This window comes from Undibacterium sp. GrIS 1.2 (assembly GCF_040544435.1).
Taxonomy (GTDB): Bacteria; Pseudomonadota; Gammaproteobacteria; order Burkholderiales; family Burkholderiaceae_D; genus Undibacterium.
The window spans coordinates 1-115,343 of the sequence record NZ_JBEONP010000003.1; the positions used below are offsets into that span (position 1 = coordinate 1).

The window sequence follows — 115,343 nt, forward strand, 5'->3', positions numbered from 1 at the left end:
ATTGGGTCGTGGCTCATGCCTTCTCCTTAACTTTGAAACGAAGGAGTGTGGCGCGTTCATTTCATCATTGCTAGATGGTTGCGTCGGACGCTTACCAATGATCGACCAGACAATCAACGCTCCATGCGTAAAATCACACAATCTGGTTTTATGCGGTCGAAAAAATCGCTGACAACGATCGGCTACTCCAATAAATGGAAATATACGCCTTTGCCATATGAAACGCGCACTAGTCCAAGCGAACACTAGCCTACACATCACATTAGAGTTTCAACGTGAGCGACTGTTTGATGGCGTTTTGATCGAGGAGACAATTGCGCGAAAAGCCCAACGACATCTACTTGCCGTGCCACCAAAAGTAGTGATATCGCAACGAGCGATGCTTCAACCGCTTAGCCCAAGGCTCAAGTACAGAGACGCCTTCGTCACGCCGCGCTATAGACATGTTTTGCGCCAGCAGACGCAGATAGCCCACCGCGGTAAGTGCAGCACTCCCAGCGTGCACCCGCAGCTATCCACTTATAAATCTAATTATGGCTACGCAATGGAAACTCGGAATCTAGACAACAAACCTTCTCTTTTTTATGCCTAGAAACATACCATCGTCCCAACCATTTTCTTAAACTATTACGATTTATCGGTAACCCTTGTCCATCAAGATACCGCACCACGGCCTCAATTTCCTGTTTATTCGGCTTATACCAAGTTCTTTTTAAATCCCACTCAATTGGCATTGCAAGCCAATATGGGACAGGGTCTTGGTAAATCTGAAAGTAAGAACTGGATAGACGTGCTTTCTTTGCAGAATCTATAAGGTGAACGGGCCAATCGCTTAGCAGCCAACCCATGATTCCAATCAATAAAAACCGCTCTGTTAAAGCGAGCCGCTCAAAGAAGATGCCGTTTACATAGTTTAAAGGTGCGCTCGGCAAATTGAAATTTTCTAAAACGGTACTTCTCAATTTACTGGCATAAGAATTTGAACCAAGCGTTCGGATAAGATGCCTAACACCTTCAAAAAACATCACAGAGGGAACTTCAATCCTTTTACTTAGGGCAACCCAACGATCAAACATAACCATTTCCGCGGTCTTCTGGAAGTACTCAACCCAAGGACCTAAAATGTGGCTCACAACAATTTGACCTTCTATGTCTCGGTAGTCTCGCCCGCATTTTTTGCAAAAAGTCATTCTCAGGTCATCTGGCAATTCAAACGATCCAAAATCTGATTGGTGAAATGTAATTGAAGATCCGCATTGATCACAGCGGTCAATTAATAAAGTTCTATGTTTTGAGCAAATCGTAACGAACGCCAAACGCCAGTTGCGCCGGTAGTATGGTTCGATATCTTCTTTCAAACAGTGCGGACAACATTGGAGTCCAAACAGTGATCTCTTTCTACTTTTGCTACCAATAGGCATAATCCACCGGGCAGCGCCTCTATTGCCATGTGTTTCGTACAAAATACCCTCATAAGTACGCAAGGACGTTTGATTTGCTCTGGCGATAGAAACACCACATTTTTCAGCAACCAAATCAATAACGGATCGACCGGCAAAGCGATCTACATCTTTGCTCCAAACCTGGCTATGAGTACCCCATAATTTTGAGCTCATTGATTCAAGCTTTTCCACGTTCTCCCACGCAATCCGTACTATCCAAGAAGACAAAAGTTCATCTTCTAAGGGCTTAGGTCGCATCAGCCAGCATTCGACTGACATGACGTTTATTCCGCTTTCTTTCGATCGGCTGGATTACGCCACTTAGCCAATCTTAATGTAGATGTAACAAACATTTTTTCGCTTATTTTTTCCTCCCCTGAGAGAATTGCATACTTCGCAAGCGCTTTTAGCAATGCATGTATTTCTCCGATCGTCCCCTGAGACTCGGCCAATATCAATGACGCCAGTCTTTCGTCTGATAATCCAGACTCTTCTTTTAACCCTAACTTAGGTTCCATTGTCTTCAGTAATCGAAGCAGATCATCGTTCAATATCCATTTGGGTAAAAACATGGTGTTAAAGCGATTTGCAATCTGTACGTCTGCTTGCAACGCATTTAAGGTTTCCAGAGTCCCGCTTGCGACGATCGTGATTTGTGTTTCTGAACCAAGATACTTCAGAGCATTAAGAAATTTTCGCTGGCGGCTCGTAGATCCCGCTAAGCAATGCTGAAATTCATCCAAAATGAGCTGTCTTGTTTCCAGTCGATCAAATAATTTTTTTAGCCTACTTATTTTAGATGTCACGGGCTCTCTAGGGGATTCATTGGCAAAAAGTCTCTCTAAAATCACATCATAGAATCGGTTCTCGTCTGGCTCAGGTGGCATTTGTACTTTGACGATTGGCAGAATTGTTTTTCTGTTGATTGGATCGATTGGTACAGCATGCTTTTTATAAAAATTATTTAATAGCATCGTTTTGCCGTTATTTGTTTCTCCAATGACAGCCATATTCGGCATCCTATGCATTTTAGGATGTTGCAGCAATGCCTCTAACTCATTTCGAATCTCGGCGGCTTTCGGATATCCTATCCAAAAAAGATTCTCGAGTGCTTTAATTCGATCTGCATTGCTTATCTCGTCAACAGTCATGTTTATCCTAAATATCCTCAACTTCGTCAAATGGAGTTATTATTTTCGAGAGAGAAAGCGTTGAGAAATCAGCTTCATTCTTTTCAGCTGCTCCAGAATTAGACATAGGTGTAGGGTGTGTCACAATGGTGTGTTGGCGCTCGTTGGCTAGACGAGCACTTTTTTCTCGCTTTGTTAGCTTCACTGCATTACTTGCGATACTTTGCATTTCTTTGTATGCATTGAAAATTTCAGTTTCATCGACGTCCTCCTTACCTAGGTCAGCTAAGTATTTATTGATGGCTCTTAGCTCCCATAAGCTGATTGAAGGGAATGACGTATTCTTATACGGGACTCTGAAATATCGACATAAGTCGGGATCATAAAATAGGATGTAACTGATATCCCGAGGATCTCTACGGATAAGAAATTCTCGCTTCTCTCTTCTCGACTTTGGATCGATAGCACCGATCCATCGGTGTAATACATCAGAGAAGTAATATATTTTATCGACTAAAATTCCATATGGTTGAACACTGCGTCGTTCAAGCGGAAGAAAATCGATTCGTAGCTTTTCATCATCCTGAACTGTAGGTAGCATTCCTATACCAGGTTGGTCATCGTTACCCTCTAGGCTCTGCAGATATTTTTGAATTGGTGGCATGCCCAGTTCGCTATGGGGGCGATGATGATATGCTCGAATCAAATTAAGAAGCCATTTTTCAAAATCCTCCAAAGTCATGGCAGCTTCTTTTTCAGAGTTATATTCGCCACGATCTTGTACATTAGAAAAAGTTGTTCCAGGTAGCGCGTGTACCTCCGACATGAAAGTACCCATTAGCCTCTCAATATGAGCGCCGTACTCTGGCTTCTTAATTTTTCTAAATTTCAGCTCGATTCCGTATTCATTACAAGACATCTTCAGTACATTTCCTCTGAACTCTCTCGCATTATCTAAATGAATAATTCCTGGAATACCTTGGCAGGGCCAATAGGTGTCAATGCCAAACCTCGCTAAAATAGCGTCTTTAGGTAGAATCAAGTTAGATATGCAAATGCCTGTTCCTAACACTCCGGGAGGATCGAAGGCAATATAGTAGCCAGCGACCATCCTAGTATTGACGTCAATTGAAAGCGTAAGCCATGGCCGCTTCAGTGGAACACGGTGAACACGATCAACCAGAATGAGATCAACTACGGTGTGGTCAATTTGAATCAGGCTATAAGGTGTATCTGCCCAAGGTATAGATCCGCGAATAGGGCTTAAGGCAAGGGCAGCATTTCTGCCTCGTCTTTTTGTAGCGAGCGTAAGCGGTGCGATACGCCTGACCCTATTTAAAAAAGTATTTGGGTGAGGAATCGGATACCCCAAATCGCGGCAGAGTATCGTTAATGATCTAAATACTTTCGAGATCTTTAATTTTTGATTAGTCAGTACTTGCTCATTCACCAATTGGGCAATCAATACTTCTACTTCACGGGTCAGTCTTACAGAGCCGTGATCGCTCCGCTTCGACCGAAGAAAGGCGGATACTCTCGCTGTTTTGGAAAATTTATCCATCCACCGATAAATCGTTGAAACACTAACTTGTGCCTCATTTGCAACTTTCATTACATCTTGTTTTGTTCTTGAGCCAACAGCGAATAACGGCCTTGTTAAGCGGAAATGTTCTAACGCTTGCTCCCAATCCTCCGGATTAATTTCATCTAAGTCGAATTCTGGATTCGAGCTTTTTGCAATCCGTGAGTTACCAAATTGTTCAAGGGTAAAATTGAATTCATCTGTTAAATCACCATCAATGTTTACTGCTGTTATAGTTTTTTTTCGCGCACTAATCCTTCTTATACAGTAGGTAACACCGTCTTTTTCAACAACACTACCTGGGTATAGCTCTGGAGAAGGCATATTCATTAGCGTACCTGCTTTTTTAGCCAAATGGCAGTATTCATATTCAGTGGTTTAGTTAAATCTGCAGCAATGACCCCTGAGTGCATCAATTGCCAAATCATCGGAATAAGTTCCAACCTGAATTGACGCGACTCGGTAAGGAAGGATAATAATGATTGAGGAGTTGCCAGCTCTAATTTGCGAAGTGCCTCACGCAAAGCAATGTGTCTGCTCCGATCAAACACTTCGTTTTTAGTCGAACTATTCTCTCTATATCGAGTGAGGAAACGTACGTTCTCGAGATACGGTGTCCATATTTGCTCGTCTGTAATCAATTTAAATCGAAAACCATTTTCTCGCGCCCACGCCATTGCTGCTTTAAATTTTGGTTTAAAGACTTCCCAGTCGCGTTTCAATATTTTTCTCGGCTTGACCTCAAATATTGTTGGTGGAAAAATCGGAAGAGAATCCACCATTTTCGTATGATAAAGAACCAAAATATCTGGCGTATATTTTCTTAATTGACCTTCCTTGGTTTCCCATTGAATGGTGATTGGTTGCACAGCGTAACGAGCTACTTGGTTATCAAACTCAAGTAATACTAAGAAATCCTGTTCCAATCCCGATTCTGCGTCTCGACTTAAACCATTTTTATGTGACGATACTCGCCCAGTAGCGCTGTAATGGCTAGGGCCAATTATTCGTTTTGGCATGAATAACCCCTCAATTCCATCTGAGGATTGCCACTGCTTGGACAGGTTTTGGTTCACAATTTCTGATGCTTGGTTGAACGCTCTTTACAAATAATATGGTATTTTTCATATTGTATATTTTCATTGGGCATTTAAATAGGTTTGAATTTCAAAGGAGCTTTTGTATGACAAAAGCTGTTGGGTATTGTGTAGAGCTTGAACGAAATATCACTCTTGAAGAGGCTCATATAGAGTTTTTCAAACAGCCAGAGGGTAAAAGGAAGCGGTTCACCTTTTGGTGCGGTGACCCAAAATGTCGCAATGAAAAAATTACTTTGGTCGTCGCTGCGTTGTATGACCGAGTCGATGCTTTTGGAGAGAAGTTTAAGTCCCCGTATTTCCGCGGACACGCTGCATATCCTCATATCGCCACCTGTACTTGGATAACGAGACCGGACGTTAAGACATCGAACTCCAAAATCAAAAAAAATATCCCGGCAAGTAAAGCGAGTTCCGTTGTGGCCAGTTCGGGTTTTGTCTTTGATCCAAGAGGGAAAAAAAGTAGCAGCTCGAAACCAAAAACCACTGAGAACGAGGAAACGCTTGAACCGAAAGAGCGAAATGGGAGTGGATCGGGGTCGGCGAAAGGAGGAGACGCTTCGGACACGCAACGCCCAACGACTTCTAAATTCATGTTGCAAGTGGCAGTGACCTATTTGTCGCTTACTGAACATGCTCGCAAGGATATTCCGCTTGAAATAAAAAATATTGCTGGGGGAAATTTTTATAGTATTTGCATACCAGTCCTTGGTTTCCATCCCAGTTTGCAACGACAAAGAATTTACCGGGGGAAGGTTTCTATAGTTGAGCTTGACTACGTATACCTGTTGAAATTTCACTCCAAAATACGCCTGGATGGTAAGAAAACTAGCAAAACTACTTCGGCTGAAATTAAACTCACCAAAAAATGGTTGAATGAAAATGACAGAGCATTGATGGGGACGCTGAACGATGTTGTCGAGGCAAATGCTATTGCTTGGTGTTTTTTCTACACAACGCATCCAATACAAGTGACAAAGACCGTCGCTCGATTTGAAATTGATGATCCCAATTTGATCGCTGTTGTTCCTGAATGGGATATTCCAGAAAAACCAGAAACCCTTGGCGATTAAAATAACTGTCTTCATCACTTAGCCTTTAATAGCCAAATTTGGGAAGTAAGTTCCAAAGCAGTTCTTTTTGCTTGCAAAGATTTTTCCATGCAAGACTGTCACTATCTGGATGGGCAAGTTTAAATATCTCAATTGCTGTGCACAACTCGTTGCTTGCGTCTGCCAAATTGAGAACATCTTGCTTTGTAGTTATATCTTTGTTCATATAGATTCCTTAATAAAAAAGTAAAACAAGTCTGAAATTCAACGCTAATTGCAATGCATTCGCAAATAGCGTTGTGTCGTTCTCATTTAGTAATATTTTTCACATAAAGAATCTGGTCGGTTTGATTTGCCGATTGCTCTAGGCATTTTGGCTGCGTCTGGTCAAATCCCGGGTGATGCTTTAGATCAGTATGAATTTGCAGGGGAATTATCGTTGTCTGGAGAGTTGCGCCCTATCCGTGGTGCGCTAGCGATGACATTTGCGATTTGTAAAAATACCCAAAATCCACGTGCTTTTATTTTGCCTCGCGCTAACGCGGATGAGGCCGCACTGGTCAAAGACGCCACCATTTATCCTGCGGATTCGCTATTACAGGTGTGCGCCCACTTCGCCGGATTTGACGCAGCGGCAAAGCTCAAGCCGCATCAGGTGACTACGGTCACGCAACGTCAGCCTTATCCCGACTTTATGGAAGTGAAAGGGCAACTGCAAGCCAAGCGCGCTTTAGAAGTTGCCGCAGCAGGCATGCATAGTGTCTTGATGGTGGGTCCGCCAGGTACTGGAAAATCCATGTTGGCAGCGCGTTTCCCCGGAATTTTGCCGAGCATGACCGACCAGGAAGCATTGGAATCTGCCGCGGTGCAATCCTTGACAAGCGGCTTCTCGGTCTCTAAATGGAAGAATCGCCCTTTTAGGTCGCCGCATCACACAGCATCTGGGGTTGCATTAGTTGGCGGAGGTGGCGTCCCGCGCCCCGGAGAAATCTCGCTCGCTCATCGCGGTGTTTTATTTTTAGACGAGCTGCCTGAGTTTGACCGTCGTGTTTTAGAGGTCTTGCGTGAGCCGCTGGAGTCTGGTCATATCACGATTTCACGCGCGGCGCGACAAGCGGATTTTCCGGCTAAGTTCCAACTCATCGCTGCGATGAATCCCTGCCCATGCGGATACTTTGGACATGCCAATGGCAAATGCCGCTGCACACCGGACAATATCGCTCGTTATCAGGACAAAATTTCTGGTCCTTTATTGGATCGTATCGATATGCAAATCCAGGTCGGTGCATTGCCTCATCAGGATTTATTGAAACAAGCGGATGGCGAAACGACTGCCGCAATTCATGCGCGGGTTGAGGCGGCTTTTGAGCGGCAAATTGTGCGCCAAGGCAAAACCAACAACCATTTATCGACGACAGAGATTGATCAGTATTGTCAGCCCGACCAAGCTGCCGAACAACTGTTGCGAAATGCCATGATCAAACTTAACTGGTCAGCGCGTGCCTACCATCGGGTGCTAAAAGTAGCGCGTACGATTGCCGATCTTGCCAACGTCGCGCAAATAGGTCAGCCACATGTTGCTGAGGCGATCCAGTATCGCAGGGCTTTAAAAGAGCGCTGAAGATCGCTGAAGAACGTTGGGGGCGAATTAAGAACTGGCTGGAAACAGTGAATTCAGGCTTGTCCCTTGAAATGCGCCCCTTCGCAGCAAGATAAGTCTCATCGTATGCACCGCATTTACTCTATTACCCTGCGCACACCTCTCCAAGGAGCAATTCATGTCCCCCAGCGAAATTCAATTATTGCAAACTTTTTTAACGCAACTGGTGCAAACCCAGGCCTTGAATAAGGATCAGCAGGCACAAAGCATGATTGCCGATGCCACTGCACGCCAGCCGGATGCGGCTTATTTGTTGGTGCAGCGCAGTTTGTTGCTGGAACAAGCGGTGACCAACGCGCAAAGCCAGATCGCGCAGTTACAAGCGGAAAACGCGGAACTCAAAGCCACGCGTGGCAATACTGCCGGTGGATTTTTGCAAGCCACCAATACGGCCTGGGGCAATAGCGTCAGTAGTCCCCCAATAAACTCACCGACCAGCTCGCCGTCAGCAACTACCTCCATCAATGGGACCAGCGGAACAAACGGAACGCCGCTGGCAAACCCGACCGCGCCAGCTCTGGCACCCGCATTTGCGAATCCGATGGCATCTGCGCCAAGTTCAGGCTTCTTCGGCGGCAATGCCGGCAATATGCTGGGTACCGTTGCGGCAACTGCTGCTGGTGTTGCAGCAGGCGCGTTTTTGTTTCAGGGAATAGAGAATTTAGTTGGCAACCATCACGGAATGAATGCAGGAACGAACCGAGAAACCAACCCGGCAGCCAGCCTCAGTAATGCTGACAGCGGATTAATCCCGAATTCCTTTAGTGAAGATAAAACTGCTGCCGATAACAGCAATAGCAGCAACCATGACAGCAACAGTTTGGCCGATGCCAGCGGAATTGACGATATCAGCAGCATGGACGACAACGCTGGTGCTGATATCTTGGATGATATTTAAGCTGGAGCGCTTAATCAGGTCTCGGATAAACCTCGCGGGAAAGCATTTTCCCGTTTTGATCCAGCTTAATTAATACCATCTCACCGGCGGCGGTATCTACCCCAGAATACGCCGAGATATTGACTTGATGCGTGACCAGAATCAACGCTTTTGAGCCTTTGGTTTTGATCGCGCTTTGAATAAACGTCGGTAAATCACTGGGCGCTAAGGCCGCACTATTCTTCTCTTCAAAAGTCGATGCCAGCGCGTTTTCTGGTGTGACTGGTCCAAAACCCAATAGACGCGCCGTATCGTTTGTCCGGCACCAAGGACTCGCATACACCGCCGCAGTTTGTATGCCCTGCTGTTTTAACCACTGACCAATTCTTTTTGCCTGGGTGATACCTTCATCGCTGAGGTTTCTTTGCGTCTTACAATCGCCCAGCTTGAAATTGGCAGGATCACCGACGCCGGGCGCTCTGGTATGACGCATCATTAATAAATAGTCGGGGCTAGCTAACTTAGTTGCTAACTTAGCTGCAAGCTTTTGAGTTGGCTGCGGAGCTGGCTCATTGGTTTGGCAACAGGCATTACCTGCGAAAAAGAGTGTCAAAATTAGGAGTAATCGCTTCCTCGGTGGTTCTCTAATAATCTGGTTTTGAATCAAAATCTGTCAATAAATCTCTATATCAAAAAATATACTCCCTATAGGTATATTTATACTATCCATATAAAGTCTGGACAATAAGCCAATTTTACAAAAAAATAAGGGGAGTATATTCATCTGCTCTGTTTTTACCCAATTATGGAATCGCCAGCAAAGTCGCCTGCAACAAGCCTGCCGCCGGACCTTTGTTGGCCCAGGTCTGGCTTAAATCGACATCGCCGTTGGTGCTGATCATGATCAGGTAAGCTTCGTTTTTGATGTCTATCAAATTGAGTGTGCGGATGCCACCTATCCAGCCTTGGCGCTCGACGATCATGCTGGCGGGTTTATCCGCCTTGGCAGAAAATGGATAAGACCAGACGCCCAAAGCGCCGCCAACGGCATTCGGTTTCACCATCTCAGCCCGGCTGGCTGGGGAGAATAACCTACCCCGGCTAAAGGCCTGATCAAAAGCCAATAAATCCCGCAACGTCCCAAAAGTCGCGCCTGCGGCACCGTAGCTGGCAAAGTTGATGGGGATTTCTGGATTGCCGCTGACGATGCCATGCACATGGCTTAGATCGTCGTAATTTGGCGGACTGTACATACCGGAATGGGTCATTTTGGCGGGATTGAATATCTTTTGCTGCAATAACTTTTGATATTTGATGCCAGTGACTTTTTCTAGCAGTGCACCTAAGACGATAAAATCGCAATTATTGTAATCAAATGCTTCGCCCGGCGCGCGCTGCAAAGGCGCGGCGCAGACCGTCGTAGCGCTCAGTTGCATGTCACCGGATGCTGGCGTACGGGCAAAATAAAACTGCGGTAACTTATCTGGATTAGGCAAGCCAGACATGTGCAACATAAACTGCCGGAGGGTGATTGCCCGCGCTGCCTCGTTGGGGAAATCCGGCCAGAATTTGCCGAGCGGCATATCCAACGCCAGCTTACCGGCATCCACCTGCTGCATCACCATGACCGAGGTGAATAGCTTGGTAATCGAGGCATATCGAAACACGCTATCTTTACTCAAGGCAGGCTGCCCGGTTTGCGGCTCGCCGACGACTTTCTCTAACAAGACCTGATCGCCGTGCGCAGCTAATACCAAGCCCTTAAATCCGTCGGCCTCTAATTTGCTGACTGCGGCCTCAAGCCCGGGATTTAGGGCTGGATCAGATGCGGTATTGGGCGCTGCCAAAGATAAAGGAGAGACCGACGACAAAGATAATAAAGCGCTAACGCATATGCTTGTGACTAAAAAAAGCTTTTTTCGGGACTTCATCAGACCTGACATGGCGACTCCAGACAAGATTAAAAGATCAACTGGCGGCTGCTATGTTACGTCATCAGGACTTACGCAAACCGCCCTAGCCTAGCCACAACCGAGCCACAACTGAACCACAACTGAGTTACAGCCGAGTTGCAGCCGAGTTACAGCCTGTTACTAAATTTGCAGATTCAGCGAGAAAACCATGATAACTTTTTTCCTTGTGCTGCGTTGTAACTAGACGGCAAAGTCGCTTTCTATACCAGACGCAAATACTGCAAAGCGGGCGGGTAGCAAGTTCACATCAGTTTAATTTCATCTGATTATCGATTTACGAAGGTCGATCATGACAACAAATTCTCTCACTCTGGCGCGCTACGGGATCAAGCTCGCTAACATCACCAACATCGCCGGCTTAGGCTCACTATTATTACTGGCAAGCTGCGCGAATACGCCGCAAAACCAAACCACTCAAGTTAATAACGCCCCCGTAAGTCATGTGCTGGAAGCGGCACACGTAGATCCAGACAAACTACTCAACCGCATTACCTGGGGCGCCAATGCCTCCTCCTCACAAGAATTGCGCGCGGCGGGCATGGATCGTTACCTTGACCAGCAATTGCGTGGCCGTGTTGCCATCTTGCCGCCAGCAATACAGGCACAAATTGATAGTATGACGATTACCCAGCGGCCTTTTGACCAGTTAATGCAAGATCTGGAAACCCGTCGTATCACCGCAGAAAAACAAAAGGGTATTGACGACACGCTAGGCAAAGATTACCAACAAGAATTATCCCGTCTGGCGAAAGAGGCCGCAACCAGATCGCTATTGCGCGCAGTGTATTCACAAAACCAATTGCAAGAACAGATGAGCTGGTTTTGGATGAATCATTTTAATATTCATAACGGCAAAGCCAACGAACGCGCCTTGTTGGGCGACTTTGAAGAGCGTGCGATTCGGCCCAATGCTTTGGGCAATTTCCATGATTTATTACGCGCCACGGTATTGCATCCGGCGATGTTGCGTTATCTAGATAATGATCAAAATGCGGTCAATCGTATCAACGAAAACTACGCCAGAGAGTTGATGGAGCTGCACACCATGGGTGTCGGCAGCGGCTACTCCCAAGGCGATGTGCAAGAACTTGCGCGAGTGCTTACTGGATTTGGGGTCAACCAAAATCCGGACACACCGAAGATGAAGGCTGAATTGCAACGACTGTATGTACGCAATGGCATTTTTGAATTTAACCCACAGCGCCACGATTTTGGCGATAAAAAAATACTTAACAAAGTCGTGCATGGTCGCGGCTTACCAGAGTTGGATGAAGTCATCACCTTGCTCAGTCGCCAGCCTGCAACGGCGCAATTTATCAGCCGCAAACTTGCGATTTATTTTGTCTCGGATACACCGTCCGATGCTCTGGTATCCAAAATGGCGCAACGGTTTTTACAAACTGATGGCAATATTCCAGCAGTCTTGCGCAGTATGTTTGAGTCGCCAGAATTTATCGCCTCGCTGGGGAATAAGTTTAAAGACCCTATGCATTATGTCGTCTCTTCAATACGCCTGGCTTACGACGGCAATCCCATCATGAACACTGGCCCGATGCTGAATTGGCTCAATATGCTGGGGCAGCAGACTAATGGTCGGCAAACCCCCGATGGCTATTCCATGCAAGAAAGCGCTTGGGCCAGCCCGGGGCAAATGACCATGCGTTTTGATGTCGCAAAATCGCTGGCAAACAACAATCCTGGCTTATTCAAAATAGATAATCAAGCGGCACCGCCGCGCCCGCCGCAACCTGCATTAGTTAACTCACCTTATGTCAAAAATTGGGCGAATAGCTTCAGCGTGGGAACGCAACAAGCATTGATGCAAGCCAATTCGCCACAAGAATGGAACGCGTTTTTTCTGGCATCTCCAGAGATGATGCGTCGGTGATTTGCTACACGGTTTCACTACACGATTGACAAAAAATTTGTCGGGTGCGCAGTCCAAATAACGTAGCCGACCGATATCAGCACACCAGTACAAAGGAATTATCATGAACCGTCGTGATCTACTCAAAGCATTTGCCGCACTGTCTGCCACCAGTATCAGTAGCAGCCTGTTTGCCGCACCAGCCACCCAAAACCGCTTACTCATTGTATTTTTGCGTGGAGGTTACGATGCCAGTAACTTATTGATCCCGACATCGAGTAATTTTTATTACGAAGCGCGTCCCAATATCGCCATCGCCCGTCCGATGAGTGGAAGCAGTTCAGGAAATACTACGGGCATCAGTACAGAACTCAATGCAGCATTGGAACTGAATGCGGACTGGGGCTTGCACCCGGCTTTGCGCGACAGCATTTATCCTTTATATCAAAAAGGAGAAGCCGCCTTTATCCCATTTGCGGGTACGGATGATCTCTCGCGCAGCCATTTTGAAACTCAGGACAGCATAGAACTGGGGCAGCCTTTGGTTGGTACACGTAATTTTCATTCGGGTTTTTTAAACCGTCTGGCAGATGTGTTGAATGGTGCGCCAGCAATGTCATTCACCGATCAATTACCGATCGTTATGCAAGGCAAGGCGCGTATTGCCAACACGTCGCTAAGGTCGCCCGGCAAGTCGAATGTGGATAATCGCCAGAGTAAAATCATTACGCAAATGTATAGCCAGACCGGTCTGGCGCAGCAAGTCACCGAAGGCTTTGCGGTGCGCGAAGAAGTCTCGCGCGAGATGCAAGAAGAGATGAATTCAGCTAACCGCAATGCAATCTCGACCAAGGGCTTTGAACTGGAAGCAAGACGCATCGCCAAAATGATGCGAGAAAAATATGCTCTCGGCTTTGTCGATGTCGGTGGTTGGGATACCCACGTCAATCAAGGCGGTGCCAGCGGCACATTAGCCAGCAAGTTTGATGAGCTGGGGCGCGGACTGGTCGCGTATCAGCAAGAAATGGGCGACGCTTGGCGCAATACGACGGTGGTGGTGCTAAGTGAATTTGGTCGTACTTTCCGCGAAAACGGCAAGCGCGGCACCGATCATGGCCATGGCAGTGTGTACTGGGTATTGGGCGGTGGCATCAAAGGCGGCCAGGTCGCCGGTGAGCAAATTCAGCTGGAACAACCCAAATTATTCCAAAACCGCGATTACCCCGTATTGAATGAATATCGTGCCGTCTTAGGCGGATTATTCGCAGGTATTTACGGCTTGAATGCCAGCCAGTTGGATCATGTATTTGCCGGCGTCAAAGCACGTAATATCGGCTTAGTCTGATGCTGGATCGGCAGTTGGTGGTGAGTTTGACGAAGGTGACATGGGCGATGGCAAAGCCAAGGACGAGATCGGTAATTCAATATAAAAACATGTCCCCGCTTCTGCGTGCTGGCCTTCATATCCGATCTCGCCATGCATTTGATGCATGATCGCCTGGGTGATCGCCAGACCCAGTCCCGTGCCACCTTTGGCACGGGTATCAGAAGAATCTGCCTGCGAGAATTTTTGAAAAATCCGCTCGCGGAAATCTTCAGGAATACCGCTACCCTGATCGATCACTTCTACCCGCACTTTATTCACCGCAGATAACTTCACCAGGAGTTTTACATCCGCGCCCTTGGGTGAATATTTACAGGCGTTTGACAATAGATTAGCCATCACTTGCTGAAACCGTCCCTCGTCTACATTGACCGATACCGCTGGAATCTCTTCGCTCAGCGCAATCCGCACGCCCAAGTTTTGAGCAAATGCCTGGTTGGTTTGTACCGCGCTGGTTAATAAGTCACGTAATGGCAAAGTCTGGAAAGAAAAATCCATTTTGCCCGCTTCGATTTTTTGGCTATCTAATAAATCATTAATTAAGCGCGTCAGGCTTTCACTATTTTTATGTGCAATCGTAATTAGCATCTGCGCTTTTTCTGGAATGGCACCAACCACGCCGCCTAGCAGCAAACTTAACGAGCCGCGTATCGAGGTTAGCGGTGTGCGCAACTCATGGCTGACGGTAGAGATAAATTCACTCTTCATCTTCTCCATCTTGCGTCGCTCGCTGATGTCACGCACGATGACGATCAGTTTGCGATGTCCCGATAGCTGATACTCACTGATTGATAATTCCGCCGGAAATAAGCTGCCATCTTTACGCATGCGCTCGGCCTCCAGATAAATCATCCCTGAACTCACAAACTCGGGATAACTCATCGCCAGCGCCATCAAATCCTTACTATCAGGCGGCGCAAAAAACTCTCCGTGCTTGCCAACGACATCTTCAGGATCATACCCATACATCGCTAAAGCAGCTGGATTGGAGGTTTCAATATTACCGTTCTCATCGACCATGATGATGCCATCGGCTGCGTTTTGAAATACCGCCAGAAAGCGGTCAGACGACTCTTTTAACTCCCTTTTTTGCTGCGTCAGATCTTGTAATAAAGTCGCTTGATTACGGTTGATCACTTCGGCCTGACGCTTTAATTCTTTGGTAATTTCTAAATCAATTTCGCGCCGTTTTAACAAACTAAGCAATAAAGTAAACGCCATGATGACCGCGATCACACCGCCCAAAGCTACGGTAACAATCACGCCGCTGGTGCGGCGCCAGTCTGTGAGATAAAGCTCTTCCTCAATCGAAAAATTAATGATCAAAGGATATTTATCCAGTGTCTGGATCGCCGCCATACGCATCAGAGGCTTTCCACCGTCTGCCATTCGTTCAGTATTGGTAATGATCACACCGGATTTCTTTTTTTGATCATGTACTAACTGGTAGGTGCTACCCGTCAGGCTGCGCTTACCCATCAGATCATCACGCTCTGGCCAACGTGTCAGAAAGGTAAAATCATCGCGGAACAAAGTCACCGCGGCACGGCCACCGATACTAATTTTTTCGTAAAAACTGGAATAAAAGGAGGGCGACACACCAATAGCAGCGATACCAATAAACTCGCCATCGCTGCCCGTTAAGCGACGACTGATAAAAAATGTCCATTGACCAGTGGCTTTATTGCGTGTGGAGGTACTGACGTACTCTTTAAGACTAGCGTCATTTTTTTGTGCGACAAAATAATCGCGATCGGCACCGTTGATTGTAACGGAGGGGAAACTACGTGAATTGGCAATCAAATTACCATCAGCATCAAGTATAAAAATCACATCGATCTGCGGCGACAACTTCTTTTTTTCAGCCAATACTTGATGAAACTCCAGTGTGTTGACATGGGTATTTAAATACTCAGAATCGATAGTCCAGCGGTCCTGTATCCGCTCAACCACATTATCTAAAGCGAGGTAGGCAGTGCCCATTTGCTGGGCCGTATTTTCGGCCAGCATCAGGCTGAATGCCTCGGTCTGCTTTTGCCATTTCTCAACCTCTTGACCGCGCAATACCCAGATGGAGGCAACGGCAGAAACGATAATCGTCAGCACCAGAAAAATGCCAAGTGCGGCAGCCAAACGACTGGTCTGTTTTCCGTTACTTTTCATTCGAATGGTTTTATCCTGGCAGCACAAAAATTTATCATCGACTTTCGCTATCGTACACCGACTCATGCGGATTCAGATTGGATAGTCAGCATGAATAGTAAAAACAGTGGATGAACCGATAATAATGAGTATCAACGGACTGTCGCCGGCACATCAACTGCACATCAAGCACCCGTCACTTATCGGTATCAAGCGAGCGCTCATTTTTTAGAAGGGTTAGAAACAGGCAGTACTTCCACAAAATCCTAATAGGTAGAAATGATACGTTTTTACCATCTAAGCATCATGAATAATCACAAATAATCACAAATAATCACAAGTGATTGTCGCAGCCAGATTTATGTGCCATTGTTGCACTGAGGGCAAGAGTTAAAATCACAGATCCATCCACATGGGGCTTGCGCAACATCACAAAAACAATGTTGCCCAAATCCTGACAATTACAAGGAGCGTGTTCAATGAAAAAACTTATCTTAGCAAGCAGCCTGACGTTGGTTTCTGCCTCTGGCATGGCAGCCATCACACCTTGTGCAGAAATCAAAGAAAAGATTGAAGCAAAGCTGGAGGGGAAAGGGGTTAAAAACTATAGGCTGCAAGTAGTCAGTGCAGATACAGAAACCAAAAACCGAGTGGTCGCAAGCTGTGACGGTGGACGTAAAAAAATCATTTACCAAAAATCTCACAAAGCTGACGTCATGGAATAGCGTCTCAGGTAAGCCGGTTTGCAAAACAAACTTTGTAGGACTTACGCAATTGGGACGGTTTTGCGTAAGTCCTGACTTCTACACCGACAAATCGGGCTGCCAGATATCTACGCTAGTTCAGCTCAATTAGCTGCGCTTGCCACGGAAAATCGCCAAGCCTTTGGCAGCCTGGGCTTGCACGGCATTTTTCACCAGCGGCGTCCAGCCCAGTAACCAGCCTTTCAAACCCAAAGCCTGGCGCGACCATTTCCATAAATCAAACTGATCTGTGTGCTGTACGATTTTGCCATCGCGGAGAGCAAAGCTGGCATGAATATCATTGATCACTGTGTTACCAGTTTGCGAGAACGTGTAAGTTGCCACCCAATGCGCCTGCCCGCGCTGATCGTCGGCTGAGATACCGTCAAACACGACAGAAAAATTCTGCGCTTTGCTAGTTAGCATGCGCCACATATCCGCCGCCTCTGCACCCTGCAAAGAAGGGAAAACCGGATCAGAAAAAATCACGTCAGCGGCATAGCAAGCCGCCATCGCTTCGGCATCCAGACGCTGGAAGGCGGTATAAAACTGGGTGATTAATTGGGCATTCGGATGCATGGGATTTCCTTTTAGCGGATCAGGGCACGGCTGGTTTGACTACATCCTTGGTCATGATTCATGGGGTGAATTTTATATACTCCCCCTTTATTTTACAGAAATCGCCTTACTGACCAATGATTATATGGACACCTTAAAATACTGTATAGGAGTATCTATTTTACGTAGATAAATATTTTGATGCATCGCCAGCAATCATGCCGTGTCGGCAAATCAGGTTTATTCCACCGACCACCACTTAATGCTTGGCGGATTTGCCTTTGGCACTAGCACTTTCGCTAGCACTGTCCGATGCCGATGCGCTGGCGGAAGGTGCGCTGGCCGAGGCACTTGCACCCGCTTCCATCTTGGCATGCGCCTCTGCGTCTACCTTCTCTGGCTTGACGGTGTCAATTTTATTTTCGCGCATGTAGTCACTCATCTCTTTCCAACCGGCATACACAGCAGACCTGGACGCCTCGGGATTAAGCACATAACAATCTTCCAGCGCACGGCCAGAATGACGACATGCGCCGCCAGTGGCACGGCCATCGGCCTCTTTGGCGGCGGCCTCTTTAGCGGGATCAGGTAGCCCAAGGCGATCGCAACCCGCCAGCAAAGTCAAAGCGCAAACGCCGAGGCAAAGAGAGGAACGAAGTGACATCGCAGCACCGATCAGATATGGGGATAGCTGCATGGTAACAAATCCTGCCAAGCATTTCATCTTATCTTGGCGGATTTGTTTGCTTGCGCCAGAAACCATACATCAAGAGCGTGGGATTGGCTTAAGGTATTTGGTTTCACTGGGTATTTAATCGGCACAACCAAGTACAGCTCACGTTCATGAGGGTTTCATGAGATGTAGAACAAGCATCCTGTCCTTATTCTGTCGGGTATCATTACAAAATAAAAATTAAGTCACGTTATCCCTCATGACCCACACGCCTGCGCACATCGAAAGTTGGATTGAAAACTTGCTTGAAGAAGCGAGTAGTGACCTCGTCTTTCTTTGGAATATTCAGAATGGTAGCTTTGGAGGTTTGCGAGTAGCGCCTGATAAGAAAACATTGGAAAAAGTGATAGAAGGTTTAGTGAAAGGCGGTTGTCTCATCGGATTTGGTGATCCAAGTTTTTCGACTTGGAGCGTTCCTCTTGAGATTCAAGTCCCACGCGAACTACTTCCGGTAGCTATCATCCAATTCTGGGAAGCGAATCCGAAAGAAAATGAGTTCATAACATTCGCCCGGCGCGACACTATCAGAGCCGATCTTGACCGCATAAAAGGTAGTCGATAGGACCGACCGTGATGCGGTTCAGTATTTTAAATTTCGTACGCGGTCATCCACTCACCCATGCGTTATACAGCGTGAACCTTGCACGGAGTCAGTATGAACATATGGAGCACAACCCTTCCGACCATACTGGCGAAACTCCACGAGTTGGCGTTCGACTATAACGATGGCGAAGGAATAGACTTTGAGCCCTATCAATCGTTCTTATCTTCTGAGGAGACCTTGAATTGGTTCAAAACATGGACTGGTAATTCAACGGTCGATGGATCTCAGTTTCGCGTATTTGGACAAGACGGAACCGGCGGCTACGTGGCACTGTGGTTCACACTTTCAGAAACGGTACTCGAAGAACAACCCGTAGTTTTCCTTGGGTCCGAGGGAGACCGAGGTATTGTCGCTACAAACCTAGACGAGTACCTGTGGCTTCTAGCGGACGGTATTGGACCCCTTGAAGCTATTGCATATCCAGAGCTAGATCCTAAGCCCAATCCTCAATTCACTGAATTTGCGCGCATGAATTCAAAAGTCGCCGCAATGAAGGCGCAGGCTGTCCTTGCGCGAGCGAACGCCGCATACCCGTCATTCTCGCAATACATCGACAGCCTATGTGGCTAGCGCTCTCACGTAATGAGTTGCTAACCATTCAATCAAGACGCCGCAATAAAGCACACCTCTCATGTTAAACGTTAGACCCCCTTTGAAGCGTCTCGCCCGCTTGGCTATCTTGTACGTTGTCATTAGTTTGATCTCGGTACCCGCCCACATCGTTCTGTCGTTCCCTCACTATCCGACTTCATTTATCGGTTGGCTGGCTTTTGTTGCATTGCCGATCCCCCTCGCCATAGCAGTCGAGTGGCTATTGCGATACCGCCCCATGAAGTTGATCGATCCAATCGATGCGTGGGCCAGTCGCGTTGAACGGTCTCCCTACAGATTAGCCATTATTGTCGGTGTCCTCGCTATGGGCTGCGCACTCGGGCTCGCCGCAGCGTGGCTTTTTTCCTGAGCCTTATCATGGCTATATCGTTATAGTGCATAGGAGCTTAAGCCCATGCCCCCCCGCTTGGCTCGGTAAAAGCGAGCTTCCTATTTTTATTCGGTCGATTATCATTGCAACATGAAAATTAAAACACGTTAGACCAGAGGATAATCATTTTGACCAACACATGGATACAACACCCCGTTCATCTACTCGGTGAAAAGGTGGAGCTTTGCCCTCTTGAAGCAGATCAACTTGACGAACTTTTTAAAGTTGCCTGCAACCCGGAAATTTGGAAGCAAACGTCGGTTGATTACTCGAATCCAGAGATTTTTTATCCGAACTTCAACGCAGCATTAAGTGATCGTAACGCTGGCAAAGCATATCCATTTTTGATTGTTGATTTGATTGATTCGCGAATCATCGGGACGACGAGGCTCCTAGAAATCCACTCGCTGGATAAAAAACTAGAGGTCGGCATCACTTGGATTGATACCGCATATTGGGGAACAGGCGTTAACTTGGAGTGCAAGTTTCTATTGCTTCAGTATTGTTTTGAGCATCTTTTGGCGAATCGCGTCCAGTTCAGGGCAAAGGCTGATAACACCAGATCGCGCAAAGCTCTGGAAAAAATCGGCGCCATTTTCGAAGGTATTCAAAGGAAGGACAAAATTGAGCCCAATGGCAAGCCAAGAAATACTGCTTTCTACAGCATCACGAATGACGAGTGGCTAGAGGTTAAATCGTCTCTAACCGATAAAATTCAAGCAAGGTATGCGTTGGCTTAACCCATGGTTTAACCGCATTTGCTCCAGCATGGCAGCGCATGAAATTGATAGTAGTTATTGCTAGCTTTCTATTCTCTGGATTCGCCGCCATAGTCTACGTTAGCGATCTCAGCTTTAATTTTTCGTCCTCGGCAAAGATAGATACTCTAAGTGAGTATCTATCTTATGTCCATATATTGATTGGACAATGTGGCATTTATCGAAAAAATAATGGGGAGTATATGTACTTTTACTTAATATCGATCAATGTAGACAGTCTAAAAATTAGATTCTTTTCCTCAACAAACTAGTTCGGGTAGTTACAGCCGTCCCCGCTACATCTGCTGAAAAAGGTGCGCATGGTTGCGGCTGACTTCTAGTTTTTCTGGATGATTTTTTAGTTGGATTAATTGCCGTCCGCGGAAATCGCGCGTCACTTCGGTAATCGCATCGACCCGTACTAAGGTCGAGCGGTGGATGCGCCAGAACTCATCCGGGTCAAGTTCATCCTCCAGCTCTTTGAGGGTTTTTCGGATCAACACTTCGGTGGTTTCTGTTTGTACCCGCGTATATTTTTCGTCGGACTGAAAAAACAAAATCTCCCGAGTGCTGATCATACGCAGACTGCTGCCGACGCTAGCTTGTATCCAGCGCAGATAGTCGCGCTTGGCTTGCTTTTGCTGCGCAAGCTGGCTCAGCAAATCCATGATCTGCTGGTTTTGTTCCAGATTCTTTGTTGGGTTTTGCGGCGCTTGTGATGGTGTGGCTTGTGCGGCCAAGGCCAAGCGCTTTTGTAATCGTTCGCACGTTGCGCGCAATCGGTCTGCATCGACTGGCTTGAGTAAATAATCCAAAGCGCCTTGTTCAAACGCCTGCACCGCATATTCATCGTAGGCCGTGACGAATACGATATGCGATTGCCCTACCAGTTCACGTGCGGCCTCAATCCCGCTTTGTCCCGGCATGCGGATGTCGAGAAAAATAATGTCCGGACGATGTAAATTCGCCAGCTCGACCGCCGCCATGCCGTTGCCTGCCTCGGCGATGATCTGCAACTCTGGCCAGACTTCGCGCAATCTGGCGCGTAACTGATCGCGCATCGGAGGTTCGTCATCCACGATGAGCGCGGTGAGAGGTGTCAGAGGGGGCGAAGATGTCGAGATTGGATTCGTCATTTTTTGATTCACAAAAATTCTGTCAAAATTTACTCTACAAATTTAAGATTTTGCACTTGTTGATTCGATAGGACTTAAGCACGTCCGGAATACGGTATGCGAATACTCACAATCGCTCCACCGGTAATCGGTGCCTCAATCATCAGCTGCGCATCTTGTCCATAAAGAATTTTTAGCCGCTCGCGGATATTACTTAAACCTATGCCATCATCGGCGTGGACGTTAAAGCCAATGCCACTATCTCTGACATTGACTTGCAAATAGTTGCCTGCGGCAGCGGCGCTGACATGAATTATGCCGCCTTCGGTCTTCGGTTCCAGACCATGTTTGATCGCATTTTCAACCAGGGTTTGTAACATCATCGACGGGAAAGCAGCGTCTGCCAAGTGCACAGGAACATCGAAATTGACTTGTAAACGTTCACGCATCCTGGCTTGCATAATATTGAGGTAAGCCCGCGACAGCGCGACCTGCTGCCCTAATCTGCCACCGCCCTGCTCACGCATTTGCGGTAAAGCCGAGCGTAGATATTGAATCAGATGGGCGTGGATTTGTGCAGCCTGTAGCGGATCGGTTTCTATCAGCTGACCAATCAAGGCTAAGGTATTAAACAAAAAATGCGGCTCAATCTGTGCCTGCAAGGTTGCCATCTGCGCTTCCATCAAACGCCGCTCCAAGGCTTCGACATTGGCCTTGGTAGTGGCATCGGCCGCTTTTAAATCAGCCTGACGCTTGCCACCTGCCAGCACTTTGATAGCGACCGAGCTGATGGCAAAAAACGCGCCTAATTCAGGTGTCCGCAATATCGGGCCGACGACCATCATCACCGCAAAGCAGACAATGGCCAGATTCTGCCAGGACACCACCGCCAGCCAATCAAAAAACCGCCACCACAATACGGTTGTGGTTTCAACGATGTCTAAAACGATCGTCAAAATGCGATTATTTCCATTGGATTTCATTGTCCACCGCCACTCTGATCGCCCTGATCAGGATGACTCCCCGCTACTGAACGGGAATGCTCAAGACGTGTGGCGCGTTGACGACTTTTTCTGGTGGCTAAGACACTCACCAAAATTAAGAGCTTAATCATCAAAAAGCTAAGAAATAACACCAGAGCCAAAGGCAAAATGGTCAGCACGATGGCTAATGCAATCGACAAGGTGAGCAATTGCGGCGCAGGCAAGCGGCGCAGCCAGCGCAGACCGGTGCGGGCAAGATCGATGACAGTCGTCCACAATTCGCTCAATAAAGCGGTAACAGCGTCGAATGTGCTTTCTGGTTTTTGTGTTTGCGAGTTTGTTTGTTGTGTTTGCTCTTGCATGATCATGCTCCATTGGTTGTTAGAAGTTCCCAAGGCATTGCTGCCGATATGCACACTATATTGAGGACCAGCCACCGTCACCAGCACGATACGACCGATTGCTGACTTAAGGGTTTTATTGGTCGATGTGCCGGATAAACGGTAGTCAGGCAAAAACCCAATGCTATCTGTACAAGGACTTCGGCTTTATTTCTGGCTAAATAGCTAATTGGCGCTTGTAACATACAATAGAAGAACTTCTATAAGAAAAACATTATCTTAGCTGCGTCCGGTTTAACCAAATCATTTGAACTGCCCTTAATTTGAACTTCCCTTATTAACTGATTGTACAAATGCCTTTATTTTTATCCTCAAAAATGCCACGTCGTTACCCTCACCTGATCGCACTTGCTTGTGCATTTTTATTGTGTGCTTGCTCACCTAAATTCGATTGGCGTGAGGTTCGTGGCAGCGATGTACCTTACACAGTTTTAATGCCCGCCAAGCCAGCCAGTTTTTCACGCGATATGCAGTTGGAGGGTACGCAGTTTAAAATGGAAATGACAGGCGCAGACGTAGACGGCGTGAGCTTTGCCATCGGTACCGCTAAAATTGAGGATGCGAGCAAAATTGCTATGGTATTGGCAGCCATGAAAAATGGCATGATCAATAATATCCACGGTACCATCGTGAGCGAAAAACCAGGCAAACTTGAGCATTCAGTTGATGTTGAGGCGCACGGCAATTTGCAAAATGGTCAACCAGTACTATTGGTAGCGCGGTTTATCACACGTGGGCCTTGGGTTTATCAGGCGGTGATTATGGGGCGAGAAAAAGCCGTCACCCCTGATGTGATTGATACTTTTATGACCTCATTTAAAATTAATTAAGTCATTGATTAAGTAAGTAATCGGACTTACGCAAAACCATTATCTTTTTATCTTTGAGACTCACACTGTATGAAATTACCAGAACTTGATACCGCAACAGTCGACCGCGTCATACAAATGGCGTGGGAAGATAGGACGCCGTTTGAGGCAATCCAAGTACAATTCGGGCTGGACGAGAAAAACGTAATCGCTGTCATGCGTAAATATATGAAGCGATCCAGTTTTGAGATGTGGCGCAAACGGGTCACGGGGCGCAGTACCAAGCACCTAGCCTTGCGCGATCCTGAAGTGACGCGCTTCCGTTCAGAAGATCAGCGTACCCGTTGATGTGACTTAGGTAAGCTGAATGGGTTAAGAATTGCCGAGGCTAATTTTTAGGCATATCATTAATCCGAAGCTTAACTGAACTATTCATCAACCAGCGCCAATGAAGAAAACTGTTATAGCAAGGCTGCGATAGCGGTTTTGTGCAAGCCCTGCAAGACTCCACCAAATTCAATCAAAAATAGCATCAGCTCATATTTATCAATAGGGAAAATTCATGTTAATCACGTTCAAATCGAAAGCCGCTACCGAAGTCACCATGTACAAAGAACATGCGCGTCGGATATTGGACATGCTGAATAAAAATGTCGATCAAGGCATTATCACTGCAGCAGAAACTGAACATGCGATCCAGGTCATCGAGGCTGCGGTTGCTGACAGCAAAGCACATAGTGTGTCGGAAGAATTGCAACGCGATATTGACGCGCACCACCACGACGATCAGCATGATAACGAGCATGAAAAAACAGAGACCGTCAGCTTCTCCAGCCGCGCATATCCTTTGCTTGAAATGCTGCATGCAGCGCATAAAATGCAAAGAGAAGTAATGTGGGGCGTTTAGTTTAGTCCCGCGCCGGAGGCAGCGATGACATCGCATATTGATAAAACGCTAGAGTTTAGCTTGTCCGCCAGTGACGGTACGTCGCTCTTTGTGCGTGACTGGCCATTGTCTCTGACGGATGACAAAAAACCGGTGCACGATGGCATTGTGATCATGCATGGTCTGGGCGAGCATTGTGGTCGCTATGCACATGTGGCGCGGTTTTTTAACGCATTGGGATTTGCGGTACGTACTTATGATCATCGTGGCCATGGTGCATCTGGTGGTGCGCGTGGCGATAGTTCTGACGAAGAATCTTTGCTGCGTGATGCCAGACTGGTGATTAATGATTTCAGTAAACATCTGACTGCGCCGCCGCTATTGTTAGGGCACAGCATGGGCGGCTTGTTTGCAGCGCGTTTTGCGACTGCCGGTTTGGCGCCTATCCGTGGATTGATTTTGTCTTCCCCGGCGTTGGCATTACCGATGTCTGGCATGCAGCTAGCCTTACTCAAAGTTGCCAGTGTCTTGTTCCCTGGTCTTGGTGTTTCTAATGGTTTAAAAACAAAGTATTTGTCGCATGATGCCGAGGTAATTCAGGCCTACATCAACGATACTCAGGTGCACTCCAAAATCAGCGCCCGCTTATTAAATAGTATGCTGGCCTCGATGGAATACGCCCATGATCACGCGCCACAACTTAAAATCCCCGTGCTAATGATCGTGGCAGGCGATGATCATCTGGTTGACCCCGAGGGCAGCCAACGCTTTTTTGCCCGTTTACCGGAAGAAACTGCGCAAGCGCATTTTTACGACGGCTTTTATCACGAAATTTTTAACGAGCTGGAAGCCACCCGTGTCTTTGACGATGTGCGGACATGGCTGGTGCAGCGACATTTCATCGCAGCCTAACAACAGCTTAGTCACAAAACATAAATACTCCCATCAGGTATATATTAGTTGTCCATATAAAACCTGCCTGATACGTCATTTTTTAGATAAAAATGGGGGAGTATATTAAAACCTGGGATATTTGATATTGGCTGATATCGAATTATTAGTTATTCTCACGATCTTCTCCTTGCCTTTGTAATTCTCAGTGGCGAACGGTTTTACCTCAAAAGCTGGCTGACCGGAACGCGTTTTTAGCGAATACGCTGGCGCGGCTGTTACACTGGCAGCCAAAATTGTCTAAACGAATGCACATATGCTACAACCGCCAAGAAAAACCTTAAAGATCACTAAAACTGCCGCATCAGGCGCTGTCCAAAAGGACAATAAGACCAATAAATCAGGCAGGCCAGCGACCTCTAAGCCATATGCAAAGTCCGGCCAACCGGCACGGTCGGCACCATTAGCACCAGCGCCAAAATCCTCCCCGTCATCTAATGGCATTACAGACCAGCGTCGGCCCGGCAAACCGACGGCAACTGATGCAGCAGCGGCCAGACCTGTAGTGCCAGCCTCATTAAGCCCGTCAAGCTCATCAAACGCCCCTAGCGCGCAGCCAAACGCTTATGTACACGACACATCGGGCATCGAGTATCTGGATATCAAAGCAGATTCGCTCGCATTTAGTCTGGTGGGGGCGGCGCAAGCAGTAGCCTATGTATTAGACGGCGTGGCATTGCCACAAGCCTTGGCTAAAGTGTTTACACAAAGCAAGGCAACGCCGCAAATTAAAGGGGCGATTCAAGACATTTCTTATCGCACCATGCGTCAGGTTGGCCGGGTTGATGCCTTACTCACCTTGATGACGACCAAAGCACCGGAACCAGCTTTGTTATACGGATTGCTGTGTTGTGCGTTGACCTTGCTGGTCAAAAATGAGGCGGAAGAAGATCAGGAACTGCCGTACGAAGCCTTTGTGGTGGTCGACCAAGCAGTCAATGCGGCGGCATCCAGTTCACACATGGCGCATGCCAAAAACATGGTCAACGCGATTTTGCGGCGTTTTCTGCGTGAGCAAGACAGTTTGCTGGCTACCGTGATCAAACAACCAGCGGCGCTGTGGAATTACCCGCAATGGTGGATTGATCAATGCAAGGCGGCTTACCCTGATCAATGGCAAGCAATTTTGCGCACAGGCAATCAACATCCGCCGATGACGCTGCGGGTGAATCGTCGTCAGATCACGACTGAGGCGTATCTACAAACGCTGGCAAGCGAACACATAGAGGCAATCCAAATCGGACCGTATGCAGTGCGCCTGACAAAACCGGTGCCGGTGGCACAAATCCCTGGTTTTGAGCAAGGCTGGGTTTCAGTACAAGATGCAGGCGCACAATTAGCAGCAAGTTTGCTGGATGTACAAGACGGTATGCGAGTGCTAGATGCCTGCGCTGCTCCCGGCGGCAAGTCTTGCCATATTCTGGAAACAGCCAATGTCGATTTATTAGCCTTGGATGCAGACCCGCAACGCTTGGGGCGGATTGACGAAAATCTGGCGCGCTTGCAATTGTCAGCAGAGGTGAAAGAAGGCGATGCCAGCCGCTCTGGCTGGTGGGATAAACAAGGGTTTGACCGGATTTTGGCAGATATTCCTTGCACCGCATCCGGCGTGGTGCGCCGTCATCCGGATATCCGCTGGTTAAGGCGCAAGGTGGATGCAGTACAGTTATCGACCTTATCCGCCCGGATTTTAGACAATCTATGGCGCATGCTGAAACCAGAGGGCAAATTACTGTTGGTCACTTGTTCTATTTGGCCAATGGAGTCTGAATTGCAGGCAGCGGCTTTTGCAAAACGTCATAACGCAATCCGTCTGGATGCACCTGGTCAACTTTTGCCGACCGCCATTGTGGCTGATCGGATAACTGAGCAGACAACGGAACAGACCGCCGAGCAAGCAACAGAATCAGACACAACGTCGGCTGAGAACAACGATCATGACGGTTTGTTCTACGCTTTGTTTCAAAAACCCGCCGCTTAGCACTTATTGCTAAAACTTAATAAAATTCAGAGCGACTTTCAAGCTATGATGCGAAAAACCGCACTCATACTTATCAGACAATCATGACCCTTGTTTCGCCTCATCATAATTTTATGATCAGACGCTCTATTCATTTACTAAACGGCCTGTTGGCCGGATGGTTCAACTTGCTGTTGATGCTGGCATTTGCCTGCGTTACTGCCTTAGCTGCACCAGCGGCCTTGGCCGCCGATGTTGAGGTGACCCTGGCAAAACTGGAAACCACCGAAGAAGGTTACCGGATTGCTACCGGTTTTGCTTTTGAGTTAAGTCACGGGCTGGAAGATGCGATCACCCGCGGCATACCGATGGTATTTACGACCGAGGTTGAGCTAAGCCGACCGCGTTGGTACTGGTTTGACGAAAAAACCATACGCTCGTCGCAGACCGTCCGCATCGCCTACAACATTTTGACGCTCAAATATACTGCGACGATCAACAATGGCGTACAGCAAACATTTGACAGCCTTAGCGAAGCAATGGCCGTGGTACTTCGCCCCAGGCGCTGGATCGTTGTAGAGCATGGCATTCTGACGAATGGCGCAGTGTACAACGTAGCAGTTCGTTTAAAACTTGATCTAAGCCAGCTACCGAAACCGTTTTTGATCAGCGCTTTAAATAATAGCGACTGGCGGCTTGCCTCGGACTGGAAACAGTTCACCTTCAAGGCGGAAGAGAAGTGACACGTTTTCTCCGGTATGCCCTGATTATTGGCGGTGCTCTGATGAGCATCTTGCTATTCTTTTTAACCACTGCATCCGAAAATTCTGCCAATTTTGAGCATTATTACGGCTGGTTGCTGGGGGCGAATGCAGTCATTGCTTTTGCGCTGTCGGTGTTAGTCATCACTCTTCTGTGGCGCCTGTTGCGCCGCTATCGGTCTAAGGAGTTTGGCTCTCGCCTGATGACGCGTCTGGTCATGTTATTTGCGTTAGTAGGGATTTTGCCGGGCGCGGTGATTTACGTCGTATCAGTGCAATTCGTAACCCGCTCTATCGAATCCTGGTTTGATGTCAAAGTCGAAGCAGCGATTGAATCGGGCTTAAATCTGGGACGCAGTGCGCTCGAGTTCTCATTAGCCGATCTGGAATCCAAAGCACAAAATATGTCCGGCCGCTTATCAGAACCATCTGAAATGAGTTTGTCTATCCGGTTGGGACGCTTACGAGAACAGCTCGATGTGCAAGACGCCACTCTCGTTAATAGCAAAGGACGCGTTATTGCCACCGCCTCCGCTAATATGGGGCGACTGGTGCCAGATTTGCCTACCCCGGCGATGATACGGCAGGCGCGGGTATCGCATGCTTATGCCGCGACTGAGGGCAATTCTGAACCGGTCTCGTTTATTGACAATAGTGCCGCTAATGCCGGCGCCAGCCGCCCCGTTCTGCCAGCGGAGCCACGCGATCTGTTACGTTCGCGCGTCGTGATTGCCCTGCACTCCGCCACTGGCACCAACACAAGTGGTTTGTCTTTGCAAAATGAAGCAATTTATTTGCAATTAATCCATCCCGTACCTACCACGCTCGCCACGCATGCAGAAGCACTGCGCAATGCGTCGGCAGAATATCAAGTCCGCTCTTTAGGACGCGGCAGCTTGAAAACCATGTATATCTTTACCCTCACGCTGACGTTATTGCTGGCAATTTTTGCCGCAGTCACCAGCGCTTTTCTGATCTCCGGCGAGCTGGCGCGCCCTCTTCTTTTATTAGCCGAAGGTACCAAAGCGGTAGCAGAAGGTAATCTCTCACCACGGCCGATCATCACAACATCAGATGAACTCGGTAGTCTGACGCAATCGTTTAACACGATGACCCGGCAGTTATTTGATGCGCGTGCCGCAGTGGAGAAAAACCGTAGCGAGTTAGAAAACGCCAAAGCCTATTTAGAATCCGTATTGGCTAACATGTCCGCCGGTGTAATGGTGCTTGATCAGCATGCCAATTTAGTCACCTGTAACGAATCAGTAGAGCGGATTTTGCAACGCAGTTTAGAGCATGACATCGGCAAGCCAATCAGCGAGATCGAAGGCATGAGCGGCTTCGCCGTGGCAGTCGATAAAGCATTCTCTGAGCAGCATGCACAATCCGCCGCCGGTGGCGAGGATGAGAACGCACAGCATTGGCAGCAGCAAATCGAAATTCCACGACTACAAACCAACAGAACTGAAAGCACAGCGCCTAATAATACCGAAGAACAAGGCATTACCTTATTGGCACGCGGCTCACATTTGCCGGTCTCTTCGGGTAACGGTTATGTGGTGGTATTTGATGACATCAGCAATATTATCTCGGCACAGCGCTCAATCGCCTGGGGCGAAGTGGCGCGAAGACTAGCGCATGAGATCAAAAACCCGCTGACACCGATCCAGTTATCGGCCGAACGTTTGCAGATGAAGCTGCAAGACAAGCTGAGCGAAGCTGATGTTGCTATTCTTAAGAAAAGCACAACCACGATTGTCAATCAGGTAACCTCGATGAAGCGCATGGTGGATGATTTCCGCGATTACGCAAAAACACCGCCCGCCGTGCTGACACCGTTAAATCTGGCAGCCTTAATTGATGAAGTACTGCATTTGTATATGGCTGGCGATGGGCGGGATGCGATCAAACTCAAGTTGGCCAGCAATCTTCCCTCAGTCATGGGTGACGCTACCCAGCTGCGCCAGGTAATCCATAATCTTTTACAAAACGCGCAAGATGCGGTTGCTGACAACGCCAAACCAGGCGCGATCCCGCAAATTGATGTGGTCGCGGAGCTAGTTCGTTATACCAGCGCCGACAAGGCAGAACGCGCTGCGGTGCGGCTGTCTATCATCGATAACGGCCCCGGTTTTTCTAGTAAAATTTTAGCGCGCGCCTTTGAGCCATATGCCACTTCCAAACCACGCGGCACCGGTTTAGGCCTGGCGATGGTGAAAAAAATTATTGATGAACATGGCGGTAGAATTGATATTCAAAATCGTAGCGATACAAACGGTGCAAAAATATCGATTTTGCTGTTAAAGTTAGCACCGGATTCAAATGTCGTTTAATTTGATTTCCACTATTGCTATGTGCGATGGAACCCACCAGAGGAACACTGCATGGTAATGGACCAGAATTTAATAGGGTAATTTATGGCAAACATATTGGTCGTCGATGACGAAATGGGCATCCGGGAACTACTCTCGGAGATTTTAGGCGACGAGGGACACGTCGTTCAACTGGCAGAAAATGCCCAGCAAGCGCGCGAAGCAAGAGCGGCATCCCGCCCTGACTTGGTGTTGCTGGATATCTGGATGCCAGATACCGATGGCGTCACACTCCTCAAAGAATGGCAACGCGACGGTATGTTGACGATGCCCGTCATCATGATGTCTGGTCACGCCACCATCGACACTGCGGTCGAGGCCACCCGGATTGGCGCGCTGAACTTTTTAGAAAAGCCCATCGCCCTGCAAAAGCTGCTGAAAGCAGTTCAGCAAGGTCTGACGCGCACGCCAGAAGTAGCCCGTCCTGCCGCACCCGCTTTACGTGTAATAACTGGCGACTCTCTTGGCAACAGTGGTAATAGCAATAGCTTGAGTAACTCCAATAGCCTGACATCCAGTAGCTTCGCCTCCAGCGCCAGCAATTTTGATCAGCGCAATTTTACGACGGCGCAAAGTCCTCTACCGGCGGTGAATAATCAGTTTGCCAATCTGTCCTTCGATTTGCCACTGAGAGAAGCACGCGATGCTTTTGAGCGTATTTATTTTGAATACCATCTCAACCGCGAAGGCGGCAGCATGACCCGCGTAGCAGAAAAAACGGGTTTAGAACGCACGCATCTGTATCGTAAATTAAAGCAACTTGGAGTGGAGTCAGTTAAATACGCCAAACGCGGCGAATAAAACTGCATGCAAGAATCTAACTTGCGTACGTTGCCCACATGTCCTACATCAGTCACGCTGGTCAGCGGCGGCAGTTATCAGCAAAGAGAGTCTGCGATTGCTGCCGCTGTAAAAAAGATGCAAGTCCTTGCCGGTATCCATAGCGCAAATTCTGTCGCCGTCATACTGGAAGGCTTGCCTAGCGGTGAACTGGCACTCCAAGTCATCAACGATAGATTGTCTGATCCGGCAACAGCACCGCAGACAAAGCTCAAACCCACACTACAAATACAACGCATCGCACCCGGCTGTATGTGTTGCATAGGCAACCTCGCCATGCGCGTTACACTCAATCGCCTGTTACGACAAAAACCCAATTATCTGTTTCTGGCACTAGGCAATCCAGAGCATTTAACACAACTGCGTGACTTTTTATCACAAGCGCCGTATGTGGACTTGCTGAGATTCGATGCAGATATTATTTTAAGCTCTGGCTGGTAAATTAAACCCAGATTTTCCATTGGAACAGCGACAAGTGTGCCTTTGGCGGACTGACTGGCTAGACGCGACGACGACGCAAGCTGCATCTTGCCAGGAGGAGCAACAACGCCAGGCAGTTCGCCAAAGGTGCAATTGTCGCTGTAGCGATCCCACTCGAATCGCGGTCGTGCTATCCCGCTTAACACCGCATGCCCTCTGCGTTTTTTGCGAAGTAGTAGCGGTCTAATGGAAAATCTGGGTTAAAGCTCGTAAAATCATATACTCCCCACCATTTTTACAAAAATAGCCGTATTGTCCAATCATTACATGGACAATAAAATATACTCCTGCAGATATAAATAAAATCATTTAATTGAGTCGGTCTCAATCATTCAATATTGAGCTATTTTCTTTAGCAAAGAATCCACCTAAGTCCGAAAAAGCTAAAGCTCTGCGTTGCCCGGCCGTAACACTAATAAGACAAAGATACAAAATATTCCAGCAAAATACAAAGTCAAAGGTAATATGAGGTGGCAAGCTAAAGAAGGCAGTTGTAGTGGGGAGGCTTGAAATCTGCGCAGATCAGCACCATGTCCTTAGTAACAGAAATTGAAACCACCAACGATTTCCGACCAGAAAGGATGCAAAATGAATCTCATCTACAACAGCGAGCAATACAGCGTCTTTGAATACGGCGCCGACACCGACCATGAAGCTTTACGCTTTGGCGGTTATGAAATTACCGATAAATCGGTGCGTCGCGAATGGTTTATCGGCGGCCCGCTAGCTGCCAACTTCCGCAAAGATGTCCACGAATTAATTGCCAGCGAACCTAGCATCGAAGATATCGATGATTTTCTGGGTCAGTTCGATTCTTACATGAAGCAATCGGTACAACTGCACTAAGCACGCACTGTGCATATCAGTAAGTCAACTGTCGTAAAAGATAGCGATCTATTCAAATCACACAAGCTCTACATGACCCTGAGCACGCTCTGCGCTCAGGGTTATTCAATCATCTACCAGTGATGGCTCGCATACACTTAGCTGTATGCAACGAGATAGTAGAAATGCTATTGTCAAACTTCATGCATTAATGCCCTCACCCAGCGCGACTAAACCCGACTAAACGCTACTAAGCCTCACTAAACGCCTCTATCATGTCCTCGTCCATTTCCCCGCTCGATTGGCTCAGTGGCTTGCAAAGTCTCAGTAGCACGTCGTCAGATCAGCGTCATGCGGTATTAGTTACCATCACCGCGGCACTTGGCTCTACGCCGCGTGGCACAGGCACCCGTATGCTGGTCACACCCGCGACGCAATACGGCACGATAGGTGGCGGGCATCTGGAATGGAAAGCGCTGGCAATGGCGCGTTTGTGGCTATCTGAAACCCTATTTAAAACAAGCTCACCACGTACTGAAAAACTGGCACTTGGCCCTAGTCTGGGGCAATGTTGCGGTGGCGCTGTGCAGATTCAGTTTGACCGCCTGGATCAATGGAGCGATGCAGAATTTACGACGCAGCTCAGTCATTTTCAGCAACAGCGACCGGTGTTACCGCAACTGATTTTATTTGGTGCTGGTCATGTCGGTGCCGCCTTAGTGCAGGTTTTGTCGCAAATTCCTTGCCGGATTCTCTGGGTAGACGAACGCGATCATTTGTTCCCGGCACAATTACCTGCTAACGTACAAACCGAAGCTACCGACACACCGGAAGCCGTCATCGCTCATGCTGAAACCAGCACTTATTTTTTAGTCATGACGCATCATCACGGCTTAGATTTACGCTTGAGCGAACAAATTTTAAAGCGGGGCGACGCAGCGTGGTTTGGACTGATAGGCTCGCAGACCAAACGCGCCAGTTTTGAGCATCGCTTAAAAGAACGTGGCATTCCCGTCCTAGCATTACAAAGCATGATTTGCCCTATCGGCTTGCCAGGTATCCCAGGCAAAGAACCAGGCGTGATTGCGGTTGCAGTTGCCGCACAATTATTGCAGTTATGGTCAACCACCCCTGCACTGCCAGCGAACCCGGTACTGTCTATCAATGCAGCTACAAACTCAGTTATAAACTCAGTTATAAACGCAGTTGCAAACTCAGTTACAAACATACCGACTAATCCATCTTCTATTTTGAGTACAGCAACGCTATGAGTAATCACTTACACGACTTTATTTGTGGTCTGCCGAAAGCCGAACTCCATTTGCATATTGAAGGCTCGCTTGAGCCAGAATTGATGTTCGCACTGGCGCAACGCAATGCGGTCAAACTGCCATACGCATCTGTAGAAGATATCCGTGCTGCATACAACTTTAGTGACCTGCAATCGTTTCTGGATCTGTATTACGCTGGTGCTGCAGTGTTACAGACCGAGCAGGATTTTTATGATTTGACCATGGCCTACATCCAACGGGCATTGGCTGACAATGTGCGCCATGTCGAATTATTTTTTGATCCGCAAACGCATACCGCCAGAGGGATTACGACTGAGGTCGTTTTCGCTGGTATTGCACGCGCCTTGCGCGAGGCCAAAGCAGAACATGATTTTTCCGGCAGTATGATTTTATGTTTCTTGCGCCACCTCAGCGAAGAAGACGCCTTCGCTACGCTGGATGCCGCCATAGCGCTGCGTGATGCATATGCCGATCTGTGGAATGGCATCGGCCTTGATTCTGCCGAAGTTGGCAATCCACCAGAAAAATTTACCCGCGTATTCGCCAAAGCATTAGAGCTAGGTTTCCGCCTGGTCGCACATGCAGGCGAAGAAGGCCCGCCATCCTACATCCACAGCGCACTTGATGTCTTGCAAGTAGAACGCATTGACCACGGCGTCAGAGCGGAGGAAGACGCCGCGCTGATGCAGCGTTTGCAGCAAACACAAATACCACTGACGGTCTGCCCTTTATCTAATTTAAAACTCTGCGTAGTATCCGATTTGCGTCAGCACAATCTGGCGCGCATGTTGCGTGCGGGTCTGTGCATCACCATCAACTCCGACGATCCTGCGTATTTTGGTGGCTATATGAATACTAACTTCATCGCCACAGCCGACGCGCTGGAATTGACACGCGCCGAATTAATACAGTTAGCAAAAAACAGCTTCTGTGCTTCCTTCGCATCGCCGGAACAAAAGCAGGTGTGGCTGAATGAGTTAGATGAATATGTGCGTCTGCACTGATGTAAGCTGATCTGACGAAGCGGTTTAAATTTTTGACATATGCGTTTAGCGACTCGACTAAGATCAACATAACCAATACAAGTTGCGGCTTGTTTGCTACAACCGCTTGCCGCCAAATTAATATACTCCCCATAAAATTTTAGCAATTAGGCTTAATGTCCAATCATTATTTGGACGTCTAAAATATACTTACAGCAGTATATTTTCAATCACAAATTATCGCGGCAAAACAACGTCATATCAGATCGCATAAATTCAGATGCCCCCAATTAAAATCATCGCAAAATTTCAGGCAAAAAAAAGCCCGCAGAGTGTGCGGGCTGAAATCCAAACCTTTACGGTGTTGGAGGAGACAAGTGTAACTATATCGCAGTGCAGCAAATAAACAAAACATTATTTTTGCATATCAATCATTCACAAAGCGAATATCAAATTACCGAGTCTTTCCTCTAAATTTTCCCTCAAAATATTACGCAACATCAAAGCGAATTTACTTCCATAGGAAAGCCCGTCATTTTCTATGCGGAACAAACTACTATTGATTTCATAGGCAAAAAAAAGCCCGCGACCTTGAGGTTGCGGGCTGAAATCCAAACCTTTACGGTGTTGGAGGAGACAGGTTCACTTTATCGCAGCGCAGCAAATAAGGCTGCTTTATTTTTCGTATACCAGTTATTTCCAAAACACATAATGTTCATTTACAGCAACATGTTAATAAGATAGGACTTACCCACCGCTAAATTCAGTTAAATGACAAGCTGAAAAATGTTGCGGAGCTATCTCTCTCAGAGAGGGCTGTTCGACCGCGCAACGTGGCATAGCATGCGGACAGCGCGGATGAAAGTAGCATCCAGAAGGTGGATTCAGCGGAGATGGAATTTCACCCTTGATAGCAAAAAATGTGGTTTTTTTCACCTCCAGCTTAGGTGCTGCGGCCATCAATGCTTGCGTATAGGGATGGTTGGCATGTCCAAATATCTCTTCTGCAGGTGCCGACTCCACCACTTTGCCCAAATACATAATCACCACCCGATCGGACAAATGGCGCACCACGCCAAGATCATGGCTAATAAACAGATAGGTCAGGTTTAATTCCTGCCGTAGCTGCATAAATAAGTTCAGCACTTGCGCCTGAATCGAGACGTCCAACGCTGCGACGGCTTCATCACAGACCAAAAATTCGGGCTTCACAGCCAGCGCGCGGGCAATGCCTATCCGCGCACGCTGGCCGCCAGAAAACTGATGTGGAAAGCGCCGTAAAACAGCAGGATCTAAACCGACCCGCTGCAACAAATTTTCGACATAAGACTTTTGTTCAGAGGCTGAAATAATCTGATGCACAACAGGCGCTTCGCCAATAATGTCTTGCACTCGCATACGCGGATTAAGAGACGCATACGGGTCTTGAAAAATCATTTGTATGCCAAGCTGTACCTTGCGCTGTGCAGTACTTTCCATTTGCCTCACTTCTTGCCCGCGCCACCAACGCGAACCCTCAGACAACGAATGCAAACCGACTGCCATGCGTCCTAGAGTCGATTTACCACAACCAGATTCACCAACCAGACCAACCACCTCCCCAGCTTGCACAACCAAGTCAATTTGATCAACCGCGTGCACGGTCTGTTGCTGCATATTGGCACCAAACACATTAGCGATCTTGGCGGCGGTATCCAATGGTTTGACGAAACGTTTGCTGACATTGCGTAGCTCTAATATCGGTGTAGCGTCAGAGTGAATAATGCTCATGCGACTAACTCGCTCTCTAAGGGTGCTGGATGAAAACAACGCACAGAGCGGCCATCGATCTCTGTTAAAGCTGGCACATTGGCGCAATCGCTCTGCGCCTGACTGCAACGCTCACGAAAAGCACAACCGACTGGCAAGTTTAATAGAGAGGGTGTCATGCCGGGAATCTGATGTAAAGCCTGACCACGCGGGTTACGTGACGGCGCAGAGGCGATCAAGCCATAGGTATAAGGGTGACGTGGTTGGTTCAGTACTTGCTCCACCGTACCACTCTCAACAATCCGGCCAGCGTACATCACGCTCACGGTATCGGCCAATCCGGCGATCACCGATAAGTCATGCGTAATCCAGATTAAGGAGGTACCGGATTCGCGGCAAAGTTTTTGCATCTCAAACAGAATTTGTCCTTGTATCGTCACGTCCAAGGCCGTGGTCGGCTCGTCGCAAATAATCAAATCAGGTTTATTCAGCAGAGCAATCGCAATCGCCACACGCTGACGCATGCCGCCAGAAAATTGATGCGGATACGACATCAACCGCTCATCCGGTGAAGGAATGCCAACCCGTACCAAAGCATCACGTGCCATTTCCATCGCAGCAGATTTACTTACTTTGTGATGGGCAAAAATGGCCTCGGTCATTTGCGTGTCTATCCGCAATACCGGATTTAAAGTCATCATCGGATCTTGAAAAATCATCGCAATGCGGTCGCCTCTTACCTGGCGCATTTGCTCTGCAGACATCGCCCGCAAGTCCTGACCTTTGAGTAAAATTTGCCCTCCCACGACTTTACCCGGGGCATCAATCAAACCCATGATGGAATAACCGGTCATCGATTTGCCCGACCCAGATTCGCCCACTAATCCCATAATTTGTCCTGGCATCACGGAGAACGAAACATCATTCACTGCAGTTGCTACTCCTGCCCGGGTATGGAATTCGGTCGTCAATCCTTCGACAGTCAGCATCGGTTGCGTGGGTTGCGTTGCTTGTTTTAGTTCTGGCATCACGTCCTCTTATTGTGTCTGCAAACGCGGGTTAAGCACATCGCGCAACTGATCGGCTACCAGATTGATGGACACTACCGTCACTAATAAAGCGATGCCCGGGAAGAAACTAATCCAGTATTTACCCGACAGCAGGTATTGGAAGCCATTCGCAATCAACAGTCCCAGTGAGGGTTCAGTGACTGGCAAACCCAAACCTAAAAAGGATAACGTCGCCTCTAGTGAAATCGCCGAAGCTACCTGCAATGCAGCGATCACAATCAACGGCGGTAAGCAATTAGGTAGCAGGTGTCGCAAAATAATCCGGGCAGGTGACAAACCCAAGCCCATTGCAGCTTCCATATATTCCTTTTTACGCTCCACCAAGGCTGCGCTCCTTGCGGTGCGAGCGTAGTAAGCCCATTGCACTGCGACCAGCGCGATGATGATTTTGCCTACGCCCTGTCCGCTCAGCGCCAGCAAAATCAAGGCAATCAAAATCGGTGGAAACGATAACTGGATATCGGCAATCCGCATAATCAGGGATTCAATCTTGCCGCCTGCGTAGCCAGCAAACAGTCCCAGCGTTAGGCCAATCACCAGGGCAATCACGGTACTGCTGACACCAACCATCACAGAAATACGCAAGCCATAAATAATCGCAGACAGCATGTCACGTCCCTGCTCATCGGTACCCATCAGAAAACGTAATTTGCCGTCGGCCGACATCTGGCCAGGCTCCAGACGCGAATCCATCACATCTAAATTACCGAGATCGTAGGGATCTTGAGGTGATATCCAGGGGGCGAAAACTGCCGCCAACAAAATCAATACCAGCAACACTAAACCAGCCGTAGCGATTTTGCTTTCAAAAAATTGACGGGTAAATCGCCGGAACGGCGTATCCGCTTTAAACGGGGCGGCTGTTTTTTGCACTGTCGTCGTCATGATTTGCTCTCAGAAAGTCGGACTCGCGGATCGAGCAAAGAATACAAAACATCTACCACCAAATTAATCAAAATAAACATCGTCACAATCAGCAGCAAATACGCCACGATGACAGGCCGGTCCAGTACACGGATAGAATCAATAATCAGCTTACCCATGCCCGGCCAGGCGAACACCGATTCAGTCACAATCGCGAACGCAATAATCGAACCGAATTGCAAAGCAATCACGGTAATGATGGGTATTAAAATATTTTTGAGTACATGCACGCCAATGATGCGGCTATTTCGCAAACCCTTGGCACGTGCAAATTTGACATAGTCTTGCAGCAACGCTTCTTGTGCACCAGCACGCGTCAGGCGTATGACCAATGCGACGTTAAACAAGGCAAGGTTAAATGCGGGCATCAAGATATGTCGGAGACCATCCCAGCTTAAAAAACTCACAGGGATACCGAAGAGCAAACTGGTTTCGCCTCGTCCGCTGGATGGCAGCCAGCCTAACTGTACGGCAAACACCATAATCAGCATCAACCCGACCCAAAATGTAGGCAATGAAAAACCGAGGATGGAAACCGCCATAATCGTTTTTCCCGCTACGCCGTTGGGACGCAACCCGGCCCACAAACCAAGCGGTACGCCCATCACTACCGACAACACAATGGCGCAGACTGCAAGCTCCATCGTTGCTGGCATGCGTTCAAAAATCAGGGCAAGAGCGGGCGTAGAAAATGCAAATGAGCGCCCCATATCACCACTGAGTGCATTTTTTAAAAATATGAAATATTGCTCCACCATCGGTTTATCTAAACCAAATGCGGCAATGGTGCGGGCACGCTCCAGCTGATCGGCGTCTGGGCTAATCAATACATCAATCGGATTGCCGATTGCATACACGCCGGCAAACACCAGCAGCGACATCACCAGTAAAACAATGATGCTTTGCATCAGACGGCGAATAATAAAAACCAACATGCTACTTCCTGTTCCACTGTGAAAACTTACTTAAACTACGTCAAGCGCCATCGCTATATTCTCGTATATGGAAATGAGAATGAGCGATGGCGAAGTAAGGCAGATACGACTATTCAGGTCTGACTACTTGGCACTGAAATCATAAGCATGAGTGCGTTCGTCGGTACGTGGAATATAGGTAATATTCTTCTTCATCGCCCAGGTCGTCACCTGCTGATGAATCGGAATGATCTCGGCATCATTGATCACCAGCGCAGTCGCATCTTGCAATAACTTCAGACGGACTTTATCGTCTACTGTATTCATTGCCTTACCTAATATTTCATTCACTTTAGGATTACAATATTTGAGATAGTTGTTACCGCCAAACCCTTTTTCAGGCTCATCACAGGCGGCAATCGCGCGTAAAGGGGAAGAGACTTCCCCAGTCTGTGCGCCCCAACCGAGCAAGCCAATTGAGTATTCGCGCTTAATCCCACGGGAGGCATAGATCGACATTGGCATACCTTCTACCTTAGCTGCAATACCAATTTTTGACAGCATCTGCGCGATAGTCTGGGTAATTTTCTCATCATTGACATAACGATTATTCGGCGTCTGGATCGTGACACCAAAGCCGTTGGGATAACCAGCCTCGGTCAATAATTTTTTCGCCATGTCAGGATCATATTTCATGACTTTGAGTTCGGGATTATGACCAAATAAAGTGATAGGAACCAAGTTGGCAGTCGGCTGTGACAGTCCTTCCATAACACGATCTTTAATCGCTTCACGATTGATTGCCATCGAAATCGCTTTACGTACCCGGATGTCTTTCAATGGATTTTTATCCATAGGTTTGCCATCTTTGTCTGTGATAAACGGAGATTTATCGCGTGTACCATCCAGATATAAATAGATAAGACGGTGCGATACTTTTGACATCATGGTCAGATTGGTGTCGCTACGGATACGCGCGACGTCGGGGGTCGGTACGTTCTCCAAGGCTTGCACATCACCTGCTAACAGAGCCGCAATGCGGGTCGCGCCGTTGGGGATAAAACGCAAAGTCACTTTGCTCCATTTACCGACTTTTTTGCCCCAATAACCATCGAAGCGGTCCATTTCAATTCTGTCGTCACGCAGAAATTTTACAAACTTATACGAACCGGTGCCGACCATCCCTTTGCCGCTAGAAAAATCATCGCTGGTCAAACCTTGCGTGGCTTTTTTAGAAACGATGTAAATCGCTGACAAATCCGGCAACATTAACGGGTAAGGCTCTTTGGTCGTCAGGCGAATGGTATAGGCATCGACGATCTTTTTATTGATGATTGCTTTGGTGTAGACATCAAATTTGCCCGGGCTACCTACGATGGTTGCCGGACGATCTAATGACCACATCACGTCGTCGGCAGTCATTTCGGAACCATCATGAAACTTGACGCCTTTGCGCAGTTTTAATTCCCAGGTCAGGTTATTCACCAGCGTCCATGATTCTGCCAGGCCAGGGATGATGCGACTATCGGCATCCATCGTGACCAGAGTCTCAAACATATGGTCTGAGACATTCAGGTTAGGAAACACATTATAAAAGTGAGGATCGAGCGAAGTCGGCGGCGAACTCATTGCCAATTTAAATTCTTGCGCAAAACTCTGGGGCGAGACAGCCATTAATGTAGAGAACGCAGAGATACTGGCGGCCAGCAACACTGTGCGTGGTTTTATTTTTATTTTGCTTTTGATTGTGTGCAGCATCGACATCGACGACTCCTTAAAAATAGTACGGAACGGTGCTCACAATCAGGTTCTTAGGATAGAAAACGAACTAGATTCCGATTGCAGCAAAATGATTTACACTTGAATTTATTAATACAGTTTCTTGACGCTATTTTTTGACACTGTTTTTACAACACACACTAAGGCGAAAACCTTTGGCGATTGCACATCTAATGTAGGGATGATGGCTTGCACTGATTGATTGTTTGCTCGATCTTTTGCCTTATCTTTTTGCCCGATTACTTGCCAATCTGCATTGTGCAACAACATACACTGCGCACTGTTTTGGCGCAACAAATTAGCAAGTATCCTGAGTGAATTCTTAGGTTCGCTTTTGGTTCGCTATTTTATTCGCCATTGCTAACGCTATTGCTCACTATTTGTACGGAGAACATCATGCAATTAATTGACCCTATCCTCCAGTTCCATACAGAGCTACAACAAATCCGACGCGATATTCACGCCCATCCCGAGCTGAGTTTCGAAGAGCATCGCACCTCAGACGTGGTGGCCCGCAAGTTACAAGAATGGGGCATCCCTGTCATTCGCGGGCTTGGCATCACCGGCGTGGTCGGCATCATCAAAAACGGTAGCAGCCAGCGCGCCATCGGATTACGTGCTGACATTGATGCTTTACCGATGCAAGAATTTAATACCTTTCCGCATGCCTCAAAAAATGAAGGCAAAATGCATGCCTGCGGCCATGATGGTCACACGGCGATGCTGCTAGGTGCGGCACATTATTTATCTCAGCACAAAGAATTTGACGGAACCGTGTATGTCATCTTCCAACCAGCGGAAGAAGGCGGTGGCGGCGCCAAGCGCATGATGGATGACGGCTTGTTTGAACAATGCCCGGTGGAGGCCGTATTTGGCATGCATAACTGGCCTGGTGCGGCGGTTGGCAGTTTTGGCGTGACCTCAGGGCCAATGATGGCTTCGTCCAATGAATTTGAAGTCGTCGTCAAAGGTAAAGGCGCGCATGCGGCACAACCTCACAAGGGCATCGATCCCATCATGGTCGCGGTACAAATTGCGCAAAGCTGGCAAACGATTATCACCCGCAATAAAAGCCCGCTGGACACCGCGGTGCTGTCCATTACCCAAATCCACGCCGGTAGTGCAACCAATGTCATCCCCGATGAAGCCAGCTTAATCGGTACGGTGCGCGGCTTCACCACATCGGTGGTGGATCTGCTGGAAAACCGGATGCGTGCTATTGCAGAACATACTGCCGCTGCCTTTGATGCCTCCGTTGAATTTAGCTTTAAACGTAACTATCCGCCACTGATCAATCACGCCAGAGAAACCGCCTTTGCTGTCGATGTAATGCGCTCTATCGTCGGAGATGAGCGCGTCGATGCGCAGGTAGAACCCACTATGGACGCAGAAGATTTTGCCTTTATGTTGCAGGCCAAACCGGGTTGTTATGTCTTCTTAGGCAATGGCGATGGCGAGCACCGCGATATGGGCCATGGTCTGGGACCATGCAACCTGCATAACCCCAGTTATGACTTTAACGATGATTTGCTACCGATAGGCGCAACTTATTGGGTACGACTGGCAGAAGCCTACTTGAAAAATACAAGCCCATAGCCATCTAAAGCAAGCTATACATCAGCTACACAAAATTTCCACCCACTACACCAATCCAACCAAACGACAATATTATGGCCGACGAAAATAACAACGACAACGCACCACGTAGCCCTTTTCTGGAAGAAAAAGCCTTCAAATCACGCACCGTGCTGGTATTTGGCACCATCAACGACAAGTTGGCTGCTGATGTCAGCAAGCGTCTGATCGCGCTGGCGGCTGAATCCAAAGATCCGATCACGATATTGGTATCGTCGCCCGGCGGCCATGTGGAATCAGGCGACGTGATTCATGACATCGTCAAGTTTATCGATGCACCGGTAAATATGGTCGGTACTGGCTGGGTCGGCAGCGCCGCGGTGAATGTATTTTTGGCGGTGCCAAAAGAGCGTCGCTTCTGCCTGACCAATACCCGCTTCCTGATCCATCAACCAAGCGGCGGCGCAGGCGGACAAGCCAGCGACATCGCCATCCAGGCGCGTGAAATCGTCAAAGTCCGTGAACGCATTGCAGCCTTGATCGCAAAAGAGTCAGGGCAATCGCTGGAAAGAGTCACGACCGACATTGACCGCGATTATTGGATGAATGCATCCGAGGCCAGCGAATACGGTCTGGTATCACGCATTATCGTCAAGCAAACTGAATTAAGTTAATTACTGGAAATATATACTCCTACCATGTATATTTTATTGTCCATATAATCTCTGGACAATATCGTGTTTTTAGTAAAAATGAGGGGGAGTATATTGTTTTGCAGATGTTTTTTTATCGTTAAGGTATCGCAATAGCACTACTTTAACGCTTGGTGAGTTTCAGATTTGAGACATGCTTAAGAACCTGTCAGCTTGGTGTTTAAGATGCCACCTGACAGGTTTTTTTATCTCAAAATTCTTCCCAGTCATCCGTTTCCACCGTAGCGACTTTAGACTTTGCAGCGCCAGAACTACCGTTACGCGGAGCTGCCGTGGTGGATTTTGGCAAAGCGCGGGCAACTGGTTTGGGCTTGTTTGCCACAGACATAGAACGTGCGGCAACGATGGATGATTTGCCGGATGAAGTGCGGCTGAGGTTAGTTTGGTCGAGTTTGAATACGCTGACGATTTCGCTGAGATTCGCGGCTTGATCCTGCAAGGATTTTGCTGCCGCGGCGGCCTCTTCGACCAAGGCGGCATTCTGTTGCGTAACCTGGTCCATCTGGGTGACAGCGGTGTTGATCTGATCAATCCCCGAGCTTTGTTCTGCGCCAGCGGCACTGATTTCGCTGATGATGTCACTGACCCGCCGGACGCTTTCAACCACCTCATTCATCGTATTACCTGCCTGATCCACCAGTCGTGAGCCCTGATCTACTTTTTCAACCGAATCATTGATCAGTTCCTTAATCTCTTTTGCTGCGCTGGCAGAACGTTGCGCAAGATTACGCACTTCCGACGCAACTACTGCAAATCCTCGTCCCTGCTCGCCGGCACGGGCAGCCTCAACAGCAGCATTCAATGCCAGAATATTTGTCTGGAAGGCGATGCCGTCAATGACACCGATAATATCGACAATTTTTTTCGATGAGGCATTAATCGACCCCATCGTATCAACCACTTGTGAGACCACATCACCGCCTTTCATCGCGACCTGCGTGGCAGAAATCGACAGTTGATTTGCTTGCCGTGCATTGTCGCTGTTGTGTCTGACGGTCGAGGTTAATTCCTCCATAGAAGATGCTGTCTCTTCCAATGAACTAGCCTGAGTTTCGGTGCGGTTGGATAAATCCATATTACCTTGCGCAATCTGCATCGACGCAGACGCAATTTGATCCGTTCCGTTGCGGACTTCACTGACAACTTTCAGCAGACTTGCGTTCATTTCTTTGAGCGCCTGCAGCAACATACCGGTCTCGTCCTTGCTAGTTACATCGATCTGACTAGTCAGATCACCAGATGCTACCGTTTGCGCTACCTTGACTGCATACTGCAAAGGACTGGAGACAACGTTAGCAATCCAGTACGCCAACGTCAGCCCTAACAAAATGCTTGCGGCAAGAACGCCAATAATCCATAAGCGCGAGCTTTTATACACTTCAGTACTTTGCTGATAGGAGGCAGCGGCACCCTCACTGTTGATCTTGACCAGTTTGTCGACAATCGTACGAATCTGGGTATTTAGCTTGGATGATTCATTACGCAAAATTGCTGTTGCGTCCTTGTTGTTACCCTCATGCGCCAGAGCAGCCATTTTGTCCGAGAGTGCGAGATAGCTACTCATCATTTTCAGGTACTCGTCGAACTCGGCTTTTTCTTGTGGCAAGCTGATCAAAACCTGATATTTTTTCTCATATTCTCTGAGCCCGGCAACGGCCTCTTTGACCCGTCCGGCATATTTATCAGCCTCTTCTGGACTCTCGGCAGAAACAACCTGCGCCTCTTGCGAGCGGATACGGGAGATACGCTCTTTAATCCCCATCGCGGCATCAACACTCGGCAACCAGTTGGTACCGAGATCCGTGGTGGTCTGGTTCACCTGAGCTAATTGATAGATAGAAAACACACCGAGAAAGCAGGTGAGCAATAACAAGGTAATAAAGCCCACAAATAGTTTTGCCGAAATCTTCAGGTCATAAAACAATTTCACGGTAAGTCCTTCCAATGAAGTAATAACGATCGGGAATTGCCAAACAAGATGCTGAAAAATATTGCTTAGAGAATATATGTCTGATGAGTCTGTGATTAATGTATAGGGGATTACTGAATGTATGGGTAATTATAGAAAATGTATACGCTTTACACTCCTGAACAACGGTATTGATTCAATTTGTATTCAGTTTTTCAGGCATAAAAAATCCGCTTGAAGCCAATCAAGCGGACGGGAGGAAACGAATTGATGTCACTATTCTGACATCAGACTCGGGAATCTAATCCATTCCTATTGCCGTTGCCTGGTAGGCCTTTGTCTTCACAGCAGGACTAGCGGGTCGTGCTTTGATGCCATGTGCCGGTGCCGGTGCCGGTGCCGCAGACGATAGCTTGAACACATCGAGTGCTTGGGTCAGATGATCCGCTTGCTCTTCCAGTGACTCTGCAGCCGCAGCGGCCTGTTCTACCAAGGCGGAGTTTTGCTGTGTCATCTCGTCCATCTGGCCGATAGCGACGCTCACCTCTTGTATGCCTGCACTTTGCTCTTGGCTGGCTGATGTAATCTCCGCCATGATGTCGCTGACGCGTTTAACCGAGGCAACGATCTCATCCATCGTATTACCGGCCTGATCCACCAATTGCGAACCGATATTAACTTTATCGACTGAGTCACCGATCAGAGTTTTGATTTCTTTTGCGGCTGCGGCACTTCTTTGCGCCAAATTACGTACTTCAGAGGCAACCACCGCAAAACCACGGCCTTGCTCACCTGCGCGTGCCGCTTCTACTGCAGCATTCAGTGCCAGAATATTGGTTTGAAATGCGATGCCATCAATCACCGCAATAATGTCGACGATCTTTTTAGAGGACTGATTAATTTCCGCCATGGTTGTTACCACCTGGCTCACCACATTTCCGCCCTTAACTGCCACGCCGGAGGCGCTTTGTACCAACTGATTTGCCTGACGTGCATTGTCGGCATTTTGTTTTACGGTATCGGTTAATGTCTCCATCGAGCTGGCGGTTTCTTCCAGGCTACTGGCTTGCGATTCGGTACGGCTGGATAAGTCTGCATTACCAGAAGCGATCTCTGAGCTGGCAACTTTAATGGTTTCTGCAGACGTTTTAATGTCAGAGACCATAGATTGCAAACGCACCTGCATTTCTTGCAAGGCAGATAGCAAACTCGCTCCATGTTCGCCATCGACACTGATTTCCATACTCAAATCACCGGCAGCAACGGCAGCAGCGATTTCGCGGGCATATTCTGGCTCACCACCTAATTGTTGCCAGATCGTACGCACGACAAAGAAGGACACTACACCCAAAGAAATTGTCACCATCAGTGCGACCAAAATTGCGGTGTAAAGCACGTTGCGAACGTTATCGCCGCTTTTCTCAATACCCATGCTGAATTGACTTTGTGCCGTTTCTACGGTTTTGGTCAAATCGGCCTGCAAGATTTTTAACGCACTTTGCATGGTGCCGATCTCTGCTTGCGGATCACCTTGCTCAATCTCCAGCATGATTTTGGCGACCTTTAGGGCGGGCGCATAATAGGCATCAAACTCGCCGCTTAATTTATCGGAGAGTGCTTTTTGACCTGGCACTTCACCTAATTTTTTGAGTTTTTCTTTCACTTTTTTGGCAGTCTCAGCCACCGCATCAATACGCTTTTTATCACCTTCAGATACGGCGTCCCTCAACATGTCGGTCAAACCCTGAACATCGGAGGACAAAATTTTTGCGCGGTCGAGTACAGGATAGTCGACATCAGCAGTAGCTTTAATCGACGAAATCGCTATGGTAGAAAAATATACACTGACTGCCAGACCAACACCGAAAATGACCGTGGCAATGACTGGTAAGGCCCATATTCTGCGTTTAATGCTCATGTCTTCGCCTTTACTTGCTAATAATTCAAATGAACGAAATCGTTATCAATTGCTGAGTGTCTCAACTACTAAACACGATACGTGTAAACCAAAAGATACAGGGAAATAGCCTAGCTTGTTTTGTCAAAACAATGAAAAATATTGTTTCTTAACACACGCTTTGCTCTTGTACGCGCTAGCTGCGCATTACATTTATTTTTTTTACTCTCACCAGAGTCTGACATAAAAAATAATCGATCCTGAGTTACATCTACTCAATACAGCCATTAATTCGCGATGACTTTAACCGTAACATCTACACTGGATTTTTCAATATAGCCGATCGCATTCAAATCAGACGCAACCGCTTTCTTTACTTCGGCGCTGGAGCCATATTCTTTAGGTAAAGTACCTTTGCCGGTAAAGACCAATTTTGACCAAATTGCCTTTACTTGTGATGGCTCTTTATCTGCCACTTTTTTATAAAATTCCGCTCGTATGGCTGAGTTTTCCGGCTGATCTAACGGTGTAAAAGTAGTAGATTTACCGAGAAAATACTGCGCCACTTGTTCCGGCGTCATATTTGCTAGGGGATTTTTAGGGTTCACCACAATAACCACATCTGCCATTGCTGGAATAGCAAAAAGCGTCAGGCTGGCGGTAACAAGACTGGCTTGAATAATTTTTTTCATGTCGTCCCCCTTAAAATACGAAATCAATAGCAGCCGCAACGACATTCACAGGACCCTGGAATGTTGGCTTGGCGTTCACGAAGGTACCGGCGCCATTTTCTGGAGACAATCTGTCAAACTGTATTTTCAGATCAGCGGATTTGTTGAAGTCCCAACGTATGCCAATACTATTGCTGGTTTGTATCGGTGCCAGTGATGCCAATGCGTTGGCACCTGCAGTTAATCCTGCTAAGGGTCCTGTCGTTGGTAATCCTGCGACCGTTCTTGGGCTGTCTTGTTTGACAGAGCCGTGAGTGAAGTATGGAGTAAATTTGCCAAAGCGGTAGCCAAACATGGTGTACCAGGAGGAGGTGTCTGGTAAGGAGACGCTCTCTGATTTACGTTTGCCGTATTCCGTTTGTACTAAAATATTTTTCCAGTCGACGGTGAGTCCAAGCGAGGTGAACGTCGCTTTGTTGTCGTGGAGTTTGAGGCTATTGGCTTGGGATGTGAAACCAAATTGGTTTAAACCACCGACTACTGCATTTAAAGAGGGGGAGTCATCAACGCTAAATTTTGTGTAGATATGTCCGAAGCGAACCGTAAAAGGTCCATTCTCTAACACCATGTTGAGTCCGGCTATGCTTTTAAATTTCGCGGTGTAGGAGTTGCCGTTGCCCTTTGTTTCACTTTGTCCTGCTGCGACCTGTGTTGTCAGTGTGCTTTCGCCAAACGAGCTTTGATATATCGCATCTACACCGTCAACATTTTCTAAGTTGACCTGGCTGTACATTTCTACCGGTGGACGTAGGTAGGTGCTGGCGTAGCCTACATTGAGGTAGTCGGAGATCATGTAGACCGGGAGTCCCATACGGCCTACGCGGACATTTAAATTGTCGGTGACTTTGAATTTGGCGAAGGCCCAGGCGAGTTCGCCGCCAAACTCGTCGGTGACGTGTTTGCGTACTAAGCCTTGCGCTGTGAATGAAAGCCAGTCGTTCATTTTGGCGGTAGCTTGTATACCAAAATTAGAATCCACACCAGTACCTGCGCTGGTTTTAACGCCGCCTAGTTGGGCGACACGAGCAAATTCTGCGTCATCCGTGGAGGCGCGGGTTAACGCTGCTGTGCCAAAGCCGCTGATCGTAATCGTCGGACCATCAGGTATATCTGCGGCGTAGGCTGTGGAAATTGCCAATGGCAATGCAAGCAGGCCGAGGTAGGGCTTTAGTTTCATAAACGCCTCTTTTATATTGAACATCATGCATGTAATACAACGGAAAATCATCAAAACAAATGAAATGAACCGCCAATACTAAAAAAGCACAACAACAAATTACATTGCAAATCTAAAGAGATTACGACTTAAACTGAATTCGAAAATGAAATCAAAACTAAAGCGCTCTGTTGCAGAAACATTTACTCACAACAGAGCGCAAACCTGAACCAGGCTTATGGAAGACTGACGACTACTTTGACACTGGAATCGACCGCAGATTTTTCGATATAACCGATCAAATTAGCATCTGCAGCAACGGCTTTTTTGACGTCCGCACTAGAGCCATATTCTTTAGGTAAAGTACCTTTACCGGTAAAGACCAGTTTCGACCAAATCGACTTCACCTGAGATGGCTCTTTGTCCGCTACTTTTTTATAAAACTCTGAGCGAATTGCAGAACTCTCCGGCTGATCTACTGGCGTTAATTTGGCAGATTTACCAAGGAAAAATTGTGCTACCTCATCTGCCGACATAGCAGAAGCGGCACTCTTTGCGCTAACGATGGCAACAACTTCTGCCATTGCTGGAATAGCAAAAAGCGTCAGGCTGGCGGTAACAAGACTGGCTTGAATAATTTTTTTCATGTCGTCCCCCTTAAAATACGAAATCAATAGCAGCCGCAACGACATTCACAGGACCCTGGAATGTTGGCTTGGCGTTCACGAAGGTACCGGCGCCATTTTCTGGAGACAATCTGTCAAACTGTATTTTCAGATCAGCGGATTTGTTGAAGTCCCAACGTATGCCAATACTATTGCTGGTTTGTATCGGTGCCAGTGATGCCAATGCGTTGGCACCTGCAGTTAATCCTGCTAAGGGTCCTGTCGTTGGTAATCCTGCGACCGTTCTTGGGCTGTCTTGTTTGACAGAGCCGTGAGTGAAGTATGGAGTAAATTTGCCAAAGCGGTAGCCAAACATGGTGTACCAGGAGGAGGTGTCTGGTAAGGAGACGCTCTCTGATTTACGTTTGCCGTATTCCGTTTGTACTAAAATATTTTTCCAGTCGACGGTGAGTCCAAGCGAGGTGAACGTCGCTTTGTTGTCGTGGAGTTTGAGGCTATTGGCTTGGGATGTGAAACCAAATTGGTTTAAACCACCGACTACTGCATTTAAAGAGGGGGAGTCATCAACGCTAAATTTTGTGTAGATATGTCCGAAGCGAACCGTAAAAGGTCCATTCTCTAACACCATGTTGAGTCCGGCTATGCTTTTAAATTTCGCGGTGTAGGAGTTGCCGTTGCCCTTTGTTTCACTTTGTCCTGCTGCGACCTGTGTTGTCAGTGTGCTTTCGCCAAACGAGCTTTGATATATCGCATCTACACCGTCAACATTTTCTAAGTTGACCTGGCTGTACATTTCTACCGGTGGACGTAGGTAGGTGCTGGCGTAGCCTACATTGAGGTAGTCGGAGATCATGTAGACCGGGAGTCCCATACGGCCTACGCGGACATTTAAATTGTCGGTGACTTTGAATTTGGCGAAGGCCCAGGCGAGTTCGCCGCCAAACTCGTCGGTGACGTGTTTGCGTACTAAGCCTTGCGCTGTGAATGAAAGCCAGTCGTTCATTTTGGCGGTAGCTTGTATACCAAAATTAGAATCCACACCAGTACCTGCGCTGGTTTTAACGCCGCCTAGTTGGGCGACACGAGCAAATTCTGCGTCATCCGTGGAGGCGCGGGTTAACGCTGCTGTGCCAAAGCCGCTGATCGTAATCGTCGGACCATCAGGTATATCTGCGGCGTAGGCTGTGGAAATTGCCAATGGCAATGCAAGCAGGCCGAGGTAGGGCTTTAGTTTCATATAGTTCCTTTTTAGTAAAACGTAGTGGTAAATTACTCTCTCAAACAACAGGTGTTCATCTCTCGTGGTGAGAGACTTGAGTGATTTGGTGTGATCTGAAATGCACGGACAGATAGTCGAAAAAATGATCAATCAGTAGTCAATGGCTAGCATGCAACGAATGTATCACCGACCTGTAGCTACTCAATAATTAATCGATAATTATTCGATTTATGTCCGGTTTGCGCTCAAGGGGCGCTAAGTTACCACAAAGCAACGATTTAGGATTAATACTCTATTTTTATTTTTATTTTTATCCTAGCTTAGCCGATTGGTATTTTTTATCAAGTTTGAAAAATGATTGCGAGCAATTTCGCAACAAGTATGTAATTTGCTCGTGTGGAATAAGATTTCCACTGTTTTTTAGTTTAGAGTAGTTGGTTAGCTAGCTTTATTTTCTTCTCTGCGTTCGGTATTGCCTCTTGTTTTTTCCCTCTGAGCGGCTGCCTCAATTACTCTGTTTCAAACTGAATTCCAGTATTTTTGTCTGAGGACTAGAGATCGGCGCGTACTTCCATTGCGATGCGGCGGCAATCACTTCTTTATCAAATAATTTAGTCGGTTTAGATTTAATAATCTCGACCTGGCTTACCTTGCCATCGGTACCAATGCTGATGCGAGCACTCACAAGACCTTCTGTCACGCCTGCCTGGGTTGCAGCAGCTGGAAATAAAGGCTGTACGCTCGTCAATAATTTAAGTACATTTTGAAAACTCAATTCCACTATTTTTGTTTGCGGACTAGCCAGCGGTGCGTACCTCCATTGCGATAACGCAGCGATCGCTTCTTTATCAAAAACCTTAGTTGGTCTGGCTTTGACAATCTCAACTTGCAGTACTTTACCGTCGCTACCAATGCTGATACGCGTAGTCACAGAGCCCTCAGTCACACCGGCCAAGGTGGCGGTAACTGGGAATGTCGGCTGAACGCTAGACAAGAGTTTTGGTTGGTTTTGCTCTGTATTTTCTTGTGTCTGTACTTGTGATTGCGCAGGCGTTGGTGTTGCAACTACTGCGGGTACAGGTTTAGGTAGTACAGCAGCCACCTGGAGCGGTGGTGCGTCTGCCTGTTTTATTGCGGTGGCGGTTGCTGGTGGTGTGACCGCAGCAGCAGTTGTTTTTACAGGATCATGCACAAGCGGAGCTACCGGCGGAATTACTGTCGTTTTAGCTGCAAGCGTTTTGGCGTCCAACGCTAATTTTGCCTCTTGCTCCAACTTCGTATCTTTAGCGATTTTCGCTAATCTGGCTTCCTCAGCAAGTTGCGCGGGCGTTTTACTTGAAGCCATTTCCATCCACTTGGTGACATCGGCAGTCTCTTCGGTGTGGCGTATTGCATTTTTTACGATACCTGTTGGCGCGGTCGCCGATGCAGCCGTCTGGTCAGCTGATGCAGTCACATTAGAATTATCTGGCGCCGGTTTTTTTTGGCAGGCGGAGAGCAATATAACGACACCCAATAGTCCGAAAAGCGGGTGAAAAAAAGTTCTCATAATCTATCCAGTAAAAAGCTGATAGGCAATACCCTCGCCGATTATATTACGGTGAACACATGAAAATGTGAGAATCAACATGTATTCCTGATTGACGTATAGCCAATAAAAAAACTGGCATCGCGCATTGTCCTCACACAAACTGAGTCAAATTAACCCTCACCGAAAAATATACTCCCACTACGTATATTTTTTTACCCTTATAAATACTGGACGATAGCATTGTTATACATAAATAAAGTGGGGAGTATATCGTTTTTTTAGGGATTTACGATTTTTTCCCAACGCTAACAAAGACATAGCGAAGATTGCACTATCCGCTGATAAAAAAACCGCGAATCAGGCTGGCGATTTTTTTATGATGTGTTTTATCGAGGTGAGGATGTTCAATTTTCAACATCGACAGCTGCAGTTCAATCCTCCTCGTCTAAGTTTTATCGCAGGATATTGGTCTAACCAAGTGTGTCGTGATTTTGCAACTTAGAGACAAGATCAGGGGTACTGTCATCGGTAAGTAACAAACATTCCGCAACATACATGCCTTCTGTGCGGGCTCTTTTGTAAGGCATTCTTCATACGAAGTAGCACTGAGTGCTTGCCTTGCACTGTTCATCTCACTCCAAGTATTTTCGGCGACAAAATAGTTCACTGAGCTTAGTGACAATCTAATACGCCGCAAAACGATAGCTTTATCTCTCAATGTATTTCAATACCAGGAGTAACAAGATGCTTCATGCAATTCCATTTCGTAAGCGCTACTTGAATCAGGCATTATCAGTTTCACTATTGTCTCTGAGTCTCCCATACCTTGCTTTCGGCCAAGAATCCGTGAACCTTGGCTCGGTGGGCTCACAAAGCGGCGCAGGTCAAATAGTTGAAGTTGCCGCCAAACGCGATTCAGTTGCGGCGGTTGCTCCTACCCAGGTAAATCTGACTACGACGGAACCACAATCAATTATTTCACGTGCTTATATCGAACAATCGGTAGCGCCAACAGGTAATTTCAACACGATTGCTGGTATTTCTCCTGGTGCGTCGACCCAACCGTCATCGAATGGACCAGGCGCAGCAGATACTAAAACTGTACTGCGTGGATTTCAGGATTCGCAATATAACGTGACTTGGGATGGTATCCCTTTCGGCGATACCAATGACCCGACACATCATTCGACCGCTTATTTTCCAGCGGCGGTCATCGGCGGTGTGGTTGTAGAACGCGGCCCGGGCAATGCTAGTAATCTTGGGCAGGCAACATATGGGGGAAGTATAAATTTATATTCCAAAACACCCGCGGCCAAAGCGGCGACAGAAGTATATTTCTCGCACGGCAACTGGAACACAAATTTATACGGTATCGGCTTTGAGAGCGGAAAATTTGGTGAGAACGGCTCAACCTTACAATTGAATGTGCAACAAATCAAGAGCGATGGCTACCTCAGTTACAACACGATGGATGGCGCGAATTTCGTTGCAAAGTACCAGCAGAAACTCGGTAGCAATACGCGGCTCACTGTGTTTGCTACCTACAACGACATCAAGGCTGCGTTACCAGACTCGACTTCCGGAGCGACTTTGGCTCAGGCTGCTTTATTCGGCAAGAACTACAGCCTTAACAATGACCCAACTAGCCAAGGTTATTATGGCTACAACACAGTTCATAAAAAAACGGATTTTGAATACCTCCGCCTGCAATCTGACTGGGGTAACGGCTTCCAAACAGATAACAATCTCTATAGCTATTTTTACGATAATCAAACTATCGCAGGATTTGATGCAAGCGGCTATTTAGGTCATGGCGTCATCGCTGCCGGCGCAGGCACTAATGCCAGTTCGTATAGCGGCGCTAAAGTGCCGGCAGGTGGAGTTTTAGGCTATGACAAGTTAAATCACTATCGCGTAACTGGCGATATTTTGAAAGCGACTAAAGAATTTTCTAATGGCCTGTTGCGTGCCGGTTTATGGTTAGAGCAGTCAGATACGATACGTCACCAGTATGGCCTGGACGTATCCACTATGACACTGCTGGATCCCACTTTGGCTGGTAAGGGTACGAAATTCAATCAAGATTCTAGCTGGAAACAATACCAACCTTTCGTCGAGTTCGAATGGGCTGTAACGGATAGCACCACAGTTACACCAGGATTCAAATATTCGCACTTTACGCGCAGTGTCGATGCAATTAAGAACCAAGGCTCCAACATCGCCGCTAATTTCTCTGAGACTTTTACGTCAAGCCTTCCCTTCCTCACAGTGAACCATATGTTAGATAAGGACGATGCGCTTTATCTTCAGTATGCTAAAGGTATGCAAGTACCGATTTTAGGGACTGCTTTGCAGGTTACTAATCCAGGTAATACACCAGACCCTCAAACGACTACAAACTACCAGTTTGGAGGCGTGCATAAATCGGACCGGTTCCATTTTGCGGCGGACGTTTACTACATCGATTTTAATAATCAAATTGGCTCCAGTGTCGTAGCCGGTCAGACCGTCTTTTTCAATCAGGGCGGCACAGTTTATAAAGGTTTTGAAACGGAAGGAACTTGGCTAGTTGATGGAGGGTGGGCGCTATATGCAAATTATTCATACAATAGTGCAAAATTTAAGAGCAACAACACTGCTGGCGTCGGCACAATCGCAAAAGCACCAAAAATGACGGCTGCTCTGGGCCTGCTATTTAATCAAGGACCTTGGAACGCTTCATTAATCTATAAACAAGTGGGCGATCAGTATGCGGTCAACAACGAACCAGCAGCCTATAAAATTGATGGGTATGGAAATACCGATCTGAACGCAGCCTATACCTTCGGCGATTTGGGATCGATGATCAAAAAGCTTAAAGTACAGTTCAGTATTTATAACATCACCAATAGCCAAAAAGTGACTGCTATATCTACTGGTGCAACAATGGCGTTAGATCAATATCAATGGCAAGCACCGCGAAGCTATATGGTGTCACTCAAAGGCTATTTTTAACTAGGGGTTGATCACGGGAGCAGTGGTAGTTGTGAAATCACACGCTGCTCCAAACCACCACCAGATCACAAAAAATAGTGTCAAGATGATCCGCTTGTTTGTAAATACCGTACATACCGAACGAGATTTTTTGCAAGTCGATAACATTTTCTCTTAGCGACACGCTGCAACAGCTTTTCAACGATCAGTATATGAAATTAATTCGAGTGATCAAAAGCGAGACAACTCTTGTCTCGCTTTTTTCATAATACGACATAGAAAAATCTATTATCCAGATGACTATTGCGTAGCAGCTTCACAAGTAGTTTTGCCATTTTTCAGCAAACAGATGGTCATCAACTTGCCGTCTTTATTCCAGGCTTGCATCTTCCAGCCCTGTGCTTCGCGCTCCATGGTCATAAAGCCGACATCGTTGGTGTTGCTAAAGTAATCCACCTCAGCCCCCATAAACGGTGTCGCCGTGGCAGGACGTAAATTAGGCATAGGAATATCCAGCGACGAGCCGCCATTACCTGTCACAAATTGCGTCGGGTGATCGGTGCTGAAGGTAATCGCCTCAAACAAATGCACATGACCTGATAAAACGGCTTGCACATTGTCAGGGAACAAACGAGCAAAATGAATGTTTTGCATCAGATCCTGCAGGGCGGCATTACCTGGTTTGAAATCCACCGGGCCACCTTTTTTCTTCTCCGGCGCAAACCCGAGTATAGGATGATGGTCGACAAAAATATTGAAGCTAGCTTGCTTGGACAGTTGCTCTACCTGATTGAACTGGTTCATATACAAGGCATACGCAGGGTCGGTTTTTGCCAAGACTTTATTCGGGACTTTGGCAGAATCAAAGACGATCAGCTGTGCGTCATCAGTCCCGATCTTACCCAGAGGGACGCCATACGGTGCGCTGTAATCGCCGCTTAAATCCTCTTGTGGCAAATTACAATCACGCCCCGCCAGCAAAGGACGCGGGTCCATCAAGCGCCACCAGCCCTGGCCTGCACGGACGCAACTCTCATGATTGCCACGGACGAATACCCAAGGTGCAACACGCAATAAAGGTGCGGCTGGCGCAAAAAAATCGGCATTCCAGGTATCCCAGCCATAACCCCAAGGACTGCCGGCGCAATCCGCATTGCCGTCGGGGCAGCGATTTTCCCGGTAGTGATAATCGCCGACATGGATGACTAAATCGGGTTTAAATGTCGCTGCGGTTTTAATCACATCATGGAATGCCCATTTGCTGACGTCATTACACGGTTGGTAATAATTATCCGTCTTCTTCATACGGCAACCGGTGTCACCGATTACGATAATTTTTTGCGGCGCGGCTTTAGGAAGTGGCAAATTTTGACCCGCAATACTGGCCGATTTGATTGCTGGGCTTAATGTCGCTTCACACGTCAGAATAGGAAAATCAGAAGGCTTAGAATCATCCGCACTACTGGCGGTTACACGTTGCATCACAGTGCCCGCAGCGGCACGCACCTGCATAATTTGTGGTGTGCCATCAATGATCATAGACGGGCAAACCGCGTCTTGCGTCACACTGCGCGCCACCGCTTGGCCGTTTTCACCCAACACTACCCACGAATACAGCACGCCACTTTTACCTGCTGCGGGCAATGAAGACTGGTCTGGTGCAGATGTACTTTTTACAGTACTACAGGCGCTCAGCACCGCAAGAAGTGATAAAACACTCAACCGCACCAGCGGTGAGCGAAATTGATATAACGACATACATAGCCCTCGACAAATGATTAATTTTGTGAAAACCAGTAGCTTATGCCGAGATTGTTTCTGGTAGATGAAATATTTGAAATACAGGGAATAATGATGGTTTAAGTGTTTAAAAATAGAAGTCCAATCATTCTGTGGCTTACAAGCCAAAAACAGGCTAGAAGCCGCAGAATGATTGGACATCCAAATTTAACTTTTCAAACTTAGTTTGAAATTCAGTTTGAAATTCAGTTTCAAATTCAAATCAACCAATTCTTGCAATACGGACGAAACGCAAACCTTATTCCATCAACCACACGAACGAGATATTGCTCCAGTTTTTGGCGACTAACTGAGCGGTCGCTACCGGTTTGAAATTGCATTCTTTTACCGCATTCAGTGACGCATTATCCAGACTGCGATGTCCGCTAGACTGGACTACTTTGGCATCGACCACCTTGCCTGCGGTATCGGTTAAAAACTGCAACTTGACCATGCCTTCTTCACTTTGGCTGAGTGATTTATCTGGATAAGCAGGCATTTCACAGTTCTTCGTATCGAAAGGACTTTTGATCTCTGCAGCGAATGTAGGAGCAGAAGCGACCGCCAGTAACAAGGCAGCAATGGCGTAGCAATGACGAGTAGTTGCAGACATAAAACCTCCGAAGAATGTGGTGAAACCAAATAAGAATCAAATAGATGCGCGACAACAAAAGTGGATTTTTTAAGGTTACATTTGCAGCAAAACCGCTCTTGGTGACTTCAATATACTGCAGTGCACAAATCTGTAAAAATTGATTATTCGTATAGGAGATATTCGCAAAAACCATATTAGTTGCCGCGCATCAACATGGTGCGATGGTATATAGCCAGGCTGGGGGATTTTTCTCAGATGGTGTGCAAATACTGGCTGTACCGCACTGTTGGCGTGCTTTTTATCCGAGTTGGTGCAAGACAAAAAGTGAAAGTCGCAGAGTAAATATTGTTGGACAGTGTGTGAATTACGCACAGCTTGCGTAAAGCTGGCGCGCTAACAAGTCGATATTAAGTCGCTACTAACTAGATATTAAGTAAATATAAGGAGTTTTTTGAGTGCCTTAATAAAATCAAATAACTACCAAACATAAATATACTCCCCTATTTTTTTGATAAAACCCCCTTTATTGTCCAATCATTATATGGACAACTTAAATATACTTATAGGGAGTAATTTATTTTCACTCTATGAATCGACGTGATTGACTGGCTGTTCTCCGGGGTTTTCATCAGTGCAAAATCTGCTTCACAACAAAGAACGCTGTCCCTCTAGCGCCAGCAACCACTGCTTATTTTGCAAACCGCCCGCATAACCCGTCAACGCGCCGGAACTGGCGATCACCCGGTGGCAAGGGACAATAATCGACACCGGGTTGCGACCATTGGCAGCGCCCACCGCACGCACTGCGCCCGGGTTGTTGAGCTGTTGAGCGATCTCGCCGTAGCTCATGGTGCTGCCATAAGGAATACTACGTAAGATTTGCCACACCGCTTTTTGAAACGCCGTCCCTAGCGAATCAGCTAACGGGATATCAAACATCTGGCGCTGTCCTGAAAAATACTCGTCCAGTTGCTGCGCTGCGAGTTGCAAGACCGGATGGCTGTCTTGCCTGATCCAGCCCTCACTGCCTTTAAAATGGCTATGCTGTTCAAAATACACGCCAGCTAAGCCTTGTTCGGTCGCGGCTAACAACATGGTCTTCAGTGGGCTATTAATTTGGGTATAAAACATGACGATTCTCGGATCACTATAAAATTATTTGAAAGCTTGCATTAATTACCTGAGTGGTAGCAACAGTAGAAGAGATCATGATTTTTCGATGGCTGCCAAGCGCATCAACCTGATCTGCGCAATCCGCTCTTATTTTCCATCTTTACTTTCCTTACTCAGTGATTGCCATAACAGCAGTGCGGCATACGCGCGCCAGGGTGACCAGGCGTTTGCGCGCTGGTGCAACTGCTTCTCGGTCAGCCGGACTTCCGGCAATACAGCCGCGGCTTTTTGCAGTGCTAAATCACCCGCAGGGAAAGCGTCGGGATAGCGCAAAGCACGCAAGGCAATGTATTGAGCGGTCCATTCGCCAATGCCAACCACCGTTTTTAACTGGGTAACGACTTCATCAAAATTAAGTCCCAGTTGCCGTTGCAAACCACCGTCAAGCGCGAATCGTGCGACGTTTTGGATAGTCGCGGCGCGGCTTTTTGGGACGCCAATCTGCGCGATGTCTTCCACCGATAATTGCGCCAGTCTGGCGGGGCTAGGGAAGTGAAAACCAATGGCCGCAAACGGCGTGCTGGTCACCTCACCAAACCGCTGCACCAGTCGGCCAGAGACGGTGGTCGCGCCGGCGACGCTGACTTGCTGCCCAAGTACGGCGCGGATCGCCAGCTCAAACACATCAAATGCACCCGGCACCCGCAAACCCGGGGTGCGGTCTATTTGTGCCGCCAGCAAGGGATCATTTGCCAGATGCGATTGAATCACCACGGGATTCGCTTCCAGATCACAAAGCTGGCGCACCTTGGCGATTAAGGGCATCAGCACCGTTGACAATGCGGGGGCAACTTTTAAAGCGAGTTGCTGCTTGTCTGGCACATGCGTAATTTGTAGCCAGCCAGTTTTACCTTCCAATTGCACAGTGCGAATATAGGAGTAGATGCCGTCGTGATCCAATACCGCCTCCAGCCCCGGCATGGCGCGCCCGCGTAAATAGGCCATCAACGCATCCCAGGCATAAGGCGGGCGATACGCCAGGCGCAAGACCAAACCCTCACTCTCTTCTGACGCCGTGCGACGTATCGATCCGGGCGCCATTTTGTAACGACTAGCAAACAACGCATTAAAGCGCCGCACGCTGCCAAAGCCTGCGGCGTAAGCCACTTCTGCCATTGACAAGTGAGTTTCTTGCAGCAGTTTTTTAGCGAATAAAAGCCGCTGCGTCTGCGCCAGTTCAACCGGCGTCACCCCAAACTGCTGTAACAACACGCGGCGTAATTGGCGCGAAGACAAACCGACTTGCAGCGCCAACGCTTCTATCCCGGCATCATTCAAGGCACCGGCGGCAATTCGCTGCCATACGGCATAGGCCAGATTTTGTTGTAAAGCATAGGGCGCAAGCTCAGGACGACAGCGTAGACAAGGCCGGAAACCCGCTACCTCTGCCGCCGCAGCGCTATCAAAAAAATGACAAGAAGATGCGCGTGGTATTTTGACCCGGCAAACCGGACGACAATAAATGCCGGTCGTACTGATGCCAGCAAAAAATACGCCGTCAAAACGACTGTCCTTGGCGGACAAAGCACGATAAAAATACAGGTCGCGTTCGACAGTATCGTTAAACGTGGTAGAGAAATCGGATAAATTTATCGTGCTCATTGCCGTTTAGATTGTGATGACCAAGGTCGTGTTGGTATGGCGATTTTTTCGCTTCTGAAGCCATCTTTATACGGCATCCGCCTGACTATTTCTAGCCATTTTCGGACAGATAAGCAAACCCAGCTTGATTGACTGCCATGACAAAAGAAGCAATCACTCTCTGGCTGACTTAGTACGCGCTGATAGCTCGCATCAGAAATCATACAGAGTCCAAGTCGAACCCAAATCCACAAAGTTTGCGCTACACTCGGAGCGAGTATCGTCAACGCTCAAATCCTTTACCAACATCATCAATACAAAGGTCTGCTATGTTCTTGCCACAAGCCCGCCCTATCGTCCAGCAACTCGGTGCATCACAGATACGTGAAGTGGCTAATGCAGGCATAGGTATGACGGATGTTTTGCCTTTTTGGTTTGGCGAACCCGATCAGATGACGCCGCAATTTATCCGCGATGCGGCAAAACAGGCGCTGGATGCTGGCGATACTTTTTACACCCATAACTACGGTATTCCTGCATTGCGGCAAGCCATTGCAAGTTACCTGTCGCGCTTGCATCAGCCCATCAGCATGGAACGTATTGCCGTGACCTCATCTGGCGTATCGGCCTTAATGCTGGTGGCGCAGACCATCTTGAATCCCGGCGACATAGTCGTCGCAGTCACACCGCTGTGGCCAAACTTAACCGAAATCCCCAAGATACTCGGTGCAAACATGGTCACTGTGCCTCTGCAATTTGGTCTGAGCTGGGAATTAGATTTGCCGTTGCTGCTAAATGCTTTAACGCCCGATACTAAAATGCTGATGCTTAACTCACCGAATAATCCGACCGGCTGGGTCATGCCACGTGATCAGCAAGAAATCGTCTTGGCACATTGTCGTCAACACGGCATCTGGATTTTGGCAGACGATGTGTATGAACGTCTGGTGTACAACGATAGCAGCAGCGTCAGTGGCAGCGTCAGCAACGATCCATCAGCATTAGCATGCGCGCCCTCGTTTTTGGATATCGCCAGCCCGGAAGATAGGGTAATTTCTACCAATAGTTTTTCAAAATCCTGGCTCATGACGGGCTGGCGTCTAGGCTGGATCGTCGCACCATTAAGCGTGATGGCAGACCTCGGCAAGCTGATCGAATTTAACACTTCCTGCGCCCCCGGCTTCATCCAAACCGCTGCCATCGCCGCACTGGAGCAAGGCGAGCCCATCGTACAGAACACACTGATACGTTATCAGGCCGCGCGCGATTTTCTGTATCAAAGTCTGAATGATTTACCCGGCATTACAACGCCCAAACCCAAAGGTGCGATGTATTTATTTTTCCGTTTTGACGGCGCAACCGACACACTCAGTTTATGCAAACGTCTGGTGAAAGAAGTAGGACTCGGGCTGGCACCGGGCAGTACTTTTGGCAATGAAGGCGAAGGCTATGTGCGCTGGTGCTTTGCCAGCTCTTTAGACAAACTGGAGTTGGGTGTGCAACGTCTGCAAAGGTTTATGGAAAAAGACTGATGTCTTAGTTAGGACGGCATCGAATTTCAGACAATATTCGATATTCCTTTTTAAACACTAAACCAAAATCATATATATAAACCTGCTTCAAGTTCAGCACCTGCTCGGTTTTTGCCAGACATCGGCGACTTACTTTCCATTGCTTATTCTTTGTTGGATGCTTCATGGAGGCGCGTCTGGTGAGAGCTTAATTCACGCATGATCGTATCAGGTACTGCAATCTCCAGATTCGCGAGTGCGCGGATTTCGTCCGATGCGATACCCGTCAGTGCAGCATCGCGTAAAGATCTTGCCTCAGCATCTTTTCCCAGTCCCTCTAAGACAGTCGCACCTAATATCACGTCCCGCATAAAATTCATCAGCTCGGCGGCTAAGCGCGGCGCCACAGAGATCGGCGGGAACAGGGGTAACTGAGCCGCCAACTGATTCAATTCCTTTAATCGAGGTAATGGGTCCGCAAGGTAGCGAGTCGCCAGAACAAAGTCCTCAGCCTCCACTATGGCTGGCAAAGCAAAAGAAGCTTCGCGATGTGCGAATGTTGGCTGTAGCGACAAGAGTTGCTTAAATAGCTCATATGTTGCACGGGTATCATTGAGCGTTTCGTTCATATTCACGATGACTTGGAATCGTGAATGCGGCCAGGCGACTGCGCGAGTACCGAAGGTATCGTCGCCATTAAGCAGGTAGACCACCTCTTCGTCACGGGCGCTGACTAAGGCTTCATATGCTGGATAGTATTCTGCGCACAATTGACTCCATTCGAACATCGTGATGAAGTAGGACTCATCGGTGCCAGGAACGCTTTCCCTTATGCGGCCAAATACCCCTCTCAACAGTCGCAATGCGTCTTCGTAGAGTCCCTCGGACCTGGCCATAACTGCATCCTGCACAATAGATTCCATTGTTCCTACGCCTTCCTATTCAAAGTAAGTTAATGATATAGAGCATCTTACTCAACATGTTGGATAGTACGCTTCTGGCCACTAAGCATCGCTGCTTATTCCATTTTTGGCTCTCTCGTACTGCTGCAAAACTATTTGGCCGCAGTCTTCTACCAGTTGTTGTCAGGTCAACTCTGAGCTACTACATGTTAAGCATGCTCTGGTGCTATGATTTGCTGCCTTACTCAGGATTGATTCAAATCTATTTATTCAATTAAATGATTCACTAATTCGCCACTCAATTTGTCAGTCACTTCTGAATTCATTTTTCAACTACTTCGATAGAAAAGACCCTCATGTCCAAATCCCTGTTCATGTTGCTCTGCTCCAGCCTGGCGATCCATACCAGTATGGCAGCAGATACACCACCTGCAACGCCTGCAAAATCGTCATTACCGTCTGCACCAATGCCAGCACCTGCTACACCCGCTACATCTGTCATATCTGCTGAGAATAACTATGTCAGCAATCCATTTTTAGCGGCAAGTACCTTAGCCTATGGCTTACCCGCTTTCGACAAAATCAAAAATGAACACTATGCGCCGGCGTTTACCGAAGGCATGCGGCAACATACGGCAGAGATTAATGGTATTGCCGACAATTCCGCTAAACCGACGTTTGACAACACGATCGTTGCGATGGAGCGTGCCGGCCAGACTCTGAAGCGCGTATCCACCGTTTTCTTCAGCATGTCTGGTGCGAACACCAATCCGACGATTGAAGCTTTATCGCGTGAACTGGCTCCTAAGTTGGCGGCGCATCGTGATGCGATTACCTTAAATGCCAAATTATTCCAGCGCATCAATGAAGTGTACGAGCAGCGTGCTCAACTCGCCTTGGATCCTGAATCGCGTCGCTTGCTGGAACGCTATTACACCGATTTTGTACGTGCTGGCGCTAAGTTGTCAGATGCCGACAAAGTCAAACTCAAATCACTGAATGCTCAACTGGCAAGTCTGGGCACGACCTTTAGCCAAAACGTGTTGAAAGAAACCAATGCGTCCGCTGTACTGGTAGATACCAAAGCAGAACTCAAAGGTTTAAGCGATAACGAGATCGCCAGTGCTGCCAGTGCGGCAAAAGCACGTGGTCTGGAAGGCAAATATCTGATTCCGTTAATGAACACGACTGGTCAGCCCTATGAAGCCAATCTGGTGAATCGTGCTATCCGCAAACGCCTGTATGACGCCTCGATCGAGCGTGGCAATCATGGCGGTGAATTTGATAATCGTCAGGTGGCGATTGATCTGGCGAAGTTACGTGCTGAACGCGCGCAGTTGTTAGGTTACCCAAATCATGCCGCGTATCAGTTGGAAGATGAGACCGCTAAAACTACGGATGCCGTGAATAAAATGCTGGGTGAATTGTCACCAGCCGCAGTCGCGAATGCAAAGAAAGAAGCCGCAGAAATGCAAAAGCTGATCGATGCTAAAAAAGGCGGCTTCAAACTTGCCGCATGGGATTGGGCGTTTTATAGCGAACAAGTGCGCAAAGCAAAATACAGTTTTGATGACAGCCAATTGCGCCCTTATTTTGAGCTGAGTAATGTGCTGGAAAATGGCGTGTTTTTTGCAGCGACCAAACTCTATGGCATTACCTTTAAAGAACGCAAAGACCTGCCGGTGTACAACCCGACAGTGCGCGTGTTTGAAGTATTTGATGCGGATGGCAAACCGATGGCGCTGTTTTTATCCGACATGTACGCTCGTGACAACAAGCGTGGTGGTGCATGGATGAATGCGTATGTCGAGCAATCTGGTTTATTCGGAACGCTACCGGTCGTTGCCAATCATCTCAACATCCCGCAACCACCAGCAGGTCAGCCGACTTTGTTGACTTATGACGAAGTGCGCACGGCCTTCCATGAGTTCGGTCACGCTTTGCATGGCATGTTCTCCAACGTGCGTTATCCGCGCTTCTCAGGCACCAGCGTACCGCGGGATTTTGTCGAGTATCCATCCCAGGTGAATGAGATGTGGGCAGTCTGGCCAGAGGTTTTGAAAAACTATGCACACCACTACAAAACTGGGGAAGAAATGCCACCAGAGTTGTTGGCGAAATTGAGTGCTACCGCTAAGTTTAATCAAGGCTTTACCACTACAGAATACATCGCTGCATCCTTACTCGATCAACGCTGGCACCAACTGACGCCAGCCCAAGTACCGACTGATGCGCTCGCATTTGAGGCTGCTGCGCTGAAGCAAGCTGGCGTTGATTTTGCACCAGTACCGCCACGTTATCGCAGCACCTACTTCTCGCATATTTTTGCCGGTGGCTATTCAGCTGGTTATTACGCCTATCTTTGGAGTGAAGTGCTGGACGCTGATACAGTGGAATGGTTTAAAGAAAACGGCGGCCTGACGCGCAAAAACGGTGACTGGTTCCGTCAACAACTGCTGTCACGCGGTGGTAGTGTAGATGCTCTGGATTCTTTCCGTAGCTTCCGTGGAAGGGATGCCAAGATTGATCCTTTGCTGATCCGTCGTGGCTTGAAGGCTGAAGCTGGTAGTAAATAAAGCTTTATTGAGAACTTTACTGAGAGCTTAACTGCAAACTTAGCTGCTATTTAGCTACAAACTCAGCTACAGATTTTTTGTAGTTTGAGTTCCGGTTCTGATTCAAATTGAAGCAAAATGGGATTACTCATTTGTCGGGCAATCCCCGCTAGAATTAAACCTCGAGCACACACGAGCTGGAGCAACAAAAAAGGGAGCCAATGGCTCCCTTTTTTTATGTTCAAACCTACTTTAGATTGACTTAAAGTATCGCAACGAATACTAAATACTCCCACATAGTATTTTAAGAGTGTCCATAAGAAACCTAGACAATCGGGCTATTTAGCATAAAAACTAGGGGAGTATATGCCGCACTCGATATACAAAACAAATATCAAGCGAGCTACTTCTAGCTTATCTAGTGCTTAAATTTATCTTAGGCTTATCTTAGGCTTATTCTAATTTCCAAACAAAATCTACCTTAGTCCAAACCTGATCTGGCTTACCGTCTTTGGTACCTGGTTTGAATTTACATTGGCTCAGCGCGGACAAAGCAGCTTTATCCAAACTCTTGGAACCGCTAGACTTTTCTACTTTTGATTCACTGACTTTACCATCCACAGCGACCAAAAATCCCATTGATACGGTACCTGTTTCTTCATTCATCAAGGCAGCTTTTGGGTACTTTGGTGGATCGCAGGATTTGTTATCAATGGTTGGCGTTACATCTGCTGCAATAGCAGAACTGGCAACCGCTGCAAGTAGAACAGCGCTGGCGATGGCGGATAAACGTGCGTTCATAAACAGACTCTTCATTGTCAAAGTAAGATAAAAATTGTGCCACAAATAGTGTTAAACGTCTCTAACCAACAAGTTGCAAAGTTTGGCCAGATAAGAACTGATCAGCAAAACTATTAAAAGCTACGACCGCAACTACAGTCGCGGTCGCAGATTAGATTAGAACTCTTCCCACTCGTCCGCACTCGCTGGGCTGCTACGCTGCGCTGCGTTGCTGCTGGCGCTGGTTTTGCTGGCACTGCTGGTTGCTGCGCGCTTTGCCGTTGCTCTGGCAGAAGGTAAGGCTTTGACCATTGTTTTTGGTTTGGCTTTGATTGGTGAAACCTCAACCTTGCGAACTGGTGCTGGTACTTTAACAAAAGATTGTTCTAGCGCATTGAGTTTAAAGATGCTGACGACTTTTGCCAACTCTGCGGCTTGATCTTGCAGACTTTGCGCAGCAGCGGCGGCTTCTTCTACCAACGCAGCATTTTGTTGAGTCATGCTGTCCATCTCGATGATGGCGTGATTAACTTGCTCGATACCGACGCTTTGCTCTTGGCTGGCAGCACTGATTTCGGCAATGATGTCGGTTACGTGTTTCACGCTGGAGACGACTTCATCAATCGTGACACCCGCTTGCCCAACCAACTTACTACCGATTTCAACCTGCTCTACCGAGTTGCCAATCAGCGTTTTGATCTCTTTTGCAGCAGCAGCGCTGCGTTGTGCCAGGTTACGTACCTCTGCTGCAACGACCGCAAAGCCACGACCTTGTTCACCTGCACGTGCTGCTTCGACCGCTGCGTTCAAAGCCAAAATATTGGTCTGAAAAGCAATACCGTCGATGACGCTAATGATGTCAAAAATCTTTTTAGCGGAATCGCTGATTGATCCCATCGTATCAACCACTTGCGAAACTACAACACCGCCCTGACGTGCAACTTCCGATGCGGAGACCGCAAGTTGATTCGCCTCACGCGCATTATCTGCATTTTGCTTAACGGTGGTGGTCAACTCTTTCATTGACGAGGTCGTTTTTTCCAGAGAACTGGCTTGCTGTTCAGTGCGGGAAGACAAGTCCAGATTGCCGCTGGCGATTTCGCTGGAAGCGGTGGCAATCGTGTCGGTACCGGTACGGACCTGACCAACAATATTAACCAGGCTGTCACGCATGGTTTTCATTTCTGCGATCAGGCTGGTGGTGTCACTGCTATGGTTTTCAATCTCAACAGCCAAATCACCAGCGGCAATGCGGCTGGCGATATGTGCCGCATAATCAGGCTCACCACCCAATTGTTTGAGCAAACTGCGAGTGATCACAACACCGGCAAAAATCCCCGCCAGCAGTGCCAGTCCACCCAATGCAAGCATCAAGTTACGCGCAGCGGCAAAAGCAGACTGCGCATCTTGGGCGACTTGCACATTCAATTTATCTTCTAATACAACCAGCTCATCCAAAGCGTCTAACCACTTCTTCTGTACCGGACGAATTTTTTTGATCAGGGTAACGGTAGCTACCTCTGCATTGTTTGCCATACCCAACTCTTGGGCTTTAGCAGGCAATGCGGCAGAAGCATTTTCTTGCTCCTTGAGTTTAGCCAGCATGGCTTTCTCTTCTGGCGTGGTCGCAGACTCTGCAGCAAACATCGAAGCGAGCTTTGCTTCAGCCTCGGTATATTTTTTAGACTGTTCTGCGATTTTGGCAATTTCTGGCGCCATATCATCAGCATCGTTGAGCAAAGTCAGATTGCGCAATGAAACCATGCGGTCGTACACAATCGCGCGCATGTCGATAATCAGACGCGACTCGACACTATTAACGTTGACGATTTTTTCTAACCGGCTCTGGATTTGTGACATGCGGGTAATGCCGAGCGCGGTGATCGCAATCAGCAGGGCAAGCACTAATGCAAAACCCAGTCCCAAACGTTTACCAACCTTCATTTTTGTGAAGTTCATATTTCTGTCTGATTGAAGTAAGGAATTAAAAATCCACGTACTGGTTTATCAACTAACTTGCTTTTTTCATTGCATAGCCAATTATAAAAACGAGAAGTGGTCATACAGCTTTTAGTGCTAATGCGCGTTTTTAGTGCGTAGTACGTGATTAGTTTATGAATCAATTTTTTACAAGCAAGCATTGCGCCAAGCAAGAAAATTAAGCACATAGGCAAAAGAATATACGCTATTTTTTCCGTGTGGCAAGGTTTTTTCTGTAACTCGAATACATCTTTAAACTAGCATTTTTGACAATAAGATCAGAAAGTATTTCCATTTATTTATGTCATTAATGTGTCTTATTTTTAAGCAATTGAACTAATTACAGCGATTGAACAATACTACAAAATTTTCTTCGCTACGATTGATAATTTCTGCTGAAATGCTTGACGATTGATATTGCGCATCATCATTCTGGTATGGCAATTTAGTGCTTGAGTGATAATCTGTAACAAGAGAAAAAGCTACTTATCTGTGTGCCATTCTGTGCCAAATTTGGCAGCTAAGCAACAGTCCTCACAAAATACTTGCCGGAGCAATCATGTCTGACCCCATCCGTTTTTATTACCGCGGCAAACAGCATCACATCATTGATGCATCTCCGACCCAAACTTTGCTGCAATATCTGCGTGAAGATTTGCATTGCACAGGCACCAAAGAAGGTTGCGCCGAAGGTGATTGCGGCGCATGTACAGTAGTGATTGGCGAGCTGACACAAGATCCATCAAAGCAGGATGAATTACAGATGAAGTCAGTCAACGCCTGTCTGCAATTTTTACCGACACTGGATGGCAAAGCGGTTTTCACAGTTGAAGATTTAAAGACCGGCAATCAACTTCATCCGGTACAACAAGCAATGGTGGAATGTCATGGCTCGCAATGCGGCTTCTGCACGCCTGGATTTGTGATGTCCTTGTGGGATTTGTATTTAAAACAGACCGATAGCGACCTTCCGCTGCAACGCAAGCAAATTGACGAGGCCTTGTCCGGCAATCTATGTCGCTGCACGGGCTATCGTCCGATTATTGACGCGGCACATAAAATGTGTGCCCTGCCTAAGCAGTCTAAGCCGGTCTTCAATCAGGCCAATTTAAAGTCGATATTGCGCAGCATGCAACGATCAGATTCGTTAGCCTATACACATCAAGGCCAACGCTTTGATGCACCGCGGACACTAGCAGAGCTGGCTAAGTTACGAGCCGCAAAACCAACTGCCTGCTTGCTAGCAGGTGCTACCGATGTCGGTCTGTGGGTGACCAAGCAATTGCGTGATCTGGGCGACATTATTTATCTCGGACAGGTCGCAGAACTCCATCAACTATCTATCGATGCGGACATGCTGCATATCGGTGCCAGTGTGAGCCTAGATGATGCTTACCGTGCGGTCTGCCAGCATTATCCGCAACTCAATGATTTATGGCAGCGCTTTGCCTCATTGCCTATCCGTCATGTTGGCACTTTAGGTGGCAATGTGGCCAACGGCTCGCCGATTGGGGATTCTATGCCCTGGCTGATCGCGCTGGGAGCGCAAGTTGTGCTGCATAGCGTGCATGGTGAACGCACGCTAGCCTTGGAAAATTTTTATCTGGCGTATCAGAAAAAAGATCTGCTTCCGGAAGAAATCGTCGCTGCGGTCAAGATCCCGCTACCGGTACCGGTGGCACTCTCAACATCACAGCAGATTTTCCGCACCTATAAATTAGCAAAACGTTTTGATCAGGATATCTCTGCCGTCTGCGCTGCATTCTCTGCGGAATTGAATGGTGACCAGCTAAGTCAGGTACGAATTGCCTTTGGCGGCATGGCAGCAACGCCAAAGCGCGCAACTCATGCCGAAGCCGCGATGGAAAATCAGCCTTGGAATCAAGCTACAGTAGAAGCCGCTATGTCAGCACTGGCACAAGATTACGCACCGCTGTCCGACATGCGTGCCTCTGCCGCATATCGTATGAAAACAGCGCAAAATTTGCTGCGTCGCTTCTGGCTGGAAACACGCACTGACGCTCCCTTGCCGGTCAATGCGCTGGATGTCTTTGCGGCAAATACGCTGGAAGGAGCGTCAGCATGAAGCACGAAACGCAAATCCCTCCGTGGGCAGAAGTCGGTCAGGCTCATCCACATGAATCGGCGATTTTGCATGTTTGCGGTACCGCAACGTATACCGATGATATTCCCGAATTGCGTGGCACCTTGCATGCCGCCCTAGGACTTTCGCAACGAGCCCATGCGAAGCTAATCAGCATCAACTTGGATGCCGTGAAAGCGGCTGAAGGCGTCGTTGCTGTCTATGTCGCCAGCGATTTTCCGGGCACCAATGATTGTGGCCCAATTCTGCATGACGATCCGATTCTGGCAGAGGATGTGGTCGAATATGTAGGTCAACCGATCTTTGTGGTCGTCGCCAGCAGCCATGATCTGGCGCGCAGAGCCGCGCGGAAAGCGCAGATCGTATACGAAGATTTGCCAGCGATTTTGACGCCGCAAGCGGCCAGAGAGGCGCAATCCTTTGTATTGCCACCGATGGCTTTACGCCGCGGTGATGCGCATCAAGCCTTGCTGAGTGCTCCATATAAAGTGCAGGGACAATTACAGGTCGGCGGACAAGAGCAGTTTTATCTGGAAGGTCAGATTGCCTATGCGCTGCCAAAAGAAGATCGGAGCATGCAGGTATATTGCTCCACTCAACATCCGAGCGAAATGCAACATGTGGTAGCACATGCGCTAGCGATTTCTGCGCATCAGGTACAAGTTGAATGTCGCCGCATGGGCGGCGGTTTTGGCGGTAAAGAGTCTCAATCCGCATTGTGGGCCGCCTGCGCTGCTTTGTGTGCCATGCAGTTGCAACGTCCGGTTAAATTGCGCGCTGATCGTGATGACGACATGGTGGTGACCGGCAAACGCCACGAGTTTTATTACGAATACGAAGTCGGCTACGATGCACACGGATTAATTCTGGCAGCCAAAATTGAGATGGTCTTGCGTGCGGGTTTCTCTGCTGATTTATCTGGCCCGGTCGCAACCCGCGCTGTCTGCCATTTCGACAATACCTATTATTTGTCGGATGTCGAAATCAAGGCGCTCTGCGGCAAAACTAATACCCAGTCGAATACGGCGTTCCGGGGTTTTGGTGGCCCGCAAGGTGCGTTGGCCATCGAATATGTGATTGATGATATCGCCCGCAATCTGGGCAAAGATGCGCTGGATATTCGTAAGCTCAACTTCTATGGTCGCAACGATACTGAAGGTCGCAATGTAACCCATTACGGACAAAAAATTGTCGATAACATTATTCACGAACTGGTTGCAGAGTTAGAAACGACTAGCGATTATCAACAGCGTCGTGCCGCGGTACAAGCATTCAATCGCTCCAGTCCGATACTCAAAAAAGGACTGGCGCTGACGCCACACAAATTCGGTATCGCCTTCAATGTCACGCATCTCAATCAGGCAGGCGCCTTGGTGCATGTGTACACCGATGGCACCATTCTGGTCAATCACGGCGGTACCGAAATGGGACAAGGCTTACATACCAAAGTAGCGCAAGTGGTGGCACATGAATTGGGTGTACCGCTATCTATGGTCAAAGTCACTGCAACGGACACCAGCAAAATCGCGAATACTTCTGCCACTGCCGCATCAACCGGTGCCGATCTAAACGGCAAAGCCGCACAAGATGCAGCACGCCAGATACGCGCGCGTCTGGCGGTCTTCGCCCTCAGCAAATTTGCTTCGTCGCTAAGCACTGAGCCAGTCCTATTCTCTGCGGGGCAAGTGACTTGCAACGGTACCAGCATTGCTTTTGCCGATCTGGTGCAACAAGCTTATCTGGCGCGGGTCCAATTGTGGTCAGACGGTTTCTACGCGACACCGCATTTGCAATGGGATGGTAAAACCATGACCGGCAATCCCTTCTCTTATTACGCCTACGGTGCTGCGGTGTCTGAAGTCGTGATTGACACCTTGACTGGCGAATGGAAATTGCTACGCGCCGATCTGTTGTACGACGCGGGCAATTCGCTCAATCCGGCCATCGATATCGGTCAGGTAGAAGGAGCATTCATTCAGGGTATGGGCTGGCTGACCACGGAAGAATTATGCTGGGATGCCAAAGGCAAACTGACCACGCATGCGCCGTCAACGTATAAGATTCCGGCGATCTCGGATTGTCCGGAGGATTTTCGCGTGGCGCTGTATAAAAACCAAAATGTGGCTGACAGTATCCATCGTTCCAAAGCTACTGGCGAGCCGCCGTTATTGCTACCGTTCTCTGTATTCTTCGCCATCCGTGATGCCATCGCGAGTGTCGCCGATTACCGGCTCAATCCACCGTTGCAGGCACCAGCGACTAGCGAGGCGATATTGAAGGCGGTAGAGGCGATTAGCTGAGATAAATAGACGTCCAATCATTCTGCGGCTCCCAGCCCGATTTTGGCCTGGAAGGCGCATAATGATTGGACACTCTGTTTAGAAGTTTATAGCAAGCTTTTTCAATCACTAACTAAACAATTAAATGAAGCCTTAAAAACGCATGCCATTCCTGCGTGCCGCTAGCAGAAATCCTGAGGCTTCACTGAATCAACGACCGTCTCTGGATTCCTGCCTGCGCAGGAGCGACGAGCAGACAAATAGTTTTTCACAATTTGTTTTTTCCTTACATTTAGCCTTCAATTGAAACTGACGCCTAAGCTATTGAAACCAATGAATAACAAAGCAACACAGACATAACAAATGACACAGCCAAGTAATCCAACCCAAGCCTACCGCGCCAGTCTGTTGCACTTTACAGATGATCCGCTGCATAACGAGCAAGCCACCCAATGGTATGAGGATGGCTTATTGATCGTCACCGACGGGCGAGTGCAAGCAGCCGGCGATTACGCTGCGCTCAAAGCCAGTTTGCCCGTTGATGTTGAGATACAGCACTTCCCCGGTAAAATCATCACGCCCGGGTTTATCGATAGCCATGTCCATTATCCACAAACCGACATCATCGCCTCGCCCGCACCAGGCTTGTTGCCTTGGCTGGAGCAATACACTTTTCCGGCTGAAAGACGCTTCCAGGATCCGCAACATGCCAGCGATGTCGCGGCGTTTTTTTTGGATGAACTAACGCGTTGCGGCACCACCACGGCGATGGTGTATTGCACGGTACATCCAGAATCCGTCGATGCTTTTTTTGAGCAAAGCCAGGTACGCAATCTGCGCATGATCGCGGGCAAAGTGCTGATGGACAGAAACTGCCCCGACTTCCTGCAAGACACGGCAGAAAGTGGTGCACGTGATACCGAGGCACTGATCAAAAAATGGCATAACAATGGTCGCCAACTCTATGCCATTACCCCACGTTTCGCCCCGACTTCAACACCGGCACAACTGCAACTGGCAGGTGAATTAGCGCAAGTATATCCAGACACCTTTATCCAATCGCACGTGGCAGAAAATAAGGATGAATGCGCCTGGGCCAGATCACTCTTCCCCGAAGCACGCAGCTATCTGGACATCTACGATCGCTTCGGCTTGATGCGTGAGCGCGCCATGTACGGTCACTGCATCTGGCTGGACGACCAAGACCGCGCCCGCATGGCAGCAAGCCAATCTGCGGTAGCACTCTGTCCGACGTCCAATCTGTTTTTGGGTAGCGGTTTATTCGATTTTAAACAAGCCGATGCAGCACGCGTACCACTGGCACTGGCTACGGATGTGGGCGGCGGTACGACGTTTTCTATGCTACAAACCATGAACGAAACCTACAAAATAGCTCGCATGGGCGGCAGCTATTTATCCGCTACCCGCATGTTTTATCTGGCCACACTGGGCGGTGCGCGCAGCATGCAATTGCAAGGCACCATCGGTAATTTTGCCGCTAATACGGAGGCGGACTTTATCGTCCTCAACCCGCAGGCAACGCCACTACTGGCACGCCGCAGCGTGCAAGCAAATAATCTTGAAGAGTTACTATTTGCAATGGCCTTGTTGGGCGATGATCGCAGCGTGGCGATGACATTTGTAGCTGGGCAGCGGGCTTATGCTGCGGGTTAAAAGTAGCTCAAAATACTAATGCGCTAAGTTATTCCAGAGCAGGTATTCCAGAGCGGATGTTCCAGAGCGAATAACAAAGTCTTAAAAAACTTGAAAATATGGATACTCCCCTATTTTTATAAAAAATATCGCCTATCGTCCAGTTAATATATGGACTACTTGAATATACTAGTTGCGAGTATATTTAAGACATCTTCAATCAATATCCATTTTGGTGTTGAACAGAACATCGGCTAAAAGCACGCTGGGATGATTTAGCTACCTAGTTTGAGGTTGTAACACTCGCCATATCGTCAGTCTTACCGTTACCACAACTCCATTCGCCCCGGCAAAACCGACTCAACGCAAAAGGACTACACTATCTGCTCGCACTTTGAGTAAGCTGAAGTCCGGCATCAACTCAAGTCCAACCAAGTATGCTTTGCCGCTTGTGTTTTCTGCTTTAGTACCAATTTGAATGCTATGAAACCTATGACACCTCTGTCGATTCTCGACCTTTCCCCCATCACCCAAGGGAGCGATGCAGCGCAGTCGTTCCGTAACTCGCTGGATTTGGCGCAGCATGGTGAGCGCTGGGGATTTAAGCGATATTGGCTGGCGGAACATCACGGCATGCCGGGAATTGCCAGCGCGGCGACAGCGGTGTTGATCGGGCATGTGGCGGCGGGTACCTCAACCATTCGTGTCGGCGCGGGCGGGATTATGTTGCCAAATCACTCACCGCTCGTGATTGCGGAACAGTTTGGCACTTTGGAATCATTATTCCCGGGCCGGATTGATTTAGGTCTAGGGCGGGCGCCAGGGTCGGATCAACTGACTGCGCGGGCTTTGCGGCGTAATTTGGGATCGGATGCGGATGAGTTTCCGCAAGATGTGGCGGAGCTGATGGATTATTTTTCTGCTGAACCACGACAAGCGGTGCGAGCGGTACCCGGTACGGGTTTAAAAGTACCAATCTGGATTTTAGGTTCCAGCCTGTTCGGCGCGCAACTGGCAGCGGCGATGGGCTTGCCGTATGCATTTGCGTCCCACTTTGCGCCACAGCAAATGATGCAGGCGGTTGCGCTGTATCGCGCCAACTTCCGTCCGTCTGCGCAATTGGCAAAACCGTATGTCATGCTGGGTTTTAATGTCTTTGCCGCGGACACTGATGAAGAGGCGCAGTTCCGTGCGACCTCGATGAAGCAGGCTTTTATTAATTTGCGTAGCGGTCGTCCTGCCAAGCTGCCGCCACCAATAGAAAACTACAATAAGCTGATCGGTCCGCAAGAACATGCCTTGCTCGATCAAATTCTGTCTTGCTCTGCGATCGGTGCGCCAGACACTGTGGCTCAAGGCATCCGCGATTTTATTGAGCGTACCGGTGCTGATGAGTTGATGATGACCTCACAGATTTTTGATCATCAAGCACGTTTGCGGTCGTATGAAATTGCGGCGAGTGTTTGCGGTTTGAACAAGCTGGATGCGGTGGCCGCTTAATCGAAACAACCAATCAACTTAGCGCGCAGGGAAAGAAAAACTCAGACAAGTTCCCTTAGCGGCAGATACTTGCTGCAAATTGCGAATCGTAAAATGTCCGCCGTGTAGTTCAACGATGGTTTTAATAATCACCGATCCCAATCCCAGAGAAATCTCTGCCTTGCCCGGAGCGACCAGCACACGCTGATCGCGGCGTTGTCCAAAGCTACGTATCACTTGTTCTGACATTCCGTCGCCATCATCTTGCACCGTAATCTCTATGCGATCCGCCTTACGGATGATGTGGGTACGCACACTTGATCTTGCGTAGCGGGCGGCGTTCTCATACACGTTATGAAATAGCCGCGATATCAGATAGGCGTCGCCGATGATGTGATAATCCTGCGCTGTCGTAGATACTGCGGTGGACACTATGCCAGCAACTACAGCAACACCCGCCGGGATGGCTTCCATCTCAAACAAAATAGTGCCGCCACGATTGCGGTTACTGTTTTGGGCATTGCGCATTTCTATCGTAGCCAGTTCAAACAAATCGACGCTGCTGGCTTGTTTGCGATAACGTGGCTCGTCAATATTGGCGATAAAAAACAGGTCGTCAATCAGCTTGGTGAAGTAATCAATCTCACTACTGACAACAGCAAAAAATTCAGCGCGTTCATCCTCACTCATATTCTCGCCATGCACCGTGAGCGTATCGATTGAGGTACGCAAACTAGTCAGCGGCGTACGCAGATCATGACCTAGTTCTTGCAAGAGTTCGCGCCGGGTACGTTCTATGGCTTGCAATTGCGTGACCAGACGCTGAATCTCGTCGGCCATCTGATTGAAGTTCAACATCAGGCCACCCACAGCATCCAGTTTGCCCGCTTGAAAACGTGCACTCAGGTTGCCAGATTCCATTTGCTGTATCACTTGTTTTGCCTCGGATGAGCGACCGCGCAAGTACAGCATGGTCATCAATAGCCCCAGCAAAATTGCGCCTATCAGCGTCGTGATAAACAATAAAGACATACTGAAAAACGTGCCCCGTGCGGCACTGCCAGGATTGCGTACCAGAAGGTAAGCGGGTTGGCTGGCACTCAAGCGAATGATCGCCGTAGCAGGGCTGCCAGAAAAAAAGCGACCTCGCGTGATCAGCTCATGCACCTGCACTGGCTTGGCTCGTTGCAGCAATCCAAGCGGTGGGGCCGCATTGGTACTGCTAGCTATAATTTGATTCTCCGCGTTGATGACCCATAGCTCCAGCGGCATAGCAGGTGATTCACTCCGGTAGCGCTGTACTTGTGCAAGAGCATCTTGATATGCCAGACCAGAATTGGATTGCTGCTCTACGATCTGCGCAATAAACAGATAGACGCTACGTTGTACTTCTTCTGTTGGGCGACCTGTGATTTCGCGCAGCACGAGCACATAGCCCGTGCTCAACACGCAGGCGAAAAAAATACTGATACCAAAAAATCGCAACCACAATGATCGGTTCATGCGGACTCCAGTTTGTAGCCAACACCGTAGATCGCGACGATACGCACATCAGACCCGGCATCTTTGAGTTTGCGTCGTAAATGGCTGAGGTGGGAATCAATCGTACGGTCATAAATTGAATGATCGACGTCCCTGTCATTAGCGGCGCTACTCTCCTGAAACTGATCCAGAATCTGCTCGCGAGTGATCGCATCACCGGCTGCACGGACTAGCAGTAAAAGCACTTCAAATTCTTTTTTACCCAAGGCCAGTGCAAGCCCGCTAACGCCAACTGTACGGCGTTGTAAATCCATATTGATATCGCCAAATACCATTACCGCACGATCTTTTTGTCGGGCCTCGGTATGTCTGAGCAGACGGCGCATCCGTGCTGCTAACTCTAATAAGCCACAAGGTTTTCGGATGTAATCATCTGCACCGCCTTCAATACCAGCGACCGCCGTTGCCTCGTCAGTGCGTGCAGAAAGAATCAAAATGGGAATGTCTGACGTGTTGCTGCGAGATTGGGATTGGGACTGAGATTGAGATTGGCTTTGGTTTTGACTTAGGCTGAGACTTTGACTTAGGCTTTGACTCAGACGCAACTGACGACAAAGACTGATGCCATCACCATCAGGCAAACCCACATCCAGCACCAGCAACTCAAACGGTGATGCCGGATATTGAAGTGGACGCTGCGTCAACAAATTGTTTGCCTGAGCAATACTGGACGCCAGCGTTAACTCAAATCCCTCGTAGCGCAAACCCAACATCAGCGTGCGTGCAATTAAGGGATCGTCTTCAACCAGCAGTACTTGGTGCGCAGAAGTCATCGTGAAGTAGCGTAATGAATTAAGTTAATCGAATTAAAAAGCCCAAATGGACAGGACTGACAAAAAATACTCAACAAAGCATCCCACGGCAACAACCCGAACCAAACCATTTTGCCATACCCAACCGAGCCAAAACCGCTTCCACAAAAATTACAGAATTGGTCGCTACAATCCATTTCAAGCTCAAATTTATTCTGCAAATCCGGATCAGTCTGATATCTACTTCACTACCGCAAGGAGAACACCATGCATCCTCTTATTGATACAGCAGCTCGCAACAAATCGAGGCTATTCGGCCTGGTCGCCGCCTTAATATTAAGTGCTTGCGGTGGCGGATCAAGCGATGCACCGACCAGTTCAACCTCCACTGGTGGCACGGGCTCTTCGGGTACTCCGACAATACCAACAACACCCACCCCACCCGTCACGCCGGCTCCACCGACCACGCCAACTACGCCAACTACGCCAACTACGCCCACACCACCTACCGGGCCAAGCGCCAATACCGCTGCGGCCATCGCAGCGGCGCAAAACTCTGCCGCCACTGATCCCTTATGTGCGGTATCCAAACTAGGGGATTTTTATTGGGAAATCGGCAACGCCACAAGCACCACGCCGATTGCGTCCGGCTCCATCGGTACTGGTAGCGTGGTCGCCTCCTCCTACTTCAACATCGCCTCTTCTTCTAAATGGATTTTTGGCGCTTACGTGTTAGAGAAAAAAGGGATCGATGTGGTGCGTAGTACCGCGTCGCTCAGCGATGGTTTGCGATTTTTATCCGGCTATACCGGCCTCAACGATAATGCCTGTGCCGGTACCGCGACTATCAATGCCTGTTTTGTAGCGGGTATGAACGGCAATACCGGCCAGCCCGATCCCACCACCGTCGGCAAATTTGACTACGACAGCGGGCACGACCAAAAGCTGGCAGCAATCGATATGGGACTAGGTAATTTCAGCTCAGCACAATTGACAAGCGAATACCAAAATACTTTGGGGCTGAGCAAAGTATTTAATATGGCACCGCTAGATCCGCTCATGGCAGGCGGCATGATGGGCACGGCAACTGACTACGCCCTGTTTCTGCGCAAAATCATGAATAAGGAATTGGTCATCGGCAGCTACCTTGGTGACAATGCGACCTGCACGCTGCCTTCTAACTGCCCGGGCAAAGTCGCTTATTCACCCGTGGTCGCGCTGCAAGAACCCTGGACTTATTCGTACAACCATTGGGTAGAGTCGCAATACGGTAATGGCACCATCGACGCCTATTCCAGCCCGGGCAAATGGGGTTTCTATCCTTGGATTTCTGGCGACAAAAAATACTACGGCATCATTTCCAGACATGATACTGATCCAACCTCGTTCGCCGTATCGGTACTCTGCGGCCGACAAATTCGTAAAGCATTTTTGGGAGACTTGTAATTTTGATGCTGATGCTGATGCTGACGCTGATGCAAACCTCGCCGCGCCGGGGTACGTGTAATCCCAGTGCGGCGCATTCATTTAAGCTACTGTCAACATACTCCCCTTATTTTTTTACAAATATGTCTTATTGTCCAATGATTATATGGACAATAAAAATATACCTATTACCAGTATATTCACATCTTGTACGAGGTCGATCAAGCTGTTCGAGTCTGGCTTGGCATAAACTCCCAGGTTTTGGGCACGTCTCAGGCGCAAACGCCATGGCAATATGATCCAGCAATTACCGTAGAAATATTCTCCGGCTGTTGAGACGATGCAGACTTTGCGCCACAATGCATCCCGCTGACTCAACAACGCCATCATGCCCAACTCTATGCCACCGATCGTCACTGCCGCAGCCCCCGTATCTTCCACATCTACGCCATCGACATTCAAAAAAATACTTCGCTGGTTTTGGCGTATTACCGGTGGCTTGCTGATGCTGATCATCGTACTACTGACGATCCTGATACTCATCAACCTACGAGATGAGCAACTAACTCCGGCGGCACAGGTCTTATTAAAAGAACCAACTTACCTTGTTCCCGATGCGGAAAGTGGATTCTTCATCTTGAGGGCAATTAACGCAGATGCCAGTCTGGATGCTTTTAGCGTCGGTAAAAAACAGGTGCAAGAAGAAGCCGCACGTTATCTTACAGATCCACCCCACCTCACTCAAAACTATACCCCCGATAACTACAAAACATTACCGGCATCTGTTTGGAATGTACGTCGATGTCAGGAGACGTTACAAAGCTGCGTGGAAGAAGATTTACGTAACAGAAAGAAGGTAACGGAACGAATCAAGGCAAATGATTTGCTCCTACAGCGTTATGCACAAATGCGGGCATTGCCCGGCTTTGAAGAAAGAATTATCCCAGCATTCACTGCCGTAGTTCCTTACTATCCCGCACTTACTCACGCAGCAGAATTGCTGATGACGCAAGCTGCGTTAGATATCGCAGACGGAAATATTGAAAAAGGAATCACCAGATTGCAAGAAAATGACCGTTACATGCGTCTGTTTATGAAAAATAGCAGCACTTTGATTTCGAAGATGATAAGTCTGTCGATGATGCGAAAACAAGCCAGAGTAGTTAGCGAACTGGTCAATAAGTATCCCCAACTGGCGCGAGAGCGCGGCGATATATTTAGTACGTTAGTGCGGTCTGTCCAACCTACCGAAATAAATTTTAAAAGTGCGTTTGTAAACGAAGCTCGCTACGTTAATTTCTATCTAGGTATGGCGAGTAAATATTCCAATTCTGCGATTGGCGCAAATGGTGAAAACAGCAGTAGTGACTTACCATTGATGGACGCCTGTGATTATGTTTGTCAATTATTTTTGCATCCCAATGCAACGATCAATGAACTCTCGGCGTACTGGCAACAACAAATAAACACAGCGAATCAATCGGCATCAACCTATACAAAAATCAGAGCCAATCTGGCAGCTAATCATACGACAGAACTACCTGTCCTAAAGCAACTGCATTATGTCTACAATCCCATCGGAAAAATACTAATTGACCTCACCAAATACACACCCGATCCTTATATCAACTACATGGAAAAAGGTGCCGACACTGACGGCTATTTACGTCTGGTCGGTCTGCAAATCAAACTCCGTCAACAGAATATTGCTGAAACCGCTATCGCTGATTTTGTCGCAAAGGCACCGGAGCCTTTCCGCAGCCCTTACGACAGTTCAGCCATGATCTGGAATGCCAAAGACAGGCAATTGGAATTTATCGGACGGCAAGATGCTTCCAGCAATTTGAATCATGGTAAGCGTTTTATCGTCCCACTTGGCTGATCTATACTGGTCGCGTGTACGGGTTTATTTTTAGTCAGATAAAATCAATAAAAACCAGATACTCCCCCTGTAAATTCCAAAAATATTCTTATAAACCAGTAAACATATGGACAACTAAAAATACATGTTGGGAGTATATTCTTATAGCAAGATTAAAGACTCGGCTTATTCGGATTCCCGCACCCGCAAAAAACTAGCAAACTTTGGTAAACCCGTTGAGGTTATATCGCGGTAACGGTAAGTCACCGTGCTGCCCACCGCTGGCGGATTACGCCTTTGCTCATCACTAAAGCCCGTACCTAGCCAGAAACGCACGCCCTCCGGCGTTTGCACTACCAGCGCACCGAGCATGCCCTGATATTTGCCCTTTCCTGGTTCGTGGCTGACGACGATGGCTTCGGCATCTAGCTGCGGTTTTAGTTTGAGTAATACATCTGATCGTCCGGTCTGCCATAGCGCGTCGGCACGATGGAGCATCAAGCCCTCGCCGCCATCACGCACCACTTGATTGAGTTTTTGTTGTAATGCTACCTGATCAGCGACCCGCACTTGTGGCACCACCTGCAACCAGGCAACGCCCGCTTGCGCTACGCTGGCTTGCAGGCTAGCGTAGCGTTGAGCAAAATCGCCCTCACCGTTTGGCAACTCATACAGCTGATAGCTGATTTTTTTCCACTCAGCGTCAACCGGCTCTTGGCACCGTACCGCGGCAGATAACCGGTCAAAACTATGTCGCTCCATCCATAATTCGCCATCAACTGCATGCTTGGGTAAAGCCGCGATAAACCAGGCAGGTGCGTGGATAGCTTTGCCACTGCGAAAACGTAACTGCTGACCGTCCCACAAGGCGCGTACACCATCGAGTTTTTCGCTCACCAGATACAGTGCGGGATCAAATTTATCTGAATAATTTTGCGCCAGTAAAATGTCCATCCTGGCGACACCGGAATCGGTACCAGCGGTCGTATGATCTGCAGCTAGCGTCTGCGCAAACGGCTGCAAAACACCACTGAGCAGTAATAGCGACATTACCCGGCGTAAGGGCGGTAATTGAGATGGATTCATATTAGCCTAGAGGTAGGATTGATAGAGATCGACTGATGTTTAGTCAATGCAAACATCAGCCTAGGTTATTATAAAGTTAATTATTTATCAATACCCTGTTTAATAATTGCAAGACACGGCTAACTTCGAAGCGTTTTTTGAAAGAAATGTAATGCAATCCCTGTTCAAATTGATCACCAAGCCATCAACTCGAAGCTTCATTCTTCAGTTTAGCGCTGCGCTACTGATCGGTTTTATGCTGCGTTTTGTGGTCAATTTAACGCCTGTCTGGTGGCTGGTGTGGATTGCGCCAGTACCTTTGTTAGTCATCGCTTTGCGCTCCAATAAGCGGGATACTTTCTGGATAACTGCCGTGGCCGCTTCGATTGGTCTAAGCAGTAATCTGCACTACTACCAGTTGGTTATGCCAGCGCCAATTGCTGTGCTGGTGCTATTGGCACAAAGCTGGCTTTGGGTATTGGTCATCATGACCACGCGGCGTCTTGTGCTGCGCTACCAATCATGGTGGACGGTGCTGGTCTATCCCGTGGTGTGGTGTGCCGTGGATACCTTACTGGCGCATTGTTTGCCCGACGGCAATTGGGGCAGTCTTGCTTATTCGCAGACAGAATTTTTACCGATGCTGCAAGTGACTTCCTTGTTTGGTGTGGCAGGCTTATTGTTTTTGCTGGCATTATTTCCATCGGCGATTGCACTTGCTTTTGTGTATGGCAGGCGTTTGCATCATGTGCCTTGGGCATACGGGTTAACGACCTTGCTCTTGATCGCCACTTTTACATATGGCGAATTCCGCTTGCAAGATCCGTCCGGCAAGCAGCAAGTTGTATTTGGATTGGTCAGTATTGACGATGCCATCGGCCTGCAAGCAAGTGCAACCTATGCCGCCAGCATTTGGCAACAATATGACCGACATGTCGCAACACTGGCAGCACAGGGCGCGAAGATTATCGTTTTACCAGAGAAAATCGCGATGCTGACGCCTGCCAACGCAGAACAACTGAAACGCTATTTAAGTTCGGTCGCCAAAGCACACCACGTCTGGATAATAGCAGGCAGTGCGATTGACGACGGATCAAGGCCTAGCAATCTGGCCTGGATGTTTTCACCATTAGGCATACTCACCAATAACTACCAAAAACATCACCTGGCACCACCAGAACGTGATTACGCCACCGGAGTCGACTATCAGACGAAGGTGATCGACGCTACGTTATACGGCCTCGCTATTTGCAAAGATATGCATTTTGCAAGCCTGGGTCGCGCCTATACTGAGAGAAACGTTGGCGTCATGTTGGTTCCCGCCTGGGACTTTTACTTTGACCAATGGATCGCGTCCAGAACAACGCTCATCCGCGGTGTAGAAAGTGGTTATATCGTTGTGCGCTCCGCACGTGAGGGCTTATTAACCGTGAGTGATGCCTATGGTCGGGTGCTTGCAGAAAAACCTAGTAGTGGCATGCCTGGGCAAACACTGTTGGTCAAAACAAACATAGCTGCGCGCTTAACTACTTTATATTCGATTATCGGTGGTCTGTTTGGCTGGCTCTGCGTGCTCTGCCTGGTAGGTATGGCCGCATGGCCAGTAGCAAGCGCATACCTAAGAGCCTATAAAGCACTGCCTAATAGTAATTTGGGTGATGCATCCATTTAAATCAGTGCTGCGCATTGAGCACAACTAACGTCAAACTGAAGATGAAAATATAGTGACAAATTATTATCTATTTGGTTTGTAAATACAAATTAAAAAATCTGCCGAATCTATATATTTAAGGCCTCCGAATATCTGTCGGTTTTTTTTACACTTATTGCAATTCATAAACTTTAATCGATATAAGCCCATGAATTAAAACGATATTTTTATTGGCACTAAATTTGCGTATAAGAATCTGTAGTAAGTATATATTTAAATCTAAGGGAAAATCATAATGTCCATAAAAAAATTCGCAGCAATTCTTTGCTTGCTCGGCAGTGCGGTTGCATCTAATGCCAACGCAGCGTTTTACAACCCGTTCGGTCCACAACAAAATGTCAATATGTCCACAATCTTGAATGGTGGCTGGACCGAATGCTACTCAGCAACAATGGGTACAATCATCGGTACTAACGCAGAAAATATTTTGTCAAAATGCAGCGGTGGTTATTTGATGATGGCTGGACGCGCTACAGGTAGCGATGTATTCCAACTGTTGGCAGAAACAACATTTGCTGATGCCACTTTCAATACTGGTTCAGGCACACAAAACGTGCACACATCGAACGGTTCTGACTGGTATTTCTCATCTAACTGGTCATGGGGCTTCGCTGATGCAGGAACAGGCGTATCACTGAGTTCATGCGATACATCTGGCGTATCCGGTGCAGACAGAATGTGTCTTCACACTATCAACTTCACTGGCGGCTACAGAATCGGTAACAACACTGGTTTGAACAACTCTTCATCTTTCGAAAAAGTTTTCTTCGTTTCCAACGGTGCTAGCCAAGCTGACGTACCAGAACCAGCAACGATCGCTATGTTTGGTTTAGGTTTGTTAGGTTTAGCAGCTGTACGTCAACGCAGCACAAAAAAATAACAAGCTGGCTTGTTTAGTCAATTTGCTTGATGATGCCGTTTAGTGAAAACTAAACGGCATTTTTCTTTTTGGCTCTCAGAGAATAATTAACGCTGTGCTTCGTTCTGCGAGCGATGAATCTGAGGCCTCATCATTCTTTATTGTACTTTTTGACCTCCATGCAAGCCACCCCAATGACAACCATTCCAGACTTTCCAGAACATGCCTGGGTTTCCTTAGAAACACCGCAAGATGTGGAGGCATGGATGGATTTGCAAAATCGTGAATTACAAGAAGCAATAGGAACAATTTCTACCTATTCCACAAGTAGCGGTCAGGGTATTGCCTTACGTTTGGCTTTGGGCGGCGATGTGTTTATTCACACTAACTCAGACGGAGATGTTTTATTGGACGTGACGCCAGAAGCTGATTGGGTCATTCCGGTGATCAGCGCAGTCACACAGATCAGTACCCCACGGGGGCAAATCTGGATTTTGCCAGCACATCTACTAACGCAACTGATACTGGGCTTGAATAGTTTGATTGCCTCAAGCTGGCTGGTGCTGGGGCATAAGTTCAGAATGAAATAGCCATTGGTCTGAGCTAAGTAAAAAATAAAGGGTGTAGTTTTTATGACTGCACCCTTTTGAATTTTTGCTGCGTTGTTACTGCATTACTAATCTAGTGTTAGCGCACTACGCCATCTTTATCAACCTTAACAATGCGTGAATTGCTACTGTCGCTGCTGCCGTTAGTGGCGTTTTGCTTTACATTCACTTCTGCCACACCAGTACCGCTGGCGCTGATCTTGGCGCGTTCTACTAACAAACTGCTGGCGTTTAAATCACCGCTGCCATGCAATTTGGCGCTGAGCAATTTGCCTTGACCAGATAGTTCTACGCTACCGGTGCCGTCCATTACAATTTCAATCTGCTGTGTTTTTATGTCGCTAGCCTCCAGATCGCCAGAACCGAGTAAGTCTATTTTTAATGTATCCGAAACGCTGTTTGATCGCATATTGCCTGTGCCATGACCAGTGAATTGCGCTTTGTCGGATCGTAAATTACTGGCGTCAAAATCACCCGATCCGTTGACCACAACATCCAGATCGGTGGTTGTGCCATCTAAGGTCAAGCTGCCACTGCCTCCCATACGGACTTTGGTGCCAGCGGCTTTCAATCCACGAACTTCCATATCGCCAGAGCCATTAATTTCGGCCGAGAACTGCTTGATATCGCCAGTAATAGAAACATCGCCTGATCCCCGGATCGTGGCATTAACCGCAGCCATCTTCAGGTCGTTCGCGTCCAGATCACCGGAACCATTGGTCTGTGACTGCAATTCTTCTGTGACGGTACCTAGTTTTAAATTGCCAGAGCCATTGATCTGGGCATGTGCTTTAGCGACCTGTAATTGACTTACGTCCATATCACCGCTGCCATTAATATTGGCTTGCAGCTCACCGACCGTGCCGTTGGCACGTACATCGCCAGAACCATTAATCGCCAATTCTAGTTTGTCGCCCTTAAACCGATCTAGAACCAGATCACCGCTACCGTTGACTTTAATGCGGTTAAGTTTGCTCGCGGCGACCTTAACGGTCAGCTGAGTCGGCGTAAAGTTAGTCGATAAATGAATAATCGTTTTACTCTTTGAGCGTATGTATAAAGTATTGCCAGTGACGACGGTTTCAACTTCCTTAACGAGTTTTTCGTTACCAACGATCTCTAAGGCTGGCCCGCCCTCTGCGGTGACGACAACATCATAAGGACCTGTCATATCGATTTCAGTAAATTCAGCGACATCGCGCTTTTCCTGGATGACCGGCCCATTGTTAGCAGCGTTGGTGTTGTCACTAAATTCCACATTGCAGCCACCCAGAGCGAGTAGCAAAATTAAACTTGTGCGCTTTAACATGATGTCTCTTTGGTAGAAAGATGGAAAGATGCCAGCATACGGCAGCTACTTGATAAAAGAAAACTTCTTGAGACAGAGTGCGTATGGGCAGGGATAAAATGCCAATCAAGCAGACCTGTGGAAACTCGGTTGATATTATTATCCGGCTAAGCGCCTTCTTCAACAGCAGACTAAACACCGGTACCAGCATCAGCGATGCTACACTTAATGGTATCAATGAATCAAAACTCTGAGAACTTACAACAAGCATTCGATCAATATGCAGGGTCACATTTTGCTCAGATATGTTTTTTTTAGAAGTTCCACTTACCCTTATTTAGATGAAATACAAGCTCATACACGGTAAAGAACTTGATGCAGCATTAATTGCACGCTGGCTGCAAATACGAGATGGCTCGACTCAAGATCAAAATTCAAGCCAAAACCAGACTCAAAGCACCTACCAAAGTCCCTATTATCACCCAACATTTACACAGATTGCTGCAGGCATTAGGGAAGATACGCGGATTGTAATTTGCGAAGATGCGGGGCAAATCGTTGGTGTGCTGCCATTCCATCGCCTATCAAAATATCAGGCGCGCTCGGTCGGCTTGTTCTTAGCCGATTATCAAGGGCCGATCACAGAGAATGGCATTCAGCTTTCGCCAAAAATATTATTGCAAGCGATGGGCGTGCGCTATATGGGCTTTGACCACATGCCGCAAAACCGGACGGATTTTAAGCCCTATGCCTGGGCAAATAGCCGCTCGCAAGTGCTAGATCTAGAGGGCGGATTTGAGGTATATGCCGACAAATTGGCGTTGCTACAAAACGTGAAACAAGCGGGCGTCCTAAAAACCATCAAGCAGATGGAACGAAAAGTAGCGCGTGAAAAAGGTGAGTTACGTTTTACCATGCAATGCACAAGCGACCATGATTTTGCTCAGCTTTTACAAGGTAAATCCGAGCAATTTAATCGCACTTTAGGCGAAGGGCACGATACCTTTGCGATCCCTTGGGTGCGGCAAATGCTGGATTCTCTCCGGGCTCACGATGGCTCTGATTTCGGCGGACTGCTCTCTACCTTGCATGTCGGTGATGAGCTTGTCGCAGCGCATTTTGGGCTGCGCTCCGGCGGGGTTTTACACTTCTGGTTCCCTTGGTACCGGGTGGATTATGCCGTCTACTCAGTCGGCCTTATCTTGCTAAAAGAGTGTGCCAGCCATGCACAAAGTTTAGGCATTTCAAGCATAGATCTGGGACGCGGCGAACAAGCCTACAAAACCCGGTTTGCGACCAGTAGCGTTGCTTTATGCGAAGGCGCGATTGCCAATCCCGATCTGATACGGAAAGCGCGCATCAGCTACCTGCGTACCCGCTGGGCGGTGCGCGACTCATGGTTGGGACATAAACTCAAAGCGCTTAAAAGCGCCGCTAAAACCAGTAAGCAAAGCGACTAAGATCGCTCAAATGCTGAGTAGGGTGCGTCATACGCACCAACGATGAAAAAACAATGAACTTAGAAAGAAACATTACCATATGAATCGGTGCGCATAGCGTACCCTTGCTGTTGACAAGCTGTAATGCTTAAAGCGTTCACGCACTTGGTCAAATAAACGCGGTTTTACAGGCGTGACGTTTTTGTCCATTTGGTTATACTGTGTATTTAATCAGTATAACCAAATATAGCTAATGCTCATCAGCGTTTCAAGAAATATAGAGCAAGCTTGTTATTTTTCTTCCGTCGGTTATTATTGCAAAATGAAAATCAAATCACGTTATGCATATGATTCGTAGAATTGTCCTGTTCATTTTTTCTCTGACTCTCAGCATCCAGCATGCTAACGCATGCTCATGTGTGAAACGTACCGAAGCTCAGCAGTTCAGAGATGCAAAAGCAGTAGTGGTCGGGGTCGTCCGCGAAACACATTACATCGAAGACCAAAAAGTCTTTGGTGGAGGCTATGTTCGTGCGGTCATTGAAGTGCGAGAAACAATCAAAGGAAAAGTAGTGCGTCGTATGGAGGTAAAAGACGAAATTTCTGAAGGGGGCATGTGCTCTTCTTTCTTGAGTGCTGGCATCGAATTCGTACTTTTCGTAAATGAAGAGCAAGAGGTGGGCATGTGCTCTGGTACGCATCCTTTGGCAGCAACAATATACGATAGACCTGAAAAGCTTAAAGAGCTCCGTAACTTAAAATTAAAGGCGGGTCTGTAGTGCATAACCCATCCATCAAGCGGGACTGTGCTTTCAGCGCAGCCCCTTATCTCATACGTTAAGTTTCAATTTCGCCATGGAAGCAGTCGAGCTAATAAGCGAGGTCGAACTCGCATTCACCGATGTCGTGCGACCTGCGACTTCTTTGCGGCAATTTCTTCTGACTGATCGCTATGGCATGTCACGAGAAATTACGAACCGAGAATGGGAGCAAGCTGCAAGAGAAAGAGTCGATTCAAACTGGCAAGACATCCCTGACTCTGAAATTCAAGAATGCGACTGTCTTCTGGCACATATGCAGGCAGAAGATTTTCAGTACTACTTGCCCGCGTACATGCGATACGCGGTCAAACATTTCGACAAGCCGCTTTGGGAAACCGATGTAATCGGGAGCGTCGTGTTTTCATTGAGCCCGAGCACAAAAGACCCAGGTGGCTATGCCTATCAAGTTGCTCAGTTTTCGTCACTTAGCAGTAGCCAGAAGTGCGTTATTGTTCAGTTTCTCTATTTCGTTTCCACCAACGCAGACTATTTGCAACGACCTCATGCAACCAAAGCTCTTGAACAATACTGGAGCCACAGTGTTGGTACTTAACATTTCGCTCGGCGCGGACACGCAGCAGCAGGATGCCGCTGCGCGGCAATTGCTGCGTGCCGGGCAGCTTTGACCATCCTCCTATTGATCGTCTTCGGTGCCCTGCTGTTAGTCACCGCGCTCTCAGCAAGCCTTGCTTTCCTGGCTCCTTGGATTGCCATGGCTATATTGCTCTGGCTTGCCTACATCATTGGTCGTGCGATTGACGGTCGTAACTCTTTTCGCTTCGTCAAATACCTGCTTCCTACTGCCATGGTCGGAGTTCCAGCTCTATGGGGCCTCCTCGCGTACAAAGACTTCGAGCGGCTGTGCAACAGCACACCCACCGGTCTCCAGAAGCACGGTGAGCGTCATCCACAGACCGGGTTTCTTATTGACGATACGAACTTGCGAAACTTCGACGCAAGGAAAACGGTCGGAATAGCAGCGTATCTCTATGATCAAGGCAGTTTGACATACTTTGATCAGGTGTCTGTCGGCGGCTTTGGCGTCAGCCAGAGGGCCATCTTTCGCCAGTCGAAGCAAAGCAATAGCAATGTCGCCGAGCCACCGAGCGAATACGCCTTTCGCGTTGCACCGATTGAATCCGTCCCCAATCGCTGGCACGGGCCCCTATTTCAAGTCACTTACTCTGTCGTATCCGCCACAACTAACCAGTCGGTCCAATCGCAGTCGGAACATGTCTTTGGCGGGGGAATCATTGGAAATTACATGCACGCGCTGCTTGGTGAGCGCGGAGACTACAGTGACAAAGACTTCCAATACCTTAGCTGCGGTTACGCTTCCCGAAGACCCGCTGCTTGGCGGCCACGATTTACTTCCAACGTAAACCGTCAAAACTACGTTCGGGCTGATCTAGAGCTATTGAGTTCAATCCTCCCCTGAGTGCTCAGTAACGGGTGCGCCTAACCCTTCGTTCGAACGGCGCACTCCGGCAGGCCAGCTTTGGCCTTCATTTCATTCTGGTCCAAAGCCGTCCTGCCTCCGCGCGCCGCTCAACTCAAACGTTGAGGCTATATTTTTAGTCCCTCAACGACAAAAAAATCCACAATAAAGTAAACGTCTTAGCCCACGTCGGCAGAAACTTGGTGTTGCTGTAATGAAAAACTAATACGCTACTCAAGCTCAGGGTAAGGGATAACTGGCAACGCTGGCATTGCCTTTTTTATCCTCTGTTTGCAGCCCAAAAAAATACGTTTTCCTTCGACACATTTTTCATCGTATAACTGATGACGTTGCTGACGTCCAGGCTATGTTGTCAGTGACGTAGGGTGCGTCATACGCACCAATGATGGAATAGCGAACGGCTTAGAAAGTGAATATATTCCGTGAAGCGGTGCGCGGCGTAAACGGACGCAAGCTACGCTTGCTGTTGTTTTACCTCACATTTGTCTCATATCTGCCTACTTTATAAGCAAAAAATTCGCTAATTTCCGCTTATTTAAGCCGAATTTATTGCACTTCAGGATTTAAATGTTGTACGATACTCAGTAGGGTATAAGTATATTTATTGTAATCCCCCAATTTAATTCATCACAGGAGCAACACCATGGCAGATACTCCCCCGCTAAAGATCGTTCAAGGCACAGCATTAACCGACCAACAGAAAAAAGATTTGTTGCATAGACTGGCGCGGGTAGAAGGTCAGTTGCGTGGCATCCAAAAGCTGATCGCCAAAGCCGCTGAGCCTGATGATTGTGATGGTATTGCACAACAAATGTCCGCAGCACGCAAAGCTCTGGATCGCTCTTTCGTGACATTGCTGACTAGCTCGATGCTGACACATTCTGAAAAATCTGCGAGTGTAGAAGAAGCTCATGCCCGTGCAAAACATCTGGCTGCATTCCTGGATAAATTCGCCTAAAAATGTTGGCGGACCCTATCGGTCTGCAACAAAAATTAAGCCGCAATTAAGCAGCAAGAAAATAGCAACACAATAGAAAACGCCACGAGGTTTTAATGATCAATTTTAAATTCCCCGTGGCGTTTTTGCGCGCGGGTTTATGCAGCACAACGCTGGCAGCGTTATCCGTAACAAGCGTCTCCGCCCAGGCACAAACAATCAAAGAAGCGCCCTTACGCGCCCATCTGGGTTTTCTGGCAGACGATTTACTGGAAGGTCGCGGCACCGGCCAGCGCGGTGGCGATCTGGCGGTGCGTTATCTGGAAACCCAAGCCGCAGCCATTGGCTTAAAACCCTTATCCGGCAATGCTTATCGCCAATCCGTCCCCTTAGTCGGTGTCACAGCCCAGCCCACTAGCAGCCTGCAGTTTGAGGTTGGTGGCAAGGTCATGAAAACCGAATTTGGCACGCAAGCGGTGTACGGCACGGGTGGCAACCAAAGCAATATCGCTTTTAACGCACCCGTGGTTTTTGTAGGCTACGGCATCCGCTCAGAAGAAGAACGTTGGAACGACTATAAAAACGTCGATGTCAAAGGCAAATTGCTGATCATGATGGTCAACGATCCGCAACCCACCGCCGAGGAACCAAACCGTTTTGGCGGAAAATCGCTCACTTACTACGGCCGCTGGACATATAAATACGAACAAGCTTTGCGCGAAGGTGCCGCAGGCGTTTTGCTGATCCACACCACGCCATCAGCCTCCTATGGCTGGAGCGTGCCGGTGAATAGTTTTAGTCACGAACGCTTCCATCTGGACGGTGCTGGCAATCCGATTGAAGGCTGGCTGCATGACGATACCGCCAGAGCCTTGTTGAGCGCTGCTGGTCAAGATCTGGATGCCTTACGCGCCAAAGCCGAAAGCCGCGATTTCCAACCGGTCTTCATCAACGCAATAGCGCAAGTTGATTTGAAAACCACTGTGCGTAGGGTCGAACAATTCAACGTTGTCGGCATGGTGCCGGGTACCGATCCCAAGCTGAAAGAAGAAGCCGTGATCTATTCGGCTCACTGGGACCATCTGGGCAAGATCGCCGCCTCCGGCACTGAAAAAGCAGATCACATCTGGAACGGTGCAATTGATAACGCCTCGGGCGCCGCCTCACTGATCGCCATGGCACAAGCCGCGGTTGACCATCCGGCCCGTCGTACTTTGATTTTTTTATGGCCTTGCGCTGAAGAGCAATATTTGCTGGGCAGCGCTGCCTATGTCAAAAACCCACTATGGCCGCTGGCGAAAACTAGTGCTGATTTAAATCTGGACAGTATGAACTTTGTCGGCAAAACACTGGATATCGGCGTGGCTGGCAGCGAGCACAGCAGCCTGAACCAAACCGCCGCCGTGGTTGCCAAAAAAATGGGCATGCATCTGGCACCGCAAGTGCCAGATTTATCAGGAAGTTTTTTCCGCGCAGATCACTTCAACTTCGCCCGTGCTGGCATACCGGCATTCAACGTAGGCTCTGCCGTGTTCTCGGGCGACGGACATTTTGAATTTGAAAAAAATGATCAAGTCTCGAATAGCGTCATGCATAACTTCACCAAACACTACCATCAAGAAACTGACCGCTATGACCCAAACTGGGATTTATCCGGCATGGTGCAGCAGGCGCAATTCACACTGAATCTTGGTTATGCGGTGGCAAACGCAACTGGTATGGCGACCTGGAAAACAGGCGATACGTTTGGAAAAGTAAAACGTTAAGCAGCAATAATATAAATACAAACCAGCTGCAGCCCAACCACAACATCAGGCGGCCATATGCCTTGCCTGACGTTGTGGCAAAGATTTAGTTTCTGGCTTCTTCTCCACCGGATTATCCTGCGAATGATTCTGTAGTTTTGCCAGCTTTGCCGCTGATTTATCGCTGACGTTTTTACGATTAGCTTGCCCGGCGTAATCACTACCCAAAATCTCTGTGACCAGAGCGTCGTCCATCTGACGTTCTGTGCGCAACCACTCGCCGACTAAGGCCGCTAAACGTTCCAGCGCAATCCTGTGGGTCGCATCGGTTTTTGCATACAGCCAATCTGATAGCGCCATAAAGTTTTCAAACGGCGTCTCTGCCAGCAGGTGCGGTAGAGTGTGACTAAACCGCCCGGAGTTGGCGACCAGATCCCAGTAACGAGCAAAGCGCACCAGGCGCTGCATGGTAGAAAAATCGATCGTACTATTGGCAAGAATGGTGTAAGGCGGATACGGATCAAACACCATGCTCCACTCTTCGGTATGCCGGATAATCGGCGTACCGCGCAGACGCTTTAAGATGCCAAACTGAATTTCATGCGGCTGCAATGCGTACAACTTATTAAAACCTGCAGCAAAGCTCTCTACCGTTTCGCCCGGCAATCCAGCGATCAGATCAACGTGCAAATGAGCATGTGAGTTCTCACATAACCAGCGAATATTGTCGGCGGCTTTCTGATTGTCTTGTTTGCGGCTGATACGTGCTTGTACTTCGGGGTTAAAACTTTGAATCCCGAGTTCAAACTGCAAAGTGCCTGGCGGGAATTTTTTAATGCCCTCTTTCAGCGCGTCAGGCAAATGATCTGGCACTACTTCAAAATGGGCAAATACGGGATCATCAGGATTGGCCTCCAACTTATCCAGAAAGAATTGCATGATCTTCAGGCTGGTCTTAATGTTGAGGTTGAAAGTACGGTCAACAAATTTAAATAGCCGTGCGCCGCGCGCATGCAGACTTTCCATCTCGGCTAAAAACCGGTCTATCTCAAACGGCCATGCCGTTTTATCTAAAGCAGACAAACAAAACTCACACTTAAACGGACAACCGCGTGAGGCTTCGACATATAAGGTGCGATGTTTGATGTCTTCATCGCTGTACAAATCGTAGGGCAAGCTGATGTCAGCCATCGCTGCTTGCACACCGGCATGGATTTTCATCAGCGGCTTAGGGCCTTGCAAGACTTGGCGACACAGACCAGGGAAGGTAACATCGCCCCAACCGGTGATGACGTAATCCGATAATTTGACGATTTCTTGTTCGGCAGTTTCATACGATACTTCTGGTCCACCCAGGATCACGATCACTTCTGGCGCGACCCGTTTTAATAAGGCGACGACTTTCGTGATTTCTTCAATATTCCAGATGTACACGCCAAACCCGACGATCAGTTTTTCTCCGGCAATCTTGTGCGACAGCAATTTTTCTACGATCTCGGTCGTTTTTGCCCCCGTCACAAATTCTTGCAACTGAGTTTGTGCTTGCAGCGGCCCCATGTTGGCGAGCAGGTAGCGCAAACCCAGAGAAGCGTGGGCATAACGGGCATTGAGGGTAGAAAGCAGAATGGTCATGGGGTGTATAGACGGCAAAAACAGCGAAAATAAAACAACGATAGAGCCGTATTGTACGACGCCACGCAACAAGCTCTATTGGAACAGCGCTAAAACACAAGTAGGGCGAAGTTAAAACGAGCGGAATTACTCTGCCCATCAAGCTATCAGCAGCACCTTACAGTTACTAAAAGTGAGCATCAAGACATCGAAACCAAAACACTTTGGCGCTAGTTTAATGACGTTCATCCTCGCGTTTTTGCGTTTCATCGCATCCCGCTCGCAGTCGACAAATGCATGGCCTACAGTGCATACATCAACAAAGCAAAACGACTTGCAAGTTGAAACGAACTGAACCAAAACTTAACTAGCAAAAAGAGGAAAATCAAATGAAAACATCATTCAAAACACCAGTAATTTTCAGTGCTGCATTGATCGCTGGCGTGTTCGCAGTCGGTGCTGCGTTCCAACCCGTTTCCAGCAACGCTAACGTGAATACACAAGTTGCCCAAGCCCAAATACAAACCGTCACTATCGTCGCAAAACGCATGAGCGCGGATGAAAAACTGGCCTTCGATACACAAGCTAATGACATCCAGACTGTCGTCATCAGCGCAAAACGTTTAAGCCCAGAACAAAAATTGATCATGGCGCAAGAAGACCAAGCCTTGCAACATGGCGTTGCGATCAAAGCAGTTCGTTTAGCTCAGAACAATGGTTGATTTATGATAGATACTGGTAAGGAGTACAAGCTAAATTACGCTTTTTGTCCAAGTTTTAATTGGACGATTAAAAATACTCCCCTTATTTCTATGCTTCGTATCCAAATCAAAAGCATTTAATTCCACATCGTAGATGCCTTTGACTTGGACATGAGAATGTCCACCAAGTTTAATCCCGCTCAGGCGGGATTAGTCGCCACCGCTGCGTCATATAACTGCACATAATTCAGATTTTCAAAACAACTTGCTGCTTGTGGCGTTAAGCCCAGCAGCATTTTTTCGTCGTTCGACCGTAGTTGCGCATGGTTGACCATAACCCGCATTTTGGCGAGCAGATCAGCGGTATGCAGCAAGTGCCCAAGTGGCGTCCAGACCGGCGCTTTGCTACCACTGGCTTGTTGCTGCAAGGCCTGGATAACCGCTTGCGGAAACTCCCAGCGTTGTGCAATCCGGTAAGACAAGGTGACGGCGACTGAACTAAACGCATGATAAAAACTGGTGGAATATTTAAACTTGGTCTGATCCGCAATCTGGTCAATCAGACGGAACGCGATAATCAAACCCACGTTTTTCATCAAGCCCGTGAGGAAAGCCTGAAACGGGTCAATCGCGCTATCAATACTGCTGGCCAACTGTTGACAAGCGACCGCGCATTTCTCTGATTGTGTCCAGATATGCGGCGCAGCGCGACGTGTGTAATTGCCTGCGTTCAGATTAATAATCGGACGGAACGCGACTTTGGCAATCAACAGGCGCAAACCGTCTTCACCCAAGATCATCACGGCTTTCTCCAGACTGTTAATCCGGTCGGCTGGGTTATACAGCGCGCTGTTGACTGCATTAATTACCTCGCCGACCAGCACTACGTCTTTAACGATGTGACGCGACAACTCACCTGCCGATACGGTTTTATTGCGCAAACTACCCAACAGTTGTGGAATCACGGTCGGCACCCGCGGCACGACCACGGCGTCGGTCAAATCCGAGGCGAGCAAAGCATAAAGCGCTTGCAACACTTTTTGCTCGGTTTCCATACTGATGCCTTCGCCGGGATGTCCCATCAACCAGTCAAAATACAAAGCATCAACCGGAATTTGCGGTCGCCAGGCGGTAAAAGTGGGCGGCAACGGTGGCGCGTCTGCTGGCTGCGATGTTTGCTCGATTTTCGCCACGGATACATCCACTGGAGTAGCTTTAACAGGTGCAACAGTGCTAAGCGGCGTTGCTGCTGTTGCTCGGGTTTCCGGTAGGATAATAGGGGTAGTGGCTTTTGGTATTGCCGCGGTTGCGGTTGTTTGCTCAGGAGATGCGGGTCGCTTGATTGCTGCTTGAGTTGGCTTTTCATTCGTGCCAAATAGCCGCTTCAGAAAGCTGGTGAGAGGATTCTGCACAATGTCCCTTTCGGTGTCGTTACCTGTATCGTTATTCTTAGCAATCTTGGTCTTGAAAACCTGCACAATATGGTCACACACAGTGTAGCCTTATTACCGCCAGCACCCGATACCGGACAAAGTAAAAATGTAAGAAAGCGTCAATTCATCAAGAAAATGTAGTTTTTTGAAAGGACATCGTATGAACGCTTTATTCAGAACCCGCACTGTGGCTCAATGGCTGCTCGTCGTCATGGTGGGCAGCATTGCTAGCCTGCTGTGCCAAACTAGCTCGGCAGGTACGCTGCGGGATAAATTGATCGAGCGGCGCACGCAGCAGTCTGAGATGGAGCAGGACGATAGCAGCGCGCTTAGCCAGAATGGTTTACCCAAAGGCACCCGCATCATCAAAGATGTCGCCTACGGCAGCGACGCCAAGCAAAAGTTTGATGTCTATATCCCCGCAACCACGCCAGACAACGCCAGCAATCCCAGCAGCCACGACAACAAAGCCATGCCCGTGATCTTTATGGTACACGGCGGTGCCTGGGCTAATGGTGGCAAGGCGATGGGGCGCGTGGTCGAAAACAAAGCGGCGCGCTGGCTGCCTAAAGGTTTTATTTTTATCTCCACCGATTACCGCATGCTTCCAACCTTGCAAGCGCGTGAGCAGGCGGAAGACGTTGCCTTGGCGCTGGCAGTTGCGCAATCCAAAGCCAAAGAATGGGGCGGCGATCCCAGCCAGTTTATCGTCATGGGACATTCTGCCGGCGCGCATTTAGTCGCTTTGCTTGCGGCCTCGCCCGACGTGACATTGCAGTTTGGCGTGCGCCCCTGGCTGGGAACCGTTGCCTTAGACAGTGCGGCCTATGATCTGAGTGCCATCATGTCCACCAAACACTATGGCTTTTACGATAAAGCCTTCGGCAAAGATCCCGGCTACTGGCGCGCCAGTTCACCATTGCATAAATTAGAAGTACCAGGCGCACCGTTTTTGGCCGTGTGCTCCAGCAAGCGACCTGACCACCCTTGCGATCAAGCCAGCAGCTTTGTGCAAAAAGCCAATGGCATGGGGATGCGGGCGAGTTTATTACCGCAAGCAAAAAGTCACGGCGAGATTAATTTCCAGCTAGGTTTAGATGGCGACTACACCACTGCAGTCGAAAAATTTATGGCGTCTTTATCACCCGTGGTGCAAGCGCATTTGCGTGGGGCAGAATAGCTTGATTGGCGATTGAACTTACTCTGTTGGCTAGTTTGTCAGCAGCCAACTTTGCTAGCTTTGCTAAGCTTGGAACGGCGCGCCTGAACCGGATAATGCACGCCGCCCATCAAATCCAGCTTAGCCGCCTTACATGCCTGATCGTGATTCAGACTGCGGTCTAGTGTCCTCAACAAACTCGCCTTTTCATCATCTTGTGCCAGATGCCAGAACATCGCACCTGCCAAACCTTGCTGCTTGATGTAGGCAGTTTTGTAGGACAAGGATTGCTCGTCGTCATAGCTGACAAAAATATGCTGTTCTGGTTGCCATAACCAAGGCACCTTAGTCTGGTCACTGAAGTAGCGCATATAGCCAAAATGCCCGGCAAGCATGGTTTGAATCTCCGCATAACTTGCCATGCGTGGTTCTTTGCGCTGGGTGCAGGTATCGCAACCGGTCAGCAGAGCAGGATCACCCTGATATATTTCTGCCGACTCCGTCACAAAGGCTTGATACAAGCCGTGATTTTTTGGCTCCACATTAAAAAATGCACGCCCATAAAAAGGTACACCCAACACTATTTTATTCGCCGGGATGCCTGCTTGCAGATACAACTGAACCGCAGCATCTACGGTATTGGCAAGTGGTGACGGAAATCTCTCCTTCAGTTTTGCAGGCGATAAATCCGGTGTAAATTTCTGTTCACGTAGTGGATTGGCCATCATCGGCTCACTGGTATCACCAAACAAATGCGCATTATGATTGGTCTGTTTTTGCCAGACGCCATTTAAATCATAGGTCATTAAATTGATGTAATCGAGCTGCGCCACAATGGCCGGTAGTTGCACGTAGTAGCGCGTCAAATTACCTGCATCGCCAGCACCGGCAATAGTGAGTTGCGCTTTTTTTTGCCCACGGGTTTTATTCTCTATTGTTAGTTGACGACGGATTTCTGCGAGTAAGGCGACGAAATTTTCAGCGTCTTGCTGTCGCGGATATTCCCAGTCAATATCAATACCATCAAAGTCATAGCGCTTCATCAAGGCGATACAAGAACGGGCTAGTTGTTGCCGATGTTCCGCATTGGCAGCTGCATCACGATAGCGCCCGACGGTCGGACTGCTGTCATTGCTATACGCCCACCCGCCTAAAGAAAACAAGACGCGCAAATTGTGATTGCGACGCTTTAATGCCATCAGGTCAGCAAATACCTGAGCCGCTTTATCTCGGTCTATACCCTCCCCCAGATCACATTCGCCTGCCGGATTAATATTCATGAAAGAGAAATTAATATGCGTCAGCATCGCCGCTTTTTGTGCTGTGATGCGCGACACCGGGAATCCCGCCGCCTCAGGGTAATGGTTGATCTCCTTATTTTCCAGGAAATAATAACCAATCACCACATGTTTGCCGGAGGACGCAAAAGCGAGATTCTGACTAAAGAATAGGCTAAAGAATGCGCTAAGTACTAGAGCAGAGAATCGAAATAGCATCATGGCGTTTAATAACATTGAGTGAGAGACAAACTAGAAAGTATCGACAGAGAATGCGGCGATTGGGTACGACGGTCAACAGATTTTTAGTCCCGAGCATGAGCGTCAATACCACTAAACCAGCGAGCTACGGATCTTTATCTGTAAAGACCATACCAGTCCCTTTAATCGGAGCGCTGGTATGGGAAATTCAGAGCAGTCTGCTTTTATCTATATACTCGCAATTTTGAAACACCCCCAGGAAACACCATGGACATGCAAGCAATAGAAAACCGTCTGGAAGACTTAGAAATCAAAATATCGCGTCAGGAAGATGTGGTCGATACGCTGAATCAACTGGTGTATCAGCAGCAAAAAAAGATTTCAGAACTGGAAGGCTTTTGCAATGCGTTGGTAGGACGCATCAAAGAAATGGCGGCTAACGCCAGTGAACAACGCATTGTTGATGAACGCCCACCGCATTATTAATGTAAAAATATAGTTCGAGAAGGTTTATAAAAATCCTCAATACGATAGTCCAATCATTCTGCGGCTTCCAGGCCAAAAATACCCTGGAAGCCGCATTATGATTGGACATTCTTTTTAACAATTTAAAAAATCTCTTTTAAAAAACTGGCTTTTAAAAGCCAAATAAATGCGCTAAATGTCATAAATGCGCAAGCCAGTCACTGTAACGCTTATGCCTTGCTTAACTTGACGCTAGTCGCATCGGCAGTCAGATACCCTACTGCTGCGCCAAAACGATCTTTGTAATTTGCGCGTACCAACGGGTCTAATGTCGCTTGTACTTTGGCGTGCAAAGAATTGCTCCAATCGCCTGCGTGCTGGAAGTTGCTCATGATGTAGGTCCATCCGTTGAGGTCATCTACAACATGCAGACCCGTGGCTTCTGCGCCTGCTGGCATAGACATAATCCGGGATAACACTTTAGTGTCTACGTTATAGGCCCACAAGAAATTATTCACATGGTAGCCACTGTCTTCTCCGATAAATAGCGTGCGCATTTTTTCAGAGAATTTCAGATTATCGGGATTACCGACTTTGTCTGGATTGGCCAGATTGCCCAAGGCGTCAGCCGGGATATCTTCGCCGACCAGCAAGGCCTTGGTTTGGTATGGCACCCATTCACTCTTGATTGCGATACCACTAGTATCGGACTGGCCGCCGGTCATACTGTGCGCCATGATGCCGCCTGCAAATACTGCTTTATCTATGGAGATCCCGCTTTGTGCGTTCCAGCCGTTTGCGCTGTTTTTCACCATAGAATCCACCATGTTTTGTAAGGCGGAGTATGCTACTTTGTCTTTAATATTGACGGTCGTACCTTCCATTTTTGTGAAGCCCATGCTGCCACCTGCAAGGTAGGCGTAGCGATGAGTTTCTAAGAAGGCGGCTGCTTTTTCCATGCCCGGTTTTACTTTTACCCAGTTGGCTTTACCGCCAGTAAAAATCTTCGTAAAACTGGTATCGGCAGGGTCTGTTTTAGATACGCTCATGATGTCGGATGGCTTGAGTGTATTTGCCATCGCTTCAATCTCTGCACTGGTGGCGCTGCCGAGTTTGATCCAGCTTAATTTTGCACCGGCAGCGGCTGGATCGATAGAAAAATCAGCGCCCACTTTGGCAACATACAAAGTGCCCGAGGATAAGTCTTTTTCATTGTCAGCGACAAACATGAAGAGGCCGCTATTCGTCGCATCATCGCCCATTAAAACAGTACGATTGTCTGGCATGACTTGCACTAATTCGTGCGAGATACGTCCCATGCAGTAATGCTTTTTGATCGTGCCAGTGCCATCAGGATTGACGGTGACTTCTGGCAAGTGGCCGTAGTTATATGGATTGGCTTTGGTTTCATCGCCATACAGATTTTTGCTATACGCTTTTAGCTGGTTATCGGTCGAAGAGAACTGCGCGTCTGGTTCGTATTCTTCGCTGGATAAATGTGTTCCCCATGGTGACAAACTCGCGCCACAGGTAATCCACAATCCATTGACTTTAGAGGTGTCAACATTATGGTATTTGACCAGACTCAACTTACCGGTTGCCTGATCTTGATCTAGCGTTAAGACTGCAATCGGGGAAGGCAATAAACCATAGGCGCTGACGCCAGCCTGATCACGCGTGGTGTATTCAAACTGAACAACCGCAAACACCGCTTTACCTTTAATACCGGTGACGGTTGGATTGGCAACTGACAACAGCGACGTTCCGTCCGGCGAGTCTGAGAAGAATTGGCGCTCTTTGCCTGCGACGGATTTATCGGTAATCGGCTTGTTATTAATATCGTAGTAACCACCAGCTAAAATCGTCCCACCTTTGCCATCAGGCACCGAGTCGCCAGTGATAAAAAACGATTGATAAGCGAGCTTGTAATTTTGTACGCTGTTGTCACTCAAGGTCACGCTTAAACTAGAGCTGACAGTGGTTGCTGCCATAGCCGCCGGGTTAGATAAAGTGGGGGCTGACATAGCGTTAAATGTCGCAGAGACATAACTTACCGCAGGTGTTGCTGGTGAGGCTACAGCGGTCGCTTCGGAGCCGCCACAGCCAGCGAGTAAAGATGCGGAGGACATTGCGCCTAAAGGTAATAAAGGCGCGCCGAGAATAAATTTAAGCGCTTTACGACGACCGGTTTGAAGTTGATCTGACATGATTTTATTTCCAAGGTTATTTGACTATCTGACTAGGTGGCTATGGTTAGCTATCGCTATAAATGACACCAAAAATGATCAGCCCGACTTCTTTTGAGTCTTATGTGCCAGGCTGAAGGTCGAGTATAAAAACCCAATGTGACCGCTTAATGAATGGACGATAGAAGCGGCATGCAGCTTGTATGTGCGCTAGTTGCGTTAAACCCGGATTTTCCATTGGAACAGCGACAAGTTCGCCAAAGGTGCAATTGTTGCTGTAGCGCTCGCACTTAAATCGCGGTGGTGCTATCCCTCTGAAGAGCGCATACCGTCTGAGTTTCTGCGAAGTGGTAGCGCTCTAATGGAAAATCTGGGTTTATAGACAGAAGTGATGATCGACCAAGGTATCAGAAAGAAAATCCAGACGAAAAAAAAGGAACCCGACGGGTTCCTTCAAAGCTTACTTCTCTCCTCTAGCTAGTGACTAGCTCAAAGTCAAGCTTAGTTGGCTGGCGCGTAGTTCAACGGCACCCATGCGTAGGCTTTGCCTTCAGTACGGACATAGCCCATACCCGGGAAAGATAAGTGTGCCGCAGCGACCATGTAGCCTTGTTTTGCTGCATCGGCATAGGCCTTTTTGCGTTCTGCGGCGGCGGATTTGCTGTCAGAATCAAAACCTATCGTCACTGCCGGGCTGTCAAACTGGACTGCTGCTACGTGCATCAGATCGCCCCACAACATTAGTTTTTGTCCTTTGCTTTCTACCAGATAAGTAGTGTGGCCTGCGGTATGTCCATAGCTGGCAATGGCTTTGATGCCAGGTGCCAGATCGGTATTGCCGTCAAATGATTTGAACTTGTCGGCTTTGATATAAGGGTTTAGGGATGCCATCGCACCTTGGAAAAAGCCTTTGGAGTCAGCCGGTGCTTTGTCCAGATTGGCCTGGCTTAACCAAAAGTCAGCATCATGTTTGTCTGCACGGACAACTGCGTTAGGGAAGGCAAGTTTATCACCGTTCATTAAGCCGCCGACGTGATCTGGATGCATGTGTGTGATGTAGATTTCATCGACTTGTTCAGGCAGATAACCGGATGCTTTCAGGTTATTTGCCAGCTTGCCCAGGGTTGGGCCAAACAGACCAGCCGCGCCGGTGTCGATCAAAATTAATTTGCTGCCAGTGTTGATCAGGTAGCCGTTGACCGAGGTGTCCAGCGGGCTATGCTGATGTACTTTGGCCAGCGCTTTGTTGGTTTTGTCAGCGGTGGTATTAGTCAATAATTTATCCACTGGCAAGGCAACGGTGCCATCTGATAAGGCAGTCACTTCAAAATCACCTAGCATAACGCGGTAGTAACCAGGAGCAGAAGTTTTAACCATAGGGGCAGCTGCGTTGGCAGTGCTTGTTGCTACTAAAGTGAATGCGGCTGTAGCAGTCATCAGCGCCAAAGTACTGGCGCGCAAAATACGGGCAGTAGTCACGTTTTTATCTCCGAAGATGCGCAAAATAGCGTGGCTGCATTATGCCGAACTTTTTAGAATTCTGCTTTTGACGGCAATGTTTGGAAGAATTAGCAGAGTGAGCGGGGAGCAAACCAAATCGCACCAGACTGAGCCAGTGCTCAAAGACAAAGAGATGCTGGCTAAGTCAGGAGTGATGCTGTCAGCGCCTTAACGTCGTTATCAGATTCTTCCATGATCTGACGTACGGTGTCTGCCCCGACTGCAAAGTCAATTTCTGATGCGTCTTGCCTTATGGTTGCGGTGGATCGTGCGTCTAAGGGCGATGGCGTGGCTGCCAAGTCATTGGCGAGCAATAAAGTATCACCCAAGGTCTCTGGCGGCATGACGCGGATGCCAGTCCAGACCGCTTCTACAGCGGCAACAATGCGTTTGGGGACCATTAATTTCTTCAGGACGGCGCGACCGATGATCACTTCTGGCGCTTCATCTAGTTCGGCAAAAGCTACATCATTATTCGCTTCCAGATCAATGGAATCGTCTTCGCCCGATGGATGTCCATAACCATCCATCAGCGCCGGGAACTCTTCTGCACGCGACAACAAATAAAAACCACTGACCTCATGCACAATGCCGGCAAACATCGCCGTCTCGGGATCGGTATGGCTGACCCGGCTTGCGAGCAAATGCGCCAGTGCGGCGACATGAGCGGAATGCTCCCACAACTGTAAGGCGTGCTGGCGTAGTAAAGGATGATTGATTTCAGAACCGAGTTGGCGCACCAGCACGGAGGCAATGACCGAGCGCAGAGTATCAAAGCCTAGTATGGTGACAGCCATGCGCACGCTGGACACGCCGCCGCCAAATCGTGAATACGCGACTGAATTGGCAATGGCGACTACCCGCGCCGATAACAGCGGCTCTGTCACGATTAATTTTGCGGCGACCTCCAGATCACAGTCTGGCTGATCTAGTAATTGCTGTATTTTCAGTGACGCATTGACGTTGGTTGGGAATACCAGTTCGCCTTGGCTCGCTTGTGCGGCAATGATGCTAAGTGCCTCGGATTTTTTCATGCAATCTACCTTTGCATTTAATTCGCTGATGGAATTTACTTGTGCTGGCTCACGATGACTTGTGCTGACTTGCACTGACTTGCGCTGATTTTTTAAGTCATGTCTAATTTTATCGGAATCAAGTCACTGGGAAGCTTAATATACTCCCCTTTATTTTTTTCATAAATCCTTTATTGTCCAATGATTATATGGACAATAAATATATACTCATTGGGAGTATAAAATATGCCGCATATTGATAACAAAATAAAGCTACGCAAAATACCTGAAAAATGTACCAGATTGCGCTAAATTTTAGCGCTCGTCATTCAATTTTAATACCTTAATAAACTTGCTAGTGACGTTATTCATTATGGAATGCTCTGCATCGCGTGAGGCCGCTGGCGATGCCGAGACTGGTGTTTTTCGTTGCGGCATAATCCCTTGTTCCAGCTTGAAGGCGGAGACAGTTTTTGCCAGCGTTGCGGCTTGATCTTCCATGCTTTCGGCAGCAGCAGCGGCTTGTTCTACCAAGGCGGCATTTTGCTGTGTCATCTCGTCCATCTGTGTGATGGCGCGGTTGACTTCTTCAATCCCGGAGCTTTGCTCCTGCCCGGCGGCAGTGATTTCCGCCATGATGTCGGCGACCTGTTTGACCGATTTGACGATGTCGTCCATGGTCTTGCCCGCAGCATCGACCAGCTTACCACCGGCATTGACTTTTTCTACCGAATCACCGATCAGCGTTTTGATCTCTTTTGCCGCACCGGCGCTGCGCTGCGCCAGGTTGCGTACTTCGGATGCGACCACTGCAAAACCACGTCCTTGTTCACCGGCGCGGGCGGCTTCAACTGCGGCATTCAACGCTAAAATATTGGTCTGGAAAGCGATACCGTCGATGACGCCGATGATGTCCACAATCTTGCGTGAGCTTTCTTTAATCGAGGTCATGGTGTCGACCACCTGACCAACTTCTTTACCGCCCTTGACCGCAAAATTAGAGGCAGACACGACCAGCGTATTTGCTTGTCGCGCATTGTCGGCATTGTGTCTGACGGTGGCAGTGATTTCTTCCATCGAGCTGGCGGTTTCTTCCAATGCGCCTGCCTGAGTTTCGGTACGTGAAGACAAATCAGCGTTACCGCTAGAGATTTCTGCCGAAGCAATGGCGATCGCATCGGTGCCGGTACGGACTTCGCTGACGATGCGGTGCAAGCTGTCGTTCATCTCTTTTAAGGCATTGAGTAATTCACTGATTTCATCTGAGCCGGAAGTCTCTTGATGGTACGAGAGTTCACCAGCCGCAACTCGTTTAGCGATCACCAGTGCGTCTTGTAGCGGTATCGTGATGCTGCGTCTGAGGACGATAGAAAACGCGGCGCCAATCAATAACATCACGCCGCCAATACCAAACAGCAGGGTGGACAGACGCTTGCCTTTGCTCTCGGTTTCGCCAGAGAGTTCTTGCGCCACTTTATTTTGCAGATCAACCAGTTTATTGATTTCTACCAGCGCTTGTTGTTGCAAGGGATCGATTTTGCTGGCGATGACTTTGACCGCTTCTTCACTATTGAAGTTGAGAATCATCTTGTAAGCCTCTTTGTAAGGCTCATCCGTTTGTTGATCAAGCTGATTAATACTTTCGATGATCTTTTTTTCGCTATCGCTTAAACCAACCGCCACCAATTTGTCGCGCGCTTCGATAAAGCGGGCACGCTGGACTTTGACGATGGCTTTTTGTTTATCGATTTCGGCGATGTCGGTTTGCAGACCAATGTTGCGCAGGGCCAGGCCGCCTTCTAACAAACCACTTTTCATGGCGGCGGCTAAAGCGGTTTTATTATTGGAATATTCGACTCCGGCGATCATCTGATGTCGATTGCTGGCACTAAAAATACTGTCGGTAATCAACAACAAAATCAGCATCGCCAAGATCACACCAAAGCCGATACTGAGACGGGTTCCTATGCGCAGGTTGCGTAGATTCATCGTGATTCCCCATGATAAGAATGTGACGTCATCGCAGACGGTGCGATGCTTTTGAAGCAAATTCGAGACAGTAATCTATGAGCAGACCTGTTAGCAGACAGCCTAAAAAAGAGATCGCCCATAACGACAGATAGCAATAGCACAGAACTACCGTAACAGAGTTTTACATGAAGAAAATTTTGAATCAGATAAATAGTTTCGAACAAGCTATGGCAATCAAATCACTTAAGCTTATTCTTTCATTAAGAGATTTTTGTCGGTTGCCACAACGTCGATATCTGTTAATCATATTACGTCAAAAATTGCTGCATTGCACTTTGATACTTTGAGGTGTGGTAAGCACCACAAATTTGCTCATTTTCTAACGCTTAAATCTCAACTAAACCAGTCACAGTGGACGCCTTTATAATAGTAAAGCCAAAATAACAAAGTCGAAATAACAAAGTTAAGCGCCTTCAATCTGGATTTAATTCGGATTTAATCCGCGTTCAATCCGAGTTCAATCCTCATTGCCGGCTTGGAGACTCACGTTTGCTTAATTGCATCTGCTCATTGCGTTACCTAACCTTGATCTTATTACTGCATCGATATGAATAGCATACCAAGCACAACATCAGCCACACCACGTACATCAGCTAGCAGCTTAACCGCGGACAGTCTGAACCAATTTGGCAGTCAATTTTTGCCAGGGCATTTAGGTATCCGCATCACAGCATTAGAAGGTAAAACCGTACGTGCTGAATTGACTGTCATTCCGTCGCTGATGGCACCCAACGGGTTTTTACATGCGGGCAGCGTAGTCACCCTGGCAGACACCGCTTGCGGCTACGGCTGCATCAATAACTTGCCAGCCGGTGCCAGTAGCTTTACCACGATAGAACTTAAATCCAACCACCTCGGCACGGCACGCGATGGTATTGTGGAAGTCGTCGCCACCGCCGTCCATGTCGGGCGCACGACCCAAGTCTGGGACGCGACTGTCAGCCATCAGGGCAAAACCATCGCACTGTTCCGTTGTACACAAATGGTGTTATTTCCTAAGGAAGCAAAATGAGCGATGTCATTAACCCGGTCTTACAACAATGGCTGGAAAAAGAAGTTGAAGTCCGCGCCAGACTGCAGACAACCGGAGTTGTGCCGCTGGAGCAGATGAAGCAATTCAGCGGATTAGAGTTTTTGCAAGGCATCCTCAACGGCGAGTTGCCACGACCACATATCGGCGAGACTATGGATTTTTTTCCGGTCGAAGGCGAAGCAGGACGTATCGTGTTCCAGGGCACGCCTGGCCGTCAGCATTACAATCCGCTGGGCAGTGTGCATGGCGGCTACTTCTGTACCCTGCTTGATTCTGCCGTTGGCTGCGCAGTGCAATCGATGCTACCCAAAGGGATAGGCTATACCACGCTAGAAATCAAAGTCAATCTGATCCGCGCACTGACCGATAAAACCGGACCGGTACGCGCTGAGGGTAAGGTCATCCAGGTCGGACGACAAGTCGGTACTGCCGAAGGCCGTATCGTAGATTCTTTAGGCAAGGTGTATGCACATGCAACGACGACTTGTTTGATTTTTCCTTTGCCTTGATTAGCTCATGAACGGCACCAATACTTCTGCTATAAACATTGTCAAACAGTTCTGGCAACTGATGGCGACTAATAATTTTCACTCTGTGACAGCAATCCTGTCCGATGATTTTTTGCTGGAGTGGCCACAATCCAATGAACGCATTCGCGGAGGAAATAACTTCGCTTTGATGAATGTCGAATACCCAGCCAACGGGCTCTGGACATTCACCATCAACCGTCTGATTGGTAGCGTATCGGAGGCCGTATCAGACGTCAGTATTACGGATGGCGTGCAATGTATGCGAGCCGTTTCGTTCTTCACCGTGACAAACGGGAAAATTAGCCGGATCGTGGAATATTGGCCAGAGGCTTATCCGGCGCCTGCTAACCGGCAGCATTTGGTAGAGCCGATTAATTAACTAAGAATTCTGCAGCGGCCAGCCAAAACCTGCCGCACGGCGCAAGTAAGATTTGACAATCAGGCGATGGAAAGGGGCAATCAATCTGAGATAAGTTCGCCCCAGATGGTTGTGACAATGAACCACAGTTGAGATCGTTAAATAGCGCACTGGCTCGGGATGATTTGGCTGAGATTGCAACATCACAGACAATCTAAAATCTAAGTGCTTGTCGTTTTCTCCCAGCACAATTTCATTGCTACTATTTTCATAGATTTTGAAGATATAAATCCGCCTGACATCTTTGTCAGATGACTCTACAAGCTGCTGAGAAGTTTTGATGCCAAAGCCAGCGACCAATACATCACGTAAGCGCATCAATTGATGTGCCCATGGCGCTTGTTGCGATAGGATAAAGCGTGCCAGCACTTCTGGATCGTCGCTGGCATCTGGCGGTAGTCGTACCGAGTACGCGTCTGCCAGATCCGGCTGATCGTACAGGTGGGTGATGCGCGATTGCTCGGGCAAGGGACTGACAACAACCTGCTGGTAGGCATATTGCATGATGAACTCCCGTATGAGAAAACCTGAAATAAATAATCCGTATTGCGGCAATATAGGATTTATGAGGAGCGACTAAGCGCTTCGACAGTATCGACTTTCTGGGTCAGCATTTAGCCAAGGATTGCTGGTATCTACCACCGCTCCGATTTTGTACAGCATGTGCATCATGCCCATGTAAGCACGATCAAAATAGGGCATATCTTCATGGTAGCCTAAGGCTAATTTCACCAAGGTTTTGCCATGGTCAGTATGGGGTGCGGGGTATGGTGTTTTGTTTTTGAAATCAAACTGCTGCACTGTGAAAGGCTCTAGTTGCCAGTCAATCAAAGCTGCAGCAGCAGGTAATAGCTGTGTTTCGCAATCATGCAAACTCAAATCAGGTCGGATTAAGCCCAGCTCGATATATGCCTGGTGTACGGCAGCAAAAGAGGCTGCCGAGTTTGGATTTGTATTTGTGTTTGTGTTTGTGTCTAAGCTTGAGCCTGAAAATGAGTTAGAAACTACACCCGAAACTGCACCTGAAACTGCACCCGCGTCCAGCAGCCCTCGCCATGCTTTAGCCATCGATGTACAAAACCCGGTTGAGATTGATTTGGTACAGCCAAAATCAATGACGCCTAACTGACCATCTGCCATAAACAAAAAATTACCGGGATGGGGATCAGCATGCAAGCGACCTAAATCACAAACGCTATGCCAGAACCAGTCGAACAATAATTGACCATAGTGATCGCGCTGAGCCTGACCAGGATTAGTGGCCAGCCACTGGTCAAGATGCAGACCGTCCAGCTTTTGCATGCTCAAAACCCGCTGGCTAGAGTGGCTTGCCACGACAGCCGGGATCACAATCCCGGGCAAACGGACATGCTCACCAAACCAGCGCAATTGTGCCGCCTCGTGTTCATAATCAAGTTCTTCGCCGAGCTTTTTTTCCAGCTCGCTCATGATGCTATCTAACAGTTCTTTACGAGGGACCAGATCAGAACCAAATGCCATCGTGTGCAACAGACCACTTAGCATGCGGATGTCGCTGCTGACTGAGGCAGCGATGCCCGGATATTGGACCTTCACCGCCAGCGCCTGACCATCTGCCAAGCTGGCATGATGCACTTGTCCCAAACTCGCAGCAGCAAACGATACCGGATCGAAGTGCGCAAACAGGTGTTCGGGCGCTTGCCCAAATTCGCGGGTAAACACTTTATGCACCAAAGCGCGGTTGAGCGGCGTCACCTGGTAACAGCCTTTTGCCAGTTCGCGTCGTATACCTTCTGGCAAAAAGTTGGCTTCCATACTCAACAACTGCGAGATTTTTAAAGCAGTACCTTTCAACTGATTTAAGGCTTTAAATAAAATCCGCCCTAACTCGGCTTCATGCCGATCTTTTGCCGCTGCTTGCTGTTGTTCATCGCGGGTCAGCTGGCGTGCTCTATGCCCGACATGGTTGAGGCCGGCATGCGCTAAGGCTAAACCACTGATGGCGCTGCGACTGAGCTTACTGGTTGGTGGTGTGTTATTCATCACGCACCAAGACCACGTTTAGCCAGCTTCAACATGTCTAGCAAACCTGAGCCGTTTTGCATCAGGCGTGATAACTGATTGCGGATTAAAAATCCCGCCAGTTCTGACAGCTTATTGACGACACCACTCTTTAAGGCCAGCACCAACACCGCCAAGGTCAGATCGACTAACTGCGTGGTGTCAGAAAATTCTTCGGATTCGTCCTTCAGCCAATAGGCAATCACCGCGAATAAATAATCGGCAAATAGACCACCCAATAAATTTTTAAAATCACAGGCGGCAATCTCACCGCTTTGCTCCGCCGCGTCGATAAACTTGACCACTTGTTCTCGCAATGCCTGCTGCCCGGGCATGTTGTCGCGCATCATCAATAGCGGCGATTTGCCAACGATGGTGCGCGTGATTTCAACAAACTCTCGGTCTGCCAGCAACAACTCCAGCAAGGCATCGACCAATCTCTGCAAACGTTCTTGCAGACCAAACTGCTCTAGGCCGGGCGTTTCTAGCGTCAGTTCCAAGACTATTTCTATGCATAACTCGTAATACGCCAGCAGCAGTTTCTCTTTGCTTGGAAAATATTTATAAATCGTCGCATCACCAATCCCAGCCGCGCGCGCGATCTGCTTCATGGTCGTCGCCTCGTAGCCATGCTCGGTAATCATATCGACCGCAGTCCGTATGACATGGCGACGGGTTTGCTCTTGCTGGGACTTAGATGTTTTCATTTTGGAGATTAACTATCGTTAAATTCAATTATTGATGCACTCAATGTATATTAAGTATTTTAAAAGTGCAAGAAAATGATGCTTTAAAGAGAGTTTGTATGCATAAATGCCAGGAAAAGAGAATTACCCCAAGACATTTAAACGCGTAAAAGAATCATCCATGATGTTTGTGATTACATAAAAATCCCAGTATTTTTAATATACTCCCCACCATTTTTGTAAAATATGGCCTATTGTCCAAGTTTTACATGGACAATTAAATATACCCAATAGGAGTATATTTAATTTGCAAGCCAGGCTTGCCAAATAATAATGCGAAAAAGTGCGTAGCTTTGCTAGCGGCATCTGGCAATCCTCAAATCCGACACAACAATCCCATCTTATTCAGCGTCTTTCCACTAAAATGCGGCTATGCCCAGTCCACAACTTAAACCGCTCAGCTTTGCCCTCCGCGCCAATTTGCACACGCACTTAGCCGCGATGGAAAAAGCCGGTCTGCCTGCCGATAAAGCGTATAGCTTGCTGGAATTGCCGGCACCGGCACAAAGCCGGGTCGTCGCGATGCGCAAACTGCTGGCGCGCGGCAAAGACATTCCGGCAGCCGGACAACAGTCAGGCTTATTCAGCGATCTGGAGGTGCATTTGCTCCGCGCCGCTACGAGCGCGGGCAGCCCGGCAACAATGTACCGGCGGCTGGCCGATACTTACACCGAAAAAGATCGTCTTAGCAAAGCGGTTAAATCACGCTTAAAACTGCCGCTGATGATTTTGGGTTTATCGTTATTGGTACAACCCCTACCCGCCTTAGTGGCAGGTACGCTGACAGCGAGTGGCTACATCTGGAGCGTAGTGCGACCATTTTTGGCAATCGGCATAGGCGCTGTGTGTTTTAAAAAATTCCACCACTGGCTGGAAACCGCATCAGCATCGCCGCTACGTGAAGGTATAGAAAAAATGCTGACCAAAATCCCCTTATTTGGCGCGATGCATGTGCGACGCAATGCCAGAGATTTTTTTGAAAGCCTAGGCTTGATGCTAGAAGCAGGTCTGCCGATGTTTGAGGCATTGCCTAAAGCCTTTAAGACCATCAGCAATCAAATGATACGGGCAGACTTTGCCAGGATTCTTGCCAGCATGCAGCAAGGCGCTACCCTCGCCTATGCGCTGGAAAATTGTATTTATATCGGCAATCCGCAAGTGATTAGTCTGGCCCAGACTGGCGAAGCCAGCGGTACTTTGCCAGAAATGCTGTTACGCCACGCCGCGATGGAGACGGCGTCTTTGTCACATTTCCAGCAACAGGCCGCCGATTGGGCGCCACGGATTGTGTACGGCGCAATCATGCTGTGGATGGCGTATAGCATTTTGCAAAGCAAAGTGTTTATGCCCAACGTACCCAAAGACCTAGCATAAACTTGGGCTGAACTTAGCATCAGCTTGTCCCGCAGCAAGCCTATTTTTGGAGGGCAACGCGTCAAGTCAGCTACATCATCGTACTTATTTATATTGAAGGCTTATGTCCAGATCCATCCTCATTGTTGAAGACGAAAAAGCGATTGCTGACAATGTAGCCTATGCGCTCGCCACCGATGGTTTTACGCCACACCACGTCACTTTGGGGCAAAGTGCGTTGGATTTATTATCCTCGCCAAATTCACCCGCACCCGCTTTGATCGTGCTGGATATCGGCTTGCCCGATATGAGCGGCTTCGATGTCTGCCGCCGCTTGCGCCAGTTTTCAAACCAGTCGTCCAACATACCGGTGATTTTTTTAACCGCGCGCAGTGATGAAATTGACCGCATAGTCGGGCTAGAAATGGGCGCAGATGATTACGTCACAAAACCATTTTCACCAAGAGAGCTGGTAGCCCGCATCCGTGCCGTGTTGCGCCGTCTGGAAGCGGGTCATACACAAATCCTAAGAGAGAGCGGCACACAGACCCATACCGACCGTTTTCAAGTACGACCAGCAGAAGGGCGGATTATGTATCTCGGTCAAAGTCTTGCTCTCACTCGCTATGAATACCTGCTGTTAAAAACCTTTATCGATCATCCGGGGCAATTATTTTCTCGTGCGCAGTTGATGGATATGGTCTGGACAGACGCCAGCGATACCTTAGAGCGTACGGTCGATGCGCATGTGAAGTCGGTGCGCGCCAAGCTGCGTCTGATCGCCTCAGAAGATGACCCGATACAAACCCATCGTGGAATGGGTTATAGCTTTTCAAGCATATGAAAATCGGATTACGAATACTATTCGGCTACTTTTTAGTCGTCGGTCTTGCGGCATGGTTTGTACTAAATGTGTTTGTAGAAGAAGTCAAACCCGGTGTCCGTGCGACACTGGAAGATACCTTAGTCGATACCGCACAATTGCTGGCGCAGCTAGTGGCCGAAGATGTCAAAGCTGGCGATTTGCCGCACGCTGCCTTAATCGGCAGATTACAGAACTATGTACATCGTAGTGTCGATGTCAAAATCAGCGGCGTCCAGAAAGCAACGCTGGATTATCGTATTTATATTACGGATATCCATGGCATCGTCGTGTTCGATTCGGACAATAAAGATGTCGGCAAAGACTATTCGCGCTGGAACGATGTGTACTTGACTTTGCAGGGCAAATACGGTGCGCGTAGTACGCTCGCTGATCCGGCAGATAACAATTCCAACGTAATGCATGTTGCGGCGCCTATTTTGGACGGCGGACGCATTATTGGAGCACTCACAGTCGCTAAACCCATCTCTACCATCACACCATTTATCGAACGTAGTCAACGTAAGATTTTGCGCCGCAGTGGCTGGCTGATTCTAGGCTCTTTACTGATCGGCATAGGATTCTCGTTCTGGCTCAGCCATTCTTTACGCACATTACAACGCTACGCCAGCAGCGTAGAAAACGACGAAAAAGTCAGCCTGCCAAAACTAGGAAATAACGAAATCGGTGCCCTTGGCCGCGCCTTAGAATCCATGCGTAACAAGCTGGAAGGCAAACAATATGTAGAACAACTGATGCACACTCTGGCGCACGAATTAAAAAGCCCGATTGCCGCAATACAAGGTTCGGCCGAACTGCTAACAGAAACAATGCCAGAAGCAGACCGACAGCATTTTTTGCGCAATATCATCGAACAAAACCAACGTCAGAAG

Annotated in this window: 96 protein-coding genes and 1 pseudogene (1 of these 97 running past the window's edge); 50 read left to right on the forward strand and 47 right to left on the reverse strand. The window is 48.1% G+C overall.

All coding sequences use genetic code 11. The annotated features are described in order from the left end of the window. Window positions 1-527 precede the first annotated feature (527 nt). From AAKU61_RS01780 to AAKU61_RS01795, 4 genes are read right to left on the reverse strand one after another with little or no spacing between them, the layout of a single operon-like run. Window positions 528-1,721, reverse strand: coding sequence for a TniQ family protein (locus AAKU61_RS01780; protein WP_354329122.1), 1,194 nt, complete (start codon window positions 1,719-1,721; stop codon window positions 528-530). 5 nt (window positions 1,722-1,726) lie between these two features. Beyond that, on the reverse strand, window positions 1,727-2,593 hold the full coding sequence (locus tag AAKU61_RS01785; protein WP_354329124.1) for a TniB family NTP-binding protein: 867 nt from the start codon (window positions 2,591-2,593) through the stop codon (window positions 1,727-1,729). A gap of 7 nt (window positions 2,594-2,600) precedes the next feature. After that, on the reverse strand, window positions 2,601-4,484 hold the full coding sequence (locus AAKU61_RS01790) for a TnsB C-terminal domain-containing protein (protein WP_354329126.1): 1,884 nt from the start codon (window positions 4,482-4,484) through the stop codon (window positions 2,601-2,603). Further along, complete coding sequence (locus AAKU61_RS01795; RefSeq protein ID WP_354329128.1) at window positions 4,484-5,230, reverse strand: TnsA endonuclease N-terminal domain-containing protein; 747 nt, start codon at window positions 5,228-5,230, stop codon at window positions 4,484-4,486. Before AAKU61_RS01795 ends, AAKU61_RS01790 begins: the two co-directional genes overlap by 1 nt. A 107-nt stretch (window positions 5,231-5,337) precedes the next feature. Between AAKU61_RS01795 and AAKU61_RS01800 the strand changes: the two genes are divergently transcribed. Beyond that, entirely contained in the window at window positions 5,338-6,324 is a 987-nt protein-coding gene (locus AAKU61_RS01800; protein WP_354329131.1) for a hypothetical protein, read from the forward strand. Window positions 6,325-6,349: 25 nt separating this feature from the next. Here the strand turns inward: AAKU61_RS01800 and AAKU61_RS01805 are convergent, their stop codons facing one another. After that, complete coding sequence (locus AAKU61_RS01805; RefSeq protein ID WP_354329133.1) at window positions 6,350-6,529, reverse strand: hypothetical protein; 180 nt, start codon at window positions 6,527-6,529, stop codon at window positions 6,350-6,352. Window positions 6,530-6,634: 105 nt separating this feature from the next. Here AAKU61_RS01805 and AAKU61_RS01810 point away from each other — a divergent pair. Then, window positions 6,635-7,924 (forward strand): annotated as a pseudogene (locus AAKU61_RS01810) (YifB family Mg chelatase-like AAA ATPase); the annotation flags it as partial. A gap of 157 nt (window positions 7,925-8,081) precedes the next feature. Then, the gene (locus tag AAKU61_RS01815) at window positions 8,082-8,861 is read left to right on the forward strand and encodes a DUF2076 domain-containing protein (protein WP_354329135.1); all 780 of its coding nucleotides are present in this window, start codon (window positions 8,082-8,084) and stop codon (window positions 8,859-8,861) included. 10 nt (window positions 8,862-8,871) lie between these two features. Here the strand turns inward: AAKU61_RS01815 and AAKU61_RS01820 are convergent, their stop codons facing one another. Further along, the gene (locus AAKU61_RS01820; protein ID WP_354329137.1) at window positions 8,872-9,453 is read right to left on the reverse strand and encodes a histidine phosphatase family protein; all 582 of its coding nucleotides are present in this window, start codon (window positions 9,451-9,453) and stop codon (window positions 8,872-8,874) included. Window positions 9,454-9,643: 190 nt separating this feature from the next. Continuing rightward, on the reverse strand, window positions 9,644-10,783 hold the full coding sequence (locus tag AAKU61_RS01825; protein ID WP_354329139.1) for a serine hydrolase domain-containing protein: 1,140 nt from the start codon (window positions 10,781-10,783) through the stop codon (window positions 9,644-9,646). Between the two features lie 319 nt (window positions 10,784-11,102). On the opposite strand from AAKU61_RS01825, the gene AAKU61_RS01830 reads away from it, so the two are divergent. Continuing rightward, window positions 11,103-12,701 carry a DUF1800 domain-containing protein gene (locus AAKU61_RS01830; RefSeq protein WP_354329141.1) on the forward strand — a complete coding sequence of 533 codons (1,599 nt, stop codon included), beginning with the start codon at window positions 11,103-11,105 and terminating at the stop codon, window positions 12,699-12,701. 103 nt (window positions 12,702-12,804) lie between these two features. Continuing rightward, the gene (locus AAKU61_RS01835; protein ID WP_354329143.1) at window positions 12,805-14,025 is read left to right on the forward strand and encodes a DUF1501 domain-containing protein; all 1,221 of its coding nucleotides are present in this window, start codon (window positions 12,805-12,807) and stop codon (window positions 14,023-14,025) included. On the opposite strand, the gene AAKU61_RS01840 is transcribed toward AAKU61_RS01835, so the two are convergent. After that, window positions 14,017-16,227, reverse strand: coding sequence for an ATP-binding protein (locus tag AAKU61_RS01840; protein WP_354329145.1), 2,211 nt, complete (start codon window positions 16,225-16,227; stop codon window positions 14,017-14,019). The two genes, AAKU61_RS01835 and AAKU61_RS01840, sit on opposite strands and share 9 nt — an antisense overlap. Before the next feature lie 458 nt (window positions 16,228-16,685). Between AAKU61_RS01840 and AAKU61_RS01845 the strand changes: the two genes are divergently transcribed. Further along, on the forward strand, window positions 16,686-16,931 hold the full coding sequence (locus tag AAKU61_RS01845) for a DUF1161 domain-containing protein (RefSeq protein WP_354329147.1): 246 nt from the start codon (window positions 16,686-16,688) through the stop codon (window positions 16,929-16,931). A 126-nt stretch (window positions 16,932-17,057) separates the two neighbouring features. Here AAKU61_RS01845 and AAKU61_RS01850 read toward each other — a convergent pair whose 3' ends face one another. Continuing rightward, complete coding sequence (locus AAKU61_RS01850; protein ID WP_354329149.1) at window positions 17,058-17,528, reverse strand: nuclear transport factor 2 family protein; 471 nt, start codon at window positions 17,526-17,528, stop codon at window positions 17,058-17,060. Between the two features lie 238 nt (window positions 17,529-17,766). Then, entirely contained in the window at window positions 17,767-18,204 is a 438-nt protein-coding gene (locus AAKU61_RS01855) for a hypothetical protein (RefSeq protein WP_354329151.1), read from the reverse strand. 235 nt (window positions 18,205-18,439) lie between these two features. Between AAKU61_RS01855 and AAKU61_RS01860 the strand changes: the two genes are divergently transcribed. The 3 genes from AAKU61_RS01860 (at window position 18,440) to AAKU61_RS01870 (ending at window position 20,566) form a co-directional block, all read left to right on the forward strand. After that, window positions 18,440-18,802 (forward strand): hypothetical protein, encoded by a 363-nt coding sequence (locus AAKU61_RS01860; protein WP_354329153.1) that lies wholly within the window; start codon window positions 18,440-18,442, stop codon window positions 18,800-18,802. Window positions 18,803-18,895: 93 nt separating this feature from the next. After that, entirely contained in the window at window positions 18,896-19,414 is a 519-nt protein-coding gene (locus AAKU61_RS01865; protein ID WP_354329155.1) for a hypothetical protein, read from the forward strand. A 540-nt stretch (window positions 19,415-19,954) separates the two neighbouring features. Beyond that, window positions 19,955-20,566, forward strand: coding sequence for a GNAT family N-acetyltransferase (locus tag AAKU61_RS01870; protein ID WP_354329157.1), 612 nt, complete (start codon window positions 19,955-19,957; stop codon window positions 20,564-20,566). Window positions 20,567-20,880: 314 nt separating this feature from the next. On the opposite strand, the gene AAKU61_RS01875 is transcribed toward AAKU61_RS01870, so the two are convergent. The 3 genes from AAKU61_RS01875 to AAKU61_RS01885 all read right to left on the reverse strand — a co-directional run bounded on the left by AAKU61_RS01875 (window position 20,881) and on the right by AAKU61_RS01885 (window position 23,197). After that, window positions 20,881-21,720 carry a LytR/AlgR family response regulator transcription factor gene (locus AAKU61_RS01875; RefSeq protein WP_354329158.1) on the reverse strand — a complete coding sequence of 280 codons (840 nt, stop codon included), beginning with the start codon at window positions 21,718-21,720 and terminating at the stop codon, window positions 20,881-20,883. A 74-nt stretch (window positions 21,721-21,794) separates the two neighbouring features. After that, window positions 21,795-22,682 (reverse strand): sensor histidine kinase, encoded by an 888-nt coding sequence (locus AAKU61_RS01880; protein WP_354329160.1) that lies wholly within the window; start codon window positions 22,680-22,682, stop codon window positions 21,795-21,797. Beyond that, the gene (locus AAKU61_RS01885; protein ID WP_354329162.1) at window positions 22,679-23,197 is read right to left on the reverse strand and encodes a hypothetical protein; all 519 of its coding nucleotides are present in this window, start codon (window positions 23,195-23,197) and stop codon (window positions 22,679-22,681) included. The genes AAKU61_RS01880 and AAKU61_RS01885 overlap by 4 nt, the downstream gene beginning before the upstream one ends. A gap of 203 nt (window positions 23,198-23,400) precedes the next feature. Between AAKU61_RS01885 and AAKU61_RS01890 the strand changes: the two genes are divergently transcribed. From AAKU61_RS01890 to AAKU61_RS01945, 12 genes are all read left to right on the forward strand, one after another. After that, on the forward strand, window positions 23,401-23,913 hold the full coding sequence (locus AAKU61_RS01890) for a hypothetical protein (protein ID WP_354329164.1): 513 nt from the start codon (window positions 23,401-23,403) through the stop codon (window positions 23,911-23,913). A gap of 69 nt (window positions 23,914-23,982) precedes the next feature. Then, window positions 23,983-24,240, forward strand: coding sequence for a TIGR03643 family protein (locus AAKU61_RS01895; RefSeq protein ID WP_322120351.1), 258 nt, complete (start codon window positions 23,983-23,985; stop codon window positions 24,238-24,240). A gap of 214 nt (window positions 24,241-24,454) precedes the next feature. Then, a complete protein-coding gene (locus AAKU61_RS01900) occupies window positions 24,455-24,799 on the forward strand; it encodes a DUF1840 domain-containing protein (RefSeq protein ID WP_354329166.1) in 345 nt (114 codons plus the stop codon). A gap of 24 nt (window positions 24,800-24,823) precedes the next feature. After that, entirely contained in the window at window positions 24,824-25,690 is an 867-nt protein-coding gene (locus AAKU61_RS01905) for an alpha/beta hydrolase (protein WP_354329168.1), read from the forward strand. 295 nt (window positions 25,691-25,985) lie between these two features. Then, window positions 25,986-27,710 carry a 16S rRNA (cytosine(967)-C(5))-methyltransferase RsmB gene (rsmB, locus tag AAKU61_RS01910; protein WP_354329170.1) on the forward strand — a complete coding sequence of 575 codons (1,725 nt, stop codon included), beginning with the start codon at window positions 25,986-25,988 and terminating at the stop codon, window positions 27,708-27,710. A gap of 113 nt (window positions 27,711-27,823) precedes the next feature. Then, on the forward strand, window positions 27,824-28,432 hold the full coding sequence (locus AAKU61_RS01915) for a DUF4390 domain-containing protein (RefSeq protein WP_354329172.1): 609 nt from the start codon (window positions 27,824-27,826) through the stop codon (window positions 28,430-28,432). Then, window positions 28,429-30,783 (forward strand): sensor histidine kinase, encoded by a 2,355-nt coding sequence (locus tag AAKU61_RS01920; protein WP_354329174.1) that lies wholly within the window; start codon window positions 28,429-28,431, stop codon window positions 30,781-30,783. The genes AAKU61_RS01915 and AAKU61_RS01920 overlap by 4 nt, the downstream gene beginning before the upstream one ends. Before the next feature lie 84 nt (window positions 30,784-30,867). Continuing rightward, on the forward strand, window positions 30,868-31,623 hold the full coding sequence (locus tag AAKU61_RS01925) for a response regulator (protein ID WP_354329175.1): 756 nt from the start codon (window positions 30,868-30,870) through the stop codon (window positions 31,621-31,623). Between the two features lie 6 nt (window positions 31,624-31,629). Then, complete coding sequence (locus AAKU61_RS01930) at window positions 31,630-32,103, forward strand: GTPase (RefSeq protein ID WP_354329177.1); 474 nt, start codon at window positions 31,630-31,632, stop codon at window positions 32,101-32,103. A gap of 627 nt (window positions 32,104-32,730) precedes the next feature. Next, the gene (locus tag AAKU61_RS01935) at window positions 32,731-32,988 is read left to right on the forward strand and encodes a BTH_I0359 family protein (protein ID WP_322120359.1); all 258 of its coding nucleotides are present in this window, start codon (window positions 32,731-32,733) and stop codon (window positions 32,986-32,988) included. Between the two features lie 254 nt (window positions 32,989-33,242). Further along, window positions 33,243-34,238, forward strand: a complete 996-nt coding sequence (xdhC, locus tag AAKU61_RS01940; protein ID WP_354329179.1) for a xanthine dehydrogenase accessory protein XdhC — start codon at window positions 33,243-33,245, stop codon at window positions 34,236-34,238. Beyond that, the gene (locus AAKU61_RS01945; protein ID WP_354329181.1) at window positions 34,235-35,263 is read left to right on the forward strand and encodes an adenosine deaminase; all 1,029 of its coding nucleotides are present in this window, start codon (window positions 34,235-34,237) and stop codon (window positions 35,261-35,263) included. Before xdhC ends, AAKU61_RS01945 begins: the two co-directional genes overlap by 4 nt. 726 nt (window positions 35,264-35,989) lie before the next feature. Here the strand turns inward: AAKU61_RS01945 and AAKU61_RS01950 are convergent. From AAKU61_RS01950 to AAKU61_RS01970, 5 genes are all read right to left on the reverse strand, one after another. Beyond that, window positions 35,990-37,012, reverse strand: a complete 1,023-nt coding sequence (locus tag AAKU61_RS01950; RefSeq protein ID WP_354329183.1) for an ABC transporter ATP-binding protein — start codon at window positions 37,010-37,012, stop codon at window positions 35,990-35,992. After that, entirely contained in the window at window positions 37,009-38,019 is a 1,011-nt protein-coding gene (locus tag AAKU61_RS01955; protein ID WP_354329185.1) for an ABC transporter ATP-binding protein, read from the reverse strand. The genes AAKU61_RS01950 and AAKU61_RS01955 overlap by 4 nt, the downstream gene beginning before the upstream one ends. A 9-nt stretch (window positions 38,020-38,028) precedes the next feature. After that, a complete protein-coding gene (locus AAKU61_RS01960; RefSeq protein WP_354329187.1) occupies window positions 38,029-38,946 on the reverse strand; it encodes an ABC transporter permease in 918 nt (305 codons plus the stop codon). Beyond that, on the reverse strand, window positions 38,943-39,920 hold the full coding sequence (locus AAKU61_RS01965) for an ABC transporter permease (RefSeq protein ID WP_354329189.1): 978 nt from the start codon (window positions 39,918-39,920) through the stop codon (window positions 38,943-38,945). The genes AAKU61_RS01960 and AAKU61_RS01965 overlap by 4 nt, the downstream gene beginning before the upstream one ends. 123 nt (window positions 39,921-40,043) lie before the next feature. Next, window positions 40,044-41,573: an ABC transporter substrate-binding protein gene (locus AAKU61_RS01970; protein WP_354329356.1), complete on the reverse strand. Its 1,530-nt coding sequence runs from the start codon at window positions 41,571-41,573 to the stop codon at window positions 40,044-40,046. A gap of 501 nt (window positions 41,574-42,074) precedes the next feature. On the opposite strand from AAKU61_RS01970, the gene AAKU61_RS01975 reads away from it, so the two are divergent. Both AAKU61_RS01975 and AAKU61_RS01980 read left to right on the forward strand, forming a co-directional pair. Next, entirely contained in the window at window positions 42,075-43,274 is a 1,200-nt protein-coding gene (locus tag AAKU61_RS01975; protein ID WP_354329191.1) for a M20 aminoacylase family protein, read from the forward strand. A 74-nt stretch (window positions 43,275-43,348) separates the two neighbouring features. After that, window positions 43,349-43,927: an ATP-dependent Clp protease proteolytic subunit gene (locus tag AAKU61_RS01980; RefSeq protein ID WP_354329193.1), complete on the forward strand. Its 579-nt coding sequence runs from the start codon at window positions 43,349-43,351 to the stop codon at window positions 43,925-43,927. 229 nt (window positions 43,928-44,156) lie between these two features. Here the strand turns inward: AAKU61_RS01980 and AAKU61_RS01985 are convergent, their stop codons facing one another. The 7 genes from AAKU61_RS01985 to AAKU61_RS02015 form a co-directional block, all read right to left on the reverse strand. After that, on the reverse strand, window positions 44,157-45,896 hold the full coding sequence (locus AAKU61_RS01985; protein ID WP_354329195.1) for a methyl-accepting chemotaxis protein: 1,740 nt from the start codon (window positions 45,894-45,896) through the stop codon (window positions 44,157-44,159). A gap of 280 nt (window positions 45,897-46,176) precedes the next feature. Next, on the reverse strand, window positions 46,177-47,793 hold the full coding sequence (locus AAKU61_RS01990; RefSeq protein WP_354329197.1) for a methyl-accepting chemotaxis protein: 1,617 nt from the start codon (window positions 47,791-47,793) through the stop codon (window positions 46,177-46,179). 266 nt (window positions 47,794-48,059) lie between these two features. Beyond that, entirely contained in the window at window positions 48,060-48,464 is a 405-nt protein-coding gene (locus AAKU61_RS01995; RefSeq protein ID WP_354329199.1) for a hypothetical protein, read from the reverse strand. Between the two features lie 10 nt (window positions 48,465-48,474). Next, window positions 48,475-49,680 carry a porin gene (locus AAKU61_RS02000; RefSeq protein WP_354329201.1) on the reverse strand — a complete coding sequence of 402 codons (1,206 nt, stop codon included), beginning with the start codon at window positions 49,678-49,680 and terminating at the stop codon, window positions 48,475-48,477. A 215-nt stretch (window positions 49,681-49,895) separates the two neighbouring features. Continuing rightward, window positions 49,896-50,306 carry a hypothetical protein gene (locus AAKU61_RS02005; protein WP_354329203.1) on the reverse strand — a complete coding sequence of 137 codons (411 nt, stop codon included), beginning with the start codon at window positions 50,304-50,306 and terminating at the stop codon, window positions 49,896-49,898. 10 nt (window positions 50,307-50,316) lie between these two features. Beyond that, complete coding sequence (locus AAKU61_RS02010; protein ID WP_354329201.1) at window positions 50,317-51,522, reverse strand: porin; 1,206 nt, start codon at window positions 51,520-51,522, stop codon at window positions 50,317-50,319. A 487-nt stretch (window positions 51,523-52,009) separates the two neighbouring features. Beyond that, complete coding sequence (locus AAKU61_RS02015) at window positions 52,010-53,053, reverse strand: energy transducer TonB (protein ID WP_354329205.1); 1,044 nt, start codon at window positions 53,051-53,053, stop codon at window positions 52,010-52,012. Window positions 53,054-53,779: 726 nt separating this feature from the next. On the opposite strand from AAKU61_RS02015, the gene AAKU61_RS02020 reads away from it, so the two are divergent. After that, the gene (locus AAKU61_RS02020; RefSeq protein WP_354329207.1) at window positions 53,780-56,029 is read left to right on the forward strand and encodes a TonB-dependent receptor; all 2,250 of its coding nucleotides are present in this window, start codon (window positions 53,780-53,782) and stop codon (window positions 56,027-56,029) included. 279 nt (window positions 56,030-56,308) lie between these two features. Here the strand turns inward: AAKU61_RS02020 and AAKU61_RS02025 are convergent, their stop codons facing one another. The 4 genes from AAKU61_RS02025 to AAKU61_RS02040 form a co-directional block, all read right to left on the reverse strand. Continuing rightward, window positions 56,309-57,766 (reverse strand): metallophosphoesterase family protein, encoded by a 1,458-nt coding sequence (locus tag AAKU61_RS02025; RefSeq protein ID WP_354329209.1) that lies wholly within the window; start codon window positions 57,764-57,766, stop codon window positions 56,309-56,311. 280 nt (window positions 57,767-58,046) lie between these two features. Beyond that, entirely contained in the window at window positions 58,047-58,400 is a 354-nt protein-coding gene (locus AAKU61_RS02030; protein WP_354329211.1) for an energy transducer TonB, read from the reverse strand. Between the two features lie 627 nt (window positions 58,401-59,027). Further along, a complete protein-coding gene (locus tag AAKU61_RS02035) occupies window positions 59,028-59,513 on the reverse strand; it encodes a methylated-DNA--[protein]-cysteine S-methyltransferase (RefSeq protein ID WP_354329213.1) in 486 nt (161 codons plus the stop codon). A 129-nt stretch (window positions 59,514-59,642) separates the two neighbouring features. Further along, a complete protein-coding gene (locus tag AAKU61_RS02040; protein WP_354329215.1) occupies window positions 59,643-61,157 on the reverse strand; it encodes an AlkA N-terminal domain-containing protein in 1,515 nt (504 codons plus the stop codon). Between the two features lie 308 nt (window positions 61,158-61,465). On the opposite strand from AAKU61_RS02040, the gene AAKU61_RS02045 reads away from it, so the two are divergent. Then, the gene (locus AAKU61_RS02045) at window positions 61,466-62,668 is read left to right on the forward strand and encodes a pyridoxal phosphate-dependent aminotransferase (protein WP_354329217.1); all 1,203 of its coding nucleotides are present in this window, start codon (window positions 61,466-61,468) and stop codon (window positions 62,666-62,668) included. 143 nt (window positions 62,669-62,811) lie between these two features. On the opposite strand, the gene AAKU61_RS02050 is transcribed toward AAKU61_RS02045, so the two are convergent. After that, window positions 62,812-63,570: a hypothetical protein gene (locus tag AAKU61_RS02050; protein WP_354329219.1), complete on the reverse strand. Its 759-nt coding sequence runs from the start codon at window positions 63,568-63,570 to the stop codon at window positions 62,812-62,814. 446 nt (window positions 63,571-64,016) lie between these two features. Between AAKU61_RS02050 and AAKU61_RS02055 the strand changes: the two genes are divergently transcribed. Then, window positions 64,017-66,125 (forward strand): M3 family metallopeptidase, encoded by a 2,109-nt coding sequence (locus AAKU61_RS02055; protein WP_354329358.1) that lies wholly within the window; start codon window positions 64,017-64,019, stop codon window positions 66,123-66,125. Between the two features lie 432 nt (window positions 66,126-66,557). Here AAKU61_RS02055 and AAKU61_RS02060 read toward each other — a convergent pair whose 3' ends face one another. Then, window positions 66,558-66,905, reverse strand: coding sequence for an energy transducer TonB (locus tag AAKU61_RS02060; protein ID WP_322120504.1), 348 nt, complete (start codon window positions 66,903-66,905; stop codon window positions 66,558-66,560). Window positions 66,906-67,061: 156 nt separating this feature from the next. Beyond that, window positions 67,062-68,843 (reverse strand): methyl-accepting chemotaxis protein, encoded by a 1,782-nt coding sequence (locus tag AAKU61_RS02065; protein ID WP_354329221.1) that lies wholly within the window; start codon window positions 68,841-68,843, stop codon window positions 67,062-67,064. 580 nt (window positions 68,844-69,423) lie between these two features. On the opposite strand from AAKU61_RS02065, the gene xdhA reads away from it, so the two are divergent. From xdhA to AAKU61_RS02085, 4 genes are all read left to right on the forward strand, one after another. Continuing rightward, a complete protein-coding gene (xdhA, locus tag AAKU61_RS02070; RefSeq protein WP_354329223.1) occupies window positions 69,424-70,950 on the forward strand; it encodes a xanthine dehydrogenase small subunit in 1,527 nt (508 codons plus the stop codon). After that, a complete protein-coding gene (gene xdhB / locus AAKU61_RS02075) occupies window positions 70,947-73,268 on the forward strand; it encodes a xanthine dehydrogenase molybdopterin binding subunit (protein WP_354329225.1) in 2,322 nt (773 codons plus the stop codon). Before xdhA ends, xdhB begins: the two co-directional genes overlap by 4 nt. A gap of 342 nt (window positions 73,269-73,610) precedes the next feature. After that, window positions 73,611-74,921, forward strand: coding sequence for a guanine deaminase (gene guaD / locus AAKU61_RS02080; RefSeq protein ID WP_354329227.1), 1,311 nt, complete (start codon window positions 73,611-73,613; stop codon window positions 74,919-74,921). 471 nt (window positions 74,922-75,392) lie between these two features. Then, a complete protein-coding gene (locus AAKU61_RS02085) occupies window positions 75,393-76,400 on the forward strand; it encodes an LLM class flavin-dependent oxidoreductase (protein WP_354329360.1) in 1,008 nt (335 codons plus the stop codon). An 18-nt stretch (window positions 76,401-76,418) separates the two neighbouring features. Here the strand turns inward: AAKU61_RS02085 and AAKU61_RS02090 are convergent, their stop codons facing one another. After that, a complete protein-coding gene (locus AAKU61_RS02090; RefSeq protein ID WP_354329229.1) occupies window positions 76,419-77,882 on the reverse strand; it encodes a HAMP domain-containing sensor histidine kinase in 1,464 nt (487 codons plus the stop codon). Continuing rightward, a complete protein-coding gene (locus tag AAKU61_RS02095; protein WP_354329231.1) occupies window positions 77,879-78,694 on the reverse strand; it encodes a response regulator transcription factor in 816 nt (271 codons plus the stop codon). Before AAKU61_RS02095 ends, AAKU61_RS02090 begins: the two co-directional genes overlap by 4 nt. A 246-nt stretch (window positions 78,695-78,940) precedes the next feature. Here AAKU61_RS02095 and AAKU61_RS02100 point away from each other — a divergent pair, with 246 nt between their 5' ends. After that, on the forward strand, window positions 78,941-80,119 hold the full coding sequence (locus tag AAKU61_RS02100) for a hypothetical protein (protein ID WP_354329232.1): 1,179 nt from the start codon (window positions 78,941-78,943) through the stop codon (window positions 80,117-80,119). 141 nt (window positions 80,120-80,260) lie between these two features. Here AAKU61_RS02100 and AAKU61_RS02105 read toward each other — a convergent pair whose 3' ends face one another. Continuing rightward, on the reverse strand, window positions 80,261-80,614 hold the full coding sequence (locus tag AAKU61_RS02105; protein WP_354329234.1) for a hypothetical protein: 354 nt from the start codon (window positions 80,612-80,614) through the stop codon (window positions 80,261-80,263). Here AAKU61_RS02105 and AAKU61_RS02110 point away from each other — a divergent pair. Next, window positions 80,604-81,980: a hypothetical protein gene (locus AAKU61_RS02110; protein ID WP_354329235.1), complete on the forward strand. Its 1,377-nt coding sequence runs from the start codon at window positions 80,604-80,606 to the stop codon at window positions 81,978-81,980. The genes AAKU61_RS02105 and AAKU61_RS02110 overlap by 11 nt on opposite strands. A gap of 165 nt (window positions 81,981-82,145) precedes the next feature. On the opposite strand, the gene AAKU61_RS02115 is transcribed toward AAKU61_RS02110, so the two are convergent. Then, complete coding sequence (locus AAKU61_RS02115) at window positions 82,146-83,045, reverse strand: DNA ligase (RefSeq protein ID WP_354329237.1); 900 nt, start codon at window positions 83,043-83,045, stop codon at window positions 82,146-82,148. Between the two features lie 151 nt (window positions 83,046-83,196). Between AAKU61_RS02115 and AAKU61_RS02120 the strand changes: the two genes are divergently transcribed. From AAKU61_RS02120 to AAKU61_RS02130, 3 genes are all read left to right on the forward strand, one after another. Then, window positions 83,197-84,696, forward strand: a complete 1,500-nt coding sequence (locus AAKU61_RS02120; RefSeq protein WP_354329239.1) for a nitrilase-related carbon-nitrogen hydrolase — start codon at window positions 83,197-83,199, stop codon at window positions 84,694-84,696. A gap of 274 nt (window positions 84,697-84,970) precedes the next feature. Further along, window positions 84,971-85,615: a PEP-CTERM sorting domain-containing protein gene (locus tag AAKU61_RS02125; RefSeq protein WP_354329241.1), complete on the forward strand. Its 645-nt coding sequence runs from the start codon at window positions 84,971-84,973 to the stop codon at window positions 85,613-85,615. A gap of 158 nt (window positions 85,616-85,773) precedes the next feature. Next, the gene (locus AAKU61_RS02130) at window positions 85,774-86,184 is read left to right on the forward strand and encodes a hypothetical protein (RefSeq protein ID WP_354329243.1); all 411 of its coding nucleotides are present in this window, start codon (window positions 85,774-85,776) and stop codon (window positions 86,182-86,184) included. 97 nt (window positions 86,185-86,281) lie between these two features. Here the strand turns inward: AAKU61_RS02130 and AAKU61_RS02135 are convergent, their stop codons facing one another. Next, window positions 86,282-87,511 carry a GIN domain-containing protein gene (locus tag AAKU61_RS02135; RefSeq protein WP_354329244.1) on the reverse strand — a complete coding sequence of 410 codons (1,230 nt, stop codon included), beginning with the start codon at window positions 87,509-87,511 and terminating at the stop codon, window positions 86,282-86,284. Between the two features lie 320 nt (window positions 87,512-87,831). On the opposite strand from AAKU61_RS02135, the gene AAKU61_RS02140 reads away from it, so the two are divergent. The 6 genes from AAKU61_RS02140 to AAKU61_RS02165 all read left to right on the forward strand — a co-directional run bounded on the left by AAKU61_RS02140 (window position 87,832) and on the right by AAKU61_RS02165 (window position 93,912). After that, a complete protein-coding gene (locus tag AAKU61_RS02140; RefSeq protein WP_354329246.1) occupies window positions 87,832-88,950 on the forward strand; it encodes a GNAT family N-acetyltransferase in 1,119 nt (372 codons plus the stop codon). 398 nt (window positions 88,951-89,348) lie between these two features. Continuing rightward, the gene (locus AAKU61_RS02145; protein ID WP_354329248.1) at window positions 89,349-89,708 is read left to right on the forward strand and encodes a hypothetical protein; all 360 of its coding nucleotides are present in this window, start codon (window positions 89,349-89,351) and stop codon (window positions 89,706-89,708) included. A 76-nt stretch (window positions 89,709-89,784) separates the two neighbouring features. Next, window positions 89,785-90,303, forward strand: a complete 519-nt coding sequence (locus tag AAKU61_RS02150) for a DUF6714 family protein (RefSeq protein WP_354329250.1) — start codon at window positions 89,785-89,787, stop codon at window positions 90,301-90,303. 69 nt (window positions 90,304-90,372) lie between these two features. After that, window positions 90,373-91,188 carry a hypothetical protein gene (locus tag AAKU61_RS02155; protein WP_354329252.1) on the forward strand — a complete coding sequence of 272 codons (816 nt, stop codon included), beginning with the start codon at window positions 90,373-90,375 and terminating at the stop codon, window positions 91,186-91,188. 664 nt (window positions 91,189-91,852) lie between these two features. Further along, entirely contained in the window at window positions 91,853-92,167 is a 315-nt protein-coding gene (locus tag AAKU61_RS02160; RefSeq protein WP_322120704.1) for a metal-sensing transcriptional repressor, read from the forward strand. A 95-nt stretch (window positions 92,168-92,262) separates the two neighbouring features. Then, on the forward strand, window positions 92,263-93,912 hold the full coding sequence (locus AAKU61_RS02165) for a M28 family peptidase (RefSeq protein ID WP_354329254.1): 1,650 nt from the start codon (window positions 92,263-92,265) through the stop codon (window positions 93,910-93,912). A gap of 45 nt (window positions 93,913-93,957) precedes the next feature. Here AAKU61_RS02165 and AAKU61_RS02170 read toward each other — a convergent pair whose 3' ends face one another. Next, a complete protein-coding gene (locus AAKU61_RS02170; RefSeq protein WP_354329256.1) occupies window positions 93,958-95,523 on the reverse strand; it encodes a B12-binding domain-containing radical SAM protein in 1,566 nt (521 codons plus the stop codon). Between the two features lie 368 nt (window positions 95,524-95,891). Here AAKU61_RS02170 and AAKU61_RS02175 point away from each other — a divergent pair, with 368 nt between their 5' ends. Continuing rightward, a complete protein-coding gene (locus AAKU61_RS02175; protein WP_354329258.1) occupies window positions 95,892-96,224 on the forward strand; it encodes a hypothetical protein in 333 nt (110 codons plus the stop codon). Window positions 96,225-96,403: 179 nt separating this feature from the next. Here the strand turns inward: AAKU61_RS02175 and AAKU61_RS02180 are convergent, their stop codons facing one another. Beyond that, on the reverse strand, window positions 96,404-97,615 hold the full coding sequence (locus AAKU61_RS02180; protein ID WP_354329260.1) for an HDOD domain-containing protein: 1,212 nt from the start codon (window positions 97,613-97,615) through the stop codon (window positions 96,404-96,406). A 181-nt stretch (window positions 97,616-97,796) separates the two neighbouring features. Here AAKU61_RS02180 and AAKU61_RS02185 point away from each other — a divergent pair, with 181 nt between their 5' ends. Then, entirely contained in the window at window positions 97,797-98,816 is a 1,020-nt protein-coding gene (locus AAKU61_RS02185) for an alpha/beta hydrolase (protein WP_354329262.1), read from the forward strand. Window positions 98,817-98,854: 38 nt separating this feature from the next. Here the strand turns inward: AAKU61_RS02185 and AAKU61_RS02190 are convergent, their stop codons facing one another. Beyond that, window positions 98,855-100,294, reverse strand: coding sequence for a glycoside hydrolase family 18 protein (locus AAKU61_RS02190; RefSeq protein ID WP_354329264.1), 1,440 nt, complete (start codon window positions 100,292-100,294; stop codon window positions 98,855-98,857). A 246-nt stretch (window positions 100,295-100,540) separates the two neighbouring features. On the opposite strand from AAKU61_RS02190, the gene AAKU61_RS02195 reads away from it, so the two are divergent. Further along, complete coding sequence (locus AAKU61_RS02195) at window positions 100,541-100,759, forward strand: SlyX family protein (protein ID WP_354329266.1); 219 nt, start codon at window positions 100,541-100,543, stop codon at window positions 100,757-100,759. Window positions 100,760-100,968: 209 nt separating this feature from the next. Here the strand turns inward: AAKU61_RS02195 and AAKU61_RS02200 are convergent, their stop codons facing one another. The 4 genes from AAKU61_RS02200 to AAKU61_RS02215 all read right to left on the reverse strand — a co-directional run bounded on the left by AAKU61_RS02200 (window position 100,969) and on the right by AAKU61_RS02215 (window position 107,426). Further along, the gene (locus tag AAKU61_RS02200) at window positions 100,969-102,945 is read right to left on the reverse strand and encodes a PhoX family protein (protein WP_354329268.1); all 1,977 of its coding nucleotides are present in this window, start codon (window positions 102,943-102,945) and stop codon (window positions 100,969-100,971) included. A gap of 480 nt (window positions 102,946-103,425) precedes the next feature. Next, complete coding sequence (locus AAKU61_RS02205; protein ID WP_354329361.1) at window positions 103,426-104,361, reverse strand: MBL fold metallo-hydrolase; 936 nt, start codon at window positions 104,359-104,361, stop codon at window positions 103,426-103,428. Window positions 104,362-104,564: 203 nt separating this feature from the next. After that, complete coding sequence (locus AAKU61_RS02210) at window positions 104,565-105,458, reverse strand: HDOD domain-containing protein (protein WP_354329270.1); 894 nt, start codon at window positions 105,456-105,458, stop codon at window positions 104,565-104,567. A gap of 294 nt (window positions 105,459-105,752) precedes the next feature. Continuing rightward, entirely contained in the window at window positions 105,753-107,426 is a 1,674-nt protein-coding gene (locus AAKU61_RS02215; protein WP_354329272.1) for a methyl-accepting chemotaxis protein, read from the reverse strand. Between the two features lie 589 nt (window positions 107,427-108,015). Between AAKU61_RS02215 and AAKU61_RS02220 the strand changes: the two genes are divergently transcribed. From AAKU61_RS02220 to AAKU61_RS02230, 3 genes are read left to right on the forward strand one after another with little or no spacing between them, the layout of a single operon-like run. After that, window positions 108,016-108,480: a PaaI family thioesterase gene (locus tag AAKU61_RS02220; protein WP_354329274.1), complete on the forward strand. Its 465-nt coding sequence runs from the start codon at window positions 108,016-108,018 to the stop codon at window positions 108,478-108,480. After that, window positions 108,477-109,010 (forward strand): PaaI family thioesterase, encoded by a 534-nt coding sequence (locus AAKU61_RS02225; RefSeq protein WP_354329276.1) that lies wholly within the window; start codon window positions 108,477-108,479, stop codon window positions 109,008-109,010. Before AAKU61_RS02220 ends, AAKU61_RS02225 begins: the two co-directional genes overlap by 4 nt. A gap of 7 nt (window positions 109,011-109,017) precedes the next feature. Then, window positions 109,018-109,410 (forward strand): nuclear transport factor 2 family protein, encoded by a 393-nt coding sequence (locus AAKU61_RS02230; protein ID WP_354329278.1) that lies wholly within the window; start codon window positions 109,018-109,020, stop codon window positions 109,408-109,410. Here the strand turns inward: AAKU61_RS02230 and AAKU61_RS02235 are convergent, their stop codons facing one another. From AAKU61_RS02235 to AAKU61_RS02245, 3 genes are all read right to left on the reverse strand, one after another. Then, entirely contained in the window at window positions 109,411-109,953 is a 543-nt protein-coding gene (locus AAKU61_RS02235; protein WP_354329280.1) for a DUF2867 domain-containing protein, read from the reverse strand. Between the two features lie 72 nt (window positions 109,954-110,025). Then, entirely contained in the window at window positions 110,026-111,471 is a 1,446-nt protein-coding gene (locus AAKU61_RS02240; RefSeq protein ID WP_354329282.1) for an ABC1 kinase family protein, read from the reverse strand. Continuing rightward, entirely contained in the window at window positions 111,471-112,196 is a 726-nt protein-coding gene (locus AAKU61_RS02245) for a TetR/AcrR family transcriptional regulator (RefSeq protein ID WP_354329284.1), read from the reverse strand. The genes AAKU61_RS02240 and AAKU61_RS02245 overlap by 1 nt, the downstream gene beginning before the upstream one ends. Before the next feature lie 411 nt (window positions 112,197-112,607). On the opposite strand from AAKU61_RS02245, the gene AAKU61_RS02250 reads away from it, so the two are divergent. The 3 genes from AAKU61_RS02250 to creC form a co-directional block, all read left to right on the forward strand. Further along, entirely contained in the window at window positions 112,608-113,609 is a 1,002-nt protein-coding gene (locus AAKU61_RS02250) for a type II secretion system F family protein (RefSeq protein ID WP_354329285.1), read from the forward strand. A 103-nt stretch (window positions 113,610-113,712) separates the two neighbouring features. Next, window positions 113,713-114,432 carry a two-component system response regulator CreB gene (gene creB / locus AAKU61_RS02255; RefSeq protein ID WP_354329287.1) on the forward strand — a complete coding sequence of 240 codons (720 nt, stop codon included), beginning with the start codon at window positions 113,713-113,715 and terminating at the stop codon, window positions 114,430-114,432. Then, window positions 114,429-115,343, forward strand: partial view of a two-component system sensor histidine kinase CreC gene (creC, locus tag AAKU61_RS02260; RefSeq protein ID WP_354329289.1) — the 5' portion only. Its footprint extends 516 nt past the window's final position; the window shows 915 of its 1,431 coding nt (coding positions 1-915); the start codon lies at window positions 114,429-114,431; its stop codon lies beyond the right edge, outside the window. The genes creB and creC overlap by 4 nt, the downstream gene beginning before the upstream one ends.

What these genes read in the sequence shown, in the direction of transcription:
- AAKU61_RS01780 (WP_354329122.1), bottom strand. Translation starts at nt 1,721, where the DNA reads ATGTCAGTCGAATGCTGGCTGATGCGACCTAAGCCCTTAGAAGATGAA.
- AAKU61_RS01785 (WP_354329124.1), bottom strand. Translation starts at nt 2,593, where the DNA reads ATGACTGTTGACGAGATAAGCAATGCAGATCGAATTAAAGCACTCGAG.
- AAKU61_RS01790 (WP_354329126.1), bottom strand. Translation starts at nt 4,484, where the DNA reads ATGAATATGCCTTCTCCAGAGCTATACCCAGGTAGTGTTGTTGAAAAA.
- AAKU61_RS01800 (WP_354329131.1), top strand. Translation starts at nt 5,338, where the DNA reads ATGACAAAAGCTGTTGGGTATTGTGTAGAGCTTGAACGAAATATCACT.
- AAKU61_RS01805 (WP_354329133.1), bottom strand. Translation starts at nt 6,529, where the DNA reads ATGAACAAAGATATAACTACAAAGCAAGATGTTCTCAATTTGGCAGAC.
- AAKU61_RS01815 (WP_354329135.1), top strand. Translation starts at nt 8,082, where the DNA reads ATGTCCCCCAGCGAAATTCAATTATTGCAAACTTTTTTAACGCAACTG.
- AAKU61_RS01825 (WP_354329139.1), bottom strand. Translation starts at nt 10,783, where the DNA reads ATGTCAGGTCTGATGAAGTCCCGAAAAAAGCTTTTTTTAGTCACAAGC.
- AAKU61_RS01830 (WP_354329141.1), top strand. Translation starts at nt 11,103, where the DNA reads ATGACAACAAATTCTCTCACTCTGGCGCGCTACGGGATCAAGCTCGCT.
- AAKU61_RS01835 (WP_354329143.1), top strand. Translation starts at nt 12,805, where the DNA reads ATGAACCGTCGTGATCTACTCAAAGCATTTGCCGCACTGTCTGCCACC.
- AAKU61_RS01840 (WP_354329145.1), bottom strand. Translation starts at nt 16,227, where the DNA reads ATGAAAAGTAACGGAAAACAGACCAGTCGTTTGGCTGCCGCACTTGGC.
- AAKU61_RS01845 (WP_354329147.1), top strand. Translation starts at nt 16,686, where the DNA reads ATGAAAAAACTTATCTTAGCAAGCAGCCTGACGTTGGTTTCTGCCTCT.
- AAKU61_RS01850 (WP_354329149.1), bottom strand. Translation starts at nt 17,528, where the DNA reads ATGCATCCGAATGCCCAATTAATCACCCAGTTTTATACCGCCTTCCAG.
- AAKU61_RS01855 (WP_354329151.1), bottom strand. Translation starts at nt 18,204, where the DNA reads ATGCAGCTATCCCCATATCTGATCGGTGCTGCGATGTCACTTCGTTCC.
- AAKU61_RS01860 (WP_354329153.1), top strand. Translation starts at nt 18,440, where the DNA reads ATGACCCACACGCCTGCGCACATCGAAAGTTGGATTGAAAACTTGCTT.
- AAKU61_RS01865 (WP_354329155.1), top strand. Translation starts at nt 18,896, where the DNA reads ATGAACATATGGAGCACAACCCTTCCGACCATACTGGCGAAACTCCAC.
- AAKU61_RS01875 (WP_354329158.1), bottom strand. Translation starts at nt 21,720, where the DNA reads ATGACGAATCCAATCTCGACATCTTCGCCCCCTCTGACACCTCTCACC.
- AAKU61_RS01880 (WP_354329160.1), bottom strand. Translation starts at nt 22,682, where the DNA reads ATGAAATCCAATGGAAATAATCGCATTTTGACGATCGTTTTAGACATC.
- AAKU61_RS01890 (WP_354329164.1), top strand. Translation starts at nt 23,401, where the DNA reads ATGCCACGTCGTTACCCTCACCTGATCGCACTTGCTTGTGCATTTTTA.
- AAKU61_RS01895 (WP_322120351.1), top strand. Translation starts at nt 23,983, where the DNA reads ATGAAATTACCAGAACTTGATACCGCAACAGTCGACCGCGTCATACAA.
- AAKU61_RS01900 (WP_354329166.1), top strand. Translation starts at nt 24,455, where the DNA reads ATGTTAATCACGTTCAAATCGAAAGCCGCTACCGAAGTCACCATGTAC.
- AAKU61_RS01905 (WP_354329168.1), top strand. Translation starts at nt 24,824, where the DNA reads ATGACATCGCATATTGATAAAACGCTAGAGTTTAGCTTGTCCGCCAGT.
- rsmB (WP_354329170.1), top strand. Translation starts at nt 25,986, where the DNA reads ATGCTACAACCGCCAAGAAAAACCTTAAAGATCACTAAAACTGCCGCA.
- AAKU61_RS01915 (WP_354329172.1), top strand. Translation starts at nt 27,824, where the DNA reads ATGATCAGACGCTCTATTCATTTACTAAACGGCCTGTTGGCCGGATGG.
- AAKU61_RS01925 (WP_354329175.1), top strand. Translation starts at nt 30,868, where the DNA reads ATGGCAAACATATTGGTCGTCGATGACGAAATGGGCATCCGGGAACTA.
- AAKU61_RS01930 (WP_354329177.1), top strand. Translation starts at nt 31,630, where the DNA reads ATGCAAGAATCTAACTTGCGTACGTTGCCCACATGTCCTACATCAGTC.
- AAKU61_RS01935 (WP_322120359.1), top strand. Translation starts at nt 32,731, where the DNA reads ATGAATCTCATCTACAACAGCGAGCAATACAGCGTCTTTGAATACGGC.
- xdhC (WP_354329179.1), top strand. Translation starts at nt 33,243, where the DNA reads ATGTCCTCGTCCATTTCCCCGCTCGATTGGCTCAGTGGCTTGCAAAGT.
- AAKU61_RS01945 (WP_354329181.1), top strand. Translation starts at nt 34,235, where the DNA reads ATGAGTAATCACTTACACGACTTTATTTGTGGTCTGCCGAAAGCCGAA.
- AAKU61_RS01950 (WP_354329183.1), bottom strand. Translation starts at nt 37,012, where the DNA reads ATGAGCATTATTCACTCTGACGCTACACCGATATTAGAGCTACGCAAT.
- AAKU61_RS01955 (WP_354329185.1), bottom strand. Translation starts at nt 38,019, where the DNA reads ATGCCAGAACTAAAACAAGCAACGCAACCCACGCAACCGATGCTGACT.
- AAKU61_RS01960 (WP_354329187.1), bottom strand. Translation starts at nt 38,946, where the DNA reads ATGACGACGACAGTGCAAAAAACAGCCGCCCCGTTTAAAGCGGATACG.
- AAKU61_RS01965 (WP_354329189.1), bottom strand. Translation starts at nt 39,920, where the DNA reads ATGTTGGTTTTTATTATTCGCCGTCTGATGCAAAGCATCATTGTTTTA.
- AAKU61_RS01970 (WP_354329356.1), bottom strand. Translation starts at nt 41,573, where the DNA reads ATGGCTGTCTCGCCCCAGAGTTTTGCGCAAGAATTTAAATTGGCAATG.
- AAKU61_RS01975 (WP_354329191.1), top strand. Translation starts at nt 42,075, where the DNA reads ATGCAATTAATTGACCCTATCCTCCAGTTCCATACAGAGCTACAACAA.
- AAKU61_RS01980 (WP_354329193.1), top strand. Translation starts at nt 43,349, where the DNA reads ATGGCCGACGAAAATAACAACGACAACGCACCACGTAGCCCTTTTCTG.
- AAKU61_RS01990 (WP_354329197.1), bottom strand. Translation starts at nt 47,793, where the DNA reads ATGAGCATTAAACGCAGAATATGGGCCTTACCAGTCATTGCCACGGTC.
- AAKU61_RS01995 (WP_354329199.1), bottom strand. Translation starts at nt 48,464, where the DNA reads ATGAAAAAAATTATTCAAGCCAGTCTTGTTACCGCCAGCCTGACGCTT.
- AAKU61_RS02000 (WP_354329201.1), bottom strand. Translation starts at nt 49,680, where the DNA reads ATGAAACTAAAGCCCTACCTCGGCCTGCTTGCATTGCCATTGGCAATT.
- AAKU61_RS02005 (WP_354329203.1), bottom strand. Translation starts at nt 50,306, where the DNA reads ATGAAAAAAATTATTCAAGCCAGTCTTGTTACCGCCAGCCTGACGCTT.
- AAKU61_RS02010 (WP_354329201.1), bottom strand. Translation starts at nt 51,522, where the DNA reads ATGAAACTAAAGCCCTACCTCGGCCTGCTTGCATTGCCATTGGCAATT.
- AAKU61_RS02015 (WP_354329205.1), bottom strand. Translation starts at nt 53,053, where the DNA reads ATGAGAACTTTTTTTCACCCGCTTTTCGGACTATTGGGTGTCGTTATA.
- AAKU61_RS02020 (WP_354329207.1), top strand. Translation starts at nt 53,780, where the DNA reads ATGCTTCATGCAATTCCATTTCGTAAGCGCTACTTGAATCAGGCATTA.
- AAKU61_RS02025 (WP_354329209.1), bottom strand. Translation starts at nt 57,766, where the DNA reads ATGTCGTTATATCAATTTCGCTCACCGCTGGTGCGGTTGAGTGTTTTA.
- AAKU61_RS02030 (WP_354329211.1), bottom strand. Translation starts at nt 58,400, where the DNA reads ATGTCTGCAACTACTCGTCATTGCTACGCCATTGCTGCCTTGTTACTG.
- AAKU61_RS02035 (WP_354329213.1), bottom strand. Translation starts at nt 59,513, where the DNA reads ATGTTTTATACCCAAATTAATAGCCCACTGAAGACCATGTTGTTAGCC.
- AAKU61_RS02040 (WP_354329215.1), bottom strand. Translation starts at nt 61,157, where the DNA reads ATGAGCACGATAAATTTATCCGATTTCTCTACCACGTTTAACGATACT.
- AAKU61_RS02045 (WP_354329217.1), top strand. Translation starts at nt 61,466, where the DNA reads ATGTTCTTGCCACAAGCCCGCCCTATCGTCCAGCAACTCGGTGCATCA.
- AAKU61_RS02050 (WP_354329219.1), bottom strand. Translation starts at nt 63,570, where the DNA reads ATGGAATCTATTGTGCAGGATGCAGTTATGGCCAGGTCCGAGGGACTC.
- AAKU61_RS02055 (WP_354329358.1), top strand. Translation starts at nt 64,017, where the DNA reads ATGCCAGCACCTGCTACACCCGCTACATCTGTCATATCTGCTGAGAAT.
- AAKU61_RS02060 (WP_322120504.1), bottom strand. Translation starts at nt 66,905, where the DNA reads ATGAACGCACGTTTATCCGCCATCGCCAGCGCTGTTCTACTTGCAGCG.
- AAKU61_RS02065 (WP_354329221.1), bottom strand. Translation starts at nt 68,843, where the DNA reads ATGAACTTCACAAAAATGAAGGTTGGTAAACGTTTGGGACTGGGTTTT.
- xdhA (WP_354329223.1), top strand. Translation starts at nt 69,424, where the DNA reads ATGTCTGACCCCATCCGTTTTTATTACCGCGGCAAACAGCATCACATC.
- xdhB (WP_354329225.1), top strand. Translation starts at nt 70,947, where the DNA reads ATGAAGCACGAAACGCAAATCCCTCCGTGGGCAGAAGTCGGTCAGGCT.
- guaD (WP_354329227.1), top strand. Translation starts at nt 73,611, where the DNA reads ATGACACAGCCAAGTAATCCAACCCAAGCCTACCGCGCCAGTCTGTTG.
- AAKU61_RS02085 (WP_354329360.1), top strand. Translation starts at nt 75,393, where the DNA reads ATGACACCTCTGTCGATTCTCGACCTTTCCCCCATCACCCAAGGGAGC.
- AAKU61_RS02090 (WP_354329229.1), bottom strand. Translation starts at nt 77,882, where the DNA reads ATGAACCGATCATTGTGGTTGCGATTTTTTGGTATCAGTATTTTTTTC.
- AAKU61_RS02095 (WP_354329231.1), bottom strand. Translation starts at nt 78,694, where the DNA reads ATGACTTCTGCGCACCAAGTACTGCTGGTTGAAGACGATCCCTTAATT.
- AAKU61_RS02100 (WP_354329232.1), top strand. Translation starts at nt 78,941, where the DNA reads ATGCATCCTCTTATTGATACAGCAGCTCGCAACAAATCGAGGCTATTC.
- AAKU61_RS02110 (WP_354329235.1), top strand. Translation starts at nt 80,604, where the DNA reads ATGCTGATCATCGTACTACTGACGATCCTGATACTCATCAACCTACGA.
- AAKU61_RS02105 (WP_354329234.1), bottom strand. Translation starts at nt 80,614, where the DNA reads ATGATCAGCATCAGCAAGCCACCGGTAATACGCCAAAACCAGCGAAGT.
- AAKU61_RS02115 (WP_354329237.1), bottom strand. Translation starts at nt 83,045, where the DNA reads ATGAATCCATCTCAATTACCGCCCTTACGCCGGGTAATGTCGCTATTA.
- AAKU61_RS02120 (WP_354329239.1), top strand. Translation starts at nt 83,197, where the DNA reads ATGCAATCCCTGTTCAAATTGATCACCAAGCCATCAACTCGAAGCTTC.
- AAKU61_RS02125 (WP_354329241.1), top strand. Translation starts at nt 84,971, where the DNA reads ATGTCCATAAAAAAATTCGCAGCAATTCTTTGCTTGCTCGGCAGTGCG.
- AAKU61_RS02130 (WP_354329243.1), top strand. Translation starts at nt 85,774, where the DNA reads ATGCAAGCCACCCCAATGACAACCATTCCAGACTTTCCAGAACATGCC.
- AAKU61_RS02135 (WP_354329244.1), bottom strand. Translation starts at nt 87,511, where the DNA reads ATGTTAAAGCGCACAAGTTTAATTTTGCTACTCGCTCTGGGTGGCTGC.
- AAKU61_RS02140 (WP_354329246.1), top strand. Translation starts at nt 87,832, where the DNA reads ATGAAATACAAGCTCATACACGGTAAAGAACTTGATGCAGCATTAATT.
- AAKU61_RS02150 (WP_354329250.1), top strand. Translation starts at nt 89,785, where the DNA reads ATGGAAGCAGTCGAGCTAATAAGCGAGGTCGAACTCGCATTCACCGAT.
- AAKU61_RS02160 (WP_322120704.1), top strand. Translation starts at nt 91,853, where the DNA reads ATGGCAGATACTCCCCCGCTAAAGATCGTTCAAGGCACAGCATTAACC.
- AAKU61_RS02165 (WP_354329254.1), top strand. Translation starts at nt 92,263, where the DNA reads ATGATCAATTTTAAATTCCCCGTGGCGTTTTTGCGCGCGGGTTTATGC.
- AAKU61_RS02170 (WP_354329256.1), bottom strand. Translation starts at nt 95,523, where the DNA reads ATGACCATTCTGCTTTCTACCCTCAATGCCCGTTATGCCCACGCTTCT.
- AAKU61_RS02175 (WP_354329258.1), top strand. Translation starts at nt 95,892, where the DNA reads ATGAAAACATCATTCAAAACACCAGTAATTTTCAGTGCTGCATTGATC.
- AAKU61_RS02185 (WP_354329262.1), top strand. Translation starts at nt 97,797, where the DNA reads ATGAACGCTTTATTCAGAACCCGCACTGTGGCTCAATGGCTGCTCGTC.
- AAKU61_RS02190 (WP_354329264.1), bottom strand. Translation starts at nt 100,294, where the DNA reads ATGATGCTATTTCGATTCTCTGCTCTAGTACTTAGCGCATTCTTTAGC.
- AAKU61_RS02195 (WP_354329266.1), top strand. Translation starts at nt 100,541, where the DNA reads ATGGACATGCAAGCAATAGAAAACCGTCTGGAAGACTTAGAAATCAAA.
- AAKU61_RS02200 (WP_354329268.1), bottom strand. Translation starts at nt 102,945, where the DNA reads ATGTCAGATCAACTTCAAACCGGTCGTCGTAAAGCGCTTAAATTTATT.
- AAKU61_RS02205 (WP_354329361.1), bottom strand. Translation starts at nt 104,361, where the DNA reads ATGACTGCTACAGCCGCATTCACTTTAGTAGCAACAAGCACTGCCAAC.
- AAKU61_RS02210 (WP_354329270.1), bottom strand. Translation starts at nt 105,458, where the DNA reads ATGAAAAAATCCGAGGCACTTAGCATCATTGCCGCACAAGCGAGCCAA.
- AAKU61_RS02215 (WP_354329272.1), bottom strand. Translation starts at nt 107,426, where the DNA reads ATGAATCTACGCAACCTGCGCATAGGAACCCGTCTCAGTATCGGCTTT.
- AAKU61_RS02220 (WP_354329274.1), top strand. Translation starts at nt 108,016, where the DNA reads ATGAATAGCATACCAAGCACAACATCAGCCACACCACGTACATCAGCT.
- AAKU61_RS02225 (WP_354329276.1), top strand. Translation starts at nt 108,477, where the DNA reads ATGAGCGATGTCATTAACCCGGTCTTACAACAATGGCTGGAAAAAGAA.
- AAKU61_RS02230 (WP_354329278.1), top strand. Translation starts at nt 109,018, where the DNA reads ATGAACGGCACCAATACTTCTGCTATAAACATTGTCAAACAGTTCTGG.
- AAKU61_RS02235 (WP_354329280.1), bottom strand. Translation starts at nt 109,953, where the DNA reads ATGCAATATGCCTACCAGCAGGTTGTTGTCAGTCCCTTGCCCGAGCAA.
- AAKU61_RS02240 (WP_354329282.1), bottom strand. Translation starts at nt 111,471, where the DNA reads ATGAATAACACACCACCAACCAGTAAGCTCAGTCGCAGCGCCATCAGT.
- AAKU61_RS02245 (WP_354329284.1), bottom strand. Translation starts at nt 112,196, where the DNA reads ATGAAAACATCTAAGTCCCAGCAAGAGCAAACCCGTCGCCATGTCATA.
- AAKU61_RS02250 (WP_354329285.1), top strand. Translation starts at nt 112,608, where the DNA reads ATGCCCAGTCCACAACTTAAACCGCTCAGCTTTGCCCTCCGCGCCAAT.
- creB (WP_354329287.1), top strand. Translation starts at nt 113,713, where the DNA reads ATGTCCAGATCCATCCTCATTGTTGAAGACGAAAAAGCGATTGCTGAC.